General features: G+C 69.5%; 71 protein-coding genes (1 of these 71 running past the window's edge). 39 read left to right on the forward strand and 32 right to left on the reverse strand.

Translation table 11 applies throughout. The features are described 5' to 3' along the window. From DN771_RS04240 to DN771_RS04255, 4 genes are all read right to left on the reverse strand, one after another. Positions 1–470 carry the 5' portion of a hypothetical protein gene (locus DN771_RS04240; protein WP_116996065.1) on the reverse strand. Its footprint begins 313 nt before the window's first position, so only the first 470 of its 783 coding nucleotides appear in the window; it begins with the start codon at positions 468–470; the stop codon falls past the left edge of the window. After that, on the reverse strand, positions 467–1,351 hold the full coding sequence (locus DN771_RS04245) for an ATP-binding cassette domain-containing protein (RefSeq protein WP_205528415.1): 885 nt from the start codon (positions 1,349–1,351) through the stop codon (positions 467–469). Before DN771_RS04245 ends, DN771_RS04240 begins: the two co-directional genes overlap by 4 nt. Continuing rightward, the gene (locus DN771_RS04250) at positions 1,348–1,713 is read right to left on the reverse strand and encodes a GntR family transcriptional regulator (protein WP_116996066.1); all 366 of its coding nucleotides are present in this window, start codon (positions 1,711–1,713) and stop codon (positions 1,348–1,350) included. The genes DN771_RS04245 and DN771_RS04250 overlap by 4 nt, the downstream gene beginning before the upstream one ends. Before the next feature lie 111 nt (positions 1,714–1,824). Continuing rightward, a complete protein-coding gene (locus DN771_RS04255) occupies positions 1,825–2,874 on the reverse strand; it encodes an acyltransferase family protein (RefSeq protein WP_116996067.1) in 1,050 nt (349 codons plus the stop codon). A 60-nt stretch (positions 2,875–2,934) separates the two neighbouring features. On the opposite strand from DN771_RS04255, the gene DN771_RS04260 reads away from it, so the two are divergent. Beyond that, positions 2,935–3,711 carry a nucleoside phosphorylase gene (locus DN771_RS04260; protein ID WP_116996068.1) on the forward strand — a complete coding sequence of 259 codons (777 nt, stop codon included), beginning with the start codon at positions 2,935–2,937 and terminating at the stop codon, positions 3,709–3,711. Between the two features lie 38 nt (positions 3,712–3,749). Here DN771_RS04260 and DN771_RS04265 read toward each other — a convergent pair whose 3' ends face one another. The 5 genes from DN771_RS04265 to DN771_RS04285 all read right to left on the reverse strand — a co-directional run bounded on the left by DN771_RS04265 (position 3,750) and on the right by DN771_RS04285 (position 12,004). Next, a complete protein-coding gene (locus DN771_RS04265) occupies positions 3,750–4,919 on the reverse strand; it encodes a fasciclin domain-containing protein (RefSeq protein ID WP_162941506.1) in 1,170 nt (389 codons plus the stop codon). A gap of 134 nt (positions 4,920–5,053) precedes the next feature. Next, on the reverse strand, positions 5,054–7,129 hold the full coding sequence (locus DN771_RS04270; protein ID WP_116996070.1) for a hypothetical protein: 2,076 nt from the start codon (positions 7,127–7,129) through the stop codon (positions 5,054–5,056). Then, complete coding sequence (locus tag DN771_RS04275) at positions 7,126–9,261, reverse strand: hypothetical protein (RefSeq protein ID WP_116996071.1); 2,136 nt, start codon at positions 9,259–9,261, stop codon at positions 7,126–7,128. Before DN771_RS04275 ends, DN771_RS04270 begins: the two co-directional genes overlap by 4 nt. A gap of 23 nt (positions 9,262–9,284) precedes the next feature. Further along, positions 9,285–10,754, reverse strand: coding sequence for a bifunctional glycosyltransferase/class I SAM-dependent methyltransferase (locus tag DN771_RS04280; RefSeq protein WP_227462267.1), 1,470 nt, complete (start codon positions 10,752–10,754; stop codon positions 9,285–9,287). Continuing rightward, positions 10,751–12,004 carry an acyltransferase family protein gene (locus tag DN771_RS04285; protein ID WP_116996073.1) on the reverse strand — a complete coding sequence of 418 codons (1,254 nt, stop codon included), beginning with the start codon at positions 12,002–12,004 and terminating at the stop codon, positions 10,751–10,753. Before DN771_RS04285 ends, DN771_RS04280 begins: the two co-directional genes overlap by 4 nt. A 64-nt stretch (positions 12,005–12,068) precedes the next feature. On the opposite strand from DN771_RS04285, the gene DN771_RS04290 reads away from it, so the two are divergent. Further along, positions 12,069–12,935 carry a 2OG-Fe(II) oxygenase gene (locus DN771_RS04290; RefSeq protein WP_162941507.1) on the forward strand — a complete coding sequence of 289 codons (867 nt, stop codon included), beginning with the start codon at positions 12,069–12,071 and terminating at the stop codon, positions 12,933–12,935. Positions 12,936–12,954: 19 nt separating this feature from the next. Continuing rightward, entirely contained in the window at positions 12,955–14,190 is a 1,236-nt protein-coding gene (locus DN771_RS04295) for an acyltransferase family protein (RefSeq protein ID WP_116996074.1), read from the forward strand. On the opposite strand, the gene DN771_RS04300 is transcribed toward DN771_RS04295, so the two are convergent. The 3 genes from DN771_RS04300 to DN771_RS04310 form a co-directional block, all read right to left on the reverse strand. Beyond that, on the reverse strand, positions 14,183–16,576 hold the full coding sequence (locus DN771_RS04300; RefSeq protein WP_162941508.1) for a hypothetical protein: 2,394 nt from the start codon (positions 16,574–16,576) through the stop codon (positions 14,183–14,185). The two genes, DN771_RS04295 and DN771_RS04300, sit on opposite strands and share 8 nt — an antisense overlap. 135 nt (positions 16,577–16,711) lie before the next feature. Then, positions 16,712–17,131: an acyl-CoA thioesterase gene (locus DN771_RS04305; RefSeq protein WP_116996076.1), complete on the reverse strand. Its 420-nt coding sequence runs from the start codon at positions 17,129–17,131 to the stop codon at positions 16,712–16,714. A gap of 28 nt (positions 17,132–17,159) precedes the next feature. Beyond that, positions 17,160–17,651 carry a nuclear transport factor 2 family protein gene (locus tag DN771_RS04310; RefSeq protein WP_116996077.1) on the reverse strand — a complete coding sequence of 164 codons (492 nt, stop codon included), beginning with the start codon at positions 17,649–17,651 and terminating at the stop codon, positions 17,160–17,162. 145 nt (positions 17,652–17,796) lie between these two features. Between DN771_RS04310 and DN771_RS04315 the strand changes: the two genes are divergently transcribed. The 3 genes from DN771_RS04315 to recD are packed head-to-tail and all read left to right on the forward strand — an operon-like array spanning position 17,797 to position 26,801. Then, positions 17,797–21,261, forward strand: coding sequence for an exodeoxyribonuclease V subunit gamma (locus DN771_RS04315; RefSeq protein WP_162941510.1), 3,465 nt, complete (start codon positions 17,797–17,799; stop codon positions 21,259–21,261). Next, positions 21,261–24,929, forward strand: a complete 3,669-nt coding sequence (locus tag DN771_RS30650; RefSeq protein ID WP_116996079.1) for a UvrD-helicase domain-containing protein — start codon at positions 21,261–21,263, stop codon at positions 24,927–24,929. Before DN771_RS04315 ends, DN771_RS30650 begins: the two co-directional genes overlap by 1 nt. 48 nt (positions 24,930–24,977) lie before the next feature. Continuing rightward, entirely contained in the window at positions 24,978–26,801 is a 1,824-nt protein-coding gene (gene recD / locus DN771_RS04325; protein ID WP_116996080.1) for an exodeoxyribonuclease V subunit alpha, read from the forward strand. A gap of 106 nt (positions 26,802–26,907) precedes the next feature. On the opposite strand, the gene DN771_RS04330 is transcribed toward recD, so the two are convergent. The 4 genes from DN771_RS04330 to DN771_RS04345 form a co-directional block, all read right to left on the reverse strand. Further along, positions 26,908–29,826: an AAA family ATPase gene (locus DN771_RS04330; RefSeq protein ID WP_162941511.1), complete on the reverse strand. Its 2,919-nt coding sequence runs from the start codon at positions 29,824–29,826 to the stop codon at positions 26,908–26,910. 10 nt (positions 29,827–29,836) lie between these two features. Continuing rightward, the gene (locus DN771_RS04335; protein ID WP_116996082.1) at positions 29,837–31,084 is read right to left on the reverse strand and encodes a metallophosphoesterase family protein; all 1,248 of its coding nucleotides are present in this window, start codon (positions 31,082–31,084) and stop codon (positions 29,837–29,839) included. 53 nt (positions 31,085–31,137) lie between these two features. Then, complete coding sequence (locus tag DN771_RS04340; RefSeq protein WP_116996083.1) at positions 31,138–32,340, reverse strand: MFS transporter; 1,203 nt, start codon at positions 32,338–32,340, stop codon at positions 31,138–31,140. 94 nt (positions 32,341–32,434) lie between these two features. Further along, complete coding sequence (locus DN771_RS04345) at positions 32,435–34,336, reverse strand: hypothetical protein (RefSeq protein ID WP_162941513.1); 1,902 nt, start codon at positions 34,334–34,336, stop codon at positions 32,435–32,437. 325 nt (positions 34,337–34,661) lie between these two features. Here DN771_RS04345 and DN771_RS04350 point away from each other — a divergent pair, with 325 nt between their 5' ends. Together DN771_RS04350 and DN771_RS04355 are read left to right on the forward strand one after the other, a co-directional pair. Further along, the gene (locus DN771_RS04350; protein ID WP_162941514.1) at positions 34,662–36,455 is read left to right on the forward strand and encodes an ABC-F family ATP-binding cassette domain-containing protein; all 1,794 of its coding nucleotides are present in this window, start codon (positions 34,662–34,664) and stop codon (positions 36,453–36,455) included. Between the two features lie 145 nt (positions 36,456–36,600). Continuing rightward, on the forward strand, positions 36,601–38,436 hold the full coding sequence (locus DN771_RS04355; protein WP_116996086.1) for a cation:proton antiporter domain-containing protein: 1,836 nt from the start codon (positions 36,601–36,603) through the stop codon (positions 38,434–38,436). 201 nt (positions 38,437–38,637) lie between these two features. On the opposite strand, the gene DN771_RS04360 is transcribed toward DN771_RS04355, so the two are convergent. After that, entirely contained in the window at positions 38,638–39,861 is a 1,224-nt protein-coding gene (locus tag DN771_RS04360; protein WP_116996087.1) for a thiolase family protein, read from the reverse strand. Between the two features lies 1 nt (position 39,862). Further along, positions 39,863–40,297 (reverse strand): Zn-ribbon domain-containing OB-fold protein, encoded by a 435-nt coding sequence (locus DN771_RS04365; protein WP_116996088.1) that lies wholly within the window; start codon positions 40,295–40,297, stop codon positions 39,863–39,865. 91 nt (positions 40,298–40,388) lie between these two features. Here DN771_RS04365 and ybaK point away from each other — a divergent pair, with 91 nt between their 5' ends. After that, positions 40,389–40,868, forward strand: coding sequence for a Cys-tRNA(Pro) deacylase (gene ybaK, locus DN771_RS04370; protein WP_205528416.1), 480 nt, complete (start codon positions 40,389–40,391; stop codon positions 40,866–40,868). A gap of 96 nt (positions 40,869–40,964) precedes the next feature. On the opposite strand, the gene DN771_RS04375 is transcribed toward ybaK, so the two are convergent. Beyond that, positions 40,965–41,861: a hypothetical protein gene (locus DN771_RS04375; protein WP_162941515.1), complete on the reverse strand. Its 897-nt coding sequence runs from the start codon at positions 41,859–41,861 to the stop codon at positions 40,965–40,967. A gap of 246 nt (positions 41,862–42,107) precedes the next feature. Then, entirely contained in the window at positions 42,108–43,013 is a 906-nt protein-coding gene (locus DN771_RS04385; RefSeq protein WP_116996092.1) for a M48 family metalloprotease, read from the reverse strand. Positions 43,014–43,115: 102 nt separating this feature from the next. Between DN771_RS04385 and DN771_RS04390 the strand changes: the two genes are divergently transcribed. The 7 genes from DN771_RS04390 (at position 43,116) to DN771_RS04420 (ending at position 50,489) form a co-directional block, all read left to right on the forward strand. Further along, on the forward strand, positions 43,116–43,901 hold the full coding sequence (locus DN771_RS04390) for an alpha/beta hydrolase (protein ID WP_162941516.1): 786 nt from the start codon (positions 43,116–43,118) through the stop codon (positions 43,899–43,901). 10 nt (positions 43,902–43,911) lie between these two features. Further along, entirely contained in the window at positions 43,912–44,793 is an 882-nt protein-coding gene (gene lgt, locus DN771_RS04395) for a prolipoprotein diacylglyceryl transferase (protein ID WP_116996094.1), read from the forward strand. 48 nt (positions 44,794–44,841) lie between these two features. Next, the gene (locus DN771_RS04400) at positions 44,842–46,014 is read left to right on the forward strand and encodes a GNAT family N-acetyltransferase (RefSeq protein WP_116996095.1); all 1,173 of its coding nucleotides are present in this window, start codon (positions 44,842–44,844) and stop codon (positions 46,012–46,014) included. A gap of 118 nt (positions 46,015–46,132) precedes the next feature. Further along, entirely contained in the window at positions 46,133–46,450 is a 318-nt protein-coding gene (gatC, locus tag DN771_RS04405) for an Asp-tRNA(Asn)/Glu-tRNA(Gln) amidotransferase subunit GatC (protein WP_162941517.1), read from the forward strand. Beyond that, entirely contained in the window at positions 46,450–47,901 is a 1,452-nt protein-coding gene (gene gatA / locus DN771_RS04410; protein WP_116996097.1) for an Asp-tRNA(Asn)/Glu-tRNA(Gln) amidotransferase subunit GatA, read from the forward strand. The genes gatC and gatA overlap by 1 nt, the downstream gene beginning before the upstream one ends. Further along, positions 47,898–49,343, forward strand: a complete 1,446-nt coding sequence (gatB, locus tag DN771_RS04415; protein WP_116996098.1) for an Asp-tRNA(Asn)/Glu-tRNA(Gln) amidotransferase subunit GatB — start codon at positions 47,898–47,900, stop codon at positions 49,341–49,343. The genes gatA and gatB overlap by 4 nt, the downstream gene beginning before the upstream one ends. Positions 49,344–49,541: 198 nt before the next feature. After that, positions 49,542–50,489, forward strand: a complete 948-nt coding sequence (locus tag DN771_RS04420; RefSeq protein ID WP_162941518.1) for a hypothetical protein — start codon at positions 49,542–49,544, stop codon at positions 50,487–50,489. A gap of 119 nt (positions 50,490–50,608) precedes the next feature. On the opposite strand, the gene DN771_RS04425 is transcribed toward DN771_RS04420, so the two are convergent. Together DN771_RS04425 and DN771_RS04430 are read right to left on the reverse strand one after the other, a co-directional pair. Further along, complete coding sequence (locus tag DN771_RS04425; protein ID WP_205528417.1) at positions 50,609–51,748, reverse strand: serine hydrolase domain-containing protein; 1,140 nt, start codon at positions 51,746–51,748, stop codon at positions 50,609–50,611. Positions 51,749–51,773: 25 nt separating this feature from the next. Further along, entirely contained in the window at positions 51,774–52,808 is a 1,035-nt protein-coding gene (locus DN771_RS04430) for a DUF2804 domain-containing protein (RefSeq protein ID WP_116996100.1), read from the reverse strand. Positions 52,809–52,934: 126 nt separating this feature from the next. Here DN771_RS04430 and DN771_RS04435 point away from each other — a divergent pair, with 126 nt between their 5' ends. From DN771_RS04435 to ilvD, 5 genes are all read left to right on the forward strand, one after another. Next, complete coding sequence (locus DN771_RS04435) at positions 52,935–53,729, forward strand: SDR family NAD(P)-dependent oxidoreductase (protein WP_116996101.1); 795 nt, start codon at positions 52,935–52,937, stop codon at positions 53,727–53,729. A 1-nt stretch (position 53,730) separates the two neighbouring features. Then, positions 53,731–54,507, forward strand: coding sequence for an ABC transporter ATP-binding protein (locus tag DN771_RS04440; RefSeq protein ID WP_116996102.1), 777 nt, complete (start codon positions 53,731–53,733; stop codon positions 54,505–54,507). Further along, entirely contained in the window at positions 54,504–55,454 is a 951-nt protein-coding gene (locus DN771_RS04445; RefSeq protein ID WP_116996103.1) for an ABC transporter permease, read from the forward strand. Before DN771_RS04440 ends, DN771_RS04445 begins: the two co-directional genes overlap by 4 nt. Before the next feature lie 88 nt (positions 55,455–55,542). Further along, on the forward strand, positions 55,543–56,793 hold the full coding sequence (locus DN771_RS04450; protein ID WP_193615348.1) for an ABC transporter substrate-binding protein: 1,251 nt from the start codon (positions 55,543–55,545) through the stop codon (positions 56,791–56,793). 131 nt (positions 56,794–56,924) lie between these two features. Beyond that, the gene (ilvD, locus tag DN771_RS04455) at positions 56,925–58,649 is read left to right on the forward strand and encodes a dihydroxy-acid dehydratase (protein WP_116996104.1); all 1,725 of its coding nucleotides are present in this window, start codon (positions 56,925–56,927) and stop codon (positions 58,647–58,649) included. 330 nt (positions 58,650–58,979) lie between these two features. On the opposite strand, the gene DN771_RS04460 is transcribed toward ilvD, so the two are convergent. From DN771_RS04460 to DN771_RS04470, 3 genes are read right to left on the reverse strand one after another with little or no spacing between them, the layout of a single operon-like run. Then, complete coding sequence (locus DN771_RS04460) at positions 58,980–59,267, reverse strand: RNA recognition motif domain-containing protein (protein ID WP_205528418.1); 288 nt, start codon at positions 59,265–59,267, stop codon at positions 58,980–58,982. A gap of 60 nt (positions 59,268–59,327) precedes the next feature. Further along, a complete protein-coding gene (locus DN771_RS04465; RefSeq protein ID WP_162941519.1) occupies positions 59,328–59,747 on the reverse strand; it encodes a DUF3054 domain-containing protein in 420 nt (139 codons plus the stop codon). Beyond that, positions 59,744–60,256 carry a flavin reductase family protein gene (locus DN771_RS04470; protein WP_116996175.1) on the reverse strand — a complete coding sequence of 171 codons (513 nt, stop codon included), beginning with the start codon at positions 60,254–60,256 and terminating at the stop codon, positions 59,744–59,746. Before DN771_RS04470 ends, DN771_RS04465 begins: the two co-directional genes overlap by 4 nt. Positions 60,257–60,342: 86 nt before the next feature. On the opposite strand from DN771_RS04470, the gene DN771_RS04475 reads away from it, so the two are divergent. From DN771_RS04475 to DN771_RS04510, 8 genes are all read left to right on the forward strand, one after another. Then, positions 60,343–60,915: a 5-formyltetrahydrofolate cyclo-ligase gene (locus DN771_RS04475; RefSeq protein ID WP_162941520.1), complete on the forward strand. Its 573-nt coding sequence runs from the start codon at positions 60,343–60,345 to the stop codon at positions 60,913–60,915. Then, entirely contained in the window at positions 60,912–61,538 is a 627-nt protein-coding gene (locus DN771_RS04480) for a DUF1345 domain-containing protein (RefSeq protein WP_162941521.1), read from the forward strand. The genes DN771_RS04475 and DN771_RS04480 overlap by 4 nt, the downstream gene beginning before the upstream one ends. A gap of 229 nt (positions 61,539–61,767) precedes the next feature. Continuing rightward, the gene (locus DN771_RS04485) at positions 61,768–62,748 is read left to right on the forward strand and encodes an ABC transporter permease (protein WP_116996109.1); all 981 of its coding nucleotides are present in this window, start codon (positions 61,768–61,770) and stop codon (positions 62,746–62,748) included. Then, positions 62,745–63,686 (forward strand): ABC transporter permease, encoded by a 942-nt coding sequence (locus DN771_RS04490; protein ID WP_205528419.1) that lies wholly within the window; start codon positions 62,745–62,747, stop codon positions 63,684–63,686. Before DN771_RS04485 ends, DN771_RS04490 begins: the two co-directional genes overlap by 4 nt. Next, positions 63,683–65,815 (forward strand): dipeptide ABC transporter ATP-binding protein, encoded by a 2,133-nt coding sequence (locus tag DN771_RS04495; RefSeq protein ID WP_116996110.1) that lies wholly within the window; start codon positions 63,683–63,685, stop codon positions 65,813–65,815. Before DN771_RS04490 ends, DN771_RS04495 begins: the two co-directional genes overlap by 4 nt. 17 nt (positions 65,816–65,832) lie before the next feature. Beyond that, positions 65,833–67,701, forward strand: a complete 1,869-nt coding sequence (locus tag DN771_RS04500) for an ABC transporter family substrate-binding protein (protein WP_162941522.1) — start codon at positions 65,833–65,835, stop codon at positions 67,699–67,701. A 495-nt stretch (positions 67,702–68,196) separates the two neighbouring features. Further along, the gene (locus DN771_RS04505) at positions 68,197–69,117 is read left to right on the forward strand and encodes a hypothetical protein (protein ID WP_116996112.1); all 921 of its coding nucleotides are present in this window, start codon (positions 68,197–68,199) and stop codon (positions 69,115–69,117) included. A 54-nt stretch (positions 69,118–69,171) separates the two neighbouring features. Further along, positions 69,172–70,056, forward strand: coding sequence for a DUF6263 family protein (locus DN771_RS04510; protein ID WP_162941523.1), 885 nt, complete (start codon positions 69,172–69,174; stop codon positions 70,054–70,056). An 87-nt stretch (positions 70,057–70,143) separates the two neighbouring features. Here DN771_RS04510 and DN771_RS04515 read toward each other — a convergent pair whose 3' ends face one another. Then, positions 70,144–71,472 (reverse strand): inositol-3-phosphate synthase, encoded by a 1,329-nt coding sequence (locus tag DN771_RS04515; protein ID WP_116996114.1) that lies wholly within the window; start codon positions 71,470–71,472, stop codon positions 70,144–70,146. 96 nt (positions 71,473–71,568) lie between these two features. On the opposite strand from DN771_RS04515, the gene DN771_RS04520 reads away from it, so the two are divergent. Then, a complete protein-coding gene (locus DN771_RS04520) occupies positions 71,569–72,432 on the forward strand; it encodes a bifunctional 5,10-methylenetetrahydrofolate dehydrogenase/5,10-methenyltetrahydrofolate cyclohydrolase (RefSeq protein WP_116996115.1) in 864 nt (287 codons plus the stop codon). A 334-nt stretch (positions 72,433–72,766) separates the two neighbouring features. Here the strand turns inward: DN771_RS04520 and DN771_RS04525 are convergent, their stop codons facing one another. Further along, the gene (locus tag DN771_RS04525) at positions 72,767–73,363 is read right to left on the reverse strand and encodes a peptidase (RefSeq protein ID WP_162941524.1); all 597 of its coding nucleotides are present in this window, start codon (positions 73,361–73,363) and stop codon (positions 72,767–72,769) included. Positions 73,364–73,698: 335 nt separating this feature from the next. On the opposite strand from DN771_RS04525, the gene DN771_RS04530 reads away from it, so the two are divergent. Beyond that, positions 73,699–75,774: a DUF4012 domain-containing protein gene (locus tag DN771_RS04530; RefSeq protein ID WP_162941525.1), complete on the forward strand. Its 2,076-nt coding sequence runs from the start codon at positions 73,699–73,701 to the stop codon at positions 75,772–75,774. A gap of 9 nt (positions 75,775–75,783) precedes the next feature. On the opposite strand, the gene DN771_RS04535 is transcribed toward DN771_RS04530, so the two are convergent. After that, positions 75,784–77,313, reverse strand: coding sequence for an oligosaccharide flippase family protein (locus DN771_RS04535; protein WP_116996118.1), 1,530 nt, complete (start codon positions 77,311–77,313; stop codon positions 75,784–75,786). After that, positions 77,310–78,701 (reverse strand): polysaccharide pyruvyl transferase family protein, encoded by a 1,392-nt coding sequence (locus DN771_RS04540; RefSeq protein WP_321196049.1) that lies wholly within the window; start codon positions 78,699–78,701, stop codon positions 77,310–77,312. Before DN771_RS04540 ends, DN771_RS04535 begins: the two co-directional genes overlap by 4 nt. A gap of 179 nt (positions 78,702–78,880) precedes the next feature. Between DN771_RS04540 and DN771_RS04545 the strand changes: the two genes are divergently transcribed. The 5 genes from DN771_RS04545 (at position 78,881) to DN771_RS04565 (ending at position 86,579) form a co-directional block, all read left to right on the forward strand. Continuing rightward, on the forward strand, positions 78,881–80,491 hold the full coding sequence (locus DN771_RS04545) for a hypothetical protein (protein ID WP_162941527.1): 1,611 nt from the start codon (positions 78,881–78,883) through the stop codon (positions 80,489–80,491). A 22-nt stretch (positions 80,492–80,513) separates the two neighbouring features. Continuing rightward, on the forward strand, positions 80,514–82,013 hold the full coding sequence (locus DN771_RS04550; protein ID WP_162941528.1) for an O-antigen ligase family protein: 1,500 nt from the start codon (positions 80,514–80,516) through the stop codon (positions 82,011–82,013). Positions 82,014–82,081: 68 nt separating this feature from the next. Next, entirely contained in the window at positions 82,082–83,071 is a 990-nt protein-coding gene (locus DN771_RS04555) for a glycosyltransferase family 4 protein (RefSeq protein WP_116996122.1), read from the forward strand. Further along, positions 83,068–85,377 carry a glycosyltransferase gene (locus tag DN771_RS04560; RefSeq protein ID WP_227462268.1) on the forward strand — a complete coding sequence of 770 codons (2,310 nt, stop codon included), beginning with the start codon at positions 83,068–83,070 and terminating at the stop codon, positions 85,375–85,377. Before DN771_RS04555 ends, DN771_RS04560 begins: the two co-directional genes overlap by 4 nt. After that, positions 85,377–86,579: a glycosyltransferase family 4 protein gene (locus DN771_RS04565; RefSeq protein WP_116996123.1), complete on the forward strand. Its 1,203-nt coding sequence runs from the start codon at positions 85,377–85,379 to the stop codon at positions 86,577–86,579. Before DN771_RS04560 ends, DN771_RS04565 begins: the two co-directional genes overlap by 1 nt. A gap of 51 nt (positions 86,580–86,630) precedes the next feature. Here the strand turns inward: DN771_RS04565 and DN771_RS04570 are convergent, their stop codons facing one another. Both DN771_RS04570 and DN771_RS04575 read right to left on the reverse strand, forming a co-directional pair. Further along, the gene (locus tag DN771_RS04570) at positions 86,631–87,977 is read right to left on the reverse strand and encodes a putative glycoside hydrolase (protein ID WP_116996124.1); all 1,347 of its coding nucleotides are present in this window, start codon (positions 87,975–87,977) and stop codon (positions 86,631–86,633) included. Positions 87,978–87,988: 11 nt separating this feature from the next. Beyond that, entirely contained in the window at positions 87,989–89,143 is a 1,155-nt protein-coding gene (locus DN771_RS04575) for a phenylacetate--CoA ligase family protein (protein WP_205528422.1), read from the reverse strand. A gap of 533 nt (positions 89,144–89,676) precedes the next feature. Between DN771_RS04575 and DN771_RS04580 the strand changes: the two genes are divergently transcribed. The 3 genes from DN771_RS04580 (at position 89,677) to DN771_RS04590 (ending at position 93,946) form a co-directional block, all read left to right on the forward strand. Continuing rightward, positions 89,677–91,488, forward strand: coding sequence for a heparinase II/III family protein (locus tag DN771_RS04580; RefSeq protein WP_205528423.1), 1,812 nt, complete (start codon positions 89,677–89,679; stop codon positions 91,486–91,488). 101 nt (positions 91,489–91,589) lie between these two features. After that, complete coding sequence (locus tag DN771_RS04585; protein WP_116996178.1) at positions 91,590–92,912, forward strand: nucleotide sugar dehydrogenase; 1,323 nt, start codon at positions 91,590–91,592, stop codon at positions 92,910–92,912. Next, the gene (locus DN771_RS04590) at positions 92,909–93,946 is read left to right on the forward strand and encodes a glycosyltransferase family A protein (protein ID WP_227462274.1); all 1,038 of its coding nucleotides are present in this window, start codon (positions 92,909–92,911) and stop codon (positions 93,944–93,946) included. Before DN771_RS04585 ends, DN771_RS04590 begins: the two co-directional genes overlap by 4 nt. A gap of 40 nt (positions 93,947–93,986) precedes the next feature. Here the strand turns inward: DN771_RS04590 and DN771_RS29190 are convergent. Further along, positions 93,987–94,857: hypothetical protein (locus DN771_RS29190; protein WP_193615349.1), on the reverse strand; the 871-nt coding region annotated here is incomplete at its 5' end.

The following is a 94,857-nucleotide window of genomic DNA, read 5'->3' on the forward strand; positions in this document are numbered from 1 at the left end:
GCCCCATAGGTGAGGTTGCGCTCGTCGTTCATGTGCGGCCAGTCGTTGGCGTCGTAGACGAACCGTTCGATCACGAAGCCGACGGTGATGTACACGCCCGACAACAAGGAGAACAGGACGAGGCTCACCGTTGCCGCGTCGCCGAGTCGGCGGCGCGTGACGCCGTTGACGACGAACATGCGGGCGAACGTGGCGATCATCAAGAACCCGCACACGCCGATCGGCCAGCGTTGCCAACCGGCGGCGATGCTGACCCAGAGGCTGGTGTCGATCTCGCCCCAGATCGACACGCACACGACGACCACGGTGTAGCCGACGGCGACGAACGCGAGGAGCGGGCCGAACCAGATGAGGTTGCCGAACATCGTCATGCTCGTTGCGGTGCCCAGGTCGACGGGATCGTTGCCGACGACGATGTCGTCGCCGGACGCTGCCGCGAAGGTGTCGGAGTGGTCAGCGGTGCCGATCATGAGGCTGCGTGCTCCCGGCTCGTGAGGTGGATGAAGAGGTCCTGCAACGGGATCGGCTCGAGATCGACGCCGAGCGAGGCGGCCCGCCGGGCGAACTCACCGTTGAACTCGTCGTAGACGACGGCCTGCTTGATGCTGCCGAACGTGCGGCTCGACAGGACGCGCAGTCCGAACGTCACGTCGTCGACGTCGGCCGCCTTGCCAGAGACGACGGCGCCGCGGGACCGCAGGCGGTCGACCGAATCGTGCACCACCAGCCGGCCGGCGTCGAGGATCACCACGTCCTCGATCAGGTTGGCGATCTCGTCGATGATGTGGGTCGACAGGATGATCGTGCGGGGGTGAGCGGCGTAGTCGGCCAGCAGCTCGTCGTAGAAGGCGTAGCGCGACGGGGCGTCCATGCCCAGATGCGGTTCGTCGAACATCGTGACCGGCGCCCGAGAGGCGAGCGCGGTGATCACCGAGACGGCGGCCTGCTTGCCGTGCGACAGCTTGCCGATGCGCTTCCTCGCCGGCAGCTCGAACAGGTCGATCAGCCGGTCGGCGTACTCCTGGTCCCAGCGCGGGCGCACGGCCGCGACCACCTGGAAGTGGCCCCGAACGGTGGTGGAGTCGGCGAAGGGCACGGCGTCACGGACGAGGCAGGTCTCGGCCATGAGACGGCCGTTCTCGTAGGGATCGTCGCCGTCGAGGCGAATCGACCCGTCCGACGCCCGTCGGTAGCCGGCGAGCAGCGCCATCAGGGTCGACTTGCCGGCGCCGTTGCGGCCGAGCAGGCCGGTGATCCGCCCGGCGGGGAGGTCCAGCGTGAGGTCGGCGAGGGCGTTGCTGTCGCCGAAGGTCATCCGCAGCCGGTCGGTGGAGATGGCGAGGCCGCTCACGAACGCGCTCCGAACGCCGCGCGCACTGCGTCGACGACGGTGTCGAGGGGGAGGTCGAGGCGGCGGGCCTCGGCGACGAGCGGCTCGACCACGCGGCCGACGAACTCGGCGCGGCGCTCCGCTCGCAGGCGTTCGGCGGCTCCGGGAGCGACGAACATGCCGACGCCGCGCCGCTTGTACAGGACGCCCTCGTCGACGAGACCCTGGAAGGCCTTCGCCGCCGTCGCCGGGTTGATCCGGTGGAAGGCGGCGTACTGATTGGTCGACATCACCTGCTCCTCTTCTGCGAGCACCCCGGAGACGATGTCCTCGCGGATCTGGTCGGCGATCTGCCGATAGATGGGCGTGCGGTCATCGAACATGTGCTCACGAACTCATGGGCTTGATTGGTTCATTAGTGATGTAATGAACCATAGAGGAGCGGCGTCTCGCTGACAACCTCCTTTCCGGCCAGAAACGATTCGACCGGACGATCACCGGTCGTTCCACGAGCCGGTAGGTGACGTCGGCGAGCAGCCACGCGTGAGGGCGATGCCGGCGACGGCGAACGACCAGCCGCCGAGACCGGCATGGTGGACCAGGAGGAGGAACACCGCCTGGTGCCAGAGGTACGCCGAGTACGAGCGGCGCCCGAGTGCGGCCAGCGGAGCGAGCGACAGCAGGCGTGAACCGATCGAGTCCGGGTCCCGGACGAGCGCCCCGACGAGGCCGGCGCTGGCCAACCCGGCGACCGTGATGCCCCATTGGTAGGTGGCCGGCTCGTACGCGCTGGCGGTGAAGTACAGCGCCAGCAGCACGAGGGTGGCGCCGGCACCGACGACGCGAGCGCTCGTCACCGGAACCCGGGCGAGCGCGCCCGATCGGGCGAGGAGCGCCAGGGCCACGCCCCACATCAGCGAGTCGAGGCGCATCGGGGTGAACAGGTAGGAGCGCGGGTAACCGTCGATCCCGCTGCTCGTGCGCCACGCCGCCGACGCGACCCCGGTGGCGACGACGATCCCGAGCCACGCCCGCCGCGGCAGTCCCGCGGCGGCGAGGCCGATGAACACGAACGGCAGCGCGACGTAGAACTGGAACTCGATGCTGAGGCTCCACAGGGGGCCGACCTCGAACAGCATCGAACCGAACCCGAAGACGTCGAGACCGTCGAGGTTGGTGAAGTTGTGGAGGTACGACGCCGAACTGGCCAGCGATGGCCACGTCGCCGACCACGACCGATCGTCGACGAGCAGCGAGACGACACCGATCGCGGCGAGCACGACGAGGAGCGCCGGATAGAGCCGGGCCAACCGGCGGGCAAGGAAACGACCGACGCTGATCGACCCCGCCGAGTCGAGCTCGGACAACAGGTTGGTGGCGATCAGGTACCCGCTGAGCACGAAGAACCCGTCGACTGGCAGCCATCCGGCCGCGGCGAGCGGATCGACGTGCCCGAGCGTCCACTGCAGGTGGTGGATCATGACGCCCATGACGAGCACCGTGCGCAGCCCGTCGAACGCGTCGCGCCGTGGTCCTCCCCGCACCGCGCCACCGTAGTCAGTTGCCGCGTTCGGGCGGCGCGAGGCGGGGTTACGATCGCCCGCGTGACGAGGCTGTACCACATCGGATTCGGCGTCGAGGATCTCGCACCCGGCACCACCGTCGCCTTCCTCAGCGGCGATCCCGACCGGTCCGAGACGATCGCCACCGACTACCTCGCGGACGGGAGGGAGCTCGCCCGCCACCGCGGACTCGATGCCTTCGCCGGCACCCTGCCGAGCGGAAACCCCGTCGTGTGCGCCACGTCCGGCATGGGCGCTCCGTCGATGAGCATCGTCGTCAACGAGCTCGTCCAGGTAGGGATCCGCACGATCATCCGCATCGGCACGAGCGGGTCGATCCAGGACCACGTGCGGGCCGGTTCGGTGGTGATCGGGCAGGGGGCGCTCACCAATCAGGGCGCGGCGCTCGACATCGCCCCCACCGAGTTCCCGAGCGTGGCCGATCCGTTCCTCACCGTCGCCCTCGCCGACGCCGCCGTCCGCCTCGGCATCGACCATCACGTCGGGGTGATGGCCTCCACGGACACGTTCTACGAGGGCCAGGAGCGCACGGAATCGTCCGCCAACCCACACCTCGTCCGGCGGCTGCGCGGGATGATCGACGAGTACCACGACCTCGGCGTGCTGAGCTTCGAGATGGAGGCCGGCACGCTGTTCAAGATGGGCGCGGTCTACGGCTTCAGCGCCGGCGCCGTGGTCGGCATCGTGGCGCAGCGCGGGCTGTCGGAAGCGCCCGACACGACCATCATCGGCACCGCCGTCGACAACGCGATCCGCGTCGCCGTGGCGGCCGCCGACACCTGGTCACGTCGCAGCTGACGTGACGCGGTGCCGGCGGCGGCCGGCGATCCAGACGGTCACTCGGCGGGTGGCACCAGCAGCGTGTTGATGATGTGGATCGTGCCGTTGGCGACGGCGATGTTGCTGCACGTGACCGTGGCGGCGCCGTCGTTGATGCTCACCGAGCCGTCGGCCTGGCTGGCGAACGTGAGCGGTCCACCTTGCTCGCTCGTCTGCGACGCCGACGTGACCAGGTTGGCGGCGCTGAGCGACTGCCCCTTGACGATGTGGTAGGTGACGATGGCGGTCAACTGCTCTGTGTTGCCGAGAATGGCCTCGAGGTCACTGGGGTCGAGCGCCTCGAAGGCGGCGTTGCTCGGTGCGAAGATCGTCCACGGACCCTCCTCGTTGAGCGCCTCGATGAACCCGCCCGCCGTGAGCGCCTCGGCGAACGTCGAGAGCAGGGGATTGGCGGCGATCGCGTCGCCGAGCGGGAGCGTCGCCGCTTCGGCGATCGAGCCGGCACCCTCGGCGGGCAGCGTGGCGCAATCGGGGCCGTTCGGGCCTTCGGCCGGGGTGGCGACGGCGGTCACGTTGGGTCCGCTGCTCGGCACGCTGCTCGAGCCGTTGCCGCCGAAGTCGGACGTCGGGGGCTGGAGGAAGCTGTCGATGATGTGAAGGATCCCGTTGGCGACGGGCAGATCGCCGCAGACGACAGCGGCCGAGCCGTTGATGGTCAGGCCGTCGGCACCGGGTGTGAACGTCAGCTCCGAGCCCTCCAGCGTGATGGCTGTTCCGGCATCGCCGAGCTGGACGCCCGTGAGCGCTTCACCCTCGATGATGTGGAAGCCGAGGAGGGACGACAGGAGGTCGGCGTCGGCCAGGATCGAATCGAGCACGGCGGTGGGCAGCTTGTCGAAGGCCACGTTGCTCGGAGCGAAGATGGTGAACGGTCCGTCCCCGTTCAGGGTGTCGAGGAAACCGGAATCCTGGAGCGCGGCGGCGAGCGTCGACAGATCCGGCGACGAGGCGATGGCGTCGCCCCCGGGCAGCGCGGCGATCGCCGCCGGCGAGCCGTCACCCTCGGCGGGCAGGTCGGCACAGCCTGGGCCGACCGGTTCACCGGCCGGCGGAACCGACTCGGGGCGCGAGGCGTTGCCTGCTGCAGTGGCCACCGACGCGGCGATCACCGCGCCGAACGCGACGGCCGCGGACAGCGCGGCAATTCTCGTCAGTCGTGTCCTCATCAGGATGTCCTTTCCGGTGCTGGCGGGGTCGCGACTCGGAAACGTCCCCAATGCCGAGATCCGTGTTCGACGGTGGCACATCCCGGCGTGTCGGTGACGTTAGCACTACCGTCGGTAACTCTGGGACCACCGTGTCAATCGACGAGGCGGCGGCACAAACTCGGTGGCTCGGTCGCCGCGGCGGACACCATCAGGCCCGGCGCTGTCGCTGGCACAGGCGTGGGCTTGGGGACGATCATCACGCTGTGGAGTCGCCGGTCCCACTCGGTCATCGGGATCTCGACCGTGGATGCACCTTCGGATGTCCCGCCCGTGGCTGGGCTCGTCACCTCGGCCGTGGCCACGTACCGGTTGATCGCGGTGTCGGCGTGGATCGTCACGTCGAGCCGATCGCCCGCCTCGACGTCGAGCCAGTCGCCGACGGCATGAAGGGAAACGCCGACCGCGATCAGACGGGCCCGTCCGTCGGGACCGACCTGCACGTGGAGCTGGCGAGACGTGTATCCGACGAACTCGGTCAGGGGGGTGCTGCTGCTGCTCTCCGTGCCGTCCGGTCCGATGGCGACCGTGAATGCCAGCGGCCGCACCTGGACCGGGATCCAGGTCGCACTCGTCTCGCCGGTCGCGAGGTACACGGCATCGCAGTCGCCGACGACGGCCAGGCGGTCGGCGGGGGCGTCGGCCGGCAGTTCGTCGACCTCGATCACGTTGTGGTCGAGCGGATTGCCCGTGATCCGGCTGATGCGTTCCTGCCAGGACACCATCTCGACGAGCGAGTCGCCGCGCCACGCTCGTTGCGCGTTCATCGCGGCCGGGGCCGTGTTGGCGACGAGCCCGTAGGCGGCGAGCACGGCCATCGCGCCGAGGGCCGTGCGGCGCCGCCCGACATCCCACCGAGTCACCCGCTCGGCGAGATCGTTCACGGCGACGACTCCGCCCAGCGCGAGGACCGGGACGAACTCGGCGAGGTAGCGCGGTGCGATGTAGCCGAAGGCCATCACACCACCCGAGACGCCCAGGGCGCCCAACAGCGGAATGCGGAGGGCGACGGCACCCGAGTGACCGCGAGGGCGGAAGGCCACGACGAAGCCCCAGATGGCCAGCACGAGGAGCAGCGGGCTCAGCGCCGTGATGCTGCCGGTGCGGAACGACTCGTCGAGATGAACACCCCAGATCGGACCGGGCGGTTCGGCGGGGAAGCCGACGAAGGGGAACCACGGCGTGAAACGCACGCCATCAGGCCGGAAGTAGCTGACGAGATCGGTCCAGAAGAACTGCGGTCCGTCGATGCGGCCGTCGTTCTGGAAGAGCACGAGCCGACGGTGTGGGCTGTACCGCGACCACACGTGCTTGTCGATCGGGAACATGTAGACGTGGCGGAACTTGGCCCAGTTCACCGCCGCCCCCACCGCGATGGCGAGCACCCCGGCCCCGGCGAGCACCCAGCCGGACCTGCGGGCGCGGCGAACGGCCAGCCACACCCCGGTGGCGATGAGCGACAGCGACATCGACCATCCGGCCGGCAATCTCGTCAGCATCGTGGCCATGGCCAGGGCCCCAGCCGTCACCACCCGTCCGGTCGTCGGCTCCTCCCATGCGCGTACGAGCGTGGCGAGGGTGGCGAGCGTCAGCGCCGTCGTCCACACGTACACCTCGTGATACACCCACGGTTGCGAGGCCAAGAACACGATCGCCGTGCCGCCCAGCACGCTGGCGACCAGGATGGCGAACGCCGCCGCCTCGAGACGGCTGACGGGAGCGTCCGGTCGGAGACGATGTCGGACCTGTTCGACGAGGGCGGTCAGGGCGATGGCGGTGACGACGAATCCGACGAGCATCGACAGGGCGGTCAAGCGACCGTCGAACCGCGACGTGACGAGCAGCAGCGGCATGCGCAGGAGGGCCGGGAACGGCCCGAAGTACATGTACGTCCGGCCGTCGACGACGAACCCCTCGATGCCGAGACTGTCGTTGGGCACGGCAAGCCTGCCGTGGAACAGAGCGCGGGCCTGCAGGTCGTAGAAGTTGCCGTTGAGGTGATCGGCTGTCGCCCCGCGCAGCGGGTTCCATCCGAAGTTCCACAACACCGCGAGGTAGGGGATCAGGCCGACACCGGCGCCGATCGCACACGCGTGCCGTAGTCGTCGCAGTGGGTGCGCGGGAATGAGCTCCCGGTCGGCGGTGAACGGCGCCAAGGTGCCGACGGTCATTCCAGTCCGGCGTCGTCGAGCAGGCGCTGGCACAGCTCCAGTGGCGGCGTCGCGACCTGCTGAACGGAGACGTCGAGGAGCGCTTGGGAGACATCGTCGGGCAACGAGAGGCTCGGGAGGGCGATCTGCCGGGGTGCGTTGCCGTTGGTCTCGGCCGCGTCGATCTTCTCTCTGGTGACATCGCCGAACTCGAGCCAGAAGCGGTCGTAGGCGGTGTCGACGGACATGCGGAACGTGAGTGTCCGCCCCGGCGGGAACTCGATCCACTCGGTCGGATAGAACACGAGCCCTTCCGCGATGCGGAGCCTGATGCGATCTCGCTCGGTCTCGATCATCACGGTCCGGTGGGTGGCCCCGTCCACCTCGAGGATGGGCACCCAGCCATCCCTCGCCCCGTCGGCGCTTGCCGTCACCGAGACCGCCAGATCGCGCACGCCAACGGTCACCCATGGCTCGTACTGGTCCCCGGTCGCCAGATACATCCCGTCGCAGTCGCCGACGATGCGGATCTGGTCCGTCGGTCCGTCGAGCGGAAGGTCGTCGGACCGCACGACGAGGTCGTCGGTGCTTCCCGTGAGATCCGAGATCCTTGCCTGCCAGTCGACGTACGTCAGCAGTGCCGGGCCTCGTGCGGTGGTCGCTGCCGCGGGGAGCGCGACCGCCACGTTGGCAACCGCTCCGTATGCGGCGCCGACGGAGAGCGCCGCAGCAAGGGCGAGCTTGGAACGGCGCTGCGTCGATCGGGTAGCCCGGCCGGCGAGGTCGACCGTGGCGACCACGCTGGCGAACACGAGGAACGGGAGGAACTCGCTGGTGTAGCGGTACGCCAGGTAGCCGTAGAACATCACACCGCCGCCGACGGCGAGCGCGCCGATCGCCGGGATCAGCAGGGCCCGGATCCACCCTGCCACGCGGGTGCGGACGATGACGATCGACCCCCAGACCGACAGGAGGACGAACACCGGGAGGAACGCCGGAACGCTCCCCGTGCGGTAGGTCTGGTCGAGGAACGCTCCACCGTGACTGCGCGCCGCGTCCGCTGGAAGCGACACGAACGGGAACCAGCGCGTGAAGCGGATGCCGTTGGGCCGGAAGTAGTTGACGAGCGTCGACTCGAAGAACTGCGGGCCGGTGATCGTGCCGCGATTGAGGCGCAGGGCGAGGCGTCGCCGCGCGCTCTTGCCCGTCCACACCTGGTGCTCGAGCGGAAACATGAACGGATGCCGGAACTTCGCCCAGTTGATCGCCACGGCGACGGCGAGCGGAACGAGGCCGGCGACGATCAGCGCCGGGCCGAGCCGGCGGACCCGCTGTGGCGTGGGGCCTGGCGGCGACACACACATCACGGTGCCGACGGCGACCGTGCACAAGGCCATCGCCCAGCCGGTCGTCGTACGGGTGAGGATCGCCCCGGCGACACATCCGCCGGTCGCCGCGACCAGCCGCCACGACGGACGCCGGGCGAGGGTCACGAGGCAGGCGAGCGCGCCGACGGCGAAGGTCGTGGCCCACATGTACACCTCGTGGTACACCCACGGAAGGGCGGCCAGGAACACGACGGTCGAGCCGCCCGTGATCGCGGCGAGCAACACCCCGAACGAGATGGCCTCGGTTCGCGACACCGGATCGTGGGGTCGGAAGAAGCGGCGCGTCGTCCAGATCAGCGAGGACGCGGCGATCACGAGGCCCACCCATGCGGTGAGCATCGAGACGGCGGTGAGCCGCCCGTCGAAGCGGTCGGTGACGAGCATGATCGGCATGCGCAGGATCGCCGGGAAGGGCGGGAAGTACATGAAGGTGCGACCGTCGATCACGAACCCCTCGATCCCGAGCGAGTACGCCGGCATCGAGAGATGGCCATGGAACAGCCGCCGAGCCTGGAAGTCGTAGAAGTTGGAGGCGAAACCGTGGTCGGCGGCGAGGCGAAGGGGATCGACCCCGAGGTTCCACAGCACGAGGATGAACGGCGCGAATCCGGCGCCCGCCCCGCCGAGGATGGAGCGTCGCATGAGCAGGCGGTCGGCGCCGCCACTGGGAGCTGTCGCCTCTTTCGGCATCGATGCCGCGCCCGTCGACGATGGGGTCGGGGAGACGATCGCGTCGGCTCGTCGGGACGCGATATCGAGCGTCACGGTCGGCTCCTGCGGTCCGGCGCTCAGCGACGCTCGGTGACCGGGTCGGTTTGGAGTTCGTACAGGAACTGATAGCCGAAGAGCGTCGGCCAGACGCGTGTCGCCATGCGGTCGATCGCGCCGGCCGCCTTGGCGACGCGGCCGATGGGGGAGGCGCCGCCGCGATCGAGTACTTCGACCGGCGAACCAACGACCGCTCGGCGGACGACGGCCAGCCCGGCGTCGGCGATGAGCCGCTCGAGGGTGCGGCGTGTGAAGAACCGCAGGTGGCCACGATCGAGCAGACCACGTTGGTCGTAGTCGAACCTTCCGCTCACCACCCTCAGCCGCGGGTACCAATGGGCGAAGTTGGGCACGCTGATGAGGATCGATCCGCCCGGTGCGAGCCGGTCGACCATCGATCTCAAGAGCCGCCCCGGTTCGGTCGTGTGCTCGAGGACGTCGGCCGCGACCACGGTGTCGAACGTCCCATCGACGTCATCGGGAAGTCCGTCGTCGAGGTCGGCCTCGACGAATCCGTCGAGGTTCTCGCCCACTCCTTCGTGCTTCACGACGTCGACGCCCACGACGTGATGGCCACCCCGGGCGCGTGCGAGGGCGCCGAAACTGCCGTCCGAACAGCCGACGTCGAGGAGGCGTCCGGCGGGCCGGTCCGCGATCCAGCGCATCAGCACACCGTGCGAGGAGTGCGGCGACGACTTCAGTTCGTAGGCCGCGTCCGCGGGATCGATCTCGCCTGCAGCTCCATCCTCGGCGCCGAAGCCCATGCGACGGAGGCGGTACTTGAGGACGTCGAGCGTCACGTCCTTGGCGTAGCGCACTCCGTTGACGTAGCAGATCTCGTCGCCGTAGTACGTCGGAATCGGGACCTCGACGATGGACTTGCCCGCCTTGAGCAGGCCGAGGATGATCTCGGTGTCGAAGTCGAACCCGTCGCTGTATGACTCGAACGGGATGTCGGAGAGCGTGTCGACTCGGTACGCGCGGTAGCCGCTGTGCCATTCCGAGAGCTGGAGACCGGCGAGCGTGTTCTGGGCCGTACTGAGGATGCGGTTGCCGACGTACTTGTAGACGGGCATGCCGCCGGCCCGCGCGTCGCCGCGGTTCATCATCCTGGATCCGAACACCGCGTCGGCACTGCCATCGGCGAGTGGGTCGACGAGACTCTCGATCACCTCCGGCGCATATTGCCCGTCACCGTGGAGCAGCACGACGATGTCGAGACCGTGGTCGATGGCCCACCGGTACCCGCTCTTCTGGTTGCCCCCATATCCGAGGTTGCGTGCATGACGCACCACCGTGAGCGGCAGGTCGTTGGTGGCTTGGTATTCCAGGCCGATCTCGTGGGTGCTGTCGCTGCTCGCGTCGTCGCAGACGAGGACGTGGTCGACGGTCGCACGGAACGACGCAGGCAGCCTGTCGAGAACCGACGCAAGGGTGGACGCAGCGTTGTACGCGACGACGAGGACGCCGACGCGCGGTTGGCCCTTCACGCCTGCGACTGTACTGGTTGCCATCGTCGCGATCTCCTCTCTTCGGTGTCGCCCGCCGGTCGCGATCGATCAGCCATCGGTCGGGGGTCGGGTGTCGCTGCGCCGGCGGCGAACAGCGGATCAGGCCGATGCAACCACCGTCCGATCGGGCGCTCGACGAGTCGATCCGTGATCGTGACGATGCCGGCGAGGATGGCAACGGTCGCGACCGCACGAGGCGCCCAGTCGATGGTTGACCCCCAACGCGACGCGGCCCAGAAGACCGGCAGGTGCCAGAGGAAGACCGAGAACGAAACAGTACCGAGCAAGCGGAGTGGTCGAGTGGCGAGAACCCGCTCGGCGATGCCACCCTCGTCGGCCGCAACCGCGATTGCGAGAACGAGCACGGCGGCCACGATGACGAAGGCGATTCCCTGACCTTCGAGATAGGCGAGTTCGTCGAGGTCGGCCGAGTAGAGCACGAGCGCAACGAGGGTGACGAGCGCGGGTGCTGTGACGAGGCGGGCCGCCCGGATGAAGGGCCGTACGTAGGGCAGCGCCAGGCCCGCGAGGCAGCCCACGAGGAGCGCGTCGGCCCGACTGAACGTGTGCAACGAGACGCGCCACCAGCCGGCGTCACCGAGCGCATTCCAGGTGGACGCGCGCCATGCGTAGCAGGCGGCGATCGAGCCCACGAGCAGTGTCATCAACGTCAATCGGAACCGGCCCAGCCACGCCAACGCCGCGACCCACACGAAGTACACCTGCTGCTCCATGCTGAGGTACCACAAGTGCCCGAGGTCGGGCCGGTAGCCGGCTGGGTCGCCGTTCGCCAGCCCGAGATTGAAGCGGAACGTCGCGATGCCGGCGAGCGTGCGGTCCGTCGTGGGGTGGGACCACTCGTCCCAACGATCGACGCGACTGACCAGCAGCACCGTGATGACCAGCAACGAGAGCTGAGGACCGAGCCGTAGCAGACGCCGCCCCCAGAATCGCAGGACCCCGATGGAGCCGGCGCGCTCCTGGTGGACGACGAGACTCCGGGTGACGAGGAATCCGCCGAGCACCAGGAAGAGGGTGACGCCGAGGCTGCCGCTCTTGAACAGGCCGTAGAAGGGACCGGTGTGCTCGGCCAGCCACGTGTCGGGAACGATGGTCCACAGGTGGCTGCACACGACGATGAGGCATGCGGCCCCGCGGAGCCCGTCGAAGGCGGGTGTGGGTCCGTGCGCCTCCGAGGCGCCGGTCGTCGGTCCCCCAGCCTCCGTCACGGATCACAAGTGTAGACGAGGCGTGACCCGAGGTATTACCGTCGGTAATCACAAGCGGAGGAGGGTGAGCTTGCACACCGGTCTGGTCGACATCATCGACATCGAGCCGCTCTTGACGCGGCTCGCAGAGAGCCGAGACGAGTACGCGTCGGCTTCCCCGTACCCGCATATCGTCATCGATGACGCCCTGCCGCCCGCGGTGTTCGGCGCGGCAGCGGCCGAATTTCCCGTCCCTCACGACGCATCCTGGATCGGCTACCTCCACGTCAACGAGACGAAGTTCGCCAACCCCCGTCCGGCCACGTGGGGACCGACGCTGCAGGAGCTCGCAGCGACGCTGTGCACGGACGAGTTCGTGAAGACGCTCAGCAAGCTCACTGGCTTCGAGCACCTCGTCGCCGACCCGACGATGGACGGCGGCGGCCTGCACCAGACGTTGCGTGGCGGGCACCTCAACGTTCACGCCGACTTCACCACCCACCACCGTCACCCCGAGCTGCGACGGAGGGTCAACGTGCTGCTGTACCTCAACGAGGGCTGGAACCCGGAATGGGGCGGCGCGCTCGAACTCTGGGACGCCGGCGTCAGGTCATGCGTCCGGCGCGTGGAGCCGATCGCCAACCGGCTGTTGATCTTCACCACGTCGGACGAGGCGTACCACGGTCATCCCGACGCCCTGGCCTGCCCGGCCGGAGTCGCTCGTCGCTCGCTGGCCCTGTACTACTTCACCGAGGAGGAGCACCCGGTCCGGCGGGCCACGAGATACCGACCGCGGCCAGGCGACGGCGTGAAGGGCGCGGCGATCTGGGCCGATCGTCAGGCCCTCGCATTGTTCGACCAGATGCGGGTGCGGCTCGGGGTCTCCGGTGCTGCGGCGAGCCGTGTCCTGGAGCAGGGCTTCCGACTGCTTCGACGCAGTCGTCCCGCCTGAGGCGCGCCAAGCTCCTTCCATGCCGGTCGTCGTCGAACCCCTTGTGGTGACCGACGCGGCGCCGGTCACCACCGCCTGGCAACGCGATCGACCGCTGCGAGTCGAGGCGTTCCTCGGCTTCACGAGTGGACCGCGTGTCGCTGTCCAGGAAGGCCTGAACGGCGTCCGCGGCATGGCCGTGATCCCCGTCGTGGCGTTCCATCTCGGCTACTCCAACCTGCTCGGCGGCGCGCAACTGGTGATGTCGCTGTTCTTCACGCAGTCGGGCTTTCTCATCGCCACGCTGATCCTGCACGAGTACGACCGCACCGGCGCCTTCCGCCTCGGACCGTTCTGGGCCGCTCGCGCCCGCCGCATCCTGCCGCCGGCGTGGTTGACCATCGCCGCCGTGGGCCTGGTCCGACTGCTGACCGACTCATTGCCCAACCCGGACCGGCTCGACCTGGTCACGGCGTTCGCGCACGTGAGCAACTGGTACCTGTACTTCTCCGATGCGATCACCGACGCCGTGGTGGAAGGGCGGTCGTCGGTGCTCAACCACTTCTGGAGCTTGTCGGTCGAGGAACAGTTCTACGTCTTCATCGCGTTCGTCTCGCTGTGGCTGTTCCGCACCAAACGTCGGCCGCTGATCGTGTTGCGCTGGATCGCCCTCGTCGGTATGACGGCGTCGTTCCTGCTGCCCTTCGTCTTCGACATGGGCGAGGAGCGGGTCTTCTACGGCACCGACGCCCGGGCGGGCGAGTTGCTGATCGGTGTCGCCATGGCGACGTTCATCGTGTCGCGTCCGGTGCGCGAGGGGATGCTGCGGCACCGCTGGCCCATCGTCGCGGCGTCGGCCGGCGCTCTCGTCACGGCCTGGGTGTTGTTCCACTACGCCCGGCCGCGCACCGGCATGCTGGAGAACGGCCTCCTGCCGGTGGGCTCGGTGCTCTGGGTGTTGGTGATCGTCGGCGCGATGCTCCCGGACGGGCCCGTGGCGTGGCTGATGCACGGGCGGCTACTCCGCTGGCTGGGCCAGTACAGCTACGGCATCTACGCCTATCACTTTCCGGTGCTGACGGTCGCTCGGTTCTACCTCGACGTTCACCCGCTGCTCCTCACAGCGATCGTCGTGGCCATCACGCTCGCGCTGGCGATGGCGAGCTACCGGTACGTCGAGATCCCGATCCGGCGGCAGCGCCTTCGGGGACGTCCGTTGGCCGTCGGCGCCGCGGTCGTCCTGGCGACCATCGTGGTCACGACGGCGCTCACGTAGCGGACGGCCTGGGCACTCCGTACTGCGGAACTCCGACTGGACCCGGCTCGGCGTTGGCGACGAGCACGGCCTGGCAGGTGCGGTCCGGCGTCCGACCCTCGTGAGCGATCAACGGTGAGCTGCTGGTGTGTCCGGGAGCCGCACGCTGAGGGACTGCTGCGCTGACGCCGCCGGCGGCCGATTCGGACAGCATCGGGGAGTGGGCCACATAGGCGCCGTCGACGGTCAGGACCCACTGGTTCTCGTCGAGGTCGGCGCTCACGGCAAGCTCGACCGGGGCCGCTGGGTCGATCGGCATCCACGGCGACGCAACCTGAGGGATCCAGTTGATCTCTTGAACAACTCGGTAGTTCCCGCTGCCGTCGGTCTGGAGCCAGACGACACCGCGGTCCGGGCCGAATGGTCCGAGCGCCCAGACCGCGGTCAGTGGCTCGGGTGTCACGCTCTCGTCGAATGTCACGGTCGCGCGGAACGAACCCGCACGCACGGGAGTCCACGGCAGGTCATCTTCCTCGGTCGCCACCAACGTCACGTCACACCGGCCGGCGACGGCGACGGATCCAGACTCGGGATCAGCAGGGAGGACCGGCCCGGTCTCGACGCGAGCATAGAAGCGTTCGACCGTCTCGGGTACCGGGCCGCGCATCGTGAGCCGTTCGAGCGGTGACGCCTCCCCGCACCCTTCCTCCGAGTACGCCCGACGGGGATCGGCCGGGAATCGCAGGGACGTGTTGGACATCGCCCGCCACACATTGCGGGCGAACCCACCGAACGTGAGCGGAGCGTCGTAGGCATCGGCGAGTCGCTCGAACGGACCGCACTCGAGGGTCGCCTGCGCCCAGGCCACCTGCTCGAGATACAGCAGCGGAGCGACGGGGTCGTGGAAGGGGCGCTCGTCGGGTAGGTCGGTCGGCAGCACCTGGTCGGGCGTCTCCGCGAACCGGGCGACGAGCCACGGCGCGTACGCAGACTTCTCCTGGCCGGGGAGGTAGCGGAACTCAAGTCCCTGGTGGCCGGTAAACGGATCGGCGATGCCGTTGAGGTCGAGGATGTCCACGTCGGTGCCCAGGGAGTAGCCCGTCAGCCCGATCGATCGCGAAGCGACGACGACCGCGTCCGGGTCGGCGAGCTTGATCGGCAGCTTGGTCCCGGTCGGCTCGAACGGATCGGCGAGGTAGAGGCCAGGTCCGTCGATCCATCCGGCGGCGTCGCCGAACCCGGCATCGGCGAGGGTGAGCCTCCGTCCTGGGTAGGCGCCGGTCAGCGACAGCGCGGGTACGTTCCCGGGTCGCATGAACACGCCGCACCCGACCGCCCACACGGCGACGGCGACGATGGCGGCGATGTGCCGTCTGGCGACGGGGACGACGAACGCCGGTGTCAGCATCATCACCATCGACGGCAGAAGGGCCCGGGCATGCACCGAGTCGCCGCCGACGATGACGATGATGACGACGACGTTCAGCACACCGCTGCCGGCGATCGCCACGAGGGCAGCGATGCGCCGTCTTCGGCCCGCCTCCGCGTTGCGCTGGACGAACGGTATGTACACCGCGAGCAGAACGGCCACGAGCGGAACGAGCAAGAGATAGGTCGATGTGAAGTCGGCGAAGTACTCCCATCCGAAGCCGGGTCGGGTTGCCGTGTCCTCACGGCCGAGCGACCACGAGGACGTGATCAGCCCGTAGTACCCCATGCGGAAGATCTGATAGCCGAGCGGCAGCGCGCCTGCGGTCAGGAGCATCGACGCGCGTCGACGTGTCGGTGCTGCCGTCCCCATGACGACCGCGAGGACCAAGACGGCGCTCGGCAGCGTGAGATCGGGTCGCACCAGTGGCCCGAGTCCGAGGAGCACGAGACCGAGGCGACCGACGGCTGCATTCGGATCGGCGTCGGATCGACTCGCCCAACGGGCAAGGATCCATGCGCTCGCTCCGATCCACGCCAGCACGAGTCCCAGCTCCTCACCACCGGTCGACCAGATCCACGTCGGCCACAGGACGGCGATGACGACGAGTCCGAGCGGCAGGAGAAGCGCGCCACCTTCGTCCATCAGCCTCGCCGATGCAGCAGTGGCGAGGGACAGCCCGAGCAGCGTCGCGGCGATCGACAGCGCGACTGCCACGTAGGCGAGCTCGAACGGGGTCACCAGGTCGCCGACCGTCAACGCCGCCACCCAGAGCGGACTGGCGAAGGTCTCGACGCGTTGGCCGGCGTTGAACACCGGTCCATTGCCGTCGAGGATCTGGTCGACGACCCGGAAGTAGGCGAACCCGTCGTCGGATGTCCACCGATGCGTGAACCCGAGCACGCCGACCAGAACCAGCGGGGCGACCCAGAGGCCCCACTGGAAGCTGCGTAGCGTCATCCACCGCGGCGCCGACACGATGGGACCGAGATGTCCCTCAGTTCGGCTGTCGTGGCCGCTGTCCGGCGACCGCTCGTCCTCCAACCCGTTCCTACCCTCCGTCGGCCGGCGGCGCCACCGTAGTGGCAAGTCTCGGGCGCTCGCGGCCTCAGGTTACTGCTGGTAGCTCGCCAGCCACGTCGGGAGTCGCGTGGGTCGGCCGTCCGCGGTCACCGCACCGTGCACGGTGACGGCCGTGGCCGCCGGCCGGTCGGCGACCGTCAGGAGGTACGACATCTGGAACGTCGCCCGGGCGGCCGATGCCAACGCGACGTGAACGGTCACCACGTCGTCGAAGCGGAGGGCGTTGCGGTAGCGCACGAAGGCCTCGAGGACGGCTGACTCGATGCCGGCATCACGCCACTCCGTGTACGGATGCCCGATGTGGCGGAGGAAGGCAACGCGAGCTTCCTCGAGGTAAGGCAGGTAGCGGCTGTGATGAACGATGCCCATCGCATCCGTCTCGGCGAACCGCACACGGATGTCGTGGTGGAACTCGTAGGCAGCAGGATCCAATGACGGCTCGACGTCCATGCGCACGGCGCGCAGGCTAGACGGTGCGTCACGTGCCCACGGCGTGCCGGGGCGGGCTGTGATGGTCAGGGGTGACCCGGCTCCAGAGGCCGTTGAAGGAGATGCTGTCGTAGAACGCCGTGCCGTCGACGACGAGCCCGTCGCGCAACCGCATGATCCAGGCGTAGCTGTTCTCGTAGGGCTGGCCGTCGTTGGCGATGCCGCGGCCGTTCCAGACGACGATCACGGTGTCGCCGTCGGCGTGGATGGAGCGGATCAGCACCGGCCGGAACGGCTCGCCGTGGGCAAAGCGGGCACCGAAGGGAGCAAGCACCTCGTCGATGAACTGCTGGCGGTCGGCGTACTCGCGCGACGCGACCGAGTGGCCCTCGATCCGCCATACCATGTCCGGGGCGAACACGTCGGTGATCGGTGCGTCACCCGCCTGCCACGCCTCGAAGGCACGACGGATCGTCTCTCGGTTGTCTTCGGTCTCGGGGTTGTCGGTCGGGCCGTCGCCCCTCTGGTCGGTGTCGGTCATCTCGTCTCCTGGCGATGGCCCGGGTGTGGGCGTCCGCTCATCGTGATCACACGTCGGGCCCGACTTCAAGGGGCGAACGCGGCCCCGGACCCGCTCTGTGACACCCCTTCGCCATAATCGGAGCCGTGGAATCGAGCGAGCAGCGGTGACGCTGTACGTGCACCAGGGCAACCACCTGGAGGTGCTGGCCGACGGGCTGGCCGCCGTGTTCGCCCAGCCGCTCGACGATCCGTTCCGGTCCGAGGTCGTGGCCGTGCCCACGGCCGGGGTCCGGGACTACCTCGTCCGACGCCTGGCCCGTCGCCTGGGCGTGTCGGCCAACACCGAGATGCTCTTTCCCGGTCGCTTCGTCGCCCGGGTGCTCGGTCGGTCCGCCGAGGCAGACGACCCGTGGCACATCGATCAGCTCACCTGGACCGTGCTCGGGCTGCTCGAAGACGGAGTCGTCGAGGTGCCCGGCTGGGTGGCGGCCACGACCCGTGGCCATTCGCGACGCGTCGCCGTGGCCCGGCGCATCGCCGACCTCTTCGACGGCTACGGCGCCAATCGCCCGCAGGTGTTGCAGCAGTGGGCGGCGGGCGCCCCGGGCGACGGGACTGTGCGGGACGACGGCCTGGTCGGCGGTCTCGACCACGACGTCGAGTGGCAGTTCCATCTCTGGCGGGCGGTTCGCGAGCGGATCGGCACCCCCAGCCCGGCCGAGGAGCTCCCCGCGGCGATGGCCGCCCTGCGGGCCGACCACGACCGGAGCGACCTGCCCTCGCGAGTGGCCTGGCTCGGCTTGGCCAGCGTCGCCCCGGCGCGGATCGAGCTGCTCGATGCCCTCGCCACCCAGCGCGACGTCCACCTGTTCGTCATGCGACCCTCGGGTGCTCAGTGGGACCGAGCCGAGCGCGTCCCGGCCGGTCGCCCCACCCCGCGCCGGCGTGCCGACGAGGACACCACGCCCGACCTCGATCGCAACCCGCTGCTGCGGTCATGGGGCCGAGCGACCGCCGAGATGGCGGCATTGCTCACCGGCGCTGGCCAGCCGGTGCCGCCGGTCGATCGCCCCCGCACGGCGACGACGCTGTTGGCGGCCGTGCAGGCCGATATCGCCGCCGATCGGGCGCCGGCGCCGGCCGGCGTGGGGATCGACCGGTCGCTCCAGGTGCACGCCTGCCACGGGGTCACGCGCCAGCTCGAGGTGCTGCGCGACGCCATCGCCCATCTGCTGGCCGCCGACCCAACACTGCAGCCGCACGACGTCGTCGTCCTCTGCCCCGATCTCGCCCGCTTCGAACCGTTCGCCGCCGCCGTGTTCTCGCGCGGCAGCCTGCCCGTCCCACTCACCGTCACCGATCTCTCGCTCGGCAGCGAGAACCCGGTGGCGGCGGCGTTGGCCCAGATCCTGCGTGTCGTCGCCGGACGATGCACCGCCGTCGACCTGCTCGACATCGCCACGCTGGAACCCGTCCGCCAACGTCTCGGCCTGGACATCGACGACATCGACCGCATCACCGGATGGATCGAACGGCTGGGCACGTCGTGGGGCGTCGACGCTGACCAGCGCCTGGAGTGGCTCGGCGACGATGCATCCGCGCCACGAGGTGTTGCGTCGCGCGACGCACTCACCGCCGGTACGTGGGAGGCCACCTTGCGGGCGCTGTTGAGCGGCGTCGCCATGCCGTCGCCCAGCCCGCGGGTGGTCGCCCTCGACGGCGTCGAGGTCGTGCCCTTCGACGACATGGGCGCCGACGCCGCGGCAACGGCCGGCCGCCTGGCCGAGCTCGTCGCTCGCCTGCGTCACGTGCGGCACCTCGTCGCCACGCCGCGCCCCGTCGCCGGCTGGTGCGACGTGTTCGTCGAGGCGCTCGCCCTCACGTGCGCGACCGACCGCAACGACGCCTGGCAGGCCGCCGCCGTCATGGCTGCCATCGACGACCTCCGCCGCTCCGCCCAGGGCACGGCGGGGGAGGCCGTCGAGCTCGAGGCGTCCGACGCCCGCACCCTGCTCGACGGCATCGTCGATGCCCACCACGGCCGCCTCCGTCTGCGCACGGGCGGGGTCACGATGTGCGGGTTGGCGCCGATGCGCAACGTCCCGGCCCGCGTTGTGTGCGTCCTCGGGTTCGACGAGGCCAGCCTGCGCCCGCCCGGCATCGACGGTGACGATCTGCTGGGCCGCCGGCCGTGCGTGGGCGAACCCGACCGTCGCGGCGAGCGGCGCCAGTTCGTACTCGACGCCCTCCTCGCCGCCGACGATCACTTCATCGTCGTCTGCGACGGCAGCGACATCACCACCAACCGCACGGTGCGCTTCGCCGTGCAGCTCAACGAGCTCCTCGACACCGCCGACGCGACGCTCGGCGTTGTCACCGGCGGGGACGCCGACTCGCCGGTGGTCGTACGGCACCCGCTGCGCAGCTACGACGAGGCGAACTTCGCGAGCGGTCGGGCCGGCCTCGGGCCGTCGGCCGCCGCCGGCGCCCCGTTCGGCTTCGACTCGGCGATGCGGCACGCGGCCATCGTCCGCCGGACGGCCGACGACGTCGGCACCGGGTCGCTCCTCGACCGCTGGAACATCGGCGCCGAGCCCGTGCCCGACGTCGTGCGTCTTGCTCACCTCGTCCACTCGGTGTCACGCCCGGCCCGCACCCTGCTTCGTGACCGCCTCGACCTGCGATTGCCTGTCGAGGTCAGCGAGCTCGACACCCGCATCCCGCTGTCGGTCACCCCGCTCGAGGCGGCGAGCATGGGACGCCGCCTGCTCGACGAACTGCGGCGAGCGGCTCCCGCCGACGCCGATGCCGAGGTGGCCGTCCTGGCCGAGTGGCGGCGGTCGGAATCGCTCAACGGTCGACTCCCGCCCGGACGGCTCGTCGATCAGTCCCTCGACGCGGTCCAGCGCCAGGTCATCGCGGTCGTCGACGCCGCCACCGAGCAGCTCGGCGGCATCGACCGGGCTGCCCTGCTGGCCGCCCCCGACTCGGTGGAGGTCGACCTGACGCTCCCGGTCGGGGCCACCGTCCTGCCGGCGTTGCCACCGCTGTCGGTGCGGCTGGTCGACACGCTCGCCCACATCGTGCACACCGACCGCTTCGGATCCGTGGTGTGCCGCCTCAGCTACACCCGGGCCCGAACCCGTACGCATCTCGAGGCGGCGATCCACCTCGCCGCCGCGGTGGCCGCCACCGGACGGACCGACTGGTTCGCCGTCAGCGCCACGCGCGGATCGAGTGGCGTCAAGGCGGCGGTCAGCGTGCTCGGCGTCACCGGCCAGGGCGACGAAGGAATCGCCGACGCCCGCCGCCTCCTCGCCGCCGCTGCCGAGATCCACCTCGCGGCCCGGCGCAGCGCCATCCCGCTCTTCGAGGAGACGTCCCGGGTGCTCCACGAGACCGGCACCCTGCAGGAGGAGCCGTTCCGCGGTAACGATCAGTACAACAAGCGCGCTGATCTCGCCGACATCGACACCGCGTTCATCTGGGACAGCGTGCCCATCGCCGACATCCTGGCCATGCATCCGTCTCCGCAGGTCTATGCCGATCTCCTCTGGAATGCCGTCGACGACTTCGTGTTCGACTGGAGCGCCGCCAATGCGGCGAGCACCCGGAAGGGATCGCGCTGATGGCCCGCGCCACCGCTCGGCCGGCGGCGTTCGACCTCGCCGGTCCGCTTCCGCGCGGCCGCACCGTCGTGGAGGCCAGCGCGGGTACCGGCAAGACGTACACGATCTCGGCGCTGATCGCCCGCTACGTCGCCGGCGAGACGAGTGGCGCCGGCCACGACCTCACCGCCGGGTTCGGCATCGACCAGATCCTCGTCGTCACGTTCACCAGAGCGGCCGCCGCCGAGCTGCGAGACCGCATCCGCCAGAAGCTCCAGGCCGCCGCCGACTTCCTCGAGGGCGGTCCGCTGCCGGCCACCGACCCGTGGATGGCGGTGTTCGACGAGGGCTCGCCACGCCTCCGGCACCGCCGAGCGCTGCGGCTGCGCGACGCCCTGCACCGCTTCGACGAGGCCGTCATCACCACCATCCACGGCTTCTGCCAGCAGGCGCTCGCCCAGGCCGGGCTGCGCGCCGCCGGCGACCCGGGCGCCCAGCTCGTCGAGAACGATCACGACGTGGTCGCCGAGGTCTGCCGCGATCTGCTGGTACGCGAACTGGCCGACGATCCGTTCCGGCTGTCGGTCGACGAGAAGGGCCGGCCGATCGAGTGGGTCGACGGCAAGGTGAAGCAGGCGGACGTGGCCAATCGGCAACCCCACGGTCCCGAGAAGGTCGAGCGGGACGTCATCGCCGCCGTCCGGACCGTGCTCACCAACGCCGGCGCCACCACCATTCCCGATCCGTCGATCGGCGGCGTCGCCGGGCGGTGGGCGGCGATCATCCACGAGGCGGTGACCGCGATCGGCCGGCGCCAGCGCCAGCGCAGAGAGATCGGCTACGACCGGCTCGTCTCCGATCTTCGGGACGCGCTCGCCGACCCCGTGGTCGGCCCGCCCCTCGCCGAGCAGCTCGGCAGCCGGTTCCCCATCGTGCTCGTCGACGAGTTCCAGGACACCGATCGCGTGCAGTGGGAGATCTTCCAGCGGGCGTTCGGCGACCGGCGTCTCATCACCGTCGGCGATCCGAAGCAGGCGATCTACCGGTTCCGCGGCGCCGACGTGCACGCCTATCTCGACGCCGTGCGGACGGTCGACGCATCGAGCCTGGCCGTCAATCACCGCTCCGACCGCCGCCTGCTCGACGGCTTGGCCGTGCTGTTCAACGGTGCCACACTCGGGCACGATCAGATCGCCGTCCATCGGGTCGACGCCGCGCCCTCGGCGCAGCGTTCCGCCGTCGCCGAGCCCGGCCGCGATCGTGGTCTCCGGGCCTCCATCCACATCCATGCCGTCGCCGACACCGACGCCGTGGCCCACACCAGCAAAGGGCACCTCGAGTCGGGGGCCGTGCAGCGCCTCGTCCTCGCCGACGTGGCGTCGCGGGTGCGCAGCCTGCTCGACGGCGCCACCATCACCATCGCCGGGCCCGACGGAACGAGCCAGTCCCGGCCGGTGCGGCCCGGCGACATCGCCGTGCTCGTTCCGTCGCAGCGCCGGGCTGCCGACACGGCGGCGACGTTGCGCGAGTGGGGCATCCCCACCGTGCGGTCGCGCACCGGGTCGGTGCTCGAATCCGAAGCGGCGCTGCAATGGCGCCTGCTGCTCGCCGGTCTCGCCACGCCCACCCGGGCCCGGGTGGCTCGGGCTGCCGGCCTGAGCTGGTTCTTCGATCTCGACCCGGCCGCCCTCGCCGACGTCGATCGTACGCTCGGTGTGGAGTCGGGCCCGGGCGGCGACGTCGGCGACACGCCGCTCGCCGCGCTGCAGCGCCACCTCGCCACGCTGGCCCACCGGCTCCGCACCGACGGCCTCGGCGCCTTCTACGAACAGTTGCGCACCGAGTCGAAGCTGTTCGACGTCGTGCTCGGCGCGCCGAACGGCGACCGCAATCTCGCCGATCTCGACCACGTCGCCGACCTGCTGGTCGGCGAGCTGCGCGGCCAGACGCACGAGCCGCTGCACGTGCAGCAGACCCTCGACCGCCTCATCGCCGACGCCGAGACCGAGGGGCCGTCCGAGGCCACCATGCGACGCATCGAGACCGACGATCACGCCGTGCACATCACCACCATCCACTCCGCCAAGGGGCTCGAGTACCCGATCGTGCTGATGCCGTTCGCCTACGTCGAGCGGCCCAACACGCAGCGCCCGTACGTGTTCAACGCCGTCGATGGAACGTCGCCCGACGGATCGGGGAACGGCGGGGTCGGCAGCGGAGGGTCGGCGATCCGGTACGTCGACGTGGCGTCGTGGGTGGCGTGGGTGGACGGGTTCGACGAGGGCAGCAAGCCCGGCGACACTGCCGCCAAGGTGCGCGCCGCAGCGGCCAAGGCCGACGTCGACGGCGATGGCTTGCGCACCGTCTACGTGGCGATGACCCGGGCCCGTCACCGCCTCGAGCTCTGGTGGGCGCCGACGATGCGTTCGGCCACGTCGCCGTTCGGACGGCTGCTGCTCGACCGCGAGGGTGCCGGTCCGGTGCAGAACTCGCCGGTCGACCACGAGTACACCAAGCGTGGTGGCGCGGCGGCCCGCGAACAGATCGACGTGCTGGCCGCGGCGTCCAACGGCACGATCGCCGCCTTCGACGTGCCGGTCGATGTGCCGATCCGCCGGCCGCTGGCGATGGGAGGACCCGAGCGCGAGGAGCTCCTCGTGGCCGACGACGGCGGCCGTCATCCGCTCGCCAACCCCACCTGGCGGTCGTGGTCGTTCACCGCGGTCACCGCGGCAGCGGCCGGCCACGAACGGACGCCGGACACGGCGGGCCCGGTCGGTGGCGCGGACGAGCCGGCCGATCCGGCCGACGGTGAGGTGCCGATGCCTCCCACCACGCCGTCGGGCGCCGAGGCCGCCCCCGCGCCAGAGCGAGCAGCCGTGTCGGTTCCGCTCGCCGACGTGGTGGGTGGCACGACGTTCGGCACGATGGTCCACGAGATCTTCGAGCAGCTCGACTTCACCGATCCGGCGCTGCCGAGCAAGGCGCGGCGACTCGCCGAGGACGGGGCCCGGGCGGCCGGTCTCACGCTCGACGCCGCTGCCGTCGCCGCCGGGATCAGCGCGGCGGTGGCCACCCCGCTCGGTCCGCTGTTCGACGGCCGGGCACTCTCGTCCATCTCCCCGCCCGACCGTCTCGCCGAGCTGACCTTCGATCTCGAACTGCCGCGGCTCGTTCCCGCGGCCCGCATCGGCGAGGTGCTCACCTCCACCCTCGCCGACGACGACCGGCTGCGGCCCTACGGCGCCGAGCTGGCCGCCGCCCTCGACCCGGTGTCGATCACCGGCTGGCTCACCGGGTCGATCGATGCCGTGTTCCGCGTGGCTGAGGACCACTTCGTGGTCGTCGACTACAAGACCAATCGCCTGCATGCGCCGGGCACCACCGACCCCGGCGAGGTGCTGGCGCCGTACCGGCCGGACCGTCTCGTCGACGCCATGACCCACAGCCACTATCCGCTCCAGGCGCTGCTCTACAGCGTGGCCCTCCACCGCTACCTCTCCTGGCGGCTCGGCCCGGCCTACGACCCTGAACGCAACCTCGGCGGCATCGCCTACCTCTTCGTTCGAGGCATGGTGGGTCCGGCCACGCCGACACTCGACGGTGAGTCCCACGGCGTGTTCTCCTGGCGGCCCCCGGTGGCCACCGTGCTCGCCCTCGACGACCTGCTCGGCGGAGCTGAGCGATGAGCAACCTCGGCGGAGCTGAGCGATGAGCGGCCTCGGCGGAGCCGAGCGATGAGCGCGGTGTTCGTGCCGGCCGACGCCGCGGCCCTGCGCGGGTTCGCCGCAGCTGGGGTGCTCGGCTCCACGGAGGTGCATGGTGCGGCGGCTCTCGTACCCGGAGCCGACGACGACGTGCTGGTGGCCACCGCTCTGGCGCTGTGGGCGCCCCGCCACGGACACGCCTACGTCGACCTCACCACCGCTGCCGAAGACGTGGTCGCGGCAGTCGCCCGGGCCGGCACCGACGACCGGGGCGACGCCCAGGCGCTGCGCGCTGCGGCGCTCGACTCGCTCGTCTGGCCCGATCCCGCACGGTGGGCCGAGCGGCTCGCCGGCAGCCCGTTCGTGCGTACCGTGGGGGACCACGAGGCGTCGCCGCCGCTCGACGACCGGCCGCTCGTGCTCGCCGGCACCCACCTCTACACCCAACGCCAGTGGGTCGACGAGTGTGTCGTCGCCACCGCCCTGCGGCGCATGGCCGTCGGCGTCGAACCGCTCCCCGCGGCTCCGCTCGCCGACCTGCTCGATCCGGCCGGCGACCAGTACGCCGCGGCGGCGACGGCGCTCGAGCGCCGGCTGGCCGTCATCGTCGGCGGTCCCGGCACGGGCAAGACCTACACCGTCGGGCGCCTGCTCGCTGCCTTGCACGCCGGATGGCCGGGCAGCGAGGCCCCGCGTCTCGGCCTGGCCGCACCCACCGGCAAGGCCGCCGCCCGCCTCACCGAGTCGATCCAACAGGCGCTGGGATCCGACGACGACCGGCCGTCCGTCCCCGACGCCGTCACCGTGCATCGCCTGCTCGGTCCCCTTCCCGACTCCCGCACCCGATTCCGGCACCACGCCGGCAACCCGATGCCCTACGACGTGGTCGTCGTCGACGAGACGTCGATGGTGCCGCTGCCCCTCATGGCGCGACTGGTCGACGCCGTCGCCGACGGCTGCCGCCTCGTGCTGCTCGGCGATCCCGACCAGCTCGAGAGCATCGAGGTCGGCGCCGTGCTCGGCGACATCGTCCGGGCGGCTGCCGATCCGGCCTCGCCGCTGCACGGCTGCGTCACCCGCCTGCGCCGGCAGTTCCGCACCGGGCAGGACTCACCGATCGGTCCGCTGGCCGACGCGGTGCGTGATCAGCACCCCGACGACGTTCTGTCGCTCCTTCGTGCGCACGCGGCCGATCCCGAGTCGCCGGTCTCGTTCGTCGAGATCGACGACGCCGTCGACCCGGCCCCGGCCGCGGCCGACGCCGTCCGTGCGGTCGTGGCCCCGGCGTTCGCCGACGCGCACCGGGCGGCGGCCGCCGGCGAACGCGACGCGGCGCTCGCCGCGCTCGACCCGGTCCGCATCCTGTGCGCGCACCGCCGCGGCCCATTCGGCGTGGAGACGTGGAACGACCACGCCGAGCGGTGGCTGTTCGAGCGGCCGCCCTCGGTGCGCGACTACGTGGGCCGCCCGCTGCTCGCCACGCGCAACGACCCGCGCACCGGCATCGTCAACGGCGCCACGGGGATCGTCGTCGCCGGCGCCGGGAGGCTGCCCCGTGCCGTGTTCCGACGCGGCGGCGAGACGGTCGACTTCGCCCCGGCCGAGCTCGACGAGTTGGAGACCGCCTACGCCATGACCGTGCACAAGACACAGGGGTCGGAGTACGACGCGGTCGTGCTCATCCACCCGCCGGCCGACTCACCGCTGGCCGGCCGCGAGCTCCTGTACACGGCCATCACGCGGTCGTCGCGCCGGCTCGTGGTGGTGGCGTCGGCGGCGGCGATCCGCCGGGCCGTCACCAACCCGGCCCGCCGCCTCACCGGGCTCAGCGAGGCCCTCGCCGCTCCCCGCTGACGATCTGGGCACCGACCGTGTCATTCGGCGATCTGGGCACCGATCGTGCCGGATCTGCGACGATCGGTGTCCAGATCGATATCGGCCGGGACCGTGTGAGCAGCGGTCAGCGGACGAGGGTGGAGCCGCCGCTCGGCAGCTTGCGCACCTCGATGCCCACGGGGAGCTGGCGTTTCATCGTCTCCACGTGGGTGATGACGCCGACCATGCGGCCGGTGGCGTGGAGCCCGACCAGCGCGTCGACCGCCTCGTCGAGGGCGTCGGCGTCGAGTGACCCGAAGCCCTCGTCGACGAACAACGCCTCGTGGACATCGCCGCTCTGACTGACGACGTCGGCGAGTCCGAGCGCCAGGGCCAGCGCAGCCTGGAACTGCTCACCACCCGACAGCGTGCTGGGCGGGCGGGGACGGCCAGTGTCGGCGTCGTCCACCACCAGATCGAGCCCACTGCGGCGGGCCCCGACCCCACTCGGCTCGTCGCGCCGCAGCGAGTACCGGTGCCGGGTCATGCGGGCGAGGTGCACGTTGGCGGCCGCCGTCACCCGGTCGAGCTCGCCGGCGAGCACCCACGTCTCGAGCTGGACTCGCGTGAGGTTGTTGCCGTTGAGCGTCTCGAACACCACCCGCGCCGTGTCGTAGGCGGCGACGGCATCGGCCGACGCGCCCTCGAGGCGCTCGGCGCTGGTGAGCGCCACCGACGCGTCGGAGAAGCGGACGTCGAGCACCTGGAGCCGGCCGGCCGCCGCCTCGGCGGCGGCGCGGGACTGGGCCCGTGCCTTCGCCAGCACCTCGACGTCGGGCCGCTCGTCGGGGATGGCGACCTCGTCGAGGGCGGCCAGGCGGGACGAGACGTCGGCCACCGACGCCCGCCACGCCTCGATCCGGGCGGTGAGGCGGGCCAGCTCGTCGGCAGCCATCGCCACGGCGAGGGCCTCGGAGGCGTCGGCGAAGCCGCTCGCCGCCACCGCGTCGGCGAGGAGCGTGGCGGCCTGCGCGGCGGCGCCACGGGCGCTGGCAGCAGCCTGGGCGAGCGGCTCGAGCCGCGACACTGCCCGTTCGGCACGTCGTACCAGGTCGAGCCGATTCTCGATGTCGACCGCGGCGACCTCGCCGGCGCGGGCTCGTAGCTCGGCGGCCGCCTCGCGCTTGGCGGCGTGCTCGGCCACCGCAGTGGCGTGGCGGCCGGTGAGGGCCGGCAACCGCTCGGTGGCCTCGGCGAGCTCCTTGTCCACTCGGGCCAGGGCGAGGTCGAGGCGGACCACCGCGGCCTCGGCATCGGCGGCCAGGCGGTGTGCGGCGAGCGCCGCCTCGTGGCGCTGGCGCAGCACCTCGATGTCGGTGGCCCGCTGCGGTCCGAGGCGCCGCAGGTGGTCGTCGATGCGGGCGAGCACGTCGTGCAGCGCACGGGTGGCCTCGTCGCGCCGGTGCTTGGCCCGGGCGAGGTCGTCACGGGTGACCGCGGTGCTCGGGTGGGCGGATGCCGGTGCCGGATGCTCGGGGCTGCCGCAGACGGGACACGGGTCGCCAGGGGTCAGGCGGGCGGCGAGCTCGGGGGCGACGTCGGCGAGGAACTGCGACGTGAGCCGGTCGAGGGTGGCGTCGGCATCGGCCTCGGCCGTGCGGGCGATCTCGGCGTGCGAGGCGAACTCACCGACCTCGGCCTTGAGCGTGAGGACCTCGGCGGTCGCGGCCACCTCGGCCGCGCACCGATCGATCCCGCTGGCGACGGCGAAGCGCTCGATCCGTTCCGTCTCGAGCGGGCCGCGGCGAGCCTCGAGGTCGGTGACGAGGCGACGGCCGTGCTCGAGGGCGTTGGCGGCCCCCGCTTCGACCGCGGCGAGACGGTGCGTGGCCGCCTCGGCCTCGGCCGCCGCCTTCACGACGGCGAGCTGGTCGCCCAGCACCGAACGCAGATCGGCCAGCCGGGTGGGCGCCCCGGCCAGTGGCTCGGCCTCGATCCCCGCGGCGACGATGGCGTCGACGGCCACCGCCTGGGCCCGCTCGAGCGCCTCGGTGGCGTCGCGGTGTGAGGCGTCGGCGGCGACGTTGGCGCGGTGGGCGGCGACAACCGGCGCGGCCCGTTCGCCGCACCGGCCGCGCTCGGCGTCGGCGTGCATCGTGGCGGCGTCGGCCTGCAGCGTGGCCAGGCGGCGACGCAGTTCCGCTCGGCGATCCCAGTCGGTGGCCACGGCGATGGCCGCCGTGTGGACGTCGCGTGCCGCCTCGGCGGCGGCCGCCGCGGCGACGGCTGCCGTGCGGCGATCGTCGATGTGCGGCGCGAGATCGTCGAGTTGCCGCCGCAGTCCGGCCAGGTCGCCGGCGACGGCCGGAACATCGTCGTCGTCGTGGAGCGCGCCGAGCAGTTCGGCCACCGCCGCGGTGGCGTTGGCCCGGTGACGCTCGACCTCGCCTCGGGTGGCGTCGACTGTCTCGCGAGCGGCGGCGACGCGGTCACGCGCCAGCAGCGTGGCCCGCTCGTAGAGCTGGGTGCCGAACAGGTTCTGCAGCAGGGTGCGCCGCGAGGCCGTGTCGGACATGAGGAACTCGGCCCACTTGCCCTGGGGGAGCAGGACGACGCGCTGGAACTGGGCGGCGGTGAGCCCGACGAGTTGCTCGCAGCGGGCATTGACCTCCTGGGGCCGGCTGGCGATGGGTTCGAGCGTGTCGCCGACGACGCGGTAGAGGGCGGCCTTGGGCTGCTCGACGGTGGTGCCCCGGCCGCGCTGCTTGGGGCGCTCGTGGCGGGCCGTGCGCTCGACGCGGAAGCGTCCGGCCGCGGTGTCGAAGGTGAGCGCAGCGGTGGTGCGGGTGTGACGGTCGGCGTGGTGGGAGCGGACGTGCTCGAGCCGTTCGCCGGGGATGGTGCCGAAGAGGGCGAACGTCATGGCGTCGAACAGCGTCGACTTGCCGGCGCCGGTGGGGCCGCACACGACGAACAGGCCGTGCTCGGCCAACGGGGCGAAGTCGACCACCTCGGTGCCGGCGTAGGACCCGAACGCCTGGAGCTCGAGCTCGACGGGCCTCATGACACGCGGCTCACGGAGTGGCCTCGGCGAGGGCGGCGTCGAGCAGTTCGTGCAGCATCTCGCGCTCGGCGTGGGTGGGCGGACGATTGGTGACGTCGGACCAGAACGAGGTGGCCGCATCGAGCGGCGACAGGCGCGAGCGTGCCGCGGCCGGCGCGGGGTCGGCGACGGTGTCGGGACCGGCGGGCGGTTGCAGGACGATCTCGGTGACGAAGCGATAGCGGTGCAGGAGCCGGGCCTTGGCGTCGAGGACGTGGCTGGGGTCGGTGAGTACCGCCCGGACGAAGTGGTGTTCGGCGTGGGCGTGGCGGGGGGACATCAGCAGGTCGTCGATCGTGCCCGTGAGGGTGACGACCGGCCGGCCGACGGGCACCGGGATCTCCGTGGTGGTGCACCGGCCGGTGGGGTCGACGTCGACGATGACGACGTGCTTGGCGTGCGTCTCGGAGAACGAGTAGGGCAGGGGGGAGCCGCAGTAGCGGCGGGTGGGATCGGCGCCGACGAGTTGCGGGCGGTGCAGGTGGCCGAGGGCGACGTACGAGAAGCCGTCGAACGTGGTGGTGGCGACCCGTGGTGAGGTGCCGACGGCCAGCGCGCGCTCGGAGTCGGACTCGATGGCCCCGGCGACGAAGGCGTGGGCGACGGCCACCGACCGTGGCGCGCCGACCCGGCGGTGGAGGGCCGCCTTCAACACCGTCTGGTGGGTGGGGCGCCTCGGGGCGTCGTCGGGGTCCGGTTCGTCCCGTGTGGCGGCGGCCGAGACCCCGAGGTCGAAGGCCAGCTGGGCCGGGGCATCGTGGTCGGGCAGTAGCGGGAGGTCGGGCGCCCGACGGCGGTGGACCGGTTGGTTCGGGGCCATCACGGGGTCGAGGTAGGGCACGGCGACGACGTCGAGCGGACCGTCGGAGAACTCCAGCGTGACGGTCTCGCCGGCGCGGGCGAAGCCGCCGCGGATGATGACACCGGCGGCGTCGGTGAGGCCGTCGGCGGCGGCCACGCGGTCGGGGCTGTCGTGATTGCCGGCGATGGCGACCACCTTGGCGCCGGCGCCGACGATGCCGGTGAGGGCGTGGCGCAACAGGTTGACCGACTCGGTGGGCGGGATGGCGCGGTCGTAGAGGTCGCCGGCGACGACGACGAGATCGATGGATTCCTGGCCGACGACATCGACGAGCCAGTCGACGAACGCGGCCTGATCGGCCGCCAACGACACCTGGCCGAAACTGCGGCCCAGATGCCAGTCGCTGGTGTGCAACATCCTCACGGCCCCAACCCTAAAGAGAGGGTGTCACAGAGTTCGCGGATGCGAGGTCAGTCGGCAGCGGCGACGGCGGGAGGTGCGGCCGCGTTCGCCTCGGGGTCGCCGCGCACGCCGAATTGGTCCCGCGCCAGCCAGACGCCGACGCCGACCAGCGTGAACATCAAGATGGCGCACACCGTGTAGGCGACGGTGCGGCCGGCATGGTCGTAGGTGATCCCGGCGATCACCGCGGTGACACCCGCGACCAGTACCTGCATGCCGCCCAGCACACCCTGTGCACCCGCCTGGCGCTCGACCGGCACGACCAGGCCCACGGCGACACCCGTGCTCGACACGGTGAGGCCGTCGGACACCGAGTGCACCATGGCGATGGCGAACATCGCGACGCCGGTCGGCACGAGGCCGTACATGAGCATGAAGCCCGACCCGAGCAGCAGGCCCACCGTGGCCACACGGAAGGGCCCGACACGCTGGGCGAGCCGACCGCCCGTGGACCCGAAGATCACCAGCGGCAGGGCGAACAGGCTGATGCCGAGATTGGCGATCCACTCCGCCGTACCGAGGTCATCGAGGGCGACCGACCACAGCGCGTCGAAGGTGCCGATCATCAAGAACACGGCACAGCCGAGGGCGACCGCCCCGGCGAACGGACGGATGCGCAACAGGTCGAACGCCAGTCGCTGCGTCGGCGGCTCGACCGTCTCGGACACGTCGATGCGGGCGATGAACGGCACGGCGATCGCCGAGGCGGCGGCGGTGACGAGGAACGGTGCCGGGATGCCGAGTGGTCCGACGAGCACCGCGGCGATCGCCGGGCCCGCCGCGAACCCGGCGACGTCGGCGGAGAGGAGGCGGCCGAGGTTGCGCCCGATGTCGTCGGGATCGGCGAGGATGACGATGCGGCGCAGCGCCGGCACGGCCATGCCGACACCGATTCCCATCACGAAGCGACCGAGCAGGAGCGGCACGATGGTGGTGGCTGCGGCCATCGCCACGAGCGACACGACGTTAATGACCAGGCCCATCACGACGAGGCGCCGGGCGTGGCCCCGGTCGGCGAGGGGGGCGATGGTGGTCTGGGCCACGAACCCGGCGATGAACCCGATGCCGATGACGCCGCCGAGGGCCGACTCGCTGATGCCGTACTCGTCGCGAATGTCGTCGAGCATGGCGAACAGGGCGCCGTAGCCGGCAGCCAACAGGCCCCCGACGAGACCCAGCATGATGGTGAGGCGGCGCGCACGGGACTGCACGCTTCCGACCGTACCGGTGGTGGTGCCCGGTTCCGGCGGTCGGAATCCGCCCGCTGGAGTATCGGCCCGTCAGTGCCCGACGTCGACGCTCGGCTCAGCCGACGTCGCCCGATGACGCGTCGAACCCGCCATCGTCGGAGGCTCCGATGTCGGCCACATCCGCCGTCGTGTCGGCGAAGTCGCCCGATGTGTCGGCGAAGTCGTCGGTCGTGTCGCTGAAGTCGCTCGGGGCGTCGGTGGCGAAGTCGTCGGTCGTATCGGCAAGGTCGCTCGGGGCGTCGGCGGCGAAGTCGTTGCTCGTGTCGGCGAAGTCGCCCGACGTGTCGGCGGTGAAGTCGCTCGGGGTGTCGGCGGTGACGTCGTGGGACGTGTCCGCGAGGTCGCTCGCCGTGTCGGCGAAGTCGCCGGCCGTGTCGGCGAAGTCGCCGGCCGTGTCGGTGAGGTCGTCCGACAGAACGACGACGTCACTGGAGGGGTCGGCCAGCACGCCACCGAGGTCGCTCGACCCGCCGGCGAGTTCGTTCGACATCTCCGCCGGGTCGCGAGACGCGTCGGTGACGTCGTCGGGACCGTCGCCGTCGGAGGAGCCGTCGGGATCGAACGACGGATCGACGAGCGAGCTGACGTGCCCCTCCGCGGGCGGCGACGCCGCAGTCGCCGAGTCACCGCCGAACGGGTTGTCGTCGGGGCCGACGGCGATCGGTGTGACGGGCGGGGTGGGGGCGTCGTAGGCGTTGCCGCGCTCGGCCGCCTCCTGGGCGAGCCGCCGGTGTTCGGCCGCCGCCTGGCGAACCCGCTCCACGCCCGGCACGCTGCGGGCCTCGAGGTCAGGCAACTCGGCCTCGAGCCGCTTGGCCTCGCGAAGCTCGGCCGCCGCCGTGCGGTACTCGGCCGCCTGCTGCTCCTGCTGGTCGAGGATGTCCTCGTACTCCTTGGCCCGCGTCTGGGCCGCCGTGCGCTCCGCGTCGAAGGCCTCTTTCTCACCGGCCAGCCGGGTCGCCGTCGCCGTGGCCGTCGCGGCCGCGGCCCTGGCGTCCTCGGCTTCCAAGCGAGCGGCCGTCGCTCGCACGGCCAGTCCCTGGGCCATCTCGGTCGCCTCGGCGGCGAGCGCCGTGTCGCCTGTTGCCTTCGCCGCGTCGGCCTGCTTCCACGCCTCCAGTTCCTTGTGCCGGAACTCGTTGGCGCGGGTGTCGGCCTCCTGGGCCTGGCGGTTCGCCTGGGTGGCCGTCGCTTCGGCGGCGACCCGATCACGATCGGCGGCCGACGCCTTCGCCGTGGCGGCGCGGGTGGCGGCGAGGAAGTCCTCGTGGGCGGACATGCGGGCGGCCCCAGCCCCCACCTCGAGACCGAGCGCCTCCTCCTCGAAGTCCTCCGGCGTGGCGTTCACACTGTCGAGCAGCTTGCGGTCCTCGGGGAACAGCACCGGCTCGGGCCCGGGCGCCGTGGTGATGTAGCCGATGTCGCCACGCGGGCTGAGATCGAGGGTCTGGCCGCCCTGGAGCGCGGCGACGAGCCGACCGCTGTCGATCTCGGCCTCGAGCACGGCCCGCATCTCGGCCGCCACCTCGCCGGTCGGCGGGGTCGAGTCGTCGAATCGCGTGTACTCGACCCGTCCGTCACTGTGGATCCGGACCTGAGCGCCTTCGGAGATCGCCCGTTCGATGAGCAGGCGTTGCTGCTCGCTGAGGTTCGGGTCGGGGTCGTAGAGGACGATCGAGCGGTGATCGGCCCGATGGGCCGACATCTCGCCGTCGGGCTGAACGGTAACGCCGTAGCCGCTGCGCGCCAGCTCGATGACGTGGCCCAGCTTGGACTCGATCCATGCCTCCTGCTCCTCGGTCATCGGCGAGCCGGCCTCGGCCGACACGTACACCTTCCCGTCGGACGCCAGCGTGGCCCGCTTGCCGGCGCGCAGCGCGTCCCGCATCAGCCGGAGGTCGCCGTCGTCGCCGATCACGTCGCGAGGGGCGGTGGGGATGTCGCGAGGGGTCGCCATGCCGCGACGGTAGAGCCGGTCCCCGATCCCCGTCACCGGGAGAATCCCCGGATCCCGCCGGTTGTGTTCACGACCCGCAGTCTGTGCGGGTGTTGTTCACCGCGGCGCGTGCGGTGGTGCGGGTCGTGTTCACCACCCGCAGCCCGTGCGGGTGGTGTTCACTTCCGCGGGTCGCCGGCGCGTCGTTGCTTCTGGCTTCGGCTCCGCTTCGCTTCGCCGGCGCGTCGTTGCTTCTGGCTTCGGCTCCGCTTCGCTTCGCCGGCGCGTCGTTGTCTCCGGGCGCCGGCTCCGCTTCGCTTCGCCGGCGCGTCCGTATCCTGCCGGGGTGATCCTCCTCGACGCCGTCGACCTGTCGGCCGCGCGGCCCGGCCGGCCGCTGTTCTCGGGCTGCTCGGTCACCGTGTCCACCGGGGATCGCCTCGCCATCGTCGGCCTCAACGGCAGCGGCAAGTCCACGCTGCTCCGCCAGCTCGCCGGGCTGAGCGACCTCGAGACCGGTGTCGTGCGGCGAGGTCGGGGCGCCCGGGTCGTCGTGCTCGACCAGGACGCCGTGCTGCCCGGTGTGACCGTCGACGACGCCGTCGGTCCCAGCTGGGAGGCGGCGGCGATCCTCGATCGCGTCGGCCTGGGCGGCCGTGGGGGAGACCGCCTCGACACCCTGTCGGGCGGCGAGGCCAAGCGGGTCGCCCTCGCCCGCGCCCTCGTCGAGGTCGGTTCCCCCGAGGATTCCGACGAGGTCGTGTTCATCCTCGACGAGCCCACCAACCACCTCGACATCGACGCCATCGCCTGGCTCGAGGATCGCCTCGCTGCTCACCGGGGCGCCGTCATCCTCGTCACCCACGATCGCCATGTGCTCGATCGGGTCACCAATCGGATCCTCGAGCTCGACCGCGGCAAGACCTACGTCCACACCGCGCCGCCGAGTGGCCCGGGGGGTTCGGGCCAGAGCGGCTACGCCACGTACCTCGAGAACAAGGCCGAGCGTGAGGCCCAGGCCGAACAGGCCGAGTCCGTTCGCCGCAACCTCGCCCGCACCGAGCTGGCCTGGCTGCGCCGGGGTGCTCCCGCCCGGACCAGCAAGCCCAAGGCCCGCATCGAGGCCGCGACGGCGCTGGTCAACGCCCGTCCCGAGGCCGCAGCCCGGGCCGGCGACCTCGACCTGGCGTTCGGCACGGCCCGGCTGGGCGACACGGTGATCGACCTCGCCGGTGTCGGACACCGTTGGGGCGACGACGCGCCGTGGCTGTTCCGCGGCGTCGACCTGTCGCTGGATCCGCGCGAGCGCCTCGGGATCATCGGGCTCAACGGCGCCGGCAAGTCGACCCTGCTCGACGTGATCGCCGGGCGCCTGGCCCCGACCGAAGGCTCGGTCACCAGGGGCGTCACGGTCGCCCTGGGCGTCTACGACCAGCGGGGTCGCGAGCTCGACCCGGCGATGACCGTCGAGCAGGCCGTGGCCGGCCCGCATCGCCGGCCGGACTGGGAGGACGCCCGCTTCCTCGAACGGTTCTGGTTCGACGCCGACGCCCAGCGCGCGCCCATCGGGCTGCTCAGTGGCGGTGAACGCCGACGCCTGCAACTCGTGCTCACGTTGCGGGCCAAGCCCAACGTGCTGCTCCTCGACGAGCCCACCAACGACCTCGACCTCGACACCCTGCGCGTCCTCGAGGACCTGCTCGAGGACTGGCCCGGCGCCGTCGTCGTGGTCAGCCACGATCGGGCCTTTCTCGAGCGCACCGTCGCCGACGTGCTGGTGATCGACGAGCACACGCCGGGTCGACGCGTCGCCGGCGGGTTCGGCGGCTGGCTGGAGCGGCGCAGAGCGGCCGCCGCGGCACCGCCCAAGCCGTCGGTCCCGCGGCCGGGACCCAAGCCGGCCGCCGCCCCGTCGGCGTCCCGGTCGGTGCTGTCGCGGCAACTGCGCGAGCTGGACAAGGAGATCGCCGCCCTCACCCGGCGGCGCGACCGGCTCGCCGACGAGCTCGGTGCCGCCGGCACGGACGTCGACGAGATCGTGCGTCTCGGCACCGAACACGAGGCCGTCGAGGCCGAGCTGGCTGCCGCCGAGGAACGCTGGCTCACCGTCGCCGAGGCGCTCGAGTCGGCGTCCGCCTGAGCCGCGGCCGCAGCGCCCGGCGCCGGTCGGCGCCGGCGGGTGCGATGAGTCGGAACAGCGCATGGTGCGGTCCAGGCTCATCGCGGTGAGCGCCTGACTCGTCCGCGGGCGTGGTCCCGAGGAAGCGCCTACTCTCACGATCCACATGGAGGAGACCGCCAGGGACGTGATCGCGGTGGTCGTGGTCGTCGCTGCGCTGGCATCGCTGGCCCGTCGCAGCGGGCGCACGGCGCCGCTGGTGCTCGTCGCCGGCGGCGTGCTGGCGTCACTGCTGCCGTTCGTCGACGAGGTCCGGGTGTCGAGCGACCTCGTGCTCATCGGGTTCCTCCCGCCGCTGCTCTACGCCACGGCGATCCGCACCTCGCTGTTCGACGTGCGGGCCAACGTCCGCCCGATCGCCCTGCTGTCGGTCGGCCTCGTCGTGTTCACGATGTTCGGCGCCGGCCTCGTGGCGTGGTGGGTGTTGCCGATCCCGTTTCCCGCCGCCCTCGCCCTCGGCGCGGTCGTCGCTCCGCCCGACGCCGTGGCGGCGACGGCGGTCGCCCGCAAGGTGGGCATGCCCCGCCGCGTGGTGACGATCCTCGAGGGGGAGAGCCTCGTCAACGACGCCACGGCCATCGTGTGCCTGCGCACGTCGGTCGCGGCAATCGGCGGCAGCGTCACTGCGTTCGAGGTCACCCGCGACTTCGCCCAGTCGGTGCTCGGTGGCGCGGCGGTGGGGCTGGTGGCGGCGATCGTGCTGGCCAAGGTGCGCGGCCACATCGGCGACGCCGTCACCGACACGACCATCTCGCTGGTCACGCCGTTTGCCGTCTACATCGCCGCCGAGGAGGTGCACGGTTCGGGGGTCCTCGCCGTCGTCATCACCGGCTTGATCCTCGGGCACAAGGCCGAACGCATCCAGTCGCCGACGTCGCGCATGGTCGAGCGGGGCAACTGGTCGACCGTGCAGTTCATCCTCGAGAACACGGTCTTCTTCCTCGTCGGCCTGGAGGCCCGCACGATCGTGCGCGATCTCGGCGAGAACACCCTGTCGGGCGCCCGTGTCGCCGGCGCCGCGCTGGCCGTCCTCGGCGCGGTGATCGTGCTCCGTCTGATCTGGGTGCGGGCGATGACGCCGGCGACGTCGTGGCGGGTGTCGACGCTGGTGGGGTGGGCGGGCATGCGCGGCGTGGTCACGCTCGCCGCCGTGCTGGTGATCCCCACGGAGACACCGCACCGCGAGGTGCTCATCCTCATCGCCTGGACGGTGGCCGCCGGCACGCTGTTCGTCCAGGGGTCCACCCTGCCGTGGCTCGTGCGGCGCCTGGGCGTCCGTGGCCCCGATCCGGCCGCCGACGCCCTCGCCGAAGCGCGTTTGCTGCAGACGGCGGCCGCGGCGGGGGTGCGGGCGCTCGACGACGTGCTCACCGGTGACGAGCCGCCGGCCGTGGTGGATCGTCTCCGTCGGCGCGGCTTCGAGCGGGCCGACGCCCGGTGGGAGCGCTTCGGTGGCGGAGGCGAGACGCCGAGTGCCGTCTTCGCCCGGCTGCGTCGGGTCATGCTCGACGCCGAGCGGGGCGCCGTGCTCGCCGAGCGCGGCGAAGGCACCGCGCCCGACGAGGTCGTGCGCCGGGTGCTGTCGATCTTCGACGTCGAGGAGTCGATCCTCATCGCCGGCGACCGATGGAACTCCGCCGACCGTGACGACGATCTCGTCAACGAATCCGTCGGCGGGGCGTCAGCGTGCGACCACCTCCGCGACGCGGCGACGCTCACCGAGCCGTCGCCGTCGTCGGACCACTGCGAGGCCTGTGTGCGCGAGGGCACGGTGACCGTGCACCTGCGCATGTGTCTCACCTGCGGCAACGTGGCCTGCTGCGACTCGTCGCCGGCGCGGCACGCCGACCGGCACTTCCGCGGCACCGGCCATCCGGTGATGCGCAGCGTCGAGCCCGGCGAAGCCTGGCGCTGGTGCTACCTCGACAACACGCTGGGATAGCTCGCGCCGAACCGGTCGCGAGACGATCAACGCGCGGACGCCGAAGGGGGAGGCTCGGAGGGGGATTCCCCCTCCGATGCGGCGATCAGCGCAGCTTGCTGCGCCGCCGCCTCTTTCGATTCTTCGTGCGAGCGCAGCGAGCTCAAAGCAAACTCGCCGCAGCGGAGCGAGCGCAGCGAGCGATGCGGAGCGAGGACGAAACTATGCGGCGGCTTCCAGGATGTGGACGCCGCAGGCGGAGCCGAGGCCGATGACGTGGGCCAGGCCGACCTTGGCGCCTTCGATCTGGCGGTCGCCGGCCTCGCCGCGGAGGTGATGGCACACCTCCCAGATGTTGGCGATGCCGGTGGCGGCGATCGGATGACCCTTCGACTGCAGGCCGCCCGACACGTTGACCGGCGTCGTGCCGTCGCGCCACGTGGCGCCGGAGTTGAAGAACTCGGCGGCGCCGCCGGGCTCGCAGAGGCCGAGGTTGTCGTAGTGCACCAGCTCGGCCGTGGCGAAGCAGTCGTGCAGCTCGACGAGGTCGAGGTCCTCCGGGCCGACGCCTGCGAGCTCGTAGGCCTGCTTGGCGGCGTTGCGGGTGAGCGTGTTGACGTTGGGCAGCACCTGGCAGCCGAGGTCGTAGGGATCGCTGGTGAGGATCGACGCCGACACCTTGATCGCCCGCTTCTGCTGCTCCTTGGACAGAGACTTGAGCCGCTCGCCCGACGTCACCACCGCGGCGGCCGCGCCGTCGCAGTTCGCCGAGCACATCGGCCGGGTGTTCGGGTAGGCGATCATGACGTCGTTCTTGATCTCGTCGAGCGTGAAGCGCTTCGAGTAGGCGGCCAGCGGGTTCAGCGTGGAGTGGGCGTGGTTCTTCTCGCTGATGCGGGCGAACAGGTCGAAGTCGGCACGCGATGATGGAGAGTCGTAGCGGCGGGCGTACTCCATGCCGATCTGGGCGAAGACGCCGGGCATCGTGTCGGTGCCGATCCGCCCGTCCACCGGGGCGACGGCGCCGAAGCGGCCCTTGGGCTCCCACGTGTTGCTGTCCTTCTTCGCCTGGCCGCCGCCACCGAGGAGGCCTGCGCCGGCCAGCTTCTCGACGCCGAACGCCAGACCGAACTCGGCCTCGCCGGACTTCACGCCCATGATCGCCGTACGCAGCGCGGTGGCGCCGGTGGCGCAGGCGTTGGCCACGTTGTACACGGGGATGCCGGTCTGGCCGACCTGCTTCTGCACCTGCTGGCCGACACCGGCCGACGCGTTCATCAGGCTTCCCGCGCCGATGATGCCGATGTCGGCCATCGTGACGCCGGCGTCGGCCAGGGCGCCCTGCACGGCCTCGCTGGCGAGGTCGACGACGTCACGATCGGCGTGCTTGCCGAACTTCGTCATCGTGATGCCGAGGATCCAGATGTCGTCTGCGTTGCCAGCCATGTCAGTTCGCTCCTGTCGTGGGTTCGAAGCCGAAGCTGATCGCCTCGGTGCCGTTGTCATCGGTGCCGATGGGGAACGTCGTCAGGCGCACCGGCAGACCGAGCGGCACGTTCTCGGGCGTCGGCTCGACGTTCACGACGTTGCCCCGCACAGGGGTGCCGCCGAGATCGACCACCGCCGAGACGAACGGCACGGGGATGCCCGGGGCTGCGAAGGCGACGATGGTGTAGGTCTCCACCGTGCCCTCGGTGGGCAGGTCGACCTTGGTGAACTCGGTACCGAAACACTTGGCACAGGCGTTGCGTCGATCGAAGTAGCGGGCTCCACAACCGGTGCACTCGTTGGCGACGAGGTGGGGGGAATCCCCGAGAACGAGGTAGTCGACGAGCGGGACCTGGGCCGGGGCCTCGGGAGCTTCGGTGGCCGTATCTGACATGGTCGCGACGCTACCGACGCGCCGCCCATCGGATCGCACCGAGCGCGGTCGGTCGTCGGCAAACTGGGCCGATGATGTGGACGGTCGCCGCGTGACACCCGCTGTTGTCGCTCTGGAAGCGGCGGGCATCGCCTTCACCCTGCACCAGTTCGACCACGACCCGTCGGTGCGCGACTACGGGCGAGAGGCCGCGGACGCCATCGGCGCCGATCACGACCAGGTGTTCAAGACCCTGCTCGTCCTCACGTACTCCAGCGACGGAGCCGGCAAGCCGGCGGTCGCCATCGTGCCGGTGAGCTGCCAGCTGTCGTTGAAGCTGGCCGGCGCGGCGTTCCGCACCAAGCGCGTCGAGATGTGCGACCCGTCTCTCGCCGAGCGCACCACCGGGTACGTCGTTGGCGGGATCAGTCCGCTCGGGCAGCGCAAGCGCCTGCCGACGGCCATCGACGAGACGGCCGAGCTGTGGGACACGATCTACGTCAGTGGGGGTCGCCGCGGCCTCGACATCGGCGTCGCCCCGGCCGACCTGGTCCAGCTGCTCGACGCCGTCGTCGCCCCGCTCACGGCGTAGCCGCGGCGCTGATCCAACCCATCCGAGTGTTGGGAGTCCGGCCCGTGGGCATTCCACACTCGGGCGCGCTTCAACACTCGGATGGGTGGGGGAGGGTCAGGACCAGGCGGCCCAGCGGTACGTACCGTCGAGCGCGGTGCCGTCGATCGTGAGCACGCCGTCGGCGTCCACCCAGAGCAGATGGGTGGCCGCGGCGTTGAGCGAGGCGCTCCGCGTGCCGGCCGGCAGCGTGGCGGCATCGGGCCCGGCGGAGGACGGGGTCAGCGTGGCCGGATCGAGCCGGAGGAGCACGGTGTCCATCGTCGGCTCGAGCGGGATGTCGACGACCACCACGGCGCCGTCGAGGTCGGTGCCGACGAAGTAGAAGTTCGGCTGACCGCCCTCGCTCGCCGGAGCCGACGTGACCAGCGATCCCGACGCCACGTCGTAGGAACGGAACTCGAACGACTGGGTGTCGGTGGCCCCGAACACCACCACCTCGTCGTCGTTGATCCACGCGACGTCGAACGGGGTGAACGAGTCGCTGTCGCCGTCGTCCACCGCCGCCGTCTCGATGACCGACGACTCGCCGGACTCGATGTCGACGACGACGATCGAGGTGCCGAGCACGTGGGCGAGCGATGCTCGGTCGGGGCTCGTCACCGGCGCGCTGCCGTCGAAGCTGTCGGTCTCGCCGCCGTCCGCGGTGGCCACATGGATCGTGCCGGGGGAGCAGCACACGCCGACGAACGCCGTGGAGCGGTCGGCGTCGAGCGCCACCCCGTCGACGTAGTCCGCGCCCACGTCCAGGACGGGGAAGGGCTCGCCCGCCGCCCCGTCTTCGGCGACGGGGATCACGACGACCCGGCCATCGTCGGTGACGGCGACGATCCGCTCGGAGGGATCGAAGGGGGCCGCCGGGTCGGTCAACGGCGCCGGCACGTCGCCGGGAGCCGGTTCGCTGGACGCCGGTCCACTGGCCACCGGTTCGCTGAGCACGGGTTCGCTGGACATCGACCCCCCTGGTCCCGATGGACCCGTTGCCGGGTCGCTGGGCGGCGTCGAGGTCGCCCCGGCGACCGATGCGATGCCGACCGCGGCCGCCACGGCCGTCCCGACCAGGACGGCAGGCACGGTGCGGCGGGCAGCAAACGGGCGGCGGGTCCGGGGAGCCCGGTGGGAACGGTCGGCGAGCCGGGTCATCGTTCCAATCTCCCACACCCCGCCGCCGGCGGCGGTTCGCGCCGTCGATCGTGCCGATCAGCGGGCAGGGTGACGCAGCATCGCATCGATCAGGGCGACCCGCGTGCGAGCCGGGGGGTGCGACGACGCCAGACGCGCCTTCCAACCGACGGGGCGATGGCCGCCTCCGAGATCGATCACTCGCTGCAGCGCCGCCGCCAGGTTGCGGCCGTAGCCCATACGGACCGCCCGGCGATCGGCCTGCAGTTCGCTGCCGTGGCCGACGAGGTTGCCGAGCGCATCGGCCGCGTACAGGGCGATCGTGAACGGCAGGGAGGCGACGGTGAGGATCGCGGCGACGAACCGGCCCGTCGCGGCGAGAGCGCGCGAGTCGGCCCCGAACGATCCGCTCGCCGCGCGGGCGACGTTCTCGAGCCAGAAGCCGATGCGGGCGAGCAGGACGACCGGGAGCGACAACCAGTGGCGGATCGTGAGGGCCACGGTGTGCATCCCGAGGTGGTGGCTGAGCTCGTGGGCGAGCACCCCGGCCAGCTCGCGTCGCGACAGCTCGTGGATGGCGAACGTCGTGACGACCACCAGGTGGCCGCCGCACGCGTAGGCGTTGAGCTCGTCCGCCGGCAGCACGCGCAGCATGTAGCGGTGGGCGGACATGCGGTTGGCCTGGGCGATCTGCCGCCAGAGCGGGGCGATGACCTGCTCCTCGGCCGCCGTCGGCCGCCGGGCGCCGAGCACCGGGGCGAGCACCAGCGCCTGGACCGGCCGGGCGAACAGCAGCACACCGGCGGCGCAGTAGCCGGCGGCGAAGAGCCAGAAGGGCACGTCCCAGACGAGCCGTACCGGCATCCAGATGAGGAACAGGGCCAAGAGGCAGAACGGCAGGATGACCAGCGCCGGGCCGAAGGCCGAGATCGCGGACGATTCGAGCTGGCGGACTCGATGTCGTCGCTTCCCCGGGGTGGGCACAATCGCCCAGCCTAAGAGCCCGGCCGTCGAAGTCGATCCGGTCGGGCCGGAGCGGGCCGCGGCGACGCGAACGGTGCCGCGGCGCGGATAGAACAGGTGGTCATGACATCGACGCCGAACGGTGCCGCTCCCGTGATGGCCGGTGCCGAGCCGCTGAGCCACGATCCCGGCGTCGAGGACGCCCCCGGCCTGCTGGCGCTGCACGGCTTCACCGGGAACCCGTCGTCGATGCGGGGCGTGGCCGAGGCGTTCGTGAGCGCCGGCTACCACGTGGAGCTGCCGCTGCTGTCGGGCCACGGCACGGTCATCGACGACATGCTCCCGACCGGCTGGGCCGAATGGTCGGCCGACGTCGAGGCCGCGTACCAGCGCCTCGCCGCCCGCACCGACCGCATCGTCGTGGCCGGCCTGTCGATGGGCGGATCGCTCGCCCTGTCACTGGCCCTCGATCATCCCGAGCTGCTCGGCCTCGTCCTCGTCAACCCGGCCACCCAGCCGCAGCCCGACGATGTGCGCGAGATGGTGGCCGAACTGCTCGCCGACGGGACGGCCGTGGTGCCCGGCATCGGTAGCGACATCGCCGATCCCGATGCCGTCGAGCTGGCCTACCCGGGCACGCCCCTCGCGCCGCTGATCTCGTTCCAGGACCACGGCCTCCAGCCGCTCACCACGCGATTCGGTGAGCTCAAGGCGCCGCTGCTGCTGTTCACGTCGCGCCAGGATCACGTGATCGACCCGGCCCAGAGCGAGCATCTCGCCGTTTCGTACGGCGGTGAGGTCGACCATCGGTGGCTGGACCGCAGCTATCACGTCGCCACCAACGACTACGACCGCCACGACATCGTGTGCGCCTCCCTGCACTTCTCCAACCGGCTCGTCGCCGGCTGATCGGGTCGCCATGACCGTCGCGTCGCTGCCCAGCCCCGGCGGGAACGAGCTCAGCATCGGGCCGATCGATCTCAACGCTTACGGGCTGATGATCGCCCTCGGGGTGGTCGCTGCCGTGTGGCTGTTCGGGCGCCGCCTCGAGGCCAACGGGTTCGCCAAGCGCGACGTCGCCGGGTCGATCGCGGTGTGGGCCGTGATCGCCGGGGTCGTCGGCGCCCGGCTCTATCACGTGATCACCGACTGGAGCCGGTTCGAGGACGACCTCGGCGACATCCCCAAGGTGTGGCAGGGCGGCCTCGGCATCCCCGGCGGCCTGATCGCCGGCATCCCCGTCGGCATCTGGATGGCCCGTCGGCACGGCATCTCGGCCGCCGATGCGGCGACGTGCGCGGCACCGGCCCTGCCGTTGGCGCAAGCGATCGGACGGTGGGGCAACTGGTTCAACCAGGAGCTGTTCGGCCGGCCCACCGACCTGCCGTGGGGACTCGAGATCGACCCCGAGAACCGGCCGACCCAATACGCCGGCGAGGAGACGTTCCACCCGACGTTCCTCTACGAATCGCTGTGGAACCTCGCCCTCTGCGGCCTCGTCCTGTGGATCGACCGCCGGTGGCGACTCGCCCGCGGGGCCCTGATGGCCGTGTACATCGCCGGGTACGGCATCGGGCGCTTCTGGGTGGAGGGCATGCGCATCGACGACGCCGACGAGTTCGCCGGCCTCCGGGTCAACCAGTGGGTCGCCGCGCTGGCCGCGGTCCTGGCGATCGCCTACATCGTCTGGGTCGGCCGCCAGGGCGGCATCACCCGCCGCGACCCCAGCGCAACCCATCCGAGTGTTGAAGCGCACCCGAGTGTGGAGGGGCCCGAGGCGGGTCCCTCCACACTCGGGTGACGCGAAATCCAGCCGACTCCGGCGCCCGCGCGGCGTGAGAATCGGCGGATGATCGAGATCCGCGTCCCGACGCCGGACGATTATCCGGGCATGGTCCGCCAGGTCCGCGAGACCTTCGGCGGCAACGAGTTCACCGACGAGGTGTCGGGCCGCGAGAAGAACGTCCTCGACTTCGATCGCTACCGCGTCGCCTACGACACCCGCCTCGGCCGGATCGTCGGCACGTCGGGCACCGAGGCGTTCGAGGTGACGCTGCCGGGCGGGGCCACCCTGCCGATGGGCGGGCTGACGTGGGTGGCCGTGTCGCCGGCGCACCGCCGGCAGGGGATCCTGACCCGCATGCTCGACGCCATCCACGCCGACGTCGACGCCCGCGGCGAGCCGCTCGGCGGTCTGTACGCCAGCGAAGCGACCATCTACGGACGCTTCGGCTACGCCGTCGCCACGTGGCGACGGACGGTGCGCTTCGACAAGCGCATGGGGCCCCTCGCCGACCACGTCGTCGCGCCGCGAGGCTCGATCCGCCTGCTCAGTGGCGACGACCCGGCGCTGGTCGACGAGTTGGAGCCGCGATGGGATCGCTACCGCCTCGGCTGCGTCGGCGAGCTGTCCCGGAGCCGTCAGCGCCACGAGTTCGTGGTGGCCAGCAACGACTGGGACACGACCTACGCGCTGCACGACGACGGGTACGCGGCGTGGAAGATCACGCCGCAATGGAACCCGGCGCCGCCCCATCACGAGCTGCGCGTGCTCGCGTTCGCCGCCTCGACGACGGCGGCGAGCAACGCCCTCCTGGCCACGATCGCGTCGCTCGACCTGGTCGGCGACGTGGTGATGGGCGCGCCGCTGGTCTCGCCGTTGCCCTACCTGTTCCAGAATTCCCGCCTCGTCCACACCGAGCGGGTCGAAGATGCGATGTGGCTGCGCGTCAACGACGTCGCCCGGGTGTTCGGTGCCCGGACGTACGGAACCGACGACGACCTGGTCGTCGACGTGGACGGCACCCGCTGGTCGATGGGTGGGAGCGGCTGCTCGCGCACGCGCAAGCGCGCCGACCTCATGGTCAGCCGCCGCACGCTGGCCTCCCTCGTGCTCGGCGGCCACGACCTCCAGGCCCAGCTCGCCGCCGGCCGCATCGAGGCCCGCTCGGCCGACGCCGCCCGCCGCGCCGTGACGCATTTCGTGTCCATCCCCGAACCCTTCTGCCAGACCAGCTTCTGACCCCCGCCCGTACCCAACGGGTTGCCACCTGCCGGTTGGTGCCTGGCCCCAAGCGTCAGGTCGGCCAACGGGCAACCGCCGGGGCACTCCGTCGATCGGGCCCGTAGATTGGCCCACTGTGCCTGAACCCATCACCTCTCCACGGATCAGCACGGCCGACGTCGCCAAAGTGGCCCGCCTCGCCCGTCTCTCCCTCAGCGACGACGAGCTGGACACGGCCACCGGCCAGCTCGCCGCCATGCTCGAGCACTTCGCCGACATCGACGAGCTCGAGCTGGACGACGTCGACCCGATGACGCAGCCCTACCCGCTGCAGAACGTATTCCGCGACGATGTCGCGCTGCCGACGTTGGATCGCGACGAGGTGCTTGCCGCCGCGCCGGAGGTGGCCGAGCACCGCTTCAAGGTCCCGCCGATCGTCGGGCTGGAGGAGTGATGGAGACGGCCCCCGACAACACCGTCACCGCCATCGCCGCCGCCGTCCGGGCGGGGGAGCGCCGCGCGATCGACGTGCTCGAGGAGCACCTGGCGGCCATCGACGCCCGCGAGCCCGAGATCCACGCCTTCAACCTGGTGCTCGCCGACGAGGCCCGCGCCGCTGCCGCGGCGATCGACGAGGCCGTCGCCGCCGGGCGCGATCCGGGCCCCCTGGCCGGGGTGCCGATCGCCCTCAAGGACAACCTGTGCACCCGCGGCATCGACACCACGTGCTCGTCGCGGATCCTCGAGGGATGGAAGCCGCCCTACGACGCCACCGTGGTGCAGCGCCTCGCCGCGGCCGGCGCGGTGACGGTCGGCAAGACGAACCTCGACGAGTTCGCCATGGGATCGAGCACCGAGAACTCGGCGTTCGGGCCCACCCGCAACCCCCACGACACCACCCGTGTCCCCGGCGGCTCGAGCGGCGGGTCCGCAGCAGCGGTGGCCGCCGGGTTCGCCGCGGCCTCGCTCGGCAGCGACACCGGCGGGTCGATCCGCCAGCCGGCGGCGCTCTGCGGCGTCGTCGGCGTGAAGCCGACGTACGGCCGGGTCAGCCGCCTCGGGCTCGTCGCCTTCGCGTCGAGTCTCGACCAGATCGGCCCGTTCACCCGCACGGTCGCCGACGCCGCGGTGATCATGGAGGCCATCGGTGGACACGACGCCGGCGACTCGACATCGATCCCCGAGCCGGCTCCCGTTCTCACGACCGTGCTGAACGACGAGGTCGCCGGCCTGCGCGTGGGCCGGATCACCGACCTCCCCACCGGCGCCGATCCCGACGTCGTCGCCCGCCTCGATGCGGCGTTCGACGCGCTGGCCGCGGCCGGCGCGACGATCGTCGACGTGACCGTGCCGGCGTTCACCTACGGGCTCACCGCCTACTACCTCATCGCCCCGTCGGAGGCGTCGTCCAACCTCGCTCGTTACGACGGTGTGCGCTACGGCAAACGGGTCGCCGCTCCCGACACCAACGCGATGTACATGGCCACCCGATCGGCCGGCTTCGGCGACGAGGTCAAGCGACGCATCATGCTCGGCACCTACGCCCTGTCGGCCGGCTACTACGACGCCTACTACGGCAAAGCCCTGAAGGTGCGCCAGCTGATCGCCGACGACTTCGCCCGGGCCTACGCCGACGCCGACGTGCTGCTCACCCCGGCGTCTCCGTCGGTCGCCTTCCACATCGGCGACAAGACGGCCGACCCGCTGGCGATGTACCTGTGCGACACCTACACGATCCCGTCCAACCTCTCTGGTGACCCGGCGATGAGCGTGCCGTTCGGTACCGGTGCCGACGACCTGCCCGTCGGCGTGCAGATCCTCGCCCCGGCGCTGGGCGAGGCCGTGATGTTCAAGGTCGCCGCCGAGCTCGAGCGGGCCGCGACGGCGGAAGGGAGTACGTCATGAGCGACACGACGCTGATCGAGGGGACCGAGTACGAGCTGGTCGTGGGCCTCGAGGTCCACGTCGAGCTGGCGACGGCGACGAAGCTGTTCTCGGGTAGCCCCAACCGCTTCGGCGACGAGCCGAACACCAACATCGACCCGGTGACGCTCGGCCTGCCCGGCGCCCTCCCGGTGCTCAACCGTCACGCCGTCGAGCTGGCGATGCGCATCGGCCTCGCCCTCAACTGCACCGTGCAGCCGTGCGCCTTCCACCGGAAGAACTACTTCTACCCGGACATGCCCAAGGCGTACCAGATCAGCCAGTACGACGTGGCCCTGAACGTCGACGGTTGGCTCGACCTGCCCGGCGGCTACCGCGTCGGCATCGAGCGTGCCCACCTCGAGGAGGACACCGGCAAGTCGACGCACATGGGCGGCGCCGGCGGCCGCATCCACGGCAGCGAGGCGTCGCTGATCGACTTCAACCGGGCCGGCGTGCCGCTCGTCGAGATCGTCAGCCGGCCCGACATCCGCACGTCCGAGCAGGCCCGTCAGTACGTCACCGAGCTGCGCGGCATCCTCGTGGCCGTCGGCGCGTCCGACGCCAAGATGGAGGAAGGCTCGATGCGCGTCGACGCCAACGTCAGCGTGCACAAGCCGGGCACGCCGTTCGGCACCCGCTGCGAGATCAAGAACCTCAACTCGGTGCGGTCGCTGGGTCGCGCCATCGAGTACGAGGCCCGCCGTCAGATCGACCTGGTCGAGTCCGGCGACACGGTCCGTCAGGAGACCCGTCACTGGAGCGAGGGCGACGGGCGCACGCACACGCTGCGGTCGAAGGAGGACGCCGACGACTACCGGTACTTCCTCGAGCCCGACCTCGTGCCGCTCGTGCCCGATCCGGCGTGGATCGAGGCCGTTCGTGCCGCGCTGCCGCCGTTGCCGGCAGCCCGCCGTGCCGCGCTCGCCGAGGCGACCGGGGCCGACGCCGCCTCCGAGGCCGTGTCGGTGGTGGTCGACCGTGGCCAGGACGCGTACGTGCTCGACGTCGCGGCGAATGGCGGTTCGGCCGCCCGCGCCCTGGTGTACGTGAAGGAGGCCTTCGCCGAGCAGGGCGACACGCCAGAGGTGCCGGCCGCCGATCTCGCCGCCCTCACGTCGCTCGAGATGTCGGGTGCGGTCACCGCGACGCAGGCCAAGGTGATCCTCGCCGAGCTGGTGGAGAACGGTGGTGGCGACGCCGCGGCGATCGCCAAGGCCAAGGGCTTCGAGGCGATGGACACCTCGGCGCTCGACGCCCTCGTCGACGAGGCGATCGCCAACAACCAGGCGGCCTGGGAGAACTACCGCGGCGGCAACGACAAGGCCCTCGGTGCCCTCATCGGCGGCATCATGAAGGCCTCCAAGGGCCAAGCCGACGGCGCCGCCGTCACGGCGATCCTCCGCGCCCGCCGCGACGCCTGACCTCGCGATGAGCGATGAGACCGCCAGCCGGCCTCATCGCTCATCGCGTCGGCCGCGTCAGGACGGTCGGCAACCGTGTGACACCGTCGTCGTACGATGCGCCCGGTCGGCGCTCGTGCGCCTCTCTCGATCGAGTCCCTCGGTCCGACGTTCCCACCTCGAACGGAGGCCGCCATGTCGCGACTCGACCGTCAGTCCATGGCCTGGTTGCGGAGCCACAACCAAGCCATCTCCAACTCCCAGCTGTTCGACAACGGGGTGTCGCTCGATCAGCGCAAGCGCCTCGTCGCCAACGAGCAGATCCGCCGGGTGCTCCACGGCGCCTACCTCGCCGGATCCGCCGAGCCCGACGAACGGATGCTCCAGTCGGCGCTCTGCCTGGCCCATCCGGAGCTCGTCATCGCCGGCCCCAGTGCCGGGCGCCACTGGCACCTGCGCTTCATGCCCGACGACGGGCTGGTGCACGCGATCGCCCCGCCGGCGAGCCACCCGTGCAGTGAGCCGTGGGTCAGGGTCTACCGCACCCCGCTGCTCGATCCCGAGGACGTCATCACGCTGAGCGACGGGCGCCGGGTCACGTCGCCACCACGCACGGCGGTCGATCTCACCCGCTACGTCACTCCGTCCTCCCTGGCGTCCATCAACGAACACGTCCTGAGCCTCCGGTACTGCTCGGAGGAAGGGCTCCGTCGCTGTGCCGAGCGGCTGGACACGCCGGGACGACCGTGGGTGCGCCGCTACCTCCGCGTCCTCGCCGGCCGGTTGCCCGGCGCACCGTCTGAGTCGCACGGGGAGCTCAACGTCCTCGGCGAGTTCCTACGTCGCGGCGTCCGCGACCTCGTGCGCCAGTTCCCGATCACCCTGCCGGGCTACGGACCGGCCCGGTTCGACCTCTCCGTTCCCGAGCTGTTGTGGGCGTTCGAAGCCGATCTGCACCCGTCGCACTGGACGCCCGAGGGAATCGCCAGGGACCAGGCGCGCGATGCCGCGGCCGCCGCACTCGGGTGGGTCACCCGCCGGGGCGGTCCCGTCCGACTCAGCCGGGACAACCGGGCGGCGACGATCGACAGTGCCGTCGCCGAGATCGGCCGCCGGCGTGAGGAGGTCGCCCGCCTCTTCCAGGCCGGCCTCTGGCCACCGCGATGAGCGTCAGGGCCGCCTGACGGCCTCATCGCTCATCGCACACCGAGTCCTCTCGCGGGGCGATGAGTGTTGGGGCCGCGTGGCGGCCTCATCGCTCATCGCGCCCGGAAGCGTGGCCGCGGTCAGTCGATGATGGCCTCGGTGACGACTCGCGCCGTGTTGCGGGCGCCGAAGACCGGGCGGAAGTCGGCGGGGCCGAGCCGCACCACGACGGTGTCGCTGCCGGGGTCGACCTGGACGATCTGCGAGCCCATGCCGATCGCCCAGTACATGTCGTCGGGAGCGCTGGGGACGGCCTGGCCGATCCGCTCCTCCTGGTCGGCGGGACTGGCCGCCGGGTTCACCTGCGGGCCCGCCCGGTTGAGCCACCAGAGGTACCCGTAGCCGGCGTTGAGCTCGGTGGACGGTGCCCCGACGGACGCCTCCACCCAGTCGGTCGGCACGACCTGGGTCCCGTCCCAGTTGCCGTCGTTGAGGTACAGAAGACCGAAGCGGGCCATGTCACGGCACGTCGAGCGCACACCCATGAACGTGAGCGTGTTGCCCGCCCGGTCCTTCGTCACGTCGGACGCCCTCATGCCGATGGGCCCGAAGAGATGCTCCTCGGCGAAGTCGGCGGGCTCGACGCCGGTGCTCGCCTGCAGGACCTCCGAGAGCGTCTGGATCGCCGCGTTGTTGTACGTCCACGTCTCGCCGGGTGGGTACTCCTGATCCAGGGCGATGGAGAACGCGCTCTTGTCGTCGGCGTTGACGGCCATCTCGGAGTAGTCGAGCGCGAACGACCACTCTCGGCCTGAGTCGTTGCTGAGCAGGTTCTCGACGGTCACCGCCGCGGCGTCGGTCCCGGCCCACTCGGGGATGTACAGCGACGCCGAGTCGGTGATCTCGAGGTCGACGCCGGGGTTGCCCGTGTCCTCGGCGGCGATGCCCACGAGAGCGCTGGTCACCGACTTCGATGCCGACCACACCTCCTGGGTCGACTCGGGCGTGGTGTCCTGCCAGTACCACTCGGCCACGATGCGCCCGTGGCGCACCACGAGCATGCAGTTGCTGTTGAGCGCCTCGGCCTCGGCGGCCAACGCCTCGAGGGTGGCCCCGTCCATGCCGGCTGCTTCGGGCGTGGTGGTCTCCCACTCGGCACCGGGGAAGACGGCGACGGCCCCGTCGGGCTGTGCGCTGCCCGCAGACGAGACTTCCGCCCCGACGACGGGGGCCACCCCGCCGGCGATGATCACTGCGACCGTCCCGATCCGTCCTCTCATGGCTACCGACGGTAGCTCGTAGCCCTCACCATTCTTGGCGGGCTTCTTCGGCAAAGCCCTGGACGTCCTCGAACTCGAGCTCGACACCGTCGTCGGTACGCAGGCGACCGGCGAAGCGGCCGAAGACCTGATGCGTCTCGCTGCCCCGATCCCGCCCGGGAAGCTTGGTGTGCTTGTCGAACCTGGGCGACAAGGTCACGTCGAGCTGGCCGCCGGGATCGACGATGCGCCACGGCCGCATCGGCTCGTCCCAGTCGTACCGCCAGTCGAGCTCCCGCCCGATCTTGCTCAGACGCCCGTCGACGATCACGCCGTTCTCGGTGTAGCCCGAGCCCTCCGTCCACTTCGCCCCGAACTGCAAGCCGACGACGTGGTCGCCGGCCCGCCCGGCGCCACCGCCCCAGTTCCACGTGATGTCGGCGGGCCAGCGACCGCGGCCTACGTCGAGCACACCCCACGCGTCGCCCGCCGAGCCGCCGATCTCCCACACCCGGTCGCCGACCCGCAGCGTTCCCGTCGCCGGACGTGCCTGGTGCTTGGACGTGTAGTTGAACTCGCCGCCGCGGCCGTCGTCCCACGGGATGACGACGTTGAGCGACTCGTGGCCAGGCGGCAACGCGACGTACACATCGAGCTCGGCGGGCGACCCGTCGGGCTCCGTCCAGCGTCCGGTGAGCCGCGTGCCGGCGTCCTCGTCGACGTACGACACCGCGACACCGTCGCGCTCGACCCGGAGCGGCGCGGTGCCCGGCCGCTCGGGAAGCGCGATGCCCTCGCCCGGCCCGGTGACGATCGCCGTACCGCCCGTGCGCGCCGAGGGCATGTCGCACCACCACACGTCGGCCAGGCCGAGCACATCGATGTCGGCGTACACCGACGACACGACCAGATCGCCGGCCAGCACGGCCCAGTAGTCCCAGCGCTTGTTGCGACCCGGGTAGCCGGTCAGGTTGGCCCGGTGCAGGGGCCGGCGGGACCAGCCCAGCGCACCCGGATTGATCCCCCCGGTGGCCGTGCAGAGATCGACCTCCGCCGTCAGCTCACGTTCCCCGGTCGTCATCCACGCATCTTCGCGTCCCGCGCCGGTCGGCCGTCGCCGCGGGCGACAGGTGTCACGCCCCGGTTTACAAACTGTTCACGGTGCCTGTTCGTCGGGGTGGCGGACCAGACCTACAGTTGGGCGCGCATGGCGCAGGATGAACGACTGGAAGCCGGTTCTCTCCACGGAGCCGGTGCCCGGCTCGCCGGCCGCCGCTGTGTGATCACCGGCGCGGCGAGAGGGATCGGAGCAGAGATCGCCGCGCGCTTCCGCGCCGAAGGGGCGGTCGTCGCCCTCGCCGACATCGATCCCGCCGTCAAGGCAACCGCCGACGCCCTCGACGGCGTCGCCGAGGTGGTCGACCTCGCCGATCCGGCGGCGACACGCGCCGCAACCGAGTCGCTGATCGCCGCCCTCGGCGGCATCGACGTGCTGGTCAACAACGCCGGCATCCTGCGCATCACGCCGCTGCTCGAGATCACCGTCGAGGAATGGGACCTGGTGATGGACGTCAACGCCCGGTCGATGTTGGTGTCCACGCAGGTGGCGGCCCGGGCGATGATCGACCAGGGCCCCAACGACCGCGGCGTCGCCGGGAAGATCGTCAACATGTCGAGCATGGGCGCCAAGAAGGGCGGGGCCAACCAGGCCCACTACGCCGCGTCGAAGGCCGCCGTGTCCTCGCTCACCCAGGTCGCCGCGACCGAGCTCGGTCCCCACGCCATCACCGTCAACGCCATCTGCCCCGGCTACGTGCTCACCGAGATGGGTGCCGCGACACGGACGCCGGAGATGGTCGCCACCTGGAGCGCGTTGTCCCCGCTCGGCAGGTGTGCCACCACCGCCGACGTCGCGGCGATGGCCCTGTTCCTCGCGTCGGACGACGCCGACTACTGCACCGGCCAGGCGATGAACGTCGTCGGTGGAATGATCATGCATTGAGATGACCCTCGAACAACCCACCCTCACCGCCACCGCGTCGAAGCTCGGCGCCACCCTGTCGTTCCAGGCCGTCTCCAAGACGTTCCCCGACGGCACACGCGCCCTCGCCGAGACGACCTTCGACGTCGCTCCCGGCGAGTTCGTCACCGTCGTCGGCCCGAGCGGCTGCGGCAAGTCGACGCTGCTGCGCATCGCCTCGGGGCTGGAGAAGCCCACCACGGGACGCGTCGACGTCGACAAGTCGAGCCTCGGCTACGTCTTCCAGGACGCGACGCTGCTCCAGTGGCGCACGATCCAGCGCAACATCGAGTTGTTCGCCGAGCTGCGGGGGATGCCCAGGTCCGACCGTGGGCGGCGGGTCAGCGACGCCATAGGCCTCGTGGGGCTCGACGGATTCGAGGACAAGTACCCGCGCCAGCTCTCGGGCGGCATGCGTATGCGTGCGTCCCTCGCCCGGTCGCTCGTGATGGAGCCGACGATGTTCCTGTTCGACGAGCCGTTCGGCGCCCTCGACGAGATCACCCGTGAGCGGCTCAACGACGAGCTGCTCGCGCTGTTCCAGACGAAGGCCTTCGGGGCGCTCTTCATCACCCACTCCATCTTCGAGGCGGTCTACCTGTCCACCAAGGTCCACGTGATGTCGGCCCGCCCAGGGCGCATCGTGGCGACGTTCGACATCCCGTTCAGCTATCCGCGGTCGCCCGAGCTGCGCTTCGGCGCCGGCTTCAACTCGCTCTCGGGCGAGATCAGCCACGCCCTGCGACGGAGCCACACGTGAGCGCCGAATCGTCCGCCGGAACGGCGACGGACGCCGGCGCGACGTTCGTCGGCGGCCCCATCGATCCCGCCGCGGCCACCGACGACGCCCTGGTCGAACAGCCCCTCGCCGTCGACTCCGGCACGAAGCGCTTCCACATGATCGACGTGCTCGGGCCCCTCGCGGTGTTCGCCGCGTTCGTCGCCCTGTGGTACTGGATGCACCTCTGGGCGCTCGAGAACCTGTTCGACCGCGACGGGTTCTTGATGCCGGCCCCGCACCTGATCATCGACGAGAGCTTCATCGGGGGCAAGGCGCAGGCCTCGGGCGATGCGTTCAACCCCCGGGGTGACATGCTCAAGGCGCTGCTCGAGACGACGAAGCTGACGTTCGTCGGTCTGGCGTGCTCGATCCTCCTCGGCACCGCGCTGGCGATGCTGATGACGCCGTTCCGGTGGCTGGAACGCAGCCTCTACCCGTACCTCGTCGCCCTGCAGGCCGTGCCGATCCTCGTGATCGCCCCGGTGCTCGGCGCCGTGTTCGACTACACGTTCCGCACGAGGGTGATCGTCGTGATCATCATCTCGATCGTGCCGATCATCACCAACACGCTGTTCGGCCTGCGCTCGGCCGAGCAGGGCCAGCACGAGCTGTTCACGCTGCAGGAGGCGAGCTGGCACCAACGGCTGTTCCGGCTGCAGTTCCCGGCCGCCCTTCCGGCGATCTTCACCGGGTACCGCATCTCGGCCGGCCTCGCCGTGATCGGCGCGGTGGTCGGCGAGCTCTTCAACCGCAAGGGTGCCAAGGGCATCGGGATCCTGATGGACGAGTACCGCTCGCGCAATCAGTTCACGTTCACCTACGGCGCGCTCTTGCTGTCGTCGCTGCTGGGCATCGCCGTCTACTTCGCCTTCGGTGCCCTCCAGAAGCTCGTCATCGGCAAGTGGTACCAGCAGACCGGCTCGTGAGCCGGTTGCCGATCGATCACCACATCGCCCCGCCGCAACCGCCACAAACCGCCACAGAACCAGCACCACCAACCAATCAGGAGCCCACATGAGCGTCATTCCCTCCCGCAGATGGATCGCCGTCCCCGCAGCTGCCGCCGCCGTCCTGTCGGCCGCGTCCTTCGCGTCGGCGGGCACCACACCAGATGACACGGGTTCGGACGCCGCCGGCGGCGTCGACCTTTCGGGCGTCTGCCCGGAGACGATCGTGATCCAGACCGACTGGAACCCCGAGGCTGAGCACGGCTGGGTGTACCAGATGGTCGGCGACGACTACGAGATCGACGCGGGAGCCTACGCGGTCCGCGGGTCGCTCGTCGCTCCCGGTGAGGTGGACACGGGCGTCGACATCGAGGTCCGGTCCGGCGGCCCGGCGATCGGCTATCAGACCGTGACGTCGCAGATCTACGCGGACGACTCGATCCTGCTCGGCTACGTCTACACCGACGAGGGCATCCAGAACGCCGGGCAGTTCCCCACCGTGGCGATCTACGCGGGCATGGAGAAGAACCCGCAGATCATCATGTGGGACCCCGAGACGTACCCCGATGTGGAGACGATCGCCGACCTGAAAGAGACGGGTGCGACGGTGCGCTACTTCACCGGCGCGGCGTACATGGAGTACTTCGTCCAGAACGACATCCTGTCGGCCGACCAGGTCCTCGGCGGCTACGACGGCACGCCGGCCGCCTTCGTCGCCGACCAGGGCGCGGCTGCCCAGCAGGGCTTCGGCTCGGCCGAGCCGTACGTGTACCAGTACGAGGTGGAGGACTGGGCCAAGCCGATCGCCTACGACTACATCAACGACGCCGGCTGGGAGAACTACGGCGAGTCGATCGCCACCAAGCCGGAGAACATCGAGACCTACCGTGACTGCTTCGCCCTGCTGGTGCCGATCATCCAGCAGTCGAGCATCGACTACCTCACCGATCCCGCACCGACGAACGAGGTGATCCTCGAGGCGGTCGATGCGTTCGACACCGGTTGGGTGTACAGCGAGGGTGTGGCCGACTACGCCGTCCAGACGATGCTGGCCGACGGTCTGATCGGCAACGGCGACAACGACACGATCGGCGACTTCGACCTCGACCGGGTGAACAACCTGATCGAGATCGCCCGCCCCGTGTACGCGTCGCTGGGCCAGGAGCCTCCGGCCGATCTCACCGCCGAGGACGTGGTGACCAACGAGTTCATCGACCCGTCGATCGGCCTGCCCGCCGCTCCCGCCGGCAGCGACGCCCCGGCCGGCAGCGCCGCGGCGAGCACCGACGTGGCGACGGAGACCACCGCCGCAGGCTGATCCTGGTATTTCCTGTACTGGTTTCGTCCCACAGACGGGGCGAAACCAGTACAGGAACCTGGGGTGGGGGGCCCGGACGGGTAGTGGTCGCACCAGGGCCGGGGGAGGGGGCGCGAGGTACCCTCGCAGGCATGTCCGGCGACGTGTCTCCCGCTCCCACGAACACTCCTGTCGACGTCAAGCCCCGCTCGCGCGACGTCACCGACGGCCTGCAGAAGGCCGCCGCCCGGGCGATGCTCCGGGCCGTCGGCATGAGCGAGGACGATTTCGCCAAGCCGCAGATCGGCATCGCCAACTCGTGGAACGAGATCACGCCCTGCAACATGACGTTGCGGCGCCTCGCCGAGCACGCCAAGTCGGGCGTCCGTGAGGCCGGGGGATTCCCGATGGAGTTCGGCACGATCACCGTGTCGGACGGCATCTCGATGGGCCACGAGGGCATGCGGGCCTCACTCGTGTCCCGCGAGGTCAGCTGCGACTCGGTCGAGACGGTGGTCTTCGCCGAGCGCCTCGACGGCTTCTTGGGCCTGGCCGGATGCGACAAGTCGATGCCGGCGATGCTGATGGCGATGGCCCGCCTCGACCTGCCGAGCGTGCTCGTCTACAACGGCTCGATCATGCCCGGGCACGTGCCCGACGGTGACGGTGCGGCCCTCGACATCACGAGCGTGTTCGAGGCCGTCGGCGCCGTCGCCGCCGGCACGATGAGCGACGACGAACTGCTCGCCGTCGAGCGCCACGCCTGCCCGGGCGAAGGCGCCTGCGGCGGCATGTTCACCGCCAACACGATGAGCTCGATCGGCGAGGCCTTGGGCATGAGCATCCCCGGATCGGCGTCGCCGCCCGCCATCGACGGCCGTCGCGACGGCCACGCCAAGGCCGCAGGGGAAGCGGTCGTCAACATGCTGCGCCTGGGCATCACGCCGCGCCAGATCATGACGAAGGAGGCGTTCGAGAACGCCATCGCCGTCACCTCGGCCCTCGGCGGGTCGACCAATGCCGTGCTGCACCTCCTGGCCATCGCCAACGAGGCCAAGGTCGCCCTCACCCTCGACGACTTCAACCGCATCGCCGATCGGGTTCCTCACATCGCCGACATGAAGCCCGGCGGCAAGTTCCACATGAGCGACCTCGACCGCGTGGGCGGCGTCCCAGTCGTGCTCAAGCACCTGCTCGACGCCGGCCTGCTGCACGGCGACGTGATGACGGTGACCGGCAAGACGATGGCCGAGAACCTCGCCGAGCTCGACCCGCCCCGCCCCGACGGCGTGGTCGTCCACTCGCTCGACGCCCCCATCCACGCCGAGGGCGGCATCAACATCCTGACCGGTTCGCTCGCTCCGAACGGCTCGGTCGTCAAGGTCGCCGGCCTCACCAAGCAGCAGCAGCAATTCGAGGGACCGGCCCGCGTGTTCGACGGCGAGGACGGTGCGATGGCGGCGATCCTGGCCGGCGAGATCGAACCGGGAACGGTGATCGTCATCCGCTACGAGGGCCCCAAGGGCGGACCCGGCATGCGCGAGATGCTGGCGATCACCGGTGCTCTGAAGGGCGCCGGCCGCGGCGCCGACTGCGCGCTGGTCACCGACGGTCGCTTCTCGGGCGGCACCTGGGGCTTCTGTATCGGCCACGTTGCCCCCGAAGCGGTCGACGGCGGCCCGATCGCCTTCGTCCGCGACGGCGACACCATTCGCATCGACGTGCCCACCAAGGCGCTCGATCTCCTCGTCGACGAGGCCGAGCTGGCGACGCGCCGCAGCGGCTGGACGCCGAACCCGCCGCGCTACACCACCGGCGTCCTCGGCAAGTACGCCCGCCTGGTCCAGGGCGCCGAAACCGGCGCCGTCACGAACTGATTCGTCCTCGGCGGCATCGTCGCTTCGCTCCTCGCCGCCTGCGGGCGAGTTGATATGCGGCCCCCGGCGCCCGGCAAAGCCCGGGCGCCGGGGGCGCTGAAGAATTGCTCTGGCGTCATCTCGACGCTCGGCGCTCTCGGGGTCTTCCATCCCCACTGCCCCCTCGCGCGCTCGTTGGTCGGTCCGCGCCGGTGCTCATCGGCGCGCGTTGCCAGCGGGCGCCCGTCTCGCGCGCGCGTTGGTCGCCAGGGTCCGGGCGCGCAGAAGCTCGCCGGGGGACCCGGCGAGCTCGGTGCGACTCAGGTCAGCCCGACGGGCTGACTGGTGGTCTCAGTAGCGGTCGCGACGGGGGCCGCCGCGGTCACCGCCGCGATCGCCGCCGTTGCGTGGGGCGCGCGGGCGCGCCTCGTTCACAGTGATGGCCCGGCCGCCGAGGTTGCCCCCGGTGAGCTCGTCGATCGCACGGCGAGCATCGTCGTCAGCCATCTCGACGAAGCCGAAACCCCGCGAGCGGCCGGTCTCCCGGTCGGTGATGACCTGGGCCGATGTGACGGTCCCGACCTTGCTGAAGAACTCCTCCAGCTCGTTGGACGTGGTGGTGAAGGGCAGATTGCCCACGTACAGGTTGATGGGGAGTTCCTCCGTCTCGCGGCCGCCCGACTCGGCGACGCCGCAAGCCTAGCTCGCCGGAGATCGCGTGTTCGCGTGGCGATTCGGGCGACGCTTCCCGAAGCGATTCCAGACCGCCCGCCAGCCGGCACAGAGCAACGTCACGAAGGCGGTGGTGACGATGACGAAGGTCAGCGCCGTCCCGCGATCCCACAGCAGGCGCCGGGCGAACATGCCCACGGCGACGGCGATCAGGGCGATCGCCACGCCGTCGTCGACGCTGATCAACGCCTCGAGCCCCCGGCCCCGGCGACGCTCGTACAGCGCGACCACCACCCACGCGATGGCCAGCCCGATGAGGAACGGCCCGGCGGTCCCCAGCGTGCCGGCGACACCGCCGGACTCGTCGTGGCTGCGGCGCCCGAACCCGGCAAAGGCGAGCACGACGACCGCGTCGGCCGCCAGGGCGGCGGCGAGGAGGCGTCTCAATTCGACCCGGAGAAGCCGCCGAGGGCGCCGCGGTAGAAGACGAGGGGTTCGGGCGGCTCGGCGTGATGGTCGAGCTCGACGACGGCGCCGACGACGAGGTAGTGGTCGCCGAGGCGGATCGATTCGGTGATCTCGCAGTCGATCCAGGCGCCCACGCCGTCGATGATCGGGCACCCGGTGCTCGACGGGCGCCAGGACAACCCCTCGAACCGGTCGTCACCGACACCACTCTTGGCGAACCGCCAGCAGAGGTCGGCCTGGGTGTCCCGGAGGACGTTGACGCAATACTTGCCGAACGGGGCCATCGCCGCCCACGTGTCGCTGTCGGTCTGCGGGAAGAACCCGACGAGCGGCGGCTCGAGCGAGATCGACGTGAACGAGCCGATCGTGAACCCGTAGGGCGCCCCGTCGATCATCCCGGTGACGACCGTGACCCCGGTGGGGAAGTGGCCGAGCACGGACCGGAAGTGCTTGGTGTCGAAACTCGGCGGGGGAGCGGTCGCGGACATCATCACCATCGTACGGCGACGGCCCCTGGCCCGCCCAGATCGTACGGCTGGCCGCCGGAGCCCGGCAGGTGTGCGAGAGTCTCCGGGTGGCTCCGACCACCGGGTCCCTCGACGACGCCAAGCGGGCACTGCGCTCGCGGATGCTGGCGGTCACGCGGGTGATCGGGAGCGACCCCGCTCGTCGAGGTGAGCGTTCTCGGCGCGTCTGCGGCGGATTGGTGGAGGTCGTCGCCGCCCACCTCGAGCGCCTCGCCATCGGGGGCCCGGCCGCCGATGGCAGACGTGAGCAGCGGGTGATGGTGTTCGAGCCGTTTCGCACCGAGCCCGATCTCACGTGGTTCGTCGACTGGTGCGGCGAGCAGCACGTCCAGGTGTTCGTGCCGGAGGTGGACGGCGACGTGATGTGGGTCGTCCCCGGACGAGTCCCTCCGGCGACGCTCGACGTGGTCGTCGTGCCCGGCCTGGCGTTCTCGCCCGACGGTCACCGTCTCGGTCGGGGCCGTGGGCACTACGACCGCTTCCTCGTCGGGGTCGGCCCGCACTGCCTGCGCGTCGGTGTCGGGTTCAGCGAGCAGCTCGTCGCCGACATGCCCACCGCAGCCCACGACGTCCGGCTCGATGCCGTCATCACGGACGCCGGCGCGGCGAGCCGGCCGTGAGCCCGGCCGAGCGTCGCCTCGTCGTGCTCGCCGCGGCGGGCATCGTCGCCGGCACGGTGGTCGCCCTCGTGGGACCGTGGCAGCTCGCCCTGCTCGCCGGGTGGAACGCGGCCACCATCGCCTACCTCGTCGCCGTGTGGTGGGAGATCGGGCCGGCCGACGGCGACGAGACTCGCCGGCACAGCACCGTCGAGGACGATTCCCGGGCGTTGCGCGGGCTGATCGTGGTCGCCGCAGGAGTGATGTCGCTCGGCGGAGCCGGCGTCGGGCTCCACAAGTCGGCGAGTGTCGATCCGACGTGGCAGCAGGTGACGCTCGTCGCCACCGCCATCGTCACGGTCATCGCCTCGTGGCTGTCGATCAACACCGACTTCACCCTGCGCTACGCCCACCTCTTCTATTCCGACCCCGAAGGCGGCGTCGACTTCCCGGGCGTCGCCTCGCCGAGCTACGCCGACTTCGCCTATCTGTCGTTCACGATCGGGATGACGTACCAGGTGTCCGACACCGGACTGCTGACCCCGAGGTTCCGCCGTGTGCTGCTCAAGCACGCCTTGCTGTCGTACCTGTTCGGGGCCGTGATCATCGCTTCTGTGATCAACGTCGTCGCCGGACTGCTCTGATCCCGATCGCGCCGGCGGCCTCGAGCAGGTATAGCTTGGACCGAGTTGCGCGTGGCTTGATCCAAATTGTCAAGTCGCTCAGGGCAGGCACTTGAACGCGATTGCGCGATGGTTTGGCCCGTCTTGAACGGGATTGCGTGTTGGGGGAATTCGTCTGAATCTCCCTCTATGGTTCCGGGTCTGATCATCTGGATCGGGGAATCGCGCGACGAGTCGTGGGAGGTGATGCTTGGCTCGGTACCTGCTCAAACGGACGCTCAACTACGTGATCCTGCTGTTCGTCGCGGTCACCATCGTCTACTTCCTCGCCGCATCACAGCTGAATCCGCTGGCTCTGCAGGACATCACCAATCCCAACCGGGATTGGGACTCGATCTATAGCGCACTGGCCGACAAGAACCTGAGCCCGCGAACGCCGCTGATCGAGCGCTACTGGACGTGGCTCCGTGACGTGATCCGCTGGGACTGGGGCGTGTCACCGTCGGGCGGTTCCGTGAACGAGGCCATCAGTGCCAAGGTCTGGGTGAGCGTCCGGCTGGTCACCGTCGGCTTCGTCGTCGGCGCCGTGGTGGGTGTGATCGTCGGCGCCTGGACCGCCACCCGCCAGTACAAGGCGTCGGACCGGGCGGTCACGCTCGGGTCGTTGGTCGTCCTGTCGACTCCCGTGCCGGTCATCGCCGTCGTCCTCCAGATCAGCGCCATCTGGATCAACCGCAAGACGGGCTGGAACCTGTTCGAGTTCACCGGCGAGACCGGTCGCCACAGCGGGACGTGGATCTCGCCGTTCCTCGATCGGCTGCAGCACCTCCTCCTGCCGACGATCGGTCTGGCGCTCACCCAGATCGCCTTCTTCAGTCGCTACCAGCGCAACCTGATGCTCGACACGCTCGGTGCGGACTACGTCCGCACCGCCCAGGCGAAGGGTCTGAGCCGCCGCCGGGCCGTGTTCAAGCACGGGCTGCGGACCGCGTTGATCCCCACGGGAACGCTGTTCGCCTTCCAGGTGGCCACGATCTTCGTCGGCGCGACGTTCACCGAGACGTTGTTCGGCTGGCACGGGATGGGCGAGTACTTCATCCAGTCCCTGCTCAACCAGGATGTCCACGGCACGGTCGCTGTCGCCGCCTTCTCGGGCGTGTGCGTCATGGTCGGTGCCATCGCCTCAGAGCTCTTCGTCGTGGTGCTCGACCCCAGGGTGAGGGTGTCGTGAGCGCCGTCCCGCTCCAGATCGACACCGAAGCGTTCGGCGAGCTCGCTGAGCCCGACGCCGACGCCCCTCGCCAGCGCTTCTCGCGACGGGCCCTGGTGTGGCGCCGGTTCCGGCGCAACCGGATGGCCGTCGCCGGGTTGGTCGTGTTGGTGATGCTCGCCCTGCTGGCGCTCGCCGGCCCGTGGCTGATCGCCGACTGGACCCACACGGAGCTCGACCCCGGCTACAACCTCCAGGGACCGAGCCGCCGGCACTGGTTCGGCACGACGCAGAACGGCCGCGACCTGTTCGCCATGGCGCTCCAGGGTCTGCGCAAGTCGATGCTGATCGGCCTCGCCGTAGGGCTCGGCTCGACCACGATCGCCGCCCTCGTCGGCTCGTTCGCCGCCTACTTCGGCGGCTGGTTCGACCGCATCGCGATGTGGGTGATCGATCTCCTCTTGGTGCTGCCGGCGTTCCTGATCATCGCCATCATCATCAACGTCGCCGGGGGCGGCAGCAGCCTGTTGCTGCTCGTCGTGATGCTCGCCGGGCTGGGCTGGATGCTGTCGGCGCGCGTGGTCCGCAGCCTGGCCATGTCGGTCAAGGAGCGAGAGTACGTCACCGCCGCCCGCTACATGGGCGTGCCCGGCTGGCGCATCGTGCTGCGCCACATCCTGCCCAACATCTCGTCCCTGCTGATCATCGACGCGACGCTGGCGATCGGCGCCGCGGTCATCGCCGAGACGGGCTTGTCGTTCTTCGGCTTCGGGATCCGACCGCCGGACGTGTCGCTCGGGACGTTGATCGGCGACGGAGCCCGGATGGCGACCACGTACCCGTGGACGTTCTACTCGGGTGCCGGATTCCTCGTGCTGATGGTGGTGTCGATCAACTTCGTGGGCGACGGGCTGCGCGACGCCCTCGACCCGTCCTCACGGTCGGGAGGGCGCGCATGAGCGAGCTCGGGACGGTGGAGCGCAAGACCCGGCGGACCGCAGCCGGGACGGTGCTCAGTGTGCGCGACCTGCACGTGTCGTTCCCGTCCGAGGACGGCGTGGTGAGCGCCGTCCGCGGGGTGTCGTTCGACGTCGCCGCCGGCGAGGTGCTGGGCATCGTCGGCGAGTCGGGCTCCGGCAAGTCGGTGACCTCGATGGCGATCATGGGGCTGCTCCCCGCCTCGGCGAAGGTGTCCGGTTCGGTCACCCTGCACGGCGACGAGCTGCTCGGTCGGACCGACCGGGAGCTGTCCCGGCGCCGCGGCACCGAGATCGCCATGGTGTTCCAGGACCCGCTGTCGGCGCTCACTCCGATCTACACCGTCGGCGACCAGATCGTCGAGGCGCTTCAGGTCCACTCGTCGATTCGAGGGGATGCGGCGCGCCGCCGAGCCGCCGAGCTGCTCGAGCTCGTCGGCATCCCCAACCCGCGAATGCGCCTGAAGTCGTTCCCCCACGAGTTCTCCGGGGGGATGCGCCAGCGGGTGATGATCGCCATGGCGATCGCCAATGACCCCGACGTCATCATCGCCGACGAGCCGACCACCGCGCTCGACGTCACCATCCAGGCCCAGGTGCTGGAGGTCCTCAAGACGGCCCGACACGAGACCGGGGCGGCGGTGATCATGATCACCCACGACCTCGGCGTGGTCGCCGGCCTCGCCGACCGCGTGCAGGTGATGTATGCCGGCCGCGCCGTGGAGACCGGCTCGGTGGACGACATCTACCAGCGCCCGCGCATGCCCTACACCATCGGCCTGCTCGGGTCGGTCCCGCGTCTCGACGACCGCGAGCGGGGTCCGCTCGCCCCGGTCGAAGGCAACCCCCCATCGCTGCTCGACCTGCCGCCGGGCTGCCCGTTCGCCCCGCGCTGTCCCCTCGCCGAGGACCGCTGCCGCGAGCTCGAGCCGGTGCTCGAGCCGGTCGACTCCGGGGCCGATCACCGGGTGGCGTGCGTCCGCAGCGACGAGGTGGCCGGCGGGAACCTCGGCTACGCCGACATCTTCCCCGTCCCCGAACGGACCCAGCCGGTGCTCGCGGCCGTCGACCGGGACGACCGAGTGACGGTGCTGCGGGTGGACGGCATGCACAAGTCCTTCCCGCTCACCAAGGGCGCCGTGTTCAAGCGCCGCATCGGCACCGTGCACGCGGTCGACGGCGTGTCGTTCGACATCCGCGAGGGAGAGACGCTGGGTCTCGTCGGCGAGTCGGGCTGCGGGAAGACGACCACCCTGCTGCAGATCCTCGACCTCCTGCCCCCCGAGGCCGGGTCGGTGGCGGTTCTCGGCAGGGACGTCGCCTCGCTGTCGGGCCGGGCCGAGCGCACGGCGATCCGGCGCGACCTGCAGGTCGTGTTCCAGGATCCGATGGCATCGCTCGACCCCCGGATGCCGGTGTTCGACCTGCTCGCCGAACCGTTGCGGACCCACGGGATGTCGAAGGCCGACATCGCCGTACGCGTCGCCGACCTGATGGAGCTCGTCGGGCTCGAGCCGTCGCACGTGAGCCGCTACCCGCAGCACTTCTCCGGTGGCCAGCGCCAACGCATCTGCATCGCCCGAGCACTCGCCCTCGAACCCAAGCTCGTGGTGCTCGACGAACCGGTCGCCTCGCTCGACGTGTCGATTCAGGCCGGCGTGATCAACCTGCTCGACGAGCTGCGGTCGCGCCTCGGGCTTTCCTATCTGTTCGTCGCCCACGATCTGGCGGTGGTCCGCCACATCGCCGACCGCGTGGCGGTGATGTACCTCGGCCGCATCGTCGAGATCGGCGAGACGAACCAGTTGTTCGCCGAGCCGCGGCACCCCTACACCCAGGCGCTGCTGTCGGCGATCCCCATTCCCGATCCGGTCAAGGAGCGCGAGCGAGTCCGGATCCTGCTGCAGGGCGACCTGCCGAGCCCCCTCGAGCGCCCGTCCGGATGTCGCTTCCGGACGCGGTGCCCCCTGTTCGCCACCCTGGGCGACGCCGACCGCCAACGGTGCGTCTCCGACGATCCCGACCTCGTCGGGACCGCGGGCGACCACGCCGTGGCCTGCCACTTCCAACGAGTGGTCGAGGTCGTGCGCGACAAGCAACCGACATCATGAGTTCCGGGAGGACATCGATGAGATCTACTCGAACCGTGCGGGGACCACTCCGCGCTGCCGCAGCCGTCGCGGCTGTCGTGGCCGTCGGCGGTGCCGGCGTCGCCGCAGCCGGGGGACCTCAGAGCGCCCCGCCGGACGACGCTGCCGGACCGACGACCGAGCTCGATCCCAACACGACGATCAACATCAATCCCCAGCCGCGGGAGAACCTGCAGCAGGGCGGCGAGCTGCGCTGGCCCGTCGCGTCGCTCGCCGACAACTGGAACATCAACCACCCCGACGGCGGCCAGATCGACTATTCCGACATCATCGAGCCGATGTCGTACTTCCCGTTCCTCTCCGACGAGAACGGCGAGCTGACCGTCGACACCGACTACGTGCTCTCCGTGGAGGAGAGCGGCGGCGACACGGCCGGCGAGACGGCCGGCACCGAGACGGCCGCCACCGAGACGGCCGCCACCGGACTGCGGCGCCCGGCCACGGCGACGACCGAGCCGGCCGGATCGGACGCCGCCGGGACATCGGGAGCGCCGTGCGAGCTTGGTGACGACCCCTACACCGTCACCTACACGCTCAACCCCGAGGCCCACTGGAACAGCGGGGACCCCATCACCTGGGTCGACTACGAGGCCACGTGGCTCGCCCTCAACGGGGTGAACGAGGAGTTCCAGGTCCGCGACACCGAAGGGTTCGACCTCATCGGCGCCGTCGAGCAGGGCGTCGACGAATATCAGGTGGTCGTCAAGTTCTGCCGCGACTACCCCGACTACGAGGCGCTGTTCAGCAACCTGCAGCCGGCGGCGACGATCGCCGACCCGGAGACCTACAACACGGGCTGGATCGGCGAGCTCAACAACGACTGGTTCGCTGGGCCGTTCATCGTCGGCACGTACGACGCCAACCAGGGCGTCATCGAGATGGTGCCCAACCCCGACTGGTGGGGCGAGGCGCCCCTGCTCGACAAGATCATCTTCCGCGTGGTGTCGTCCGATGCCACCGGCCAGGCGTTCGCCAACGGCGAGCTCGACTACTACGACATCGGTGTCGACGCCAATGGCTACGCCCTGGCGTCGAGCACGCCCGGGGGCGAGATCCGCGCCGCCGCCGGTCCCAACTGGCGTCATTTCACGATGAACTCCGGGCCCAACGGCGGGTTGGTGCAGGAGCAAGCCATCCGCCAGGCGATCCAGCTGTCGCTCGACCGGGCGGCGATCGGGGCGTCGGACCTCGCCGGCATCCCGTGGCCGGCCAAGCCGCTCAACAACCACATCGTCGTCGAGAACTCGCAGTGGTACCAGGACAACGGCGGCGAGTGGGGCCGCTACGACCCGGAGGTGGCGGCGACGATCCTCGACGACGCCGGCTGGGTGATGGGCGATGACGGCGTGCGTGAGAAGGACGGTCAGCGACTGACGATCCGCTTCTCGCAGATCGTCGGCGTGCCGGTGTCGGAGAACGAAGCGCAGCTCTTCCAGGCCCAGCTCGGCGACGTCGGCATCGAGGTCGAGATCGTCGACCTCACGCAGGACAACTGGTCCGACGAGCTGGTGGCGGGCAACTTCGAGGTGATCGCCTTCTCGTGGCTCGGCACCCCGTTCCCGTTCCGTGGCGTGAACCAGCTCTACGGCGACGGCTCCGACAGCAACTTCGGGTTCTCGTCGATCCCCGAGCTCGAGCCGCTGCTCGCCGACCTGGCGACCAACACCGACGACGAAACCCGGTCCGAGCTCGCCAACCAGATCGACCAGATCCTGTGGGAGTACGGCCACACGCTCCCGCTGTACCAGCGGCCCGAGCTGATCGCGGTGAACGCCGACCTCGCCAACATCGGCGCCTTCGGCTTCATGACGCCTCGTGACTGGACCAACATCGGCTACGTGAGCTGACCCTCGCGTCGCGCGCTCCGGCGTGCGGCCATCCATCGGCGCTCCTTACCTCCTGAGTGCCGCAACGGCCCGGCGGGTTCCATCCCCGCCGGGCCGTTTTGTTGCGTTCCCCGGCCACGCAGGCCGCGCGCGCCGGTCGGCTCCGCTAGCGCTCCGCCGCCCTACCTCCTCGGACTTCAGGACGCTCGCTGCGCTCGCTGAACTCCGGACGTTGTCGCGCTGTTGCGTTCCCCGGCCACGCAGGCCGCGCGCGCCGGGCGGCTCCGCTAGCGCTCCGCCGCCCTACCTCCTCGGACTTCGGGACGCTCGCTGCGCTCGCTGAATCGCCTGAGTCTGCACTGCGGACGCTCCTCCCGCTTCGGTGAGGGTTGAACGATGGATGTGCGTACGGAATAGGCCGCTGCGAGCGCGCTGGGTCGGCACTTCGGCCTGGGCCGTCGCGTCTCACCGGAGGGTGGTGGGTGGTGGTGGTCTCGGTCAATAGGGTGTCTCGTCGTGCGCCACTCCAACGTTGCCGTCGTCGTGTTGCTCGTCGGGGCGGGGGTGCTGGGAGGCTGTGGCGGGGACGACGAGGCGACGGTCGTGCCGGGCACCGTCGTCGTCGACGACACGGGATCGGGGGACACCTACGTCCTCCCCGCGGCGTTCGCCGTCGGACAGACGGCGACCCTCTCGGGCGAGTTCACCTCCTCGGTCTCGGTGAGCGGCCCGACCGACGACGAGTACTCGATCACCGTCTCGGTCGAGTACCACTCGGAGGTCGTCGAGCTCACCGACGACGGTGGTGCGGTCGTCGAGTCCGAGTACGTCGCGGCGGCCGTCGACGCTTCCGACGAAGGCGTCGACACCGGAGCGTTCGAAGACCTCGTCGGAGTTCGCTACCGGGAGACGTACGCGGCCGACGGCTCCGTCGTCGACACGGAGCTGGTCGACGAGGACTCGCTCAGCGACGCCCAGCGGGCGGCTGCCGAGGACATGATCGGTCAGGCGTCGACGAGCACGATCACGTTCCCCACCGAGCCCGTCGGCGTCGGGGCGACCTGGGCGAGCGACTCGACGCTGCTCTCGCAGGGTGTCGAGATCGTCGTGATCGACCGCTACGAGCTGATCGACGTCGTGGATGGCGTGTACACCATCACCGTCGAATACGGCAGCCCGATCGACGACACGGTGGGCGGCGAGGACGTCACCGGGTCGATCTCGGCCCGCGGCGTCATCCGTGGCGACGTCGAGAACCCGCTCGCCGTCACGGCGCAGCTCCGCCAGCTCGTCGACATGTCGGTCGAGGGGGAGGGCACGCTCGAGATGTCCGTGGACGTCGCGACTCGCGCCGAGGGCATCGAGCCGCTGGACGAGGGAACGTCGCCGAGCGACACCCCTGCCGACTCGACCACCGACTCGACCACCGCCGGCTGACGGGGCGGGCGCCTGCGCCCGAACTCGCGGCGGTGTCGCCACGTCGGATCCTCCGTGACTACGAATCGAATCACCCCGATCGTCCGCCGCGCCATGACCGGAGGTGCCGTGTGCGGCCTGGCCGTGGCCGGACTGGCTGCCGGCACCGCCGGCGCCGCGTCGAGCGAGCCGCCGACCTCGGATGCGGCCACCGCCGCAGCCGCCGACGAGATCCAGTTCCCGATCGCCTACGAGGTGGGCCAGACCGCCGTCCAGACCGGACGTTTCACGACCGAGATGAGCGGCAGCATGCTCGGCGGGGAGTCGTTCACGGTGGACTTCGAGATGGCGATGACGTCCGAGGTGATCGAGGTCGACGAGGACGGCAGTGGCGTGCTCCAGATCACGTTCGACTCGACCGAGGTGCTCGAGGCCCCGGACGGAGCCGACCTGTCCACGCTCGATGATCTCGTCGGTGTCAGCTACACGCAGGAGTTCGATGCGGACGGTGAGATGGGCGACGTCGAACTCGCCGACGAGGACTCGCTGACCGACGACCAGCGTGACGCGTTCGAGGAGTTCGGCGATCAGGCCCAGGCGGCGACGGTCACCTTCCCCGAGGTGGCGGTGGCCGTCGGCGACACGTGGTCCGAGGAGACCGAGATCGAGTCCGAGGGCATCGAGATCCCGATGACACTCGACTACGAGCTGGTCGCCCTCGACGCCGAGACGTACACCTTGGAGATGACCGCCTCGTCGGAGTTCTCCGACGAGATCCAGGGGACCGACGTCGACGGCGACGTCCTCGCCACCGGCACCGTGGTCGGACGTCGCGACAACCCGCTGGCGATGTCGGTGACGCAGAACCAGGCGATCACGATGCACGCGGACGGCGAAGGATCGCTCGAGCTGGTCATCGACCTGACACTCGAAGCCGACGGGCTCCCCCTGCCGGCGTGACAGCGGCCATCGACGGCGGAGGGCCTCACGGTTGGTGCCAGGCACCGACCGTGAGGCCCTCGTTCGTCGAGCCCGGGCGCCCCGGCGCTACACCGCGGCGTAGTACTCGCGGCCGAGGTGGGTGATCTGGTCCTCACCCATCAGCCAGCGCAGGGTGTTCTTCAGCTTCACCAACTGGGTGAAGAGGTCGTGCTCGGGGTAGAGGCCCGGCGCCACCTGCGGGCTCTTGTAGTAGAAGCTCAGCCATTCCTGGATGCCGCCGAGCCCGGCGCGCTGGGCGAGGTCGGAGAACAGCACGAGGTCGAGCGCGAGGGGAGCGGCGAGGATCGAGTCGCGGCACAGGAAGTCGACCTTGATCTGCATCGGGTAGCCGAGCCACCCGAAGATGTCGATGTTGTCCCACCCTTCCTTGTTGTCGCCGCGGGGCGGGTAGTAGTTGATGCGCACCTTGTGGAAGATGTCGCCGTAGAGCTCGGGGAAGCGGTCGGGCTGGAGGATGTCTTCGAGCACGCCGAGCTTCGACTCCTCCTTGGTCTTGAAGTTGTCGGGGTCGTCGAGCACCTCGCCATCGCGGTTGCCGAGGATGTTGGTGGAGTACCAACCCGACAACCCGAGCATGCGGGCCTTGAGCATCGGGGCCAGCACCGTCTTCACCAGCGTCTGGCCGGTCTTGAAGTCCTTACCCGAGATCGGGACGTTGCGCTCGGTTGCCAGCTGGCGGAGCACCGGTGTGTCCACCGCGAGGTTCGGGGCCCCGTTGTTGAACGGCACGCCCTCCAGCAGGGCGGCGTAGGCGTAGAGCATCGACGGGGCGATCGTGGGATCGTTGGCGTCGATCGCCTTCTCGAAGGACTCGAGGTCCATGTGGGCCGGGCCGGGTTCGATGAAGATCTCGGTCGACGCCGCCCAGAGCATGACGACGCGGTCGACCTGCTTCTCCTCACGGAAGCGGTTGATGTCCTCGCGGATCGCGTTGAGCATCGAGCGCTTGTCGATCGACGCCTGGACGTTGTCGGCGTCGATGTTCTTCACGTACGTGCGGTCGAACGCCGCCGGCATCGGGCGGACGTCGCGGAGTGCCTCCGACACCTGCTCGATGTGCTTGCCGCCCTCGAGCACGCCGGCCCGCTGGGCGGCGACGTAGGCGTCGTCCGGGAACGGGTCCCAGGCGCCGAACACGATGTCGTCGAGCGGCGCCAGCGGCACGAAGTCACGAATGAAGGGGTGACGGTCATCGGTGCGCTTGCCGAGGCGGATCGTGTCCATGAGGGCCAGCGAGCCGATCGGCTGGGCCAGGCCTCGCTTGACGAGCTCGACACCTGCGATCAGGGTCGAGGCGACGGCACCGAGCCCGACGGTGAGAACACCGAGGCGCCCGTCGGCGGGCTGCACGGTTGGGGAAGGAGGAGGATTCATCGGTCGCAAGGCTATTGGGCCGCCGGCCGGACGCAGGTAGTCGCCCGGCGGCCGTGAGGGGGCGTTGGCTGCCCGTCACCCCTACCATCTGGCCCCATGTCCGCCGTGATGATGCCCGGAAAGCCCGTCGCCGATGCGATCTTCGCCGACCTCGACGGACGGGTGTCCCGGTTGCGCGACGCCGGTCACAACCCGGGCCTCGGCACGATCCTCGTGGGCAGCGATTCGGCGTCCGAGGGATACATCCGCATCAAGCAGGAGCGGGCGGCCGAGCTCGGGTTCGCCAACGCCCACATCCATCTCGCCGACGACGCATCCCAGGCCGACGTCGTGGCCGCCGTTCGCGAGATGAATGCCGCTGCCGAGATCGACGCGGTGCTCATCCAGCACCCGACGCCGCCGCACATCGACTACGAGGCGGCGTTGGCCGAGCTCGACCCCGACAAGGATGCCGACGGTCAGCATCCGATGAACATGGGTCGGTTGGCGCTTGGCATGGACGGGCCGATCCCGTGCACGCCTGCCGGTATCGAGGCGCTGCTGGCGTTCTACGAGATCCCGGTCTCGGGTCGTGAGGTGGTGGTGCTCGGCCGCGGGTTCACGCTCGGCCGGCCGCTGTCGCTCCTGCTCTCCTTGAAGCGTCCCACCGCCAACGCCGCGGTCACCGTCGTGCACACCGGTGTGCCCGACTGGCCCGAATACACCCGCCGGGCCCCCATCGTGATCGCCGCCGCCGGCGTGCCGGGAATCCTCCAGCCCGAGCACATCCGTCCGGGGGCCGTGGTCGTCGGTGGCGGCGTCCGCTACGAGGGTCGGCGGTTGCTCCCCGACGTCGACGAGCGTTGTGAGGAGGTCGCCGGGTGGATCACGCCGCGCGTCGGCGGCGTGGGGCCCACTACGATCGCCATGCTGTTCCGCAACACCGTGGAGGCAGCCGAACGACGCGCCGGCGTGCGCTGACCCTGGCCGGCGGCAGGGCGCACTTCCCGAAGCGTGACGCGTGCTCACCGCCATTGGCACGACGGTGTGCGTGCTGGGCGGCATGAGCCGTCATAAGAGGGCGCCGTGGCAGGATCGATGGCGGACCCCCGAGCCCACCACGACGCCGTTCGTCGCCATGGCGAAGGCGACGAGAGCTGGCGGATCTGGTCCGCGATGTGTCGATCGCAGGGGGGCCGATCCAGTGCTCGCTCCGCCGAGGCGGGCACCGAACCGGCCACCTGCTACCGGCGACGAATGCGCCGGACGACGGGGCTCGGGCTGCCGCCGCAGCCCGAGCCCCATACGACGAAGCTCAGAGGGTCTCGGGCAAGACGAACGACGGCGTCTGGCCACCGCCGCCTTCCACTCGCGGCCCGGGTACGCAGAGCGGGCTCGCGGGAGGATAAGTCACCGACGCCGACGCTTCGGGATTGACCTGGAAGTAGACGGTCAGCGGCGCACGGGCCCAGCTCCACTCGTCCCCTTCGGTCCAGGAGCCGTCGGAGTTCTGCGTCCAGCCCGGCCAGTCGATCGTGGCGCCCCCCGAGACCACCGCACCCGGCCACAGCACGCGGCCCGAGAGCGGCTGGTTCGTGTACACGAACTCCTCGCCGCCGGCACCGCGGAAGGTGATGGTGACGGTCGTCGCCGACGTCCCGGTGGCCCTCACCCGATACACGAGATAGGGGGTGTCGTGCTCACAGAGCGGGGCCACCAACTCGACCGTCAGCGTGGGCTGTGCCACGGTCGTGCACGTGGTGAGGGGGTAGTCGCTGCCGCCGCAGTCGGCCGCCGGAGCGACGCTGGGCGCCTCGCCACCAAGAGCCGATGCGCCCGCGGGTACAGTCGTGACGACGAACGCGCCGCCGATGAGCAATGTGGTAGCAAGCCGCGCAATACGCGTCTTCATGTCAATTCCGCCTTTGTTGTCCGCCGCCCGTCTCCGGGCATGCGATGCATCCTTCCGCAAGGATCCATCAGATTCCCCGCCGCCGCGGGCCGCCGTTCTCGCGTGAGAACTGAGCGGCACTATAGCGGAACGCGCTATGCGTGCCAAGCACTAAATGGGCGAAGTGCGACGTGATCCGGGATGCCGACTCGTATGCTCCGCCGGTGGTCCCGGCGCTCCGCGAACAACCGAGGCGTGCGCCGGCGGTATCGAGGTTCGCACCGTTGCTCGGGTCCTGCGTCGCCTTGATCGTTCTCGGCCGTGGTCTCTCGCCCACCGGTCAGGCAGGAGTCGACGTGATTCTCGTCGCTGGCGCTGCTGGTGCCGCGGGTGCTCTCGGTTCCCGAGCCCCCGCATGGACGTTGGTGGTGGCGGCGACCTCGTCAATCGTGATCTCCGGGGCCCTCGTCCCTGCCGTCGTGGCTGGCAGTGCCCTGGTGTTGGCGTTGGTGCCGCTCTTGACGGCCGTCCCCCTCCGTTCGTGGCTGCTCGCCGCGTCGTGGGGCTGTTGTCTCAACGCGTTGGCGCGTAGTGAGCTGCGGGGCGTTCTCGGGCTGTCGGCGTTGGTCGCCTGCGGTACGGCTGTCATCGTCGCCGTGGTCGGTCTTCGGGCGTTCTCCCGTCGTGTGCGCAGGGTCGTGTGGCTGACGTCAGCACTGCTGTGCCTCTCGGTCGTCGCGTCGAGTGCGGCGTTCGGAATCGTCACGCTGCGTTCCCGTCAGGAACTCGTGGACGGCGTGGACGCGGCCGAGTTCGGAGTCGCCGCCGTGGAGTCGGGCGACTTCGAAGCGGCAGCCATGTGGTTCCAGCGGTCCGCCGACCTCCTGCAGTCGGCGAACGAAGAGGTCAACTCGATACTGACGTTCCCGGCCCGAGCCGTGCCCGTCGTCGCGCAGCATCGCAATGCTCTGGAGCGCTTGAGCCAGATCGGCGCCGACGGCGCCTCAGCGGTGGCCGCGGCGCTCGGCGAGGTCGACCTCGACGAGTTGAGGGTGACCGACTCCCGGATCGACCTCGAGGCGCTCGTCGCCCTTCAAGCGCCGCTCAATCGGGTCCGTGACGAGCTCGTGCAGCTCCGTGAGGAGTCGGTCGGCTCGCGATCGGTGTGGCTCGTCGGCCGGGCAACTGAGGAGCTGGACGAGTTCGACGACAGCCTCGCCGAGCACCTTCCGTCGCTCGACAACGCGCTGAACGCGATCGAGCTCGCACCCGACATGCTGGGCGCCGCCGGTCCTCGCACCTATCTGCTCTTATTCACGACCCCGTCCGAGTCGCGCGGTCTGGGCGGCTTCGTCGGCAGCTACGCCGAGCTCGCTGTGGTTGACGGACGCCTGACGCTCGGTCCGGCGGGCCGGGCGAGTGATCTCGACACGCTCGTGGAGAACGCCGGGGGCCGCGTCAACGGCTTCGAGGAGTTCCGGGCGCGCTACGGACGGTTCGGCTTCGACAACGACGGGGCCGGGCTCGTCGGGGATGCGGCATTCCGCAACCTCGCCGTGACGCCCAGCTTTCCGTGGGTCGGCTCGATCGCGGCGGACCTGTACGAGCAAGCGACGGGTCAACACATCGACGGAGTGATCGCCGTCGATCCGTTCGTCGTCGCGAGCTTCTTGAACTACACCGGCCCGATCCACCTCGACAGCCTCGGCGTCGACCTGGACAGCGACAACGCTCTCTGGTTCCTGCTTCGCGACCAGTACATCGTCGGATCCGAGGACAACGAACGACGCACCGATGCGTTGGGCGAGGCGGCAGCGATCGCGTTCGATCGCATGATGCACGGTCAACTTCCCGATCCGATCGCGTTCGCTCGGGAGATCGGACCGTACGTCGGCGACCGACGACTCTTGATGTGGAGCGCACACCCGCGAGAACAGGTCTTGCTCGACCGCCTCGCGGCAGGCGGCGCGATCCCGACGCCGAGTGGCCGCAACGGATGGTCCGTCACCATCGCCAACGCGGCCGGCAGCAAGATCGACAGCTTTCTGGAACGCAGCGCGTCGTACGAGACCTCGACCGATGCGAGCGGCGTGACGACGTCCACGATCAGGCTCGTTCTGACCAACACCGCTCCCAACAGCGGACTTCCGAGGTACATCATCGGCAGTGAGGTCGGCCTGCCGCCCGGGACAACCCGCCTCTATGTGTCGTTCTACAGCTCGCTCGATCTTGTTGGCGCCACGCTCGATGGGACCGAGCTCGAGCTGGAGCGGTCGACCGAGCAGGGCTGGAATGTGTACTCCACCTTCGTCGAGATTCCGTCTGGGGGGTCGATCGATTTGACTGTGGATCTCATTGGTCAACTGGCCGCTCCGGACGCCATCGTCACCTGGGTCCAGCCCATGGCGAACCCGCTCGAGATTCTCGAGTAGGCGTGGCGGTCAACGAGTCCGCAACGTGCGCCGGGCCCGGCCGACCAGGCGCCACAATGCCGAGGTCGTGGCCGGTGCCGCGACCGCCAATCCTGCAACGTAGGTGACGACGAAGACCGCCGTGTCGATCGCAAGGAACCCGAGTCCGACCACGATGGGCCGAGTATCCGACTGCAGGACCAGATGTTCGAGAGCTGCCGTGATCGCGGTCGACAGCGCGGCGCAGGGAAGTGGCGGGAGCAACGCGCCCAGGATGTCGCGCGTTGAAAACCGCACGACCAGTGCGGCTAGGCAGACGCACGTGATGCCGACCATCACCGCTGTGGCCGAGATCGCCGCTCCGGCACCCACGACCCCGAACAGATGGACCAGGGCGACGAGGAGCCCGATACCGAGCAGCACCTCCGTGGCCGTGTACCAGTTCAGTAGCCCCGTCCTGCCCCCGCCCTTGATCGCCTCCTCGCTGACGGAGATCAGCGCCTTGCCGAGGCCGAGGCCGGACATCGCCACCACGACCACCCCGGCCTGACGCCATGGCTCGCCGAGAACAACCACGACGGCCGGTGTGCCGAGCGCGATCATCAGGCCGCCGACCAACGCAGACCCGACGAACGCCCAGTGAACGGCGCGAAGGTAGGCCACGCGCAAGCGGTCCGCGTCTCCCCTGATTCGAGAGAACGCCGGGAACAGGCTCGTCGCACCGACCTCGATGATGCCTCTGACCGGTATGAGTGCGATCCTCTGGCCGTACCGGAACTGACCGAGCGCTGCCGGGCTCAACGAGCCCCCGACGACCGTGGTCTCGGCCACCGACTGAACTCGTGCTCCGATCATGCCGAGCACGAGCGGTCGGCCGTATCGGGCGGACTCCCGCCACATCGCCATGGACGCCCGCCCCCTGCCGGGACGCCAGTCGGTGATCATCCACAAACTCACGACCCACACCAGAGAGGAGGCGTAGAGGCCGGCGACCATGCTCCAAACACCCCAGCCGAGCGCTGCCGTTGTCACGGCGACGCCCGCATAGGACACGGCGACCGCCGGGCCGACGATCAGTCGACGACGCACGCTGAATTCGCGCTGCAGCATCGCTTCTGGCACGTTGGTGAGCGCATGAAGCAGCACGACGCCGGAGGAAGCCGCAGCGACGACCCCGGCGTGGCGATCATCGACGAGCATGCCGATGACCGGTGCCGCAGCGAGCGCCGCCATCGCCATCAGCACGCCTCCGATCGTGGTGGCATAGAAAACCGTCTCGGCCGCGTCGGCAAGGTGGTCTTCGCGGTGGACGAGCCCGGCGCGCAGTCCGCCTTCGGCGAAGGTGCCGACGAACGTCACGAGGACGGTTCCGGCGACGAAGATGCCGACTTCCGTCGGTGATAGGAGTCGAGCCAGGGCGACCGTCTGTCCGACGGTGATGAGTTCCCCGACGACGAGCGCGACAGCCGACGCCGCCGCCACGCGTCCGATGTGCGAGCGCAGCGGCTTCTCACTCCCCGGAGCCGACTCGGCCGGGCGCTCGCTGAGAGCATCGGTCATCGCGAGTGCGGGCCCTCCGGTGCGCTACCGACGAACTCATACGCACGCTCGAATGCGGCCAGGCTGCTCTGGATCTGGGCCGCCGCCCGCTCGCGCAGGGCATGGCGGATTTCCGGAGCCTCGGCGTGGGCGGCGTGGATGGCGTCGTCGAGCCGCGCCGCCAACCCGTCGTCGCCGACGTTGATCACTCTCATGCCCTCGCCGAACATGTCGGCGAGCCCGAACAGCTTGTCGTCGTAGTACTTCGACGAGGACAGGGCGACCACGGGAATGCCCTGCGAGAGGGCGAACACCCCGAGGTGGTATGCACTCGTCACGACCACCCGGCAGCCTGAGACCCGTTCGGCAATCGCTCGTGGGGCGACATACCGACCGAGGGGACGCCGGGCCCCTTTCACTCCGCGGACGATCGGCATCGTCGACCGGCGATCCTGCGACCGAAACTCCGCGATGAAGATTGGTGACAGGCGCAGCCCGAGATCGCCGGCTGCGGCCCGCACCGACGTCGAGATCGCCTGGCGGGCGCTGGTCGGGATCGGAGCGTAGGTCGTGTCCCGGATGCACACGCCCAAGTCGTTACCAGGGGTGTCCCGCCGAAGCCCGTACGGAAGCTCGATCGCGTCGTCGCCCGTGATCACCACGCGGTCTGCGGGCACTCCCAGTGCCTCGAGGAGCGCTGGGCCGCCGCGGCGCTCGCGCACCGCGATGAGGTTGACGCGTGGCAGCACCTCGGCTGCTCGGGCGCGGAGGAGGGGATCCTCGAGCGGGCCGATGCCCTGTCCCACCATCACCACCGGCACATCGTGCTCACGTGAATACTCGACGAGATTGAATACCCGGTTCGCCTGGGCGGCGTCCGCGTCCGTCACGTACCCGCCGCCGAGAACCACGACCAGCGACGAGTGTCGGGCCGCCGACAAGACGACGTCGGGGAGCCGTGGGCCCACAGCAGATGCCCCCTGTTCGGCTGGACCCGGTCGTCCGACGATTCGGCGCCACGCTCGAGCAGCCTTTCGAACGGCGCCCTTGTACTTCTGGCGCACGAATACCTTGGACCGGAGCCATGCCATCACGACCGGACCCACGAAGCGAGGGCCTACGCGCGCTGCGAGACGCTCAGCGACGGTCGGCGTTCCCCAGGCTTCATCAGCGAAGTGCGTCACCGCCTCGCAGTCAGGGAAGTAGGAGCGCAACAGTGAGGGCGAGTCGGTCATCACGGCGAGCCGTGCAGCCGGCCAGCGATCGCGCAGCCGGCGAAGAGTCACGTCAAGCATGGCGAGGTCGCCGTTGTTCCGGAGCCAGTACTCGCTGTTCTCCACCAAGATCCGCAACTCGCAGCCGTCGGAGACGGACCCTGGGCCACCCTTGTTCGCCATCGTTCTCGCCATCTGTAGCAGCCACGCGGCCACTCCGGTGGCGATCAGCCTGAGCACTGTACATGGTCGTCATCTCAGACCACACCGCGTCGGCCCAGCCCTCCGGCAGTCCAGTACGAAGCGACCCCCGGCGCCTATACTTCGCAACCCGAGAGTCGCTGATCGTGGGCGAGTCGGCGAGAGGGTGAAGCGTGGCACCGACGAAGAAACACTCTGACGGGCTCAAGGTGCGAGCTGTCCGGCTTGTCGTCGAAGTGCTCGAGGCCGATCCCTCGCTCTCCCTGAACGCAGCAGCAATCCGCGTCGGGGAAAGGCTGCGCGTGAGCCCGACCACATTGCGTGCTTGGTGTCGGCAGGCGGGTGTCCAAACTACGTCGAGCTCCGGTCAGTCGACCGGAGCGTCTTCGCAAGCCGTGGCCCCGTCGCACCCCGATGTCTACCGCACGTTCGGGCTGCCGGGCGACTTACCGTCGCAGACTGCGCTTCAGGTCCAGATCTCGCGGATCCGACGCCGTTGGTGGCTCGTCGCGGCCGGCGCCCTCGTCGGAATCGTCGCTGGCATCGTCTCATGGCAAACCGGCGAGACGCTGTACTCCAGCAAGGCCGCGCTCACCGTGGTCTCCGCCCAGCGCGGACCCGAGCAGGACGCCATCATGAGCCAGGGATACGTCAGCTACTTCAATGATCCCTCCTACCAGGCGAAGCTGCGTCAGCAGGCGGGAATAGCGGGGGATGTCTCGTTCAAGGCTGAGACCGTGGTCGCCAGCCCGATCCTCTATGTCATCGCCTCGTCACCGAATGCAGACGATGTGGTGACGGCGGCGTCGAGAATGGCAACGGCACTTCGGGATCAGGTCAACGACGGAGTACGAGCGAACCGTGAGGCCTCGGTCGCCGCCGTTCTCGATGCGCTCGAGGCGACCGATGGGTTACCTGGCCAAGTGCAGGATCGCATCAGTGCGATCACGGCCGACAACACGAACGAGCTGCAGGTCGTGCAACTCGAATCGGCCGTGACCTCTACGACACCCGGCCCCATTCGCACCATTGCGTTGCCGCTCGCTGCTGGTCTGGTGGTCGGGTGCTTCGCAGCGATGGCGTTCGGAGCGGCCTCCCGGCGCCTCGAGTCGGCCTTCGACGTGAGTGACAGAACGGGACTCGAAGTGCTCACCGTGCTGCCCCGCATTGATCGTCGCGGCGGCGTGGCGCAGTTCGAACAGCGTGTCGGGCAGCTCGCCAACGTGGTGAGCCGCTTCGTCCAGCAGCGGCCGATGGTGGTCGCAGTCGCTGGAGCTGGGACGAACAGGGCCGCCTCCTTCGTGGCCCGCGCCTTGGCCGTCCAGCGGGGATCGCACGGCGAGCGAACCATCCTCGTCGACGCTGAAGGCGCAACGTCTGAAGCAACAGGAGCCAGCGACTACATCGCTGACATCCGGGGAGTCACAGTCCACGACGTCGCGCAGGATGGACCAGCGGCCAACGTCCTTGTCGTTCCGTGGGGAGAACACGCGGAAGGCCCCCCGGCTGGTGGTGCGGAGCGCTTCGACGACCTGCTCGGCAAGCTCCGGGCGAACGCAGACGTCGTGATCATCGACTGCCCGCCGATCGTCGATGCCGCGGACGCGCAGGTTCTCTGCGCCGCGGCCGATGTGACCCTCATCGCGATCGAGGAGTCGGCGACCCGCACGGCGGATGTCGTCAACGGGGTCCGTCTCGTGGAGCACGTCGGCGGGCTCACCCTTGGTGCTGTTCTCATCGAACGTGGCGGCGTGCCGGAACGCCACCAGTCCGGCGCGGGTTGATGTCGTACATCCAGCACGCACGATGACTCCATCACTGGTGGGGCGGGGGCTCCTGCGGGCCCGTCATCGACGGGGGAACCCTTTGGGGGCCGGTCTGGCGCTGCCGATCACTCTGTTCGCCCTGGTCGTCGTTGCGGCCGTCCCGGATTCTGCCCACGATCTGCTGCTGTATCTGCCATTGCTGATCGTGGCCTGCGGTGCCGTTGTCGCGGGCTTGGCCGAGCCCAGATTGGCGGTCCTGTACCTCCTGATCGCGATGTTTTTTCGACTCGCGGTGCCCGACATCCTTCCGGTCGACCCCTTTGTCTTGGCCTATGTCGGAGTACTCCTGTCGGTCTCGATCTGGCTCTCTATTCGCAGGAACCATCTGCCTCGTCTCGGCATTGTCGAGTCCGCAATGGTCCTGTATCTCGCATGGAACATCTACTCGATGCTGGACACAAACCATGCGCTTGAGGCTGTCTATCCGCGCACCAACGAAGAACTCTCCGTTTACCGGTTCATCCTGACCGGAACCGCCATTCCACTGTCGATGTACGTCGTTGGTCGGACGTTCTATCGGCGCCGCGCCGATGTCACGATCGTGCTCTGGGCCCTTCTCGCCTTCGGCGGCTATTCGGCGGCGGTCAGCATCATGCAGTTTCATGGTCCGCAGGGACTGGTCTGGCCTCGCTACATCGTCGACTCACCGAACTGGGTGGGGCGCGCCAACGGGGTGTTCAACCAGCCCGTCGTCAATGGTCTTGCCCTCACCGCCGGCTTCCTGGCGGGGTTGTTCCTCGCCGTCCAGCCACGCTCGCGCCGATGGATCACCATGCTCTCCGCCGGCACGTCCGTTGCTGCGGCCTACGGAATATATCTCACCCACACCAGAGCGGTGTGGTTGGCCTTCGTCCTCGTGTGCGTGATCGGTGCGATGTGCTCGGATTCGATGCGGCGAGGTTTCATCGCCGTGCTTCTGGTGGTTACGGTCGGAGTAGCCGCGACCTGGTCAACCTTCACGAGCGCAGACCGAGATGCCGGGGGAATAGGCTCGGCCAATGAGATCCATGACCGGCTCAACTCGATTGCTACTTCGCTCTGGGCATTCGAGCGAGAACCGTTCACCGGATGGGGAATCGGCAGGTTCACGGCGATCAACACCGTCCACCACCAACAATTTTCGCAGGATGTCAGCTGGGTCCGTGGCTATGGCATAGCGTCGCACTTTAACGAGCTCGGAATTCTTGTTGAGCTCGGCGTCGTGGGGCTGATGTTGTGGCTCACGGCTATCGTGCTCATCATTGTGCGCCTTACGGAAATGTATCGATCTCAATCGAATGACTTGTTCGTGCGCGAATTTGTGCTTCTCGCTCTCCTGCTTCTCGGTTCGGTCATTCTGGCGGGTCTGACAGTCGACCTACGCTTCTTCGACTTTCCCGTGGCCGCAACGATGTTGCTCGTCGGAATGGCTCTGGAGGCGAGCCGCTGCAACGACCTGGGCGAGCGCAGTCGGATCGAGCCGGTGGAAAATCTGTCGTGAACACGCGTTGGGTCCTGTGGGTTTCCACCGCACTCGAGACCCGAGGTGGTGTTTCAGCGTATGTGCGGATGGTGAGCCAAACATCGCTTTGGTCGTCTTGGAATGTGCGGCACATCGCTACCCACCGCGACGGCTCGCTCTTCGTCCGCTGCGTCGCATTTGCTCGTGCGCTGCCTCGCTTCCTCTCTGCGCTAGCGGCCCGTCCGAGCCTTGTCCACATTCACATGGCCTCGGGCGGGAGCTTCTTTCGCAAGAGCGTGCTCATGTGGCTGGCCAGAGTTGTGCATGTGCCTGTCGTCCTCCATATCCACGGAGGTGAGTTCCACCAATTCCATGCGCGCCTGCCTCGTCTCATGCGTCGGTACGTGCGTGCGACGCTCGAGGCCTCCTCGCTCGTGATAGCGCTCGGGGAAATCTGGGCGCACCGGCTCGCACGCCTAGCGCCGCGTGCTCGTATCGTTGTGCTCCCGAACGCGGTTCGACTGCGGCAACCCGTTTCACAGCCCAAGGTGGGTGAATCCGTCCGCGTCCTCTTCGTCGGCCGGATCGGAGAAGAAAAAGGTGCGTTCGTCCTTCTCGAGGCATGGGCACAGGTCCTCCGGCAAGGAGTACTCCCGACGCAACTCACGCTTGCCGGCGACGGTTCGATTGAGCGAGCTCGCCAGCTGGTGGCTGAGCTGGGCCTTGGCGAGTCGGTTCAAGTCCTCGGCTGGGTCGATCCGGGAGACATACCGCAATTGATGAGCGAGTCTCACGTTCTGGTACTGCCGTCATTGAACGAGGGCCAGCCGATGGCAATCCTGGAAGCGATGGCGCACGGCATGTGCATCGTGGCGAGCGACAGAGGTGGGATACCTGACCTCATCGACGACGACTGTGGGGTCTTGGTCCCGGCGGGCGATGTCGATGGTCTTGCGACTCCGCTCGCCGCCGTCGTGAATGATGCGGATCTGCGGGCACGACTCGGTGCTCAAGCGGCCCAGCGAGTCATCGAGCGTTTCGACATCGAAGTGGTCGTTCGTCGGTTGGACGACATGTACTCGGAGGTAGCGCGTTGAGGCGACGGATACGGCTGACGTACATCGTTCCGGACCTCGATGTCGGCGGAGCCGAACGTCATGTTGTGACGCTGATGCCAGCTCTCGACCCGACACGGTTCGATCCGTCTGTCGTCTGCATCGGAGAGGAGGGGGCTCTCTTCGGATCTCTTGCGAAGCATGGCGTCCCGGCCGTAGCGTTGGGACGTTCCAAGCGGCAGGCGTGGGCTGCGACGCTCGATCTTGTGCGTGAGTTGCATCGGATCGAGCCGGACGTCGTGGTCGTACGCGGCTTCAACGCCGAGGTGCTCGGACGCATCGCCGCGCGAATCGTGGGAACCCGCGCGATCGTGGTCTGGGTGCACAACTGCGGTGACGTAACAGCGCGCGGCCGGTTGCGAACGATGCTCGACCGAGTCCTTGATCCGGTCACCACCGCCTACTTCGGAGTCGCCCATGCCCAGACCGACTACATGGTCGACGAACTTGGATATCCCCCCGACAAGGTTCGCATCATCCACAATGGCGTCGACCCCGGTCTTTTCGAGCCCAGTGATGACCGGCGTGCCGTCGCGGAGCTCGGTATCGGCCCCGATGATGCTGTCGTCGGGATCGTCGCCGCCTTTCGGCCGGAAAAGGACCATGCCCTGTTCCTTGAGGCGGCGCGTCGGGTCAGTCATCGTATTCCGTCTGCCAAGTTCCTGGTCGTCGGCGATGGAGCAACACGGCCTGAACTCGAATCGCTCGCCAACCGCCTCGGCATCGCGGAGCGTGTCGTGTTCACCGGAGTACGGCCCGACGTCGCCGACGTGATGCGTGCCATGGACGTGTTCGTCCTTTCGTCGTACACCATCGAGTGCTTCCCGATGGCTTTGCTCGAGGCGATGGCGGCGGGGCGTCCCGCGGTCTGTACCGCAGTCGGCGGCGTTCCGGAGATGATCGAGGAAGGCGTAAACGGATACCTCGTCGCCCCGCGCGACGCGCAACTTCTGGCTGATCGAGTCATCGCCGTCCTCACAGAGCCGGGCCTGCGACGGCGCATGGGTGCGGCGGCCCGGTCGCGTGTCGAGTCGGAGTTCAGTCTTTCCGCAAGTGTTCGGCGCGCCGAGGCGGCGGTCGAGACCGTGCTTGAGGCAGTGTCCTCCAGACGAGACCCTGACGTCCGCCCTCTCCAGCTGGCCGTTGTGCTCGACATGACATTTGTCGGCGGTGTCGAGGTTTTCCTCTTGAACTTGTTCAGGCACTTTGATCCGAGCGTCGTACGTCCGCGCCTCATCTGCCTGCGTGAGGCAGGTCCACTCGCTGCAGACTTCGCAGACGCGGGCTTCGACGTCGAGGTGCTCGGCAGGACCAGCCGGTTCGACGTCAGCACCCTCCCCAAGCTTGTCGCAGCCTTGCGCCGGGACCGGACAGACGCCGTCCTGGTGACCCACCACCATCGCGCAGCGTTGCTGCTCGGACGACTCGCCGCGCGTATTGCCGGCGTGACCGCCAACATCGTCGCTGCCCACGACATGGACCTCACATCCGTTGGAAAGCGCGTGCTTCCGCGCTGGGCGGCGGCGACGATGCGCATGTCGGACGCCCTGGTCCTCCTTTCGCCGGCGCAGGGCCACTACCTGCACCGCGAAGAGGGCGTCGGAATCAGCGCCGGTCGCAGCATTCGAGAGGTCGTGATCCCCAATGGCATCGAGCTTCCACCAGTCCCCACCTCGGCGGACCGCGAACGCGCCCGGTCGATCCTCGGAGTCGCGCCAGGGGAATTTGCCGTCGGTATCGTCGCTCGGCTCAGTCCTCAGAAGGCCCATCACGTGTTGTTGCAGGCCTTTGCCATCTTGATCGAGACCCATCCCGAGGCCCGTCTCGTCGTGATTGGCGACGGTGAGCGCGGCGGGGAATTGAAGTTGCTCGCCCAACGGCTCGGAATCGCCGCACGAACGACATTCACCGGCACGCGCCGGGATGCGACGCAATTGCTTGCCGGGCTCGACGTCTCGTGCCTGTCGTCCGTCCACGAGGGCATGCCGATCGTGGTCATCGAGTCGATGGCAGCGGCCGTACCGGTCGTGGCTACCGACTGCGGATCGCTGAGCGACATGATCGATGACGGCGACAACGGGTTTCTCGTTCCGGTCTCCGAGCCCAACTCCCTCGCCCGACGACTCGCCCAGCTCGCCGACGATCGAGAGCTTTGCCAGCGACTCGGTGCGAACGGTCGACGTCGCGCCGAGCGTGATTATCAGATTGCTGACGCTGCCCGCGCCTACGAACAGCTCTTGACCGAGCTGTGCGGTACGACGTCCGAAACCTCCCGGGAGGTGCCCTGATGACCCGACACGTGCTCATTCTCGTGGAGAACCTGTCCGTGCCGTTCGACCGCCGGGTCTGGCAGGAGAGTCTGGCGCTGACGGAGGCCGGCTACGACGTGACCGTGATTTGCCCCGCCGGTGTGAAGCAGGACACCGAGCCCGACGTCGTCATCGACGGGGTGCACATCCTGCGCTACCCCCTCCGGCCTGCAGCGGGCGGTCCCGCCGGCTATCTCCGCGAGTATTCGCTCGCCCTGTGGCACAGCATCCGTCTCGCGCGTCGGGTCCAGCGACGGCGGCCGGTTCACGTGGTGCACGCGTGCAATCCCCCCGATCTGCTGTTCCTCGTCGCGCTCGTTCTGCGGATCCGCGGTGAGACTCGCTTCGTGTTCGACCATCACGACCTTGTTCCCGAGCTGTTCCAGTCACGATTTGCGCGCGGTGGACGCGTGCTCTATTGGGCAACGCGACTGCTTGAGCGTGTGACGTTCTTGGCGGCCACCGGGGTGATCTCCACCAACGAGAGTTATCGAAGCGCGGCGATCACGCGAGGCGGTATGGATCCCGGGCGCGTGCGCGTGGTGCGCAGTGCCCCCAACCTCGAGAAGTTCGTACCGCTCGAGCCTGATCCCGCTCTGCGGCGGGGAAAGCAACATCTCCTGGCCTACCTCGGAGTCATGGGACCGCAAGATGGAGTGGATTACGCCCTTCGCGCTCTCGCCCATCTGAAGCGTGATCACGGCCGCCGCGACTTCCATGCCCTGTTCATGGGGGGTGGTGACGCGTTCGACGACATGGTCGCACTGAGCAAGCGGCTCGAGCTTGACGACGTCGTCGAATTCACGGGACGTGTGCCGGATGAGTTCGTTCAACGGTGCCTGTCGACCGCAGATGTTTGTCTGTCGCCGGACCCGCTGAATCCATTGAACGACGTGTCGACGATGAACAAGGTGGTCGAGTACATGGCAATGGGTCGACCGCTCGTCTCCTTCGACCTGGTCGAGGCTCGGGTGTCAGCGGGCGAGGCTGCGCTGTACGTGCCAGCCAACGACGAGGCTGCGTTCGCCGCGGCCGTGAACGAACTTCTGGACGACCCGCGGCGTCGCAAGGAGATGGGTCGACTCGGCCGGCAGCGGGTGGAGCAAGAGCTCTCCTGGTCGACCTCGCGCCGCAACCTGCTGGAGTTCTACGCTCAGGTGTTTGCCGGCATCTCCGGCTGATCTCTCACCGGCCGACTGTGCGGACGAGAGGGCCGGCGCCGGCCCCGGTTGCTATCGAGCCGCGAGCAAGATCACACCGTCCTCGGGGAGCAGGGTCACTGACTCGGCGAGGCTGCCGTCGTTGACGAGCGGGTCTTGTGTTCCCCGCAGCCGGCGATACGGACGTTCCAACTCGATCATGCATGTCTCGGCCGTGGTGTTGACGATGGCGATGCCGTGTTCGAAATCACGCCTGAAGACGCCCGGCGACAATGAGCCGGTGCCACGGGTCACGGGGCGGGTGACCGTCGCCAAATCGGGGAAGGCTTCGACGGCGCGGCCCAAATACCCGCGACCGTGGCCCGCGCCGTCGAGTTCGTCGAAGTACGCAAGCTGTCCGTAATTGGTCCCCATGGGTGCCCAGAAGGCATTCTGCAGAAGTGTTGCGGTCAGAAAGAATCGGGCACGGCGAAGTCGGTCAGCGGGTGCTGCCTGGATCGATCGATCCACGTTGATCGTCAGGTTGAGCCCCGGTCGGCGCAGTCCGTCGGATGTGCTCTTCGAGACGTAGCGCTCCACCTCGGTGGTGAGATGGCGATCGGGATCGGCAAGGCGGTCGGCGAAGCTCTCGAAGGCCAAGCCGTCCAGCAGGCCACCGCACGCTGAGCGGTCGCCGTTGGCGACGAGGACAGCGGAGGGCATTCGTCGGCGCATGATACGTTCCGCCAACAACAACCCGCGGTCGAGTGGATTGCCGGGGCCGTAGATGTCTTCGTCGAGCTCATCGACGCCGTCGCCGTCGATGTCCCACCGGTCACTGTCCGCCGTATAGATGCGATCTCCCCAGACGTCCAGAAATACGCCGTCCCACAGGCCCGTCGCCCACACCTTGTCGGCAACCCAGTGTGCGGCGTACTCGGCGTAGGTCTGTCCCGCGATTCGTGGTGCCACATCGGTGAGGTTGGTCATCACGCGTTCCTGCCACTCGTGCACGGGGCGCCCGTCGCCGGTATGAGCGAGCCATTCCGTGGGAAATTGCGAATCGGTCGAACTCTGGAACTGCCAGAGGGAGTACGCGTTCGCCCAGTAGCCGGGCGAGCCAGTGCGAGGTAGTGAATCGACCAAATTCACATAAGCCAGGACGATTGTTCGAGGGCTAACACTGCGCAGTTGCTCGAAGTAGCTTCGTCTCACCCGATGTGCCCATTCTGAGTCGACGATAACCACGTCGAATGCTGCGAGCTCGGACACCTTCGGCAGTTCGTCGTGCTCAAGGAAGCACGTAGCCGTTCTCGGATAGGTCGGTTCGAGGCTGGGTCGTGCAATGCTCTCAGCGGCGACGGAGTCGATCCGCGCCCTGGTGGCGGCAGCGGCCGCCGTGGCACCGACGAGAAACGACCTACGCGAGACCGGCGACACTGCGAACCGCGCTACCGACTCTCGACGACGGCGGACTTGAGTTTGCCGCTCGGTGGGCGCTTGAGCTCATCGACGACGCGAATCGTCAGTTCGTGTCCCTCGCCGAATAACCGGTCCACATTCTCGCGAATCTGCACGGAGACGGCCTTCTCGTCGAAGCCGACGCCCGGCGAGACCCGCACCTCGAACCGCCCGGGAGCCAGCTGGGCGATCTGTGCCTCGTGCACGCCGGCGAGATCGTCGACGGCGGTGCCAGGCAAGGGGAGCGGGCGTCCGTCAGCGGTCGAGAACGTGTCCTCGATCCGACCATCGATGTCGCCCAGCAGCGGGAACGCCCGACCACAGACGCACGCAGAACTCGGCGCGCTGACCACCTCGTCACCAGTTCGATACCGCAGGAGAGGAAAGCCCCAGTTGTGGAGGGCGGTGCCGACGATCTCGCGCCGGTTCGATGAACCGTCGACCGGTAGGAGCTCGACGATTCCGTAGTCCGAGAAGATGTGCATGCTTCCGGCCTCGCAGACGCCAGCAAGCGCTACCCGTTCTGTTTGTCCATAGTGATCCACGATTGGACCATCGAACACCGATCGGAGCAGGTTGCGCTGTCCCGGCGTCATCACCTCCGACGATGTGATCACGGCTCGCACCGGAAGGTGTGTGCTCCGCTCGAGCAGCAGCTTGGCGAGGACGTTCATGCTCGACGGCCAACCCTCGATCGCGTGGGGTTCGAACGCCCGTATGTCGTCGAGGATTTGGTCGAGGTTTGCCGGTGTCAGCTGAAAGCTCGACACCATCAACTGGTTGGCTCCAGGGATGAGTTTTGTCGGGTATCCCCCCTGATCGCTGGCGAAGTCGCTTCCACGAAGGACGACACGTCGCGCCGAGCTCGGGAGCCCGAACCACCGCCATTGACGCCGGAGCGCGGCGAGCTCATAGATCGAGGAGCCCTGGGTGCGATACACCGTGACCGGCGCTCCCGAGGTTCCGCTGGACCGGGATGGCCACATGACACGGCGGGGATACACGCGAAAGTCATCAGGCCGCTCGACGAGATGCCGCCGCGTGAGCAGTGGCAGTTGTTCGAGGTCCGCCAGCGTCCGGATGTCTCGCGGGTCGACCCCCGATGTCTTGAACCACTCGCGATAGAACGGGGAGCGCGCGGCCACCAGTCGCACCATCCACCGCAAGCGTCGCTCTTGATATCGAGTCAGATCCTCCGCGGTTGCTCGCTCCAAGCGGGCCAGCGTGTGGTTCATCGCGGGGGCCAGCGGGTGGAGCCTGCGAACGCGGTGTTTGAGGCTCAGCCTCGGTCCGGGCGGAGCCATGCTCGCCTCCTGGTCGTCGGGAACGCGATGGGTGCGAAGGCTAGCAGTCGACCCCTCCGGAATAGGCTCCGCCGGCATCCCGAGTCACCAAGAGGTCAGAGTTGTCCAAACGGCTGTGGTACGTGAACAGGCTCCGTTCGATGAGCGCGGCCGAGATCGCGTGGCGGGCGACCCGGCCGCCAGCGCGGTCACTCCAGAACGCACGGTCGCGACTGTTGGAGCGCTGGGGACTGCGATCGTTGTCGCGGCGGACCGACGCGGAGTGGGTTCGATCGCTCGATGCGTTTCGGCGGGGCGAGCGTCGACCAGTCCTGCTCGATCGGCGTCGCGCCCAGAGCATCGCGGCAGCGCACCCCGCCGAAGTAGGTGAGCTCGTGGCCGCCGCCGATCGCATCCTCGAACGCCGGTTCAGTTTCTTCGGGTATCCGGAGGTTCGGCTGGCCGAACCGTTGAACTGGAACCACGATCCGGTCTCCGACGTCACGTGGCCCGTCCGGCCGGCATCGAAGATCGACCATCGTACGGCCGACGGTGATGTGAAGTGGATCTGGGAGCTGAATCGGTTACAACACCTTCCGTTGCTTGCCGAGGCGTGGCTGTTCACCGGCGACGACCGCTACGCCGAGGAGGTGTTCGCTCACCTCGATTCGTGGATGGTCCAATGTCCCCCGGGCGAAGGCATCGCTTGGCGTGGGGCCTTCGAGGCAGGTGTGCGGGCGATCTCTGTGGCGGTGGCCCTGCAGGGAGTCCTGGACTCGACAGCGTTGACCCTGGACCGCTATCGGACAGTGGCCAGCATGCTTGCCGAGAGCGCGCGACGCTGCTGGGAGGACCGATCCCGCTTCAGTTCGGCGAACAACCACCTCATCGGCGAGATGGCAGGTCTTGCGACGATCGCCATGCTGTTTCCGGACTTGCCGGGCGCCGCCCGCGGGGAGCGCCGTGCCCTCCGGGTTCTCGCCGCCGAGGCGGATCGGCAGATTCTGCCGGACGGCGCTGGTGCGGAGCAGGCGGTTGGTTACCAGGTCTTCACCGTCGAGTTGATGTGGACCGTCATGGCCCTGCTGCGGCGGCGCGGCGACAACCCTCCAGCGTCCATGGTGGCGGCCGTCGAGCGGAGTCGCCGATATCTGGCCGCTCTGATCGGCGAAGACGACCCGGCCCCCCGGTACGGCGACGACGACGAAGGGTTCGCGCTGCGTCTGGGGCCGGAACCAGTTCGTACGGTCGGAGACCACGTCTCGATCGTGGGCGGGGACAGCAAGCGTGCCACGGCGGTGCTCACCTCGGCATGGCTGGAGATGTCGATCGAACGGCCGAGGGCCGTCGCGCCGGCGAGCCTCTTTGCAGAGCACGGGGGCCTCGTCGTCCTTCGGTCGGGGCGGCGTCGCGTGACGGTGGATGTTGGGCCACTCGGCTACCTGTCGATAGCGGCGCATGGGCACGCCGACGCGCTCGCCGTGACGCTGAGTGTCGACGGTGCCGACCTCATCGGGGACCCCGGTGCTGGCAGCTACTACGGACACCCGACGTGGCGCGCGGCGAACCGCGGCACGAGGTCACACGCGACCGTCGTCGTCGATGGCGTCGATCAGTCGCAGATCGGCGGACCATTCCTCTGGACACACCACGCCAACGTGCGCGTGAGGTCCGTCGACCTCGAAGCCGGCATCGTCGACGCCGAGCACGACGGCTACACACGCCTCAGCGACCCCGTGATCCATCGACGCTGGGTCGTCGCCGCTCCCCACCTGAAGAGCGTGCTGGTGACCGACCTTCTCTACGGGCCGGGTGAGCACGACGTCTGCGTCTCATGGCCACTGCACCCCCGACTCGAGCGGGATGGCGGTCCGTCGCTCGATCTGGCCGCGGCCGCGACGGTCACGACGCGCTCAGCGGACGTCCGCGGCGACACGGCGAGCGATCTCGGTTGGTGGTCCGAGCGGCTCGAGCAGCGGGAGCCGTCATGGTTGCTCGGGACGATCGCGAGTGGCGCGCTTCCGATGGTCTTCGCGACGGTCCTGACCCCTCGTGAATCCACCTCCGCGGCGAGCGTGGAGGAGCTGGTGGTCGAGCGAGACGGCTCCTCGATCTCGGTGCGATGGCGCGGCCCGGACGGACTGGTCGCCGTCGAGATCGATGCACTGCGGGACGGCGCGGCAGTGCTGAGCTCGACACGTCGATGAAACCACGCGGCGAGGCGTAGCCTTCGAGGCGCCTGGTATCAGCATTTTGGAGTGGGAAGCCCAAGAACGTGACTACACAATCATCGTCTGAGGGAGGGGATCTGACGACTCTAAGCATCTTCGGACTCGGCTACGTCGGCTGCGTCTCGGCGGCATGCTTCGCCTCGAGGGGTCACTCCGTCATCGGTGTGGACGCCAATCCGGAGAAGATGGCGCTGCTCGGCGCGGGCAGAGCGCCAGTGGTCGAGGAACGAATCGGTGAGCTGACGGCCGAAGTGGTGGCATCGGGCCATCTGACGGTCAACGCCGATCCCACGGCTGCGGTGCTTGGCAGTGACATCACGATCGTGTGTGTTGGTACTCCGTCCGCTCCCAACGGCAGCCTGTCGACGGCGTTTCTCGAGCGAGCAACCGAGCAGATCGGTGCTGCGCTTGCCTTGAAGGACTCGTGGCACGTCGTCGTCTACCGGAGCACGATGATCCCCGGTACCTGTGAGGGTGTCCTGACACCAATCCTCGAGCGAACGTCCGGCAAGGTCGCGGGAGCCGACTTCGGTGTCTGCGTCAATCCGGAGTTCCTGCGGGAGGGCACGAGCGTTCGTGACTTCCTCGACCCCCCGAAAACGGTGATCGGCCAAGTCGGCGAACGCGGTGGTGAGGAGGTGATGGCGCTCTACGAGGGTCTGCCCGGTCCTCGGTTCCAGGTACCGGTGCGGGTCGCCGAGATGACCAAGTACGTCGACAACAGTTTTCACGCCCTCAAGGTGGGCTACGCCAACGAGATCGGTGCCATCTGCTCGGCGCTCGACCTCGATTCTCACGCGGTGATGGACATTTTCACGGCCGACACCAAACTCAACATCAGCGCTGCGTATCTACGGCCCGGCTTCGCGTTCGGCGGATCGTGTTTGCCGAAGGACCTGCGCGCACTCACCCACGCCGCGCGACGCAACGACGTCGACATTCCCGTCTTGTCCAACCTGCTCGTCTCGAACGAAACGCACGTGCGTCGGGTGGTCGACCTCGTCGCATCACTCGGCCGGCGCAGGGTGGGAGTTTTCGGATTGTCGTTCAAGGCGGGGACCGACGACCTACGCGAGAGTCCGATGGTCGAACTCACGGAACGGCTCATCGGCAAGGGCTACGACGTCCGCGTGTATGACGACAATGTGGCTCTGTCGCGATTGGTCGGCGCCAACCGTGCGTACATCGAAGAGCGCCTTCCCCATATCGGCGAGATTCTCACCGGCGATATCGATGAAGTGGTGGCCCACGGCGAGATCTTCATCGTGGGGTCAACGAAGCCCGCCGTGGCCGAAGCTGTCGACACGCTGAATGAGGACTGCTCGGTGATCGATCTCGTTCGTCTGCCCGAGGCACACCGTTTGCGCGCGCGGCCCGGATATCACGGCATCGCGTGGTGAGTGGACCAACGTTCAGCTTCCTCACCACGGCCTACGGCACGGAGGACTACATCGCGGACACGATCGAGTCGGTACTCGCTCAGACTCGGGGCGATTGGGAGCTCATCGTCGTCGACAACGGCCCGTCCGCTGAGATGGCGAGGATCGTCGAGTCGTACGCCGCCGCCGATGAGCGCATCATGCTGATCCGCCAGGACAACCGCGGCTATCGAGGCGGAGTCGCGGCAGCAGCAGCAGAGGCCCGGGGAGACTTCGTGAGCGTCCTGGACAGCGACGACCTCCTGCTTCCTGAATTCTGCGCCCGAGTCGGCGCCGTACTCGATTCGAATCCCGCCGTCGACGCCGTCGGGGTCGACGCCTATCGATTCAACGGGGACGATGGTCTCGATCTGCCGGTCCCGTACATGCGGTCCATCGGGGTCTCGGAACCGGCGGACCCGTCGAATCGGCTGAGCCTGACGGATGTGCTCGGTGGGCGGGTTCCCTATTACACCGCTGCTGTGCGGCGCACAGCGTGGGAGGCCGTCGGAGGCTACGAGCCAGGTGTCGACGACGTTGACGAATCGGTCGTCGTGTGGTGCCGGCTCGTCGTCGACTACGACGTGCGGCTGATCCCGGATCGCCTCGCGCGTTACCGACTGCGTGGGGACTCGCTGTCTCGCGATCCCGCCAAGGTCGAGAACTTCGAGCGGCAGCTCATGCGCTCGTTCATCGAGGGGGCAAGAACGTCCAACGACCCGGCGGACAGGCAAGCCCTCGACACCACACTTCGCCGCATGCGATATCACCAGGCGATTCGCCGCGCGCGCACAGCGCTCCTTGCGGGTGATGATGCGTCGGCGCGCTCAGAGGCCCGAGCGGCCTTCAACGAGCGCGCTTCGGCGCGCTCCGCGGTGCTTCTGGCGACTCTCACGGTCGCGCCGGGGCTCATGCGTCGTCTTCACCCCCTCAAGGCGCGAGTCTCGCAGGTGGTCACCGGTGCGGTCGCCCGAATCGTCGCCGGGCGGCGACGCTCAGCGGGCACCCGCGGTTAAGAGCAGCATCCTCACGTTGTTCTGCTACTATGGCGGGGGCCTAACCGGGGCGGGTGAGGTGCGCGGTGGCGCGGCGGACAGGAAAGGCTTGGATGATGTCTCGACTCTGGGCGCGTACCAGCGCGTTTGGCGCGCTTGCGGCCGCGCTCGTCTCGGTCGGAGCGATCCCAGTCGTCGCAGACGACGAGTCTCCATCTCCCACGACCGTGCCGGTGACCTCAGAGGCCCCGCCGCCGACCGACGGGCCCACCACGTCTGCACCGACGGCGACGTCCGTGCCTGAGACCACCACGACGGCGCCGCCGACGACAGCGGCCACGACCGTGCCCGCAACCACCGTTGCGGACATTCCTACGACCGCGGCTCCGAGCACAGTCACTCCGACGACCTCGCGCACCACGACGACCGCAGCTCCCACAACCGAACCGGCAACGACCATCGGGTCCGGTGAGTCGTGGACATCGATACCTTCGCGCCGCGTCACACGCAGCGGAGCCGAGCCGTCGGAGTTCGACGCGGCAGTGTGGCCGGCGGGACTCGGAGCCGTCAGCTCGGTTGCCACGGAATCGGCGTCTGATCTCATCTTCCTGCCGGCGGCTGCCGCCAACGGAGCGCGCATGACTGCCTCGCAGGGGTCGGCAACTGTGACCGCCATCAGCCCGTCGGCACGGCGGACGTTGGGACACATTGGCGTCGGATCCGTGCTCGCAGTCGCTGGACTCGACTCGGGCGAGTTCCTGCTGGTGGAGCATGACGAGGCGTTCGTCCTGCTGGCCGACTTCGATCCAGCGGGTGTGTCGTCGGAGCCGCCGTCCACCTCGACTTCGACGACGGTTCCTGTGACGTCGACGACGGTGCCTGCGTCGACGACGACATCGTCGGTGCCTGTGTCGTCGACGACGTCGACGGTG

Origin of the sequence: Desertimonas flava (assembly GCF_003426815.1) — a bacterium.
Taxonomy (GTDB): Bacteria; Actinomycetota; Acidimicrobiia; order Acidimicrobiales; family Ilumatobacteraceae; genus Desertimonas; species Desertimonas flava.

Bases quoted from the DNA above. Each gene is read 5' to 3' on its own strand.
- DN771_RS04250 (WP_116996066.1), bottom strand. From the start codon at position 1,713: ATGTTCGATGACCGCACGCCCATCTATCGGCAGATCGCCGACCAGATC.
- DN771_RS04265 (WP_162941506.1), bottom strand. From the start codon at position 4,919: ATGAGGACACGACTGACGAGAATTGCCGCGCTGTCCGCGGCCGTCGCG.
- DN771_RS04270 (WP_116996070.1), bottom strand. From the start codon at position 7,129: ATGACCGTCGGCACCTTGGCGCCGTTCACCGCCGACCGGGAGCTCATT.
- DN771_RS04295 (WP_116996074.1), top strand. From the start codon at position 12,955: ATGCCGGTCGTCGTCGAACCCCTTGTGGTGACCGACGCGGCGCCGGTC.
- DN771_RS04305 (WP_116996076.1), bottom strand. From the start codon at position 17,131: ATGGACGTCGAGCCGTCATTGGATCCTGCTGCCTACGAGTTCCACCAC.
- DN771_RS04310 (WP_116996077.1), bottom strand. From the start codon at position 17,651: ATGACCGACACCGACCAGAGGGGCGACGGCCCGACCGACAACCCCGAG.
- DN771_RS30650 (WP_116996079.1), top strand. From the start codon at position 21,261: ATGGCCCGCGCCACCGCTCGGCCGGCGGCGTTCGACCTCGCCGGTCCG.
- recD (WP_116996080.1), top strand. From the start codon at position 24,978: ATGAGCGCGGTGTTCGTGCCGGCCGACGCCGCGGCCCTGCGCGGGTTC.
- DN771_RS04330 (WP_162941511.1), bottom strand. From the start codon at position 29,826: ATGAGGCCCGTCGAGCTCGAGCTCCAGGCGTTCGGGTCCTACGCCGGC.
- DN771_RS04335 (WP_116996082.1), bottom strand. From the start codon at position 31,084: ATGTTGCACACCAGCGACTGGCATCTGGGCCGCAGTTTCGGCCAGGTG.
- DN771_RS04345 (WP_162941513.1), bottom strand. From the start codon at position 34,336: ATGGCGACCCCTCGCGACATCCCCACCGCCCCTCGCGACGTGATCGGC.
- DN771_RS04355 (WP_116996086.1), top strand. From the start codon at position 36,601: ATGGAGGAGACCGCCAGGGACGTGATCGCGGTGGTCGTGGTCGTCGCT.
- DN771_RS04360 (WP_116996087.1), bottom strand. From the start codon at position 39,861: ATGGCTGGCAACGCAGACGACATCTGGATCCTCGGCATCACGATGACG.
- DN771_RS04365 (WP_116996088.1), bottom strand. From the start codon at position 40,297: ATGTCAGATACGGCCACCGAAGCTCCCGAGGCCCCGGCCCAGGTCCCG.
- DN771_RS04375 (WP_162941515.1), bottom strand. From the start codon at position 41,861: ATGTCCAGCGAACCCGTGCTCAGCGAACCGGTGGCCAGTGGACCGGCG.
- DN771_RS04390 (WP_162941516.1), top strand. From the start codon at position 43,116: ATGACATCGACGCCGAACGGTGCCGCTCCCGTGATGGCCGGTGCCGAG.
- lgt (WP_116996094.1), top strand. From the start codon at position 43,912: ATGACCGTCGCGTCGCTGCCCAGCCCCGGCGGGAACGAGCTCAGCATC.
- DN771_RS04400 (WP_116996095.1), top strand. From the start codon at position 44,842: ATGATCGAGATCCGCGTCCCGACGCCGGACGATTATCCGGGCATGGTC.
- gatA (WP_116996097.1), top strand. From the start codon at position 46,450: ATGGAGACGGCCCCCGACAACACCGTCACCGCCATCGCCGCCGCCGTC.
- gatB (WP_116996098.1), top strand. From the start codon at position 47,898: ATGAGCGACACGACGCTGATCGAGGGGACCGAGTACGAGCTGGTCGTG.
- DN771_RS04420 (WP_162941518.1), top strand. From the start codon at position 49,542: ATGGCCTGGTTGCGGAGCCACAACCAAGCCATCTCCAACTCCCAGCTG.
- DN771_RS04425 (WP_205528417.1), bottom strand. From the start codon at position 51,748: ATGAGAGGACGGATCGGGACGGTCGCAGTGATCATCGCCGGCGGGGTG.
- DN771_RS04430 (WP_116996100.1), bottom strand. From the start codon at position 52,808: ATGACGACCGGGGAACGTGAGCTGACGGCGGAGGTCGATCTCTGCACG.
- DN771_RS04435 (WP_116996101.1), top strand. From the start codon at position 52,935: ATGGCGCAGGATGAACGACTGGAAGCCGGTTCTCTCCACGGAGCCGGT.
- DN771_RS04440 (WP_116996102.1), top strand. From the start codon at position 53,731: ATGACCCTCGAACAACCCACCCTCACCGCCACCGCGTCGAAGCTCGGC.
- DN771_RS04450 (WP_193615348.1), top strand. From the start codon at position 55,543: ATGAGCGTCATTCCCTCCCGCAGATGGATCGCCGTCCCCGCAGCTGCC.
- ilvD (WP_116996104.1), top strand. From the start codon at position 56,925: ATGTCCGGCGACGTGTCTCCCGCTCCCACGAACACTCCTGTCGACGTC.
- DN771_RS04470 (WP_116996175.1), bottom strand. From the start codon at position 60,256: ATGTCCGCGACCGCTCCCCCGCCGAGTTTCGACACCAAGCACTTCCGG.
- DN771_RS04495 (WP_116996110.1), top strand. From the start codon at position 63,683: ATGAGCGAGCTCGGGACGGTGGAGCGCAAGACCCGGCGGACCGCAGCC.
- DN771_RS04500 (WP_162941522.1), top strand. From the start codon at position 65,833: ATGAGATCTACTCGAACCGTGCGGGGACCACTCCGCGCTGCCGCAGCC.
- DN771_RS04515 (WP_116996114.1), bottom strand. From the start codon at position 71,472: ATGAATCCTCCTCCTTCCCCAACCGTGCAGCCCGCCGACGGGCGCCTC.
- DN771_RS04520 (WP_116996115.1), top strand. From the start codon at position 71,569: ATGTCCGCCGTGATGATGCCCGGAAAGCCCGTCGCCGATGCGATCTTC.
- DN771_RS04525 (WP_162941524.1), bottom strand. From the start codon at position 73,363: ATGAAGACGCGTATTGCGCGGCTTGCTACCACATTGCTCATCGGCGGC.
- DN771_RS04535 (WP_116996118.1), bottom strand. From the start codon at position 77,313: ATGACCGATGCTCTCAGCGAGCGCCCGGCCGAGTCGGCTCCGGGGAGT.
- DN771_RS04540 (WP_321196049.1), bottom strand. From the start codon at position 78,701: ATGGCGAGAACGATGGCGAACAAGGGTGGCCCAGGGTCCGTCTCCGAC.
- DN771_RS04550 (WP_162941528.1), top strand. From the start codon at position 80,514: ATGACTCCATCACTGGTGGGGCGGGGGCTCCTGCGGGCCCGTCATCGA.
- DN771_RS04555 (WP_116996122.1), top strand. From the start codon at position 82,082: ATGGTGAGCCAAACATCGCTTTGGTCGTCTTGGAATGTGCGGCACATC.
- DN771_RS04565 (WP_116996123.1), top strand. From the start codon at position 85,377: ATGACCCGACACGTGCTCATTCTCGTGGAGAACCTGTCCGTGCCGTTC.